Genomic DNA, 113,325 nt, shown 5'->3' with positions numbered 1-113,325 from the left:
AGATTAAGCGTCCCTTAAGGCACGGGCCGCCGCATCGGCGCGGGCGGCCGGACGTCGCTGGCCTGCCCTCGGGGCGTTGCCGTTGGAATGCCATCCGCCCCGGCCGCCGCTACAATGCTTATCCAAAAACCTGATAAGGGCGGTTTCCGCCCCTTCCCCTCCCCAGCCGATTCCGCCATGACTTCTCCCTCTACCTCCGCCGCGGACCGCACCCTGGCCTCGGTGTTGCTCTTCGCCGCCCTGATCGTGTGCGTGTCCATGGGCATCCGCCACACCTTCGGCCTGTTCCTCGCCCCCATGACCAGCGCCCACGGCTGGAGCCGGGAGCTGTTCTCCTTCGCCATCGCCGTGCAGAACCTGATGTGGGGGTTCAGCCAGCCCTTCGCCGGCCTGCTCGCCGACCGCTTCGGCGCCAAGCGGGTGCTGTGGGTGGCCAGCCTGTTCTACGTGCTCGGCCTGGTGGGCATGGCCTATTCGGCCAGCGGCACCGGCCTGGCGGCCACCGCCGGGGTGCTGATCGGCATGGCCCAGAGCGGCACCACCTACAGCGTGGTGTTCTCGGCCATGGGCAAGCTGGTCGCCCCCAACCGGCGCAGCTGGGCCATGGGCATCGTCGCCGCCGCCGGCTCCTTCGGCCAGTTCCTGATGATCCCGGTGGCCTCCGGGCTGATCGGCGGCCTGGGCTGGTTCGGCACCCTGCTGATCTTCGCCGGCGCCGCCTTCCTGATCGTGCCCCTGGGCGCTTCCCTGACCAAGGGGGTCGCCGCCGGGGCGGCAGCCCACGGCCAGACCGCCGGCGAGGCGCTGCGCGAGGCGATGCGCGAGAAGAGCTTTATCTTTCTCATGCTCGGCTACTTCGTCTGCGGCTTCCAGGTGGTGTTCATCGGCGTGCACCTGCCCACCTACCTGCTCGACAAGGGCTTGCCGGCTTCGGTGGGCATGACCGCCCTGGCCCTGATCGGCCTGTTCAACGTGTTTGGCACCTATACCGTGGGTCACCTGGGCAACCGCTTCCCCAAGCGCTACCTGCTCGCCGCCATCTACTTTTGCCGCAGCATCGCCATCAGCCTGTTCCTGCTGGCGCCCCTCACGCCCCTGAGCGTCTATGCCTTCGCCGCGGTGATCGGCTTTCTCTGGCTGTCCACCGTGCCGCCCACCAACGCCATCGTCGCCCAGGTGTTCGGCGTGCGCTTCCTCGGCATGCTCTCCGGCTTCGTCTTCTTCGCCCACCAGATCGGCAGCTTCCTCGGCGTCTGGCTGGGGGGCAAGCTGTTCGATGCCACCGGCGCTTACGACACCGTGTGGGGCATCTGCATCGCCCTCGGGGTGATGGCCGCCCTGATCAACCTGCCCATCGACGAGCGCAGCCTGGAATCGCGCCGCGCCGTGCCGGCAGCGGCCTGACCCTTCCGGAAGCATCGGACCACGGGACCGCCATGCGCCTGCTCCTCGTCGAAGACGACCTGCTGCTCGGCGACGGGCTGTGCGTCGGCCTTGGCCACTACGGCTTCCAAGTGGATTGGGTGCGCGGCGTGGCCGCGGCCCGGGCGGCTCTGGCCACCGACGCCTACGCCGTGCTGGTCCTCGACCTGGGCCTGCCCGACGGTGACGGGGTGGCGGCGCTGGAGGCAGCCCGGGCCGAAGGCGGGCGCAACGGGGCGGTGCCGGTGCTGCTGCTCACCGCCCGGGACGCCAAGGAGGACAAGCTGCGGGCCTTTTCCGCCGGGGCCGACGACTACGTGGTCAAGCCGGTGGACCTGGACGAACTGGCCGCCCGGCTGCGCGCCCTGATCCGGCGCAGCCACGGCCGTGCCGTGCCGCGCATCGTCGCCGGTCGCGTCGCCTTCGACCCGGAGGCCCGCCAGGCCTACCTGGACGATGCCCCGGTGGAATTGTCCGGCCGGGAACTGGCGATCCTCGAACTGCTGCTCGCCAGCCTGGGCCGGGTGGTGTCCCGGCCCCAGCTCGAAGCTGCCCTGTACCGTTGGGGCGAGGGGGTGGAGAGCAACGCCATCGAGGTGCACATCCACCACCTGCGCAAGAAGCTCGGCGCCGACTTCATCCAGACCCGCCGCGGCCTGGGCTACCTGGTGGACAAGCCGTGATCCGCCGCTGGTTGTCCTCGCTCCACGGCCGGCTGATCCTGATCGTGCTGGTCTGCGTCACCGGGGTGGACGGCCTCACCGGCCTGCTCGGCTACCGCCAGGCCACCCGGGAGGCGGCCGAGCTGATGGATGCCCAACTGGTGGAGATCGCCCACGTGCTGGGCACCACCACCGGCGCTCCCGCCACCGCCGTGGTCAGCGCCGACGGCGCGGCCCGGGCTGCCCATCGCTACCACAAGCGCCTGGTGTTCCAGGTCTGGCGCCCCGGGACGGGAGGGCGTGGCGACCAGTTGCTGGCCCGTTCCGACACGGCCCCCGAGGCGCCTCTGGAGGCCTTGGCGGCGGTGGCCGACGACGGCTACGTGACCCTGGCCTGGCGCGACGGCAGCTGGCGCTTCTACGTGTCCGGCAACGAGCCGGGCGGGCTGCGGGTGGTGGTGGGCCAGCAGGGCGGAGTGCGCGACAAGATGGCCCGGGAAGTGGCCATGAACGCCCTCTATCCCCACCTGGCCAGTTGGGCGGTGTTGGTGGGCCTGCTGCTGGTGGGCGTGCGCCAGGCCCTGACGCCCCTGCGCCAGTTGGCCGAGCAGGTGCGCCAGCGTTCGCCGGACCACCTGGTGCCGGTCCGCATCGAGGCGGCGCCGGCGGAGATCGTCCCCGTGGCGGGGGCGGTCAACGGCCTGCTGCAACGGGTCGAAGCGGCCCTGGAGCGGGAACGGCGCTTCACCGCCGACGCCGCTCACGAACTGCGCACGCCCCTGGCGGCGCTCAAGATCCAGGCCCAGGTGGCGCGCCTCGCCGATTCCGGCAGCGACGAGGCGGCCCGCCAGGCCGCCTTGCTCAACGTCATCCGCGGCACCGACCGGCTGGCCCACTTGGTGGAGCAACTGCTCACCCTGGCCCGGGTGGATGCCCACGCCCCCGGCCAGGCGGGGAACGCCTTCGCCACGGAGAGCGCCGACCTGGCCGCCTTGGCCCGGGAAGTGGTGGCCGGGGCGGCCGGACAGGGCGCCCAGGCCCAGCGCCGCGGCGTGACCCTGGCGGCGGTGCTGCCGCCGGGGACGGCCACGGTGGCGGGCCAGGCCGACCTGCTGGCGGTGCTCCTGCGCAACCTGGTGGACAACGCCCTGCGCTATACCCCGGCCGGCGGCCGGGTGGAGGTGCGGATCGGTCGGGAGCCGTTCGGCTGGCGCCTGACGGTGGCCGACGACGGCCCGGGCATCCCCGTGGCCGAGCGCGCCCGGGTGCTGGAGCGCTTCGTGCGGCTGGCGGAGGATGCCGGCGGCGGCGAGGGAAGCGGCCTGGGGCTGTCCATCGTCGCGCGCATCGCCCAGTTGCACGGCGCGGCCCTGGAACTGGGCGATGGCCTGGGCGGCAAGGGCCTGGCGGCGAGCGTGGTCCTGCCCCTGGCCACCGGGGCGGCCTGATTCGGGCAGGCGCGGCCTTCCCGCTGCCCTCAGGCCCCGGCCACCGGGACAGCTGGCAGGCCCACGGGCGGCCCTGCCAGCAATTCGGCCAGAGGGCGCGGCGGTGCCAGCGCGTAGCCCTGGCTGTAGCCCACCTCCAGGTCGGTCACCCAGTGCAGCACTCCCGCGTTGTGCACGAATTCGGCCACGGTGCCGACCCCCAGCCGGTGGGCCACGCGCACGATCGACGCGACGATCTCCCGGTCCACCGGGCTGCTTTCCAGATCCTTGACGAAGGCCCCGTCGATCTTCACGTAATCCACCGGAAAGCGTTTCAGGTAGTCGTAGGTGGCCAGGCCGGTGCCGAAGTCGTCCAGGGCGATGCGGCAGCCGAGCGCCTTGAGGCCGAGGAGCAGGTCGCTGGCCGCCTGGTCGTTGAGAATGGCCTGGCTTTCGGTGATCTCGAAGGCGAAGGGTGCCGTGGGCAGGCCGTGGGCGCGCAGGCGGTCGCGGATGAAGGGCAGCATGTCCGGATCGGACAGGCTGGCACCGGTCAGGTTGAGGGCGCATTTGCCGACCCGGGCGAGCTGTTCCGGGTGGGCGGCGAAATGGGCGAAAGCGGCCTCGATCACCGCCCGGTCCAGTTCCAGGGCCAGGGGCCGCTGGGCCAGGGCGGCGATGACCTCCGGCATGGGGATGACGTTGCCGCCCTCGTCGAGCACCCGCACCAGCACCTCGAAGTCGTGGTGCGGCGGGGCGTCCGATGGCAGTGGGCGGTTGGCGACCAGGGGCTGGGCGAGCAGGCGGATGCGCCCTTCGCCCAATGCGGCGCGCACCGCCTCGATGCGCCGGGCATGGGCGCGGCGGGTGTCGGCCTGGTGGCGCGACACCGGTTCCGGCAGCACCCGCCGGTCAGGCTTTAGGGCTGCCTCGCTCAGGGCTTCGCGCAGGGCGATGAGAATCTCGTCGAGGGTTTCCTGGGCATGGGCGGGCACATACAGGCCGGCGCGCAGGGGTTGCAGGCGCAGCGCCGTGCCGTTGCCAGCCAGGTGCAGGGGGCCGCGGCGGAAGCCGGCTTCGACGCGCAGGAAGGCTTCCTCCACCGCCGCCGGGCTGCCGAAGGGCAACAGGGCGGCGAATACCCCGGGCTGGAGCCGGGCCACAGCGCTCAGGTCGTCCTCGGCCCGCAGCCGTGCCGCCAGTTCGCGCTCGAAGTCGGCGATGGTGGCCAGCCCCACCAGGTGGCCGGCGGATTCCAGGTTCTCGACGCCGAGGATGAACAGGCCCCGGCCGTCGCGGCGTCGCGCCCGTTCCCGGCGGCTGTGCTCCATGGCGGTGAGGAAGCCCCGCTCGTTGAGGCAGTCGGTGACGTTGTCCAGCTCGGCCTGGCGCGCCAGTTTGCGGTAGGCAGCGCGGCGGTCGGCGGCGATGGCCTGGAGAATCTGGCCGAAAGCGGCGGCCACCAGCAGCACCAGGGCGGTCTGGAAGATGGCGAAGCGCAGGGCCTGGGCGTCCATGGTGGCGAACGCCTTGGCCGACAGGATCAGGATGGCCGTGGCGATCAGGGTCAGGCCGGTGGTGGCGGCCTCGCGGCGCATGGCGCAGGCGGCGATGGCCGGAAAGTACAGGTAGGCTAGGGCCGTGGCGTAGTCGTTGGCGCCGTTCCAGGCGAGCAGGGTCAGGGCCAGGGCGATGGAGGCGGCGGCCGCCAGGGTGGGGCGGTCCAGCGTCGCCAGCCATCGCCGGGGGCGGATGTTCTCCTGCCACAGGGTGAGCAGGGCGGGGGCGAACAGGATGCCGCCGATGGCATCGACCAGCCAGTAGGCGAGAAACACGTCGAGGGCCGAGGAGGCGGGGAACAACCCGCCCAGCTTGAAGCCCAGGGTGCCGATCAGGGCCGACAGGGGCGCCGCGATGCCGACCTCGACGCGGTAGAAGGCGAGCAGGTCGCGCACGCCGCTGCGCCGTTCCGGCATGGCGGTCGGGCGGGCCCGCAGCAGGCGGCGCAGCACCCTGGCCCCCACCGCCGGCCCGGTGCACGAGGCGATGATGGCCAGGGCCGCCACCAGAGGCTCCTGGTGGTAGGAGAGCAGGCTCCAGGCCCCCAGCCCCAGGGCCAGGGGCCACAGCCCGGGCAGGCCGTAGCGCCAGACCAGGGCGAAGCCGATGCCGGCCGGAGGCCAGAACAGGGAGAAGCTGAGGTCGGAAAAGGTGTTGCCGGAAAACGACAACAGGCGGGAGAGGGCGGCACCGAGGAAGACGGCCACCGCCGTCCACAGGCCCGCCTGGGCCGCGAGGCGGGGGCGGGGCAGGGGAGCGGGAGCGAAGAGACGGGGCATGTCCGTGGGCAGGCTCGCAAAAGGGTGGCGGGGGTGGAGCGGAATTGCGGCGACGGGACGGTCGGCCTGGAGGGCGTATCGTCCCGCTGCGGTGCTATTGCTCTGACCCGCCCGCCCAGCGGCTGTTTCCGGGGGCGGTGGCCGTAATCCTACTGGGGCTGCTGGCGCAGGTAGAGGGCCACCGACAGGCGGGCGCCGAGCCAGCCGAGCAGGGCGCCGGCGGCGCACAGGGCGCCCACTTCGGTCAAGCTCGGGCCGCGCAGGCGGAAGCTGCTGCCGTAGAGGCGGGTCAGTTCCCCCACCGGCCCGGACAGGAAGAAGAAGGCCAGGGCCACCAGGGCCGCGGCGAGCAGCCCGCCAAGGATGCCTTGCAGGGCGCCGTAGTAGGCGTAGGGCCGGGAGACGAAGCCCGGGGTGGCGCCGATCAGCCGGGCCACCTCGATCTCCTGGGCCCGGGCCAGCATCTGCAGGCGGATGGTGTTGAAGGTGGCGGCTACCAGGCCGACGCCGAACACTCCGGCGAGCAGCATCACCGCCAGGCGCCCCAGGCGCAGGAAGGCGTCGAGGCGACGCATCCAGGCCGAATCGAACTGGACGTGGGCGACCCGGGGCCACTCGCCGGCGCTCTTGACGAAGGCTTCCACGGCGGCGGCGTCGCGCCCCGCCATGTCGGCGACGAAGGCGTCGGGCAGGGGGTTCTTCGGCAGGTTGGCCACCAGATCGGCCAGCCCTTCCCGGGCTTTCAGCCGTTCCAGGGCGGCGTCCTTGGCGACGAAACGGTAGGGGGCGCCAGCGTCGCGTAGCTTCTGCTCAATGGCCTTAGCCTCGTCGCGGCCGGCGCCGGGGTCGAGGAACAGGCTGACCTCGGGGGCCTCGGCCAGGCCGCTGGCGGCCAGGCGCACGTTGTCCAGGGCGACCCAGCCGGCGGCGGGCAGGGCCAGGGCAATGCCGATGACCAGGAGCGACAGCAGGGCGTTGAAGGGGGCGTCGCGCAGGCGCTCCAGGGCGGTGGCGAGGGCCTGCTGATGGTGGGCGAGGCTCATCGGGCGGCCTCCTCGATCAGGGTGTCGGAGGCGCCGGGGACGGCGAGCGCGTTCAGGGGTGCCAGTTCGACGGGGGACTGGGCGGGCAGGCCTTCGTGCAGCTTGCCCTTGGCCAGCCACAGCACCCGGGGTTGGAGCTTGTCCACCCATTGCAGGTCGTGGGTGGCCAGGATGACGGTGACGCCGACCTGGTTGAAGCTGTTGAAGATGGACAGGATCTGGCCGGCGGAGGCCGCGTCCAGGTTGGCGGTGGGCTCGTCGGCGAGCAGGATGGCGGGACGGTTGACCACCGCCCGGGCGATGGCCAGGCGCTGCTGTTCGCCGCCGGACAGGGCGATCGGCAGGGCCTTCTCCCGGTCGAGCAGGCCCACCTTGTCCAGCGCCGCCAGGGCGCGCTTACGCGCCTCCCGGGGCGGGGTGCCGGCGATCTCCAGGGGCAGCAGCACGTTGGCCAGCACCGGGCGGTCGAACAGCAGCTTCTGGTCCTGGAAGACCAGGCCGAAGTTGCGCCGCAGGAAGGGCAGGGCGGAGGCGCGCAGGGCCGAGAGGTTCTGGCCGTTGACGATGATGCCGCCGCTGGTGGGCCGCTCGATGGCGGCCATCAACTTGACCAGGGTGGTCTTGCCGGCGCCGGAGTGGCCGGTGACGAAGACGAACTCACCGGCCTGGATGTCCAGGCTGACGTCGCGCAGGGCTTCGAAGCCGGTGGGGTAGCGCTTGGTGACGTTGGCGAAGGTGATCATGGTGGGGGTGTCGTGGGCGTCAGGCCAGGGTGTCCTGGCCGAACAGGGCGTCGGTGAAGTCCCGGGCAGTGAAGGGGCGCAGGTCGTCGATGGCCTCGCCGATGCCGATGAAGCGCACCGGCTTCGGGCACTGGCGCGAGATGGCCGCCAGCACGCCGCCCTTGGCGGTGCCGTCGAGCTTGGTCACCACCAGGCCGGTGACGCCGATGGCCTTGTCGAAGGCTTTCACCTGGGCGATGGCGTTCTGGCCGATGTTGGCGTCGAGCACCAGCATCACCTCGTGGGGGCCGCTCGGGTCGGCCTTCTGGATGACGCGGCGCACCTTGGCGATCTCTTCCATCAGGTGCAGCTGGGTGGGCAGGCGGCCGGCGGTGTCGGCCAGTACCACGTCGATGCCCCGGGCCTTGGCGGCGGCGATGGCGTCGAACACCACGGCGGCCGGGTCCCCCGATTCCTGGGCGATGACGGTGACGTTGTTGCGCTCGCCCCAGGTCATCAGCTGTTCCCGGGCGGCGGCGCGGAAAGTGTCGCCGGCGGCCAGCAGCACGCTCTTGCCCTGGCTCTGGAAGTACTTGGCCAGCTTGCCGATGGACGTGGTCTTGCCGGCGCCGTTGACCCCCGCGATCATGATCACGAAGGGGGTATGGGTGCCCACGTCGAGGGGCGCCTCCAGGGGCGCGAGCAGCCCGTTGACGCTGTCGGCCAGGGCCTGCTGGATCGCCTCCGGGGTGTTCAGGGTGCCGGTCTTGGCCTTCTTCTTCAGCTCGTCGAGCAGGTGCTGGGTGGCCTCCACCCCCACGTCGGCGGTGAGCAGCAGGGTTTCCAGTTCCTCGAGCAGTTCGTCGTCCACCTTGCCCCGGGAAAACAGGGACTTGAGCCCTCCGGACAACTGGCTGCGGGTGCGGGTCAGGCCGGCGAACAGGCGCTCGCGCCAGGAGCGCTTCTCCTGGGGAGCGGCCTCGGCCGCTGCGGCCGCAGCGGGCTGCGGGGCGTCTGCCGGGGATTTCTTGAACAAACCAAACATGCGGGAATCCAGTCGTAGCGGGGCGGGGCGCCGGGATCGGCGCGATGGGGCGGGCGGCCGGTACTGGCCGTGGGGCAAGAGGCGGGGGTAACATCCCCCGTTCGCTGGCGCCCGTTCCCGAGCCCGGGAAAGCGGGATTTTATCCCAGCCCGGGGCGCTCCCGCCCGTTCCGGCGCTTTTGCTGTTCGCTGACGTCATTTCGCCATCGCCGAGGATTACCATGAAACGAATGTTGCGCGGCATGCTCGCATTTACCCTGCTCCTGGAAGGCAGTCTGGCCCTGGCGGCCGGCGCTCCGGTGTTCGAAACCCGGCTCGACAACGGCCTCAAGGTGCTGGTCATGGAAGACCGGCGCGCGCCCACGGCGGTGCAGATGGTGTGGTACCGGGTGGGCAGCGTGGACGAGGTCAACGGCACCACCGGCGTGGCCCACGCCCTGGAGCACATGATGTTCAAGGGCACCCCCAAGGTCGGCGCCGGCGAGTTCTCGAAGCGGGTGGCCGCCGCCGGGGGGCGCGACAACGCCTTCACCAACCGGGACTACACCGCCTACTTCCAGCAGATTCCCAAGGAGCGGCTGCGCGACATGATGGCCCTGGAGGCCGACCGGATGCGCCACCTGACCCTGGCCCCGGCCGAGTTCGCCAAGGAGATCAAGGTGGTGATGGAAGAGCGGCGGCTGCGCACCGACGACCAGCCCACCGCCCTGTTGAGCGAAGGGCTCAACTCGGTGGCCTTCCAGGCTAGCCCCTACCGGGTGCCGGTGATCGGCTGGATGGACGACCTGGAGCACATGACCGCCACCGACCTGCGCGCCTTCTACGACCGCTGGTACGTACCCAACAACGCCACCCTGGTGGTGGTGGGCGACGTGGACCACCAGCAGGTGGTCCGCTGGGCCAAGGAAACCTACGGCCTCCTCAAGGCCCGGCCGCTGCCAGTGCGCAAGCCCCAGGACGAGCCCGTCCAGGCCGGCATCCGCCGCCTGACGGTGAAGGCCCCGGCCGAGCTGCCCTCGGTGCTGCTGGCCTGGAAGGCGCCCAAGATCACCGGCATGGACGCCAAGGCCATGGCCAACGACGCCGACAGCTACGCCCTGGACGTGCTGGCGGCGCTGCTCGACGGCTACGACGGCGCCCGCCTCAACACCCGTCTGGTCAAGGAATCCCGCATCGCCCAGGACGTGGGCGTGGGCTACGACAACGTGGGCCGCGGCCCGGCCCTGTTCATGGTCCAGGCCACCCCGGCCCCGGGCAAGACCCCGGCCGAAGTGGAAGCGGCCCTGCGCGCCGAGATCGCCCGCATCGCCAACGAGGGCGTCAAGGACGAGGAACTGGTGCGGGCCCGGGCCCAGATGCTGGCGGCCCAGGTCTACAAGCGCGATTCGATGTTCGCCCAGGCCATGGAGATGGGGGAGCTGGAAACCGTCGGTCTGGGCTGGCGCGCCACCGACCTGATGATCGAGCGCCTCAAGGCGGTCACCGCCGCCGACGTGGCGCGGGTGGCCAAGGCCTACTTCGGCGACGACACCCTGACCGTCGGCGTGCTCGATCCCCAGCCCCTCAAGGACCGGCCCGCTGCACCGCCCCCGTCCGGCATGCTCCACTGACCGCGCGCCTTCGCGCTGCGTTGCCGATATTGCTGACGATTCGACAGACTGCCCGCGCCGCCACGGCGGCGCCGCTTCCGGAGAAGACCATGAGCGTTTCCCTCGCCGTCCCGCGGCACTTCGCCTCCCCGGCCATCGGCCGGGCCTTTAGCCGGGTGCTTGGCCGGGCCCTTGTTCCCGCCTTCTTCGGGCTGGTGGCCGCAGGTCTGGCCCTGCCCGCCGCGGCGGGCCCCCGCATCGACACCTGGACCGCCCCCTCCGGTGCCAAGGTGCTGTTCGTCGAATCCCACGTCCTGCCGGTGGTGGACGTGCAGGTCGATTTCGCCGCCGGCTCGGCCTACGCCCCGGCGGGCAAGGCCGGGGTGGCCGGCTTGACCCGGGGCCTCCTCTCCCAGGGGGCGGGGAACCTGAGCGAGCAGGCCATCGCCGACCGGCTGGCCGATCTGGGCGCCCAGTTGGGCGGGGGCGTGGACCCGGACCGGGCCAGCCTTTCCCTGCGCACCCTTTCCGATGCCCCGACCCGGGACGGCGCCCTGGCGGTGCTGCGCACCGTGCTGGCTGCGCCGGCCTTTCCCGCCGACGTGGTGGCCCGGGAGCGGGACCGGGCGGTGGCCGCCCTCAAGGAATCCCTGACCCGGCCGGAGACCCTGGCCAGCCGGGCCTTCTGGCAAAACCTGTACGGTGACCACCCCTACGGGCGCCAGGCCACGCCGGAGTCCATCGCCGCCCTCACCCGGGACGATCTGGCGGCCTACTGGAAGGCCCACTACACCGCCCGGCGCGCCACCGTCACCCTGGTCGGCGACCTGACCCGGGCCCAGGCCGAGGTCGTGGCCCAGGACCTTACCGCCAGGCTGCCGGCGGAGGCGGCCAACGGCGGCGCTTCTCTCGCCCTGCCGGCGGTGACGCCGCCCAAGGCCACTACCGTGGCCGTGGCCCACCCGGCGGCCCAGTCCCATCTGTTCATCGGTTCCCCCACCTTCAAGCGCGGCGATCCGGACTTCTTCCCCCTGGTGGTGGGCAACTACGTCCTGGGCGGCGGTGGCTTCGTCTCGCGGCTGATGAAGGAAGTGCGCGAGAAGCGCGGCTACGCCTACAGCGTCTATTCCTACTTCCTGCCCCTCAAGGAGGAAGGCCCCTTCCAGATCGGGCTGCAGACCAAGCGCGATCAGGCCGGCGCCGCCCTCAAGGTGGTGCGCGACACCCTGGCAGAATTCATCGCCAAGGGCCCCACCGAGTCTGAGTTGCAGGCGGCCAAGGACAACCTGGTGGGCGGCTTCCCCCTGCGCCTGGACAGCAACCGTAAGCTCCTCGACCAGGTGGCCACCATCGGCTTCTACGGCCTGCCCCTGGATTGGCTCGACCGCTACACCGAGCGGGTCAAGGCGGTGACCGTGACCCAGATCAAGGATGCCTTCGCCCGCCACGTGCAGGATGCGCGCCTGGTGACGGTGGAAGTGGCGACCGACCTGCCCGACGCGCAAGCCGGGGCCGCCCGCTGATGGGCAACCTGCGCATCATCGGCGGGGCGCACCGGCGTCGGGTGCTCAAGTTCCCCGACGTGCCCGGGCTGCGCCCCACCCCGGACCGGGTGCGGGAAACCCTGTTCAACTGGCTCGGCCAGGACCTGACCGGCCAGACCTGCCTGGACCTGTTCGCCGGCAGCGGCGCCCTGGGGTTGGAAGCGGCCTCCCGGGGGGCCGCGCGGGTGGTGATGGTGGAGCGTTCGCCCCAGGTGGCGGCGGCCCTCAAGGCCAACGCCAAACTGCTCGGATTGGGCTGTGTGGAGGTGGTGGTGGCGGATGCGCTACAATTCGCCGCCTCCGCCGGGGTGCCTGCGGGCGGGTTCGATGTGGTTTTTCTCGATCCCCCCTACCGGCAGGGCTTTCTCGAACGGCTGGAGGCACACCTGCCGCGGCTGTTGCGGCCGGAGGGCGCGCTGTACGCCGAGGCGGAAGCGCCGCTCGCCGGGCTGGCGGGCTGGACACCGGTCCGGGAGGGCCGGGCCGGGCAGGTTTTCTACCACTTGTTGAGGCAGGCTGAACACGACGGTGCCCGCGCTGCCTAAGCAGTGTGGGCTGGCGCAGGTTCTCCCCGGCCCGATCCTGGAGCATCGATGGAATTGAGCAAGCGCGTCGCCATCTACCCCGGTACTTTCGATCCGTTCACCAAGGGGCACGAAGACCTGGTGCGACGGGCCGCACGGCTGTTCGACCACGTCATCGTGGCGGTGGCCGACAGCCGTTCGAAGCGGCCTTTCTTCCCCCTGGCCGAGCGGGTCGAGATCGCCACCCAGGTGGTGTCCGCCTACCCGAACGTCGAGGTCAAGGGCTTCTCGTGCCTGCTCATGGAGTTCCTCCATCAGCAAGGCGCCAAGGTCATCCTGCGCGGCCTGCGGGCGGTTTCGGACTTCGAGTACGAATTCCAGATGGCCGGCATGAACCGCAACCTCTATCCGGACGTGGAGACCGTGTTTCTCACGCCGGGCGAGCAGTACATGTTCATTTCCGCGACCATGGTCCGGGAAATCGCCCTGCTGGGCGGCGATGTTTCGAAGTTCGTGCAGCCGGCGGTCGCCGAGCGGCTGGCTGCCAAAGTGTCCGAAATTCGGCAAGCAACGAGTGCGTAAGGAAAGCAGCCATGGCTTTGTGGATTACCGACGAATGCATCAACTGTGACGTTTGCGAGCCGGAGTGCCCGAACGAAGCGATTTCCCAGGGCGCGGAGATCTATGAGATCAACCCGTCCAAGTGCACCGAGTGCGTCGGTCACTACGACACCCCCCAGTGCATGGAAGTGTGCCCGGTGGATTGCATCGGCAAGAGCCCGGAGCATCCCGAAAGCAACGACCAGCTGTGGGTCAAGTACGAGCACCTGACCGGCAACAAGCGCCCCGCCTGAGCCTGGGCGCGGCGTGATGTTGCGTAGCTAACGTAGCGCCGCGGTCGGTCGTTCAGGACGCGTAAACAAACAGAGGGCTCCCGCCGGCGACGGCGGGAGCCCTCTGTTCGTTTGTTGCCCGGTCGCCTCCCCGCAGCGGGGTCAGGCGGCGGCCCGGACGGCCTCGGCGGTGCCTTCCAGGCGCTCGTCCAGGGTCATCTTCAATTGCGCCAGGGCGGCCTGCTGGGTGCCCAGTTCGCCGTCCACATGGTTGAGTTCGGCGATGCGGTCTTCCAGGGTCTCGGTGGCCTGGTGGATGCGTTTGATGCTTTCCAGGCGCCGTTTCAGGGTGATCTGGTGCTCGCGCACCTGGGTCTCCATGGGCGCCATCACCGCCTTCAGCCACAACTCGGCGTCCCGGTTGGCGTGCTCGAAGGCGCGCCGCACCTGCACCGCCACCTCGTCGAAGAACTTCTGGATGACGTTGCGCTTCTCGTGGGTGAGCAGCTGCCGGGCTGTGTTCAGATTGTCGTTGCACCAGCGTTCCAGGCGCAGCACCTCCTTCTCGTAGCGCAGCAGGGAGAAGGCGGTGGGGGCGCCGAGCTTGAGCCCGTGTTCGACGCTGAACTGGCGGTACACCGCGTCCATCATGGCGGTGATCTCGCCGATCTCCTCGGCGGACTTGGCGAGGTTGCCGCGCACCACGACGAAGAAGCGGGTCATGGCCTCGGACAGGTGGCGCGAGAAGCTGGCCTCGTCCATGGCCTCTCGGGTGGTGCGGGTCAGGGCCTTCAGCGCTTCCAGTCCCAGGTGGCCGAACAGGTTGTTGGTCAGGGTGGAGAACACGCTGCGCACCGCGTAATAGCGTTGCAGGCCGGACTCGAACTCGTCCTTTTCGGTCTGAATCTTGCCCATCATGTACTCGACCACGCCCCGGTTCTTGCCGCGCAGCTCGGTCAGTTCGGCGAGCTGTTCGGCCAGGCCGGCCTGGCGGGCGTCCAGCAGGCGCCGGATGCGCAGGTGCAGCTCGTTCAGCTCACCGGCGGCGCCGTCCCTGACGATCTCGCGCTTGGCCGGGATCAGCTCCCCGGCCAGGGCCTGCTCCAGGTCGGCGAGGCGGCTGCGGGCGAGCAGCCCGGCGTCGCCGTTGATCTTGCCCACCAGCCCCTTCTGGGCCGAGACGGGAAACACCTGGGCGTCGGGCACCCCCAGGATGGCGGCGCAGTCGTGCTGTTGGCGGGCGATCTCGCCGTCCACCTCGTTGTCGCTCTTGAGCTCGTCCCACAGGCCGTCGATCTTGTTCAGCACCACCAGCCGGCCCCGGGCCGGGGCGCGCTGGCCCGGCCCGCCGTTCTGGCCGTCGTCCGGGCCGACGATGTGTTCCTGCCAGACTTCCAGGTCGGACTGGGTGACCCCGGTGTCGGCGGACAGGATGAACAGCACCGCGTGGGCGTTGGGCAGCAGGGACAGGGTCAGCTCGGGCTCGGCGCCGATGGCGTTGAGCCCCGGGGTGTCCAGGATCACCAGGCCCTGTTGCAGCAGGGGGTGAGGGAAGTTGATCAGGGCGTGGCGCCAGCGCGGGATTTCCACCAGTCCGTCGTCCCCCGCCCGGTGGGTATCCTCGCCCACGGGAAAGCCCAGAGCGGCGGCTTTTTCCGGCGGTACCCGGACTACTTCCGAGACCTGCTTCAAGGCCGCCTGCATGGCCTCCGCCGAGGTGGTGTCGAGGGGTACCCGGCGCCATTCGTCCGGGTAGCGCTTGAGCTCGGAGATGCTGGTGTTGCCTTCCCGGGTGGCGATGGGCAGCAGTTCGATGGCCGGGGGCTTGGCCGGATCGAACAGCAGTTCGGTGGGGCACATGGTGGTGCGCCCGGCCGACGAGGGCAGCATGCGGTTGCCGTAGTCGGCGAAAAAGATGGCGTTGATCAGCTCCGACTTGCCCCGGGAGAACTCGGCGACGAAGGCCACGTTGAGCCGGTCTTCCGTGAGCCGGTCGAGCAGGCGTTCGAGTTTCAGCTCGATCTGGCCGTCGTTCAGCTCGTTGTCGGCGAGCCAGCTCCGGAAGCGTTCGATGCCTTCCCGCAGGCCGGCGCGCCATTGGCCGTAGGCGGCGAAATCCTGGGCGATCGTCATGTGGAGTGTCCTGAAAGGGGCGGCGCCGCGCGGCGCCAAGCGCATGGTTGGAAATGTATCACAGGGGCATGGCCGCCCGGTCTGGCCGGACGAACGGCGCGAACGCCACACCGGCCGGAGCGCGCCGTGGGCCCTCAGCGTCCCTGGCAGTGGGGGCAGTAGAAGGTGGAGCGGCCGCCTTGGCGAATTTGCCGGATCGGCGTGGCGCACACCCGGCAGGGCTCGCCGGTCCGGCCGTAGACGGCGCAGCTCAACTGGTAGCCGCCCATGCCACCGTCACTGTGCACATAGTCGCGTACCGAGCTGCCGCCCAGGGCGATGGATTCGGCCAGCACTTCCCGTACCGCCGCCGCCAGCCGGGCGCAGCGGGCGGCGGACAGGCTGCCCGCCGGCGCCGTGGGGGCGATGCGGGCGCGGAACAGGGCCTCGGCGGCGTAGATGTTGCCGACGCCGACGACCAGGTGCGAATCCATCAGGGCCTGCTTGATCGCCACCGACTTGCCGCCCAGGGCCCGGTGCAGCCAGGGGCCGGTGAAGGTCTCGCCCAGGGGCTCGACGCCCAGCACCGCCAGGCGCGGGTCCTGCTCCGGGTGGGGGCCGCCGTGCCAGACCATCAGGCCGAAGCGGCGCGGGTCCCGGTAGCGCAGCACGGCCCCGGGGAAGCGGATGTCCACGTGGTCGTGGGCGGCGGGCGGGGCGCCGTCCGCCACCAGGCGCAGGCTGCCGGACATGCCCAGGTGCACGATCAGCCAGCCCGGCTCGTCCTGGGGATCGCCCGGGCGGGCGGTCCATTCGAACAGCAGGTACTTGCCGCGGCGGTGGATGGCCGTGAGCAGGCGTCCTTCGAGCAAGGCGTTGAGGTCGGGCAGGGGCAGGCGCAGGCGGGGCGCCCGGGTGACGGCGCCCAGGCAGGGGCGGCCGGGCAGGTGGGGAAGCAGGCCGCGGCGGCTGACTTCGACTTCGGGGAGTTCGGGCATGGCAGGATCAAGGTTCGGGGGGCGGGCGGCGTTGTCGGGTGGGGGAAAAGGCCCTACCATCGGGGACCCCGGCACCGGGCCGCGTAGCGGCGCGTGCCGCCGGGGTCGATGATCGCAAACCGCTACAAAGCCGTCACAAACTATTGCCCGCCGCCGGGTTCTAATCAAGCACCTCCATTTTCCTTCGTCGGCGTCCCGGGGACCATTGCCCCGCCGGTCGCCGGATTGGATTCTTCTATGCCCCTCGCTCCCTCGAGCCCGCTCAACTCCCGGTCCGCAGCCCCGTTGCCCCGTCCCGCCTTCTCCCTCGCCGTCCTGGCGGCTGCCGCCTGGCTGGGGGTGGCGCCGCCGTTGCTGGCGGCCGATGCCAGCCCGGCGACCCCGGCCGCGGATGCGCCCAGCGCGGCGAAAGCCAAGGCCAAGGCCCGTCCCCGGGCCGAGCGGAGCGAGCCCGCGCCGCGGCCTGCCCATCCGCCCCTGCCCGGCGATGGCGAGATTTCCGAAGGCCAGGGGGTGTACCAGTACCTGATCGGCGAATTCGCCATGCGCCGCGGCATGGCCGACCTGGCCACCTCGGCCATGGCCGATCTGGCGGCGCGCACCGACGATCCGAAGATTCTGGCCCGCACCGTGGAGGTGGCCGGCTTCGCCCGCCGCTTCGACGTGGCCCTGGTTGCCGCCCAGCGCTGGGTGACGCTCCAGCCCGAATCGATGGAGGCCCGCCAGGCCCTGGTCAGCCTGCTGGTGGTGACCGGCAGCTACGACGACCTGCCCGCCCAGCTCGGTTACCTGCTGGCTCAGGAAAAGGTCCAGTTGCCGGCCAACCTGCTCGGCCTCAACCGCCTGTTCCCGCGCAACGCCGACAAGCAGGCGGTGCTTCAGGTGGTGTCCGAGGTGGCGGCCCCCTACGGCAACTTGGCCGAGGCCCACTTCGCCGTGGCCCAGGCGGCTATCAACGCCGGCGACCTGCCCAGGGGGCGGCTGGAACTCGGCCGGGCCCTGGCGATCCGCCCGGATTGGGAGAGCGCCGCCCTGGTGCGCGCCCAGCTGCTCGCCCGGGACGACGTCAAGGCGGCCCTGGACTACCAGGCCGAGTTTCTCGACAAGTACCCCAAGTCCAAGGATGTGCGCCTGCATTACGCCCGCCAGCTGGTGCTGGAGCGGCGCTTCGGCGACGCCCAGGCCCAGTTCCGCCAGTTGCTCAAGGACGAACCGGACCGGGCCGACGTGGTGTACGCCGCCGCCATCCTGTCGTTGCAGCAGCGCGACTACCGTTTCGCCGAGGCCCAGTTGCAGCACTTGCTCGACCTGGAGCCCGCCGACCCGGGCCTGATCCGCTTCCAGCTCGGCCAGATCGCCGAGGAGCAGAAGCACGACGACGCGGCCATCGCCTGGTACCGCCAGGTGGACGACGGCGACCAGTTCGTGCCCGCCAAGAGCCGGGCCGCCTCCCTGCTCGCCAAGCGCGGCGACCTGGACGGTGCCCGGGCCCTGCTCAAGGCCGCCCAGGTCCAGCGCCCCCAGGACCAGGCCGCCCTGCTCGGCTCCGAGGCCCAACTGCTGCGCGACGCCAACCGGGGCGACGAAGGGCTGGCCCTGCTCGACCAGGCCCTCGCCAAGGAGCCCAGCAATCCGGACCTGCTCTACGATTCGGCGCTCCTCGCCGAGCGCATGGGCAAGGTGGAGTTGGCCGAGAGCCGGCTGAAGAAGCTGATCGCGCTGCAACCGGACCACGCCCACGCCTACAACGCCCTGGGTTATTCCTACGCCGAGCGCAACGTGCATCTGGGCGAGGCGCGCAAGCTGATCGAAAAGGCCGTCTCCCTGGCGCCGGAAGACCCGTTCATCATCGATAGCCTGGGCTGGGTGCTGTTCCGCCAGGGCGATCTCCAGGGCGCCTTGCAACAGTTGCAGAAAGCCTACGCCCTGCGCGCCGATCCCGAGATCGCCGCCCACCTGGGCGAGGTGCTGTGGGACCTGGGCCGCCAGGACGAGGCCAAGGGCGTGTGGAAGGAAGCGGCCAGCCGCTTCCCCGACAACGACGTGCTGTCCGCTGTGCAGCGGCGCTTCCAGCCGTGACGGCGGCGCTGCACCTGGCGGCGCCGAGCGCGCTGCGCCGCCGCTTGCTGCGCGGCCTGGCCGGAATTCCCCTGGCGTTGGCCCTGGCCGCCTGCGCCAGCAAGGGGGCGAAGGTCGATAAGCCGGCCGCACCCTTGCCCCTGCCGGATCGGGACGATCTGAACGCCTTCCTCGTCTCCGGCCGCTTCGCCGTGCGCCACGGCGAGCAGAGCGCCGCCGGCGGCTTCTCGTGGCGGCGCACGCCGGAATGGCGCGGCGATGCGGCGCGTAACGGCCCGGGAGCCGTGGCCAGCAACCGGGACGAGGTGTTCTTCTATTCCCCCCTCGGCCAGACCGTGGCCGAACTGGTGATCACGGTGGACGGTGCCACCCTCACCGCCGACGGCCGCACCGAGTCGGCCGCCAACGCCGACGCCCTGGTCCAGCGCGCCCTGGGTCTGGAGTTGCCCCTGGCCGGCGGCGGCGACTGGCTGCTCGCCCGGGGCGGCGCGGTGCAGCGCCGCGACGGTTCGGGCCGGCCGGCCCGCATCGAGGATCGGGGCTGGCGTCTCGACTACGGCTACCCGGACGAACGCCCCGGCGCCCTGCCGGAACGGGTGGTGGCGCTGCGCCTGCTGGACGAGGTGGAGGTGCGCCTCAAGCTCGACGAGTGGGAGGCCCTGGGGCTGGACGCCCTGACGGGGCGCCGGCCGTGACGGCCGCCGACTGGGGGTGGGACAGCGCCTACCCGGCCCCGGCCAAGCTCAACCTGTTTCTGCACGTGGTGGGGCGCCGTCCCGACGGCTACCACCTGTTGCAGACCGTGTTCCGCTTCATCGACAGGGCCGACACCCTGCGCTTCTCCCCCCGGGACGATGGCAAGGTGGTGCTCGCCACCCCCATTCCCGGCGTGCCGCCGGAATCCGATCTGACCGTGCGCGCCGCCCGCCTGCTGCTGGCGGAAACCGGCGCCCGCCACGGCGCCACCATCCACCTCGACAAGCGTCTGCCCATGGGCGGCGGCATTGGCGGCGGCAGTTCTGACGCGGCCACCGTGCTGCTGGCCCTCAACCACCTGTGGGGCCTGGGGCTGCCGCGCTCGCGCCTGCAAGCCTTGGGCCTGGCCCTCGGGGCCGACGTGCCGGTGTTCGTCTATGGCCGGGCGGCCTTTGCCGGCGGCATCGGCGAGGAGCTGTCACCGGTGGCGGTGTCGGCGGAAACCTATCTGGTGGTGGAATCCCCGGTGGCGGTGCCCACCCCGGCGATCTTCGGCGCTCCGGAATTGGTGCGCGACACCCCCGCCATCGACCCCGCCGCCTGGCGTCCGGGGATGGGGCGCAACGACCTGGAGCCGGTGGCCTGCGCCCGTTTCCCTGCCGTGGCGGAGCGACTGGCCTGGCTCAAGGCGGCAGCCGCTGCCGCCGGCGGCGGGCCGGCGCGGATGACCGGGTCGGGGGCCTGCGTGTTCGCTCCGTTCGCCGGGCGGCAGGCCGCAGAACAAGCATTGGCGCGCCTTCCCGAGGGGTGGGTGGCGTGGCTGGCGGCCGGGCTGGAGGATCATCCGCTGCGCGGCCTGCTGGCCGATTGAAGGCACGTGACCGAGATTTTTTTCGCGAGTTGCTGCGAAAAGTTGGCACAAGTGGAAAAATTTCTGTACTATGCGCGCCTCGCCACTGACGCATTGAGCAGTACGCAGCAATGCGGTTCGGCACCGAATTCCGAGCCTTCGCTGAAAGGCTTCGAAAAAGGTCACTGGGGAGTCGCCAAGTTGGTTAAGGCACCGGATTTTGATTCCGGCATGCGAGGGTTCGAGTCCTTCCTCCCCAGCCAAAATTTTGCAAAAAACGGGCAGGCTAATCCCTGCCCGTCTTGCTTTCCGGGGTTCGCCTCATGGCCTACAACAGCCTGATGGTCTTTACCGGCAACGCCAATCCGAAACTGGCGTCCGCCGTTGCGCAAAAGCTCAATATCCAACTCGGCCGTGCCAAGGTGGGCCGCTTTTCCGACGGCGAGGTGAGCGTCGAGATCGAGGAGCACGTCCGCGGTCGCGACGTCTTCGTGCTGCAATCGACCTGCGCCCCGTCCAACGACAACCTGATGGAACTGCTGGTCATGGTGGACGCGCTCAAGCGCGCCTCGGCCGGCCGCATCACCGCCGCGATCCCTTACTTCGGCTACGCCCGCCAGGATCGCCGCTCCCGTTCCTCCCGGGTGCCCATCGCCGCCAAGCTGGTGGCCAACATGCTCACCGCCGCGGGCGTGGACCGGGTTCTGACCATGGATCTGCACGCCGAGCAGATCCAGGGCTTCTTCGACATCCCGGTGGACAACATCTACGCCCAGCCCATCCTGCTGGACGACATCCAGACCCGCCGCAAGGACTGGGGCGAGGATCTGATGGTGGTGTCCCCCGACCACGGCGGCGTGGTGCGCGCCCGGGCCCTGGCCAAGTGCCTGGAGAGCGACCTGGCGATCATCGACAAGCGCCGCCCCAAGGCCAACGTCTCCGAGGTGATGAACATCATCGGCGACGTGCAGGGCCGCTCCTGCATCATCATGGACGACATCGTCGACACCGCCGGCACCCTGTGCAAGGCCGCCCAGGCCCTCAAGGACCACGGCGCCAAGGCGGTGCGCGCCTACTGTACCCACGCCGTGCTGTCCGGCGCGGCGATCGAGCGCCTCAACGAGTCGATGCTCGACGAACTGGTGGTCACCGACACCATCCCCCTGCGCGACGAGGCGGCTGCCTGTACGCGCATCCGCCAGCTGTCGGCGGCGAACCTGATGGCCGAAACCATCCGCCGCATCAGCTGCGAGGATTCGGTGTCCGAACTGTTCGACTGATCCGTTCCCGTTTCTCAGCCCCCGGCTCCGGCCGGGGGTTGTCTTGTCAGCCGCCTGGTCGCGGGCGGCTTAATTTCTGGAGTCATCATGAAAATCGAAATCAACGCCAAAAAGCGTGACGTGCAGGGTTCGAGTGCGAGCCGCCGCCTGCGCCGCGCCTCCCAGGTCCCGGGCATCGTCTACGGTGGCGAAGCCGCCCCCGTGTCCATCGTCTTCGACCACAACGAGCTGTACCAGGGCATGCGCAAGGAAGCCTTCCACTCGTCCGTGCTGACCCTGGCCATCGACGGCGCCAAGGAACTGGTGCTGCTGCGCGACTACCAGATGCACGCCTACAAGCAGCAGATCCTGCACGTGGACTTCCAGCGCGTGGACGCCAAGCAGAAGCTGCACACCAAGGTGCCCCTGCACTTCGTCAACGCCGACGTGGCCCCGGGCGTGAAGCTCTCCGGCGGCATCGTCTCCCACGTGCTGAACGAAGTGGAAGTGGCCTGCCTGCCCGCCGACCTGCCCGAGTTCATCGAAGTGGACCTGAAGGACCTGAACGCCGGTCACTCCCTGCACGCTGCCGACCTGAAGCTGCCCAAGGGCGTCAAGCTGGCCCACGCCGACACCAACCCGGTCGTCGCCACCATCCTCGCCGTCCGCGGCGCGGCTGCTGACGAAGCCGAAGCCCCGGCCGCCTAAACAGCGTCTGGTCGCTGAAGCCGCAGGGAGAGGCGTTGCCTTCCCCTGCGGCTTTTCCATTTCTACCCGCAGCCACCGCCATGACCCCTCCGCGCCTGATCGTCGGCCTGGGCAATCCCGGGCCGGAGTACGAAGACACCCGCCACAACGCCGGCTTCTGGTTCGTCGACCGGCTGGCCGCCGACCTCAAGGTTCACCTGGCGCCCCAGCCCAAGTTCTTCGGCGAGGCGGGCAAGGCCGGCGACGTGTGGCTGCTCAAGCCGGCCACCTTCATGAACCGCTCCGGCCAGGCCGTGGCCGCCCTGGCGCGCTTCTACAAGATCGCCCCGGAAGAGGTGCTGGTGGTGCACGACGAGCTGGACCTGCTGCCCGGCGCGATCCGGGTCAAGCAGGGCGGCGGCAACGGCGGGCACAACGGCCTCAAGGACATCCAGGCCCAGCTCGGTACGCCCAACTTCTGGCGCCTGCGCCTGGGCATCGGCCACCCCCGTTCCCTGGCTCTCAAGCAGGAGGTGGTGGACTTCGTCCTGCACCGGCCCCGGGTCGAGGAACAGCGCGACATCGACGAGGCCATCGACCGCTGCCGCATCGCCTGGCCCAAGCTGGCCGCCGGCGACTACGGCGCCGCCCAGCAATCCCTGCACGGAAAGCCCACCCCATGACCGCTCCCGCCCTGCCGCCCTTGATGGGCCGCCTGCTGGCACTGTTGCCCGGCCGCGGCCTCCGCCTCGAACCCCAGGACGACACCCTGCTCGCCGGGGCCCTGGAGCGTGACGGCGCCCGCTTCGGCCTGATGCTCGCCGCCCGGGAGGACGAGCGCCTGCTGATCGCCCTGGTGCATTACCCCGTGGAAGTGGCCGACGACCTGCTGCCCGACTGGGCCCTGCTGCTCGCCGCCCTCAACCGGGGCCTGCCGCGCGGCCGCTTCGAACTGGACCTGGACGCGGGCCAGGTGCACTACTTCCACTCCGCCGACTTCGTCGACAGCGAACTGACCCCAGCCCAGCTGGATCGCTTCCTGCTGCCGGTGCTGGAGCAGGGCTTCCGCGCCTGCGCCCTGTTCGACGCGTTCGCCGACGGTCGTCTCGACCTGGAAGCCGCCTTCGCCGATCTGGCGGCGGTGCGGGTCGAACTCGACCAGGTGCCTGGGCTCTCCCGCGCCTGAAGCCTGGCCGCCCGGCGGCCGCGACCCCCGGTGATACAATCCGGGCGCCCCGGGTTGGGCGCCCCCTCATGTAGCAACGCAAGGAAAACGAGATGAGCCTCAAGTGCGGTATCGTCGGCCTGCCCAACGTGGGCAAGTCCACCCTCTTCAATGCCCTGACCAAGGCCGGCATCGCCGCCGAGAACTACCCCTTCTGCACCATCGAGCCCAACGTGGGCATCGTCGAGGTGCCGGACCAGCGGCTCGTCGAACTGTCCAAGATCGTCAAGCCCCAGCGCGTCCAGCCGGCCATCGTCGAATTCGTGGACATCGCCGGCCTGGTGGCGGGCGCCTCCAAGGGCGAAGGTCTGGGCAACCAGTTCCTGGCCAACATCCGCGAAACCGACGCCATCGTGAACGTGGTGCGCTGCTTCGACGACCCCAACGTGGTGCACGTCTCCGGCAAGGTGGACCCCATCGCCGACATCGAGACCATCGTCACCGAACTGGCCCTGGCCGACCTGGCCGCCGTGGAGCGCACCATCGCCCGGGACGGCAAGAAGGCCAAGGCTGGCGACAAGGACGCCCAGAAGCTGGTGGCCGTGCTGGAAAAGCTGCTGCCCCACCTCAACGAGGGCAAGCCCGCCCGCACCGCCGGCCTGTCCGACGACGACAAGGCGATCATCAAGCCCCTCTGCCTGCTCACCGTCAAGCCAGCCATGTACGTGGGCAACGTGCTGGAAGACGGTTTCGACAACAACGCCCACCTGGACCGCCTCAAGGAATTCGCTGCCAAGGAACATGCTCCGGTGGTGGCCGTGTGCGCCAAGATCGAGGCCGAACTGGCCGATCTGGAGGACGAGGACAAGGCCGCCTTCCTGGCCGACCTGGGCCTGGAAGAGCCGGGCCTCAACCGCCTGATCCGTGCCGGCTACGACCTGCTCGGCCTGCAGACCTACTTCACCGCCGGGGTGAAGGAAGTGCGCGCCTGGACCATCCACAAGGGCGACACCGCCCCCCAGGCCGCCGGCGTGATCCACACCGACTTCGAGAAGGGCTTCATCCGCGCCCAGACCATTGCCTTCGCCGACTTCATCGCCTGCGGCGGCGAGCAGGGCGCCAAGGAAGCCGGCAAGATGCGCGCCGAAGGCAAGGAGTACGTGGTGCAGGACGGTGACGTGATGAACTTTTTGTTCAACGTCTGACCGGCGTCCGCTACGGCGGATCGCCCGCAAGCAAAAGCCCCGCAAGTGCGGGGCTTTTGCTTTGGTGGCCGAGGCGGCAGGGCCTGACGTTCAGCGGTGCAGGGTGCCGATGGGCACGTCGGGCGGGTGCAGGCTCCATTCGACGATGCCGATGAAGCCGTCCTGGACCGCCACCAGCATCTGCAAGGCGTTGACGTGCACCAGGGTGCCGGGGCGGTAGTCGTGGCTTTCCTTCCAACCTACCGCCTTGTGCACGAAGACGGTGACGTCGTTGACCACCGCCAGGCATTCGATCAGGCCGAAGGCGCGGATGCGGCGCAGGATTTCGTCCACCGGCCGGGTCAGGTCCAGGGTCCGGTCCGCGGTGGTCCATAGCTTGAAGTAGGTGCCCTCGCCCTGGGGGCGGGCGTTCTCCCAGTAGTCGCCGAAATGGGCGGCCACGTCCGCGGCCAGGGTCTTGGCCGCCAGCTGGACCTTCAGGTCCAGGGACTCGTGGCATTCGTCGGCGGCGAGGGGAAAAGTGCGGCTGGCCAGGATCGGGCCGCTGTCGAACTGGGGGTCGAGGCGGTGGCAGGTCACGCCCCAGGAATCGTGGTTGCCGAGGATGGCCGAGACGATGGGGTAGGCGCCCCGAGCGTAGGGCAGGGGCGAGGGGTGGAAATTGACGGCGTAGCGCAGGTAGGGGCGCCAGTCGCCGATGCGCCAGTTGTAGCTGGCCACCACCAGGGCGTCGCAGCCCCGCTGGGCCAGGTCCTCCAGGTCGGCTTCGCCGAGGGGGGATATCTGGGCCTCGATGCCCCGCTCCCGGGCGTACTTGAGTACGGCCTGGTGGTGGTGCAGGCGGTTGTCCACCGGGGTGGTGAACAACTTGACCGGCTCCCAGCCCTGGGCCACGAAGGCTTCCCAGACGCCCAGGTAGCGGTCGCTGGCGGTGATGGCGAATTTCATCGGCGGATGGCGTTGATGGCGGCGGCTGGTCAACAAACCGGTGCCCCGCCGCCGTGGGGCTGCAGCAGGGAGTCGCCGGCGACTTTACCGCCCCGTACCCCACGCAAACGTCAAGGGCGTGTAAGGAAACGTAAGAGTTCGACGTTGCCAACAGCTGCTTACAACTTTCACCGCAGGCTTACATCTGCGCGTCAGTCGTGGGGCGGGGCGCCGCGTTAATGTCTTCAGGACCGGGCAGTTTCAGTCGGCGGCCCGCCGGAACCGGTCTCCGTCCGCAGGACCAAATTTCGAGGAGAAGATCATGTCGCGCACCAACAAGATGCTGTCCGCCCTGCTGGTTTCCATCCTGGCCCTGGGGGCCGCCGGTTCGTCCTTCGCCGAGACCCAGTGGCAGAAGACCCACCCCCGCCGTACCGAGGTGAACGACCGCCTGGCCAATCAGAACCGCCGCATCCATCAGGAAGTGCGGGAAGGCGAGATGAGCAAGCAGAAGGCCGCCCAATTGCACAAGGAAGACCGGCAGATCCGCCAGGAAGAACGGGACATGGCCAGCCAGAACGGCGGCCACATCACCAAGCAGGAACAGCGCACCCTGAACCAGCAGGAAAACGGGGTCAGCCGCCAGATCGGCCAGTGACGAGGGAGCGCGCCGACCTGTGGGCCGGCAAGCGCACCTGACCTGCACCACGCCGGACGACCCGCCCTTGTGGCGGGTCTTGTTCGTTTACGGATGGTCGTAAACGGCCCGAGGCAGGCTCGTGGCCTGCCCCGGAGCAGAAAAAGCCGGGTGAAGCGGCTTACTTCTTCTGGATCAGTTCGATCTTATAGCCGTCCGGGTCCTCGACGAAGGCGATCACGGTGGTGCCGTGCTTCATCGGGCCGGCCTCGCGCACGACCTTGCCGCCCCGGGCCTTGATCTCGGCGCAGGCGGCGTAGGCGTCGTCCACTTCCAGGGCGATGTGGCCGTAGCCGTTGCCCAGATCGTAGGCGGTGGTGTCCCAGTTGTGGGTCAACTCGATCACCGCCCCTTCGCTCTCCGGGCCGTAGCCGACGAAGGCCAGGGTAAAGCGGCCGTCCGGGTAGTCGTGCTTGCGCAGCAGTTGCATGCCCAGGACTTCGGTGTAGAAGGCCAGGGATTTATCGAGGTTGCCGACGCGGATCATGGTGTGCAGCAGGCGCATGGGGAAATCTCCGGTGGAGGCCGCAGGGCGGCCGGGATGCTAGGGCAGGGCGGGAACGTCCTACCAGGTGGGCAGCGTTGCGGACAGGCGGCGCAGTTCCTCCCGGGCGTGCTGCCAGTCCGGGTAGAGGGAGCCGACCACGGCCCAGAATTGCGGGCTGTGGTTCATCTCCCGGGTGTGGGCCAGTTCGTGGGCGACCACGTAGTCGATGATGTCCAGGGGCATGAACACCAGGCGCCAGTTGAGGCGGATGGCGTAGGCGTCCGGGGTGCCCAGGGGGGACGCCGGATTGCGGCTGCAACTGCCCCAGCGGGTCCGCGCCGAGGACAGGGACAAGGGCGGCGGGGCGATGCCGAGCCCGGGGGCGAAGTGGGCCAGCCGTTCGGCGAAAAGCTCCCGGGCGCGGGATTGGAGCGCCCGGGCCAGCAGGGTTTCCGCGTCCCGGCCGGGGACGGTGAACAGGGTCAGCTGGGGATGGGCGCTGTCGGCGTGCCACACCGCTCGGGCCCGGCGGGTGCCGGCAGCCAGGCGCAGGGTCAGGGTGGTGCCGAGGAAGGGCAGGGTGGCCCCGTCCGCCACCCGCAGGGGCTCGGGGCGGCGCCGGTTGCGCCATTCGTCTAGCTTGGTCAGCACCCAGTCGCCGTGGTGGCGAAGGGTGGCCTCGATGTCGGCGATCGACGAGCGGGGCGGCGCGCCCACGGTGAGGCCCCGGTGGTCGATGGTCAGGCCGATGGTGCGGCGCCGGCTGCGGCGCAGCTGGTAGGGCACGATGCGGTCGGCCAGGGCGATGGTACGGCTGTCCGCCCCGGGGCGCGACGTGGGTTCGCCCGGGAGGGTGAGGGCCAGCTGGGGCGAACGGGACGGCGGGGCGGGACGGCGGGGCAAGGACGGGGGCGGCGTGCGGGCGGAACGGAGCGGTCAGGCGGCCTGCTGGGTGGCGGAGCCGGCCTGGCGGTAGCGGTGCGGGGCAATGCGCGCCATTTCGGCTTCGATCCAGGCTTCGGCGCGCTGGCTCACCTCTTCGGCGCTCAGGCCGACGGTGTCGATGGCCGGGCCGAAGCTGATGGTGACGATGCCCGCCTGCTTGACGAAGACGTTGCGCGGCCACAGCTCGCCGGCGTTGTGGGCCACCGGCACCACCTTGGCGCCGGCCTGCACCGCCAGATGGGCGCCGCCAGCCTTGTAGCGGCGCTTCTGGCCGGGAGGCACCCGGGTGCCCTCGGGGAAGATGATGACGCTGATACCGTGGCGCAGCCGGTCGGCGCCCTGGTCGGCCACCTGGGACAGGGCGTCCAGGCCGGCGGCCCGGTCGATGGCGATCATGCCGATGGCTCTGAAGGCCCGGCCGAGGATGGGCAGTTTGAGCAGTTCCTTCTTGAGCACGAAGACCATGCGCGGGAACCACTGTTGCAGGGCCACCGTTTCCCAGGCCGACTGGTGCTTGGAGAGCACCACCACCGCCTCGGCGGGAATGTTCTCGGCGCCCACCACTTGGGTGCGGATGCCAAGCACGATGCGCACCAGGCCCTTCATGAAGCAGAAGCGCCAGGCGTCGATCAGCACGTAGGCCGCCTTGGGCGACAGGGGGGCGGCGATGGCCACCAGGAAGCCGAACAGGCCGGTGAGCGGCAGGGCCAGCAGGGTGAAGAGGAGGGAGCGGATGAGGGCCATGGAGGTTCCGTCAGCGGGCAGGGCGGGAGGGGGCGGCGAGCAGGTGGTCCACCGCGGTGGCCAGGTCGGGAAAGACCCGGGTGCCTTCGGGCAGACCGCCGTCGGCCTGGGTCTTCTCGCCCTTGCCGGTGAGCACCAGGTAGGGCACGCAGCCCTGGGAGGCGCCGGCCACCAGGTCGCGCAGGGAGTCGCCCACGGTGGGTACGCCCACCAGGTCCACGTTGTACACCCCGGCGATGCGCTGGAACATGCCGGGCTTGGGCTTGCGGCAGGCGCAGTCCACGTCGGCGGCGTGGGGGCAGTAGAAGATGGCGTCGATGCGGCCGCCGGCGGCGGTCACGGTCTTGTGCATCTTGTCGTGGATGGCGTTCAGGGTGTCCATGTCGAACAGGCCCCGGCCCACCCCGGACTGATTGGTGGCCACCACCACCCGGTAGCCCGCCTGGTTCAGCTTGGCGATGGCTTCCGGGCTGCCCGGGATGGGCTTCCACTCGGCCGGGCTCTTGATGAACTGGGCCGAGTCGTGGTTGATGACGCCGTCGCGGTCGAGAATGATCAGCTTCATGCCGAGAGTTTGGAGATGTCCGCCACCTGGTTCATGGCCAGGTGCAGGGTGGCCAGGAGGCCCAGGCGGTTGGCGCGCAGGGCCGGGTCTTCGGCGTTGACCATCACGTCGTTGAAGAAGGTGTCCACCGGCGCCTTGAGGGCCGCCAGGGATTGCAGCGAGGCGGCGTAGTCACCCTTGGCGAAGGCGGCGTCGGCGGCCGGCTTGACCTCGGCCAGGGCGGCGGCCAGGGCCACCTCGGCGGCTTCCTGGAGCAGGCCCTTGTCGATCGCGGCGGCAACCGTGCCTTCGGCCTTCTTGAGGATGTTACCGACGCGCTTGTTGGCAGCGGCCAGGGCCTCGGCCTCGGCCAGGGTGGCGAAGGCGCGCACGGCGGCCAGGCGCTTGGGAATGTCGCCCAGGCGCTGGGGCCGCTGGGACACCACCGCGTCCACTTCCTGGGCGGTGTAGCCCTGCTCGCGCAGGCTGCCGGCCAGGCGCTCGTAGATGAAGTCGGCCAGGGCGCCGTTGTTGGCCTTGAAGCCCTCGACGGCGGCGAAGGTGGCGGCGGCGTTGGCCAGCAGCGCGTCCAGGGGCAGGTCCAGGTCGCCCTCGGCCAGCATGCGTATCACGCCCAGGGCGTGGCGGCGCAGGGCGAAGGGGTCCTTGTCGCCGGTGGGGATCTGGCCGATGCCGAACAGGCCCACCAGGGTCTCCAGCTTGTCGGCCAGGGCCACGGCGGTGCCCACCGGGTTGCGCGGCAGGGTGTCGCCGGCGAAGCGGGGCTTGTAGTGGTCCTCGATGGCGTCGGCGATGTCGGCGGAGAGGCCGTCGTGCAGCGCGTAGTAGCGGCCCATGATGCCTTGCAGCTCGGGGAACTCGCCGACCATGTCGGTGAGCAAGTCGGCCTTGGCCAGCAGGGCGGCCTGTTCGGCCTGGAGCGCTTGGGCTTCGCCACCGAGTTGGGCACCGATGGCCTTGGCGATGGCGCAGACCCGCTGCACCCGCTCGCCCTGGGTGCCCAGCTTGTTGTGGTACACCACCTTGGCCAGGCCGAGGACGCGGGATTCCAGGGTCTTCTTGCGGTCCTGGTCGAAGAAGAACTTGGCGTCGGCCAGGCGGGGGCGCACCACCCGCTCGTTGCCGCCGATGACGGCGGACGGGTCGGCCGGGGCGATGTTGCTCACCACCAGGAACTGGTTGGTCAGCTTGCCCGCATTACCCACACTCGCGTCGAGCAGGGGGAAGTACTTCTGGTTGGCCTTCATGGTGAGGATCAGGCATTCCTGGGGCACGGCCAGGAATTCGGCCTCGAACGTGCCGATCAGCACGTTGGGGCGCTCCACCAGGGCGGTTACTTCGTCGAGCAGGGCCTCGTCGTCGATGGGCTTGAGGTTGCTGCCTGCTTTGGCGGCAGCCGCGGCGAGCTGGCGCTCGATCTCGGCGCGGCGCTCGGCGAAGCTGGCGATGACGGCGCCGTCCCGCTTCAGGGTCTCGGCGTAGCTGTCGGCATCAGCGATCACCACCGGGCTCTTGGCCGCCTCGAAGCGGTGGCCCTGGGTGGTGTTGCCCGAGGTCAGGCCGAGGATGGCCAGGGGCACCACGTCGGCGCCGTGCAGGGCCACCAGGCCGTGGGCCGGGCGCACGAAGTTGACGCTGCTCCAGCCGTCCTGCAACTGGTAGGTCATCACCTTGGGAATGGGCAGGGCGGCGAGGGCGGCTTCCAGGGCCTTCTGCAAGCCTTCGGCCAGGGTCGCGCCCTTGGCCAGGCTGTCGTAGAACAGCACGTCGGCCTTGCCGTCGTTTTCGCGGCGCAGGCTGGGCACCACCGAGGCGTCGGCGCCCAGGGCGGAAAGCTTCTTGAGCAGGGCGGGGGTGGCGTTGCCGCTGGCGTCCAGGCCCACGGCCACGGGCATCAGCTTTTGTGCCACGGGCTTGTCGGCGGCCACCGCCAGCACGCCGGTGACGTGGGCGGCCAGGCGGCGGGGCGAAGCGTAGGGGGTGATGGCGGCCGCGTCGGACGCCAGGCCCTGGGTCTTGAGGGATTGGGCCAGGGTCTGGGCGAACACCTCGCCCAGCTTCTTCAGCGCCTTGGGCGGCAGTTCCTCGACGAACAGTTCAACGAGCAGATTCTTGGCGGTCATGGTCAGGCGGCTTTCTTTTCGATCTGGGCGAGGACTTCGGCGGCCCACTCCTTGGGCGCCATGGGGAAGCCCAGACGGGCGCGGCTGTCCAGGTAGCTCTGGGCGACGCTACGGGCCAGATTGCGGATGCGGCCGATGTAGGCGGCCCGCTCGGTGACGGAAATGGCGCCCCGGGCGTCGAGCAGGTTGAAGGTGTGGGCGGCTTTGAGCACCTGCTCGTAGGCCGGCAGGGCCAGGGCCACTTCCTCGCTCATCAGGTGCTTGGCATTGCCCTCGTGGGCATCGAACGCCTTGAGCAGAAAATCGACGTTGCTGTGCTCGAAGTTGTAGGTGGACTGCTCCACCTCGTTCTGGTGGTACACGTCGCCGTAGGAGAGGCCCTCGGTCCACTTCAGGTCGTAGACGTTTTCCACGCCCTGCAGGTACATGGCCAGACGCTCCAGGCCGTAGGTGATCTCGCCGGTGATCGGCTTGCAGTCGATGCCACCGACCTGTTGGAAGTAGGTGAACTGGGTCACTTCCATGCCGTTCATCCACACCTCCCAGCCCAGGCCCCAGGCGCCCAGGGTGGGGTTTTCCCAGTCGTCCTCGACGAAGCGCACGTCGTTCTTCTTCAGGTCGAAGCCCAGGGCCTCCAGGGAGCCCAGGTACAGCTCCAGGATGTTGTCCGGGGCCGGCTTTAACACCACCTGGTACTGATAGTAGTGCTGCATGCGGTTGGGGTTCTCGCCGTAGCGGCCGTCCTTGGGACGACGGGACGGCTGGACGTAGGCGGCTTTCCAGGGCTCGGGGCCGATGGCCCGCAGGAAGGTGGCGGTGTGGCTGGTGCCGGCGCCCACTTCCATGTCGTAGGGTTGCAGGAGGGCGCAGCCCTGTTTGTTCCAGTAGTCCTGCAGGCGCAGGATCACTTCCTGAAAGGTCAGCATGACGGCAATCCGTAAGGGGCGTGAGCGTGTGAGAACGCGTGGGAAAACCTTGAATTCTACCGTTTTTCGCCCGCCGAGTCCGAGGGCGGGCGCGTAGCCGGCATGGGGCGCGGGGCTTCGCGGCGGCGCGATGGCTGTGCCAGAATTTCCCCATTGCAACCGGAGTACGCGCCATGCGCCTCGATGACGACAGTGAAAGCCAGAATGTGGAAGACCGCCGCGGCAGCGGCATGGGCGGGTTGCCCATCGGTCCTGGGGGCATCGGGGTGGGCACCGTGGTGCTGGCCCTGGTGGCCTGGTACTTCGGCATCGACCCGTCGGTGGTGATCAACGGCGCGCGCATGATCGAGCAGCAGGCCCCGGCCTCCGCGCCGGCGGGCAAGCCCCTTTCCAGCGACGTCAAGGAGGACGCCACCGCCCACTTCGTCGCCAAGGTGCTCAACGACACCGAAAAGACCTGGCACCAGGTCTTCCGCGAGGCCGGCCGCGATTACGAGGAGCCCAAGCTGGTGCTGTTCCGCGGCGCCACCCAGACCGCCTGCGGCGCCGGCCAGGCGGCCATGGGGCCGTTCTACTGCCCCCTGGATCGCAAGGTGTACATCGACCTGTCGTTCTACGACGAGCTGCGCCAGCGCTTCCATGCCCCCGGTGATTTCGCCGAGGCCTACGTGATCGCCCACGAGGTGGGCCACCACGTGCAGAACCTGCTAGGCATCTCGGACCGGGTGCACCAAGCCCAGCAACGGGCGTCCAAGACCCAGGCCAACGCCCTGTCGGTGCGCCTCGAACTCCAGGCCGATTGCCTGGCCGGGGTGTGGGCCAACCGGGCCAACGCGGCGCGCAAGATTCTCGAAAGAGGCGACGTGGACCAGGCCCTGCGCGCCGCCACCGCCATCGGCGACGACACCTTGCAGAAGCAGAGCCGGGGCGTGGTGGTGCCCGAATCCTTCACTCACGGCACCTCGGAGCAGCGGGTGCGCTGGTTCCGCCAGGGGCTGGACAGCGGCAGCGTCGTCCAGTGCGACACCTTCAAGGCCGCCCAGCTGTAGGCGGGCGGCAACGCCCTGCGGCGCGCCCGGGTCAGCCCGCCGTCGCCGGGATGACCCGCCGTGCCGCCGCCAGCAGGCCCAGGGAGAGCAGGGCGAAGGTCAGGCAGAACAGCAGCACCGCCGGGGCCAGCCCCAGGTGGTCGGCGAGAAAGCCCACCCCCAGCACCGGCAGGATGGTACCCAGGTAGCCCACCGAGAAGAACGAGGACAGGACGCCCGCCCGGGTCTGGGGCGTGCTGGCGGCGCTGGCGGTGGCCAGGGCCGCCATGAAGGCCATGCCGTGCCCCGCGCCGGTGACCAGGATGGTGGCGATGAAGAGAGCACTGGATTGTGATTCCAGCGCTGCGGCGAGCAGCCCCACTCCTATTGCCAGTCCGGCCAAGCCCTGTACCAGATTGCGCCGCACCGGGCGGCGGCGCAGCACGAACTGGATACCCGCCGAGCACAGCAGGAAGAGGGCCAGGGCGCTGCCGCTGATGGCCGGGCCGTGCAGGTGCAGCAGGGCCTTGAGGAAGGACGGGGCCAGGGAGCCGAACAGGCTGAAGATGGCGAACAGGCTGAAGGTGGTCAGGGCCGCCACCCAGAACCCGGGCCGCGCCGCCGGGGCCGGCATGACGAAGCGCGGGCGCAGCGACAGGGGCGGCGGCGACGCCCGGCGGGTGGCGCGGAAGCCGCACAGGGCGGCCAGCACCACCGCCACCAGCAGCATCACCACCACGTAGGGGGTGAGCAGGGGGCTGGGGGCGAACTGGGCCATCAGCCCGCCGGCCAGGGGGCCCAGGCCGAAGCCGACGATGCTGGTGATCGAGCCCACCAGGGAGGCGTGCCCCTTGGCAGCCGCCGGCGCCACCTCCATCAGCCCGGCGGTGGCCGAGGCGGTGATCAGCCCCGAGGCGATGCCGATCACCGCCCGGCCGGCGAACAGCTCCGCCAGCCCGGCGGGCGCATAGGCGGCCGCCGCCGATAGGCCCATGCCGGCCAGGATCAGCACCAGGGCGGCGCGCAGCACCGTGAGCGGGCCGAAGCGGTCGGACAGGCGGCCGAGAAAGAGGAAGGCGCACAGCACCGCCACCATGTAGGCGACGAAGATCAGGGTGATGGTGCTGGCGGTCAGGTGCCACAGCTCCTGGTAGAGCGGATAGAGCGGGCTGGCCAGGGCGGTGCCCATGGTGCCGGCGCACAGGGCCAGGGCGATCCAGCAAAAGAGGGGCCAGCCGGCTGAAGGGGCGGCGGTGGGTGGGGCAGGGGGCATGGCGTAGGCAACGGCGCCAGCCCGGGCGGGGCCGGGCTGGATTGGGCTGATTGAGCGAGGGGAATGAAAAACAACGTTGGCGTGCAATGGACGCCAGGATGGGGCCGGAGGTTCCGGAAGACGGGCGACCTGAGGTGGCGGCAGGGTGATTTTACGCCTGCCGCACACCGGGGCGACGGCTTGGCGGGGCGACGTCGCCCACCTGCACTGGCGTGGCCGGTCGGTCCGCCGATCGGCTTCATGCTCCCCGAAACGCCACAGGCCGCGTTGCGGTGCGGCCTGTGGCGGGGATGGCGATGTGGTGGGCGGCCTACTTCTTCGCCAGCTGTTTTTCCAGCTCGTCCACCCGGCGCTTCAGGGCGTTGATCTGGGCGTTGAGCTGGCCGGTCAGGGCGCCCACGTTGAGGAAGGTCTCGTTCTCCACCGGGGCTGACAGCTTGGCCGCCCAGCCCAGCCAGGAGGAGTCGTACACCTTCACCTCCTTGAAACCCAGGGTTTCCAGCACCGCGGCGGTTTCCGAGGCACGCACGCCGGACTGGCAATAGACGATGGTCTCCTTGTTGCGGTCCAGGTCCTTGTACAGGGCTTCCAGGGCGGAACGATCCTTGAGGGCCAGACCGGCGGTGTTGGCTGCTTCCTTCTTGGCCAGCTTCTGCGGCGCCTCCGGGTCCTGCCAGTTCTGTTCGACGGGGATGCTGATGGCGCCGGGAATGTGGCCGCCGCGGATGGCGCGGATGTCGTCGCCGGAGAATTCCTTCCTGGTGCGCACGTCCAGCACCTGCACGCCGGGGGCGTTGAAGCGCTTGACCACCTCGTCGGTGGTGGCGGCGATGGCCGGGTTGGGAGCCAAGGTCAGAGCTATCTTGGGGCGTTGGTGGGACTCGGTGGACACCGGCTTGCCGGCCTCCTGCCAGCCCTCGAAACCGTCGTGGAAGACGCTCACGTTGCGGCCGCCGAAGTAGCGCACCGCGTAGCCGCCGAAGTAGGCGTAGGCGTTGCCCCGGCCGCCGTAGACCACCACCTCCTGGCGCGGGTCCAGGCCGGCGTCGCCGAACGCCTTGGCGATGGCGGCGGTGGGCAGGAAATCCTCCCGCTGCTCGTCGCGCAGCACCTTGCCGGCATCGCCGAAGTTGATCGCCCCGGGCAGGTGGCCGCGCTTGTAGTCGTCGGCGGAGCGCACGTCCCAGACGATGGCGCCCCGGGCGATGGCGGCCTCGACCTGGGCGATGTCCACGATGCGGCCGCCGGGCTGGGCGGCCGCGTTCGCCTTGGCCGGCGCCGGACCGTCCGCGGCGTGGGAGGGGGCGGCGTGCAGGACCAGGCCGGCGGCGCAGAAGAGGCCCACGGCCAGGGTGCGCAGGATGCGGGCGGGGGAAGCGTCCAGGGTGCGGGTCAGGTGCAGGGCGGAGGCGAGGGCGAGCATGGCGTCGGGCGTGGGGGAGGGCGATGGTGCCCACTCTAGCCCCGCCGTTATGTGCCCGAAAGTCGATTTTCTTCTTCGCTTATGGCGAAAAAGAATGAGGGCGCCGCCGTTGCCGGCGCGCCCTCGGGCCTGAGCCTGGGCCGATGCCGTGTCCGGGCCGGCAGGCCCGGACACGGAGTGGCGGGATCAGGACAGCAGGTCGGCGTACATGCCGGTGGCCCAGCCGAAGTCTTCCTTGACCAGCCGGTGGCTGCGCACGTTGTCGTCCACCTGGGTCTGCTGGATGATCCCCTGCTCGTTCACCTTGTAGTCGAAGGTGACCAGCAGGTCCTCCTGGGGGCCGCCGTCCAGGCCGCCGTTGACCATCATGTAGCAGAGGTTGTCCGGCAGGGCGTACTTGGGCGTCTTGCCGGCGACGCGCTGGGCGATGTAGCCGGCGACGATGCGGCCGAGGCGGTGGGCCACGTGGCCGCTCTTCGGGTAGAAGCCGAAGTGGGGCGAGACGAAGCCGACCGAATCGCCCACCACGTAGGTGTCCGGATCGTCCTTCAGGTTGAGCATGAACTGGTCCACGTCGGCCCAGCCGGTGGGCTTGCCCTCGGCGTTCTTGCCGATGCCGCCGGCCTTCCACACCATGTCGCCGGCCTGGTGCGGGGTCATCAGGATGGCGTGGTCCCACTTGAAGTCGCCGGCTTCGGTGACGATGCGCTTGTTGTACGGGTCCACCGACTGCACCCGGGCGTTGGGCACGTAGGTGACCATGCCCGGGTACAGCTCCTCCCAGGCTTCCTTGAAGCCGGGGCCGAGGGGGCGGGGCGAATCCTTGGGGTCGAGGATGGTGATGTGGCCCTTGACCTTCTTCACCGTGAACATCCAGGCCAGCAGCGTCGCCCGTTCATAGGGCGAGGGCGGACAGCGGTGGGGCGGCGGCGGCAGGGTCATCACCAGGTCGCCGCCCTGGAACTGCTGGATGCCCTTCTTCAGCCGGAACATCTCGTTGTTGGGGATGTAGGCCGAGGGGAAGTGGGTGCGGGTGTAGTTGGCCGCCGCCACGTCGTTGCCGAACCAGGCCTCGAAGTTGTAGCGGATGCCGGCGGCCAGCACCAGGTAGTCGTACTCCAGGTAGCCCTGGGCGGTGTAGACCCGCTTGCGGTCGCGCTCGAAGCCGGTGACTTCGGCCTGGATGAAGCGGTAGCCGTAAGTGTCGGCCACTTGCAGGTAGTCGTGCTGGAGGAACTGGGTGTCCACGATGTCCACCAGCCATTTGTTGCTCATCGGGCCGGAGAAGAAGCTCGGGTTCTTCTCGATCAGGATCACTTCCAGGTCCGGATTGGCCTTGCGCAGATGCTTGGCGGTGGACAGGCCGCCCCAGCCGCCGCCGCAGATCACCACCCGCTTGGCCTTGCCCTTGGGCAGGATCGCCTGCACCGAGGTGGTGATGAGGATCGGCAGCTGCGGCGGAAAGGCCGGCTGGGGCGTGGCGGTCGTGCTTTGGGCGAGGCTCGGGCCGGCGGCCAGGGTGGCGGATGCGGCGGTGGTGGCGCCGGCGGCGGCCAGGAAGCGGCGCCGCGACAGGTGCGGTTTGGTGTCGGACATCGGGTTTCTCCCATTGGAGTCGTTGCCCGCCCGGGTGGGGATGGCGCCCGGGCGTTGGGATGCCGCCGGGGTGGCCGGCGGCGGTGCAAGGGCCGCGCACAGGCGGCGAGGGGAGTTTACCCGATGGAGCAAGCCTTGCCCCATGGCTGTTGCATGGGGGATGGGGCGCCGCGCGCCCGGGCGTCGGGCGGGCAGAAATGGGAAGCGTAGAAACGGGGCCGGGGGCGGGCGTCCGCCTGCCGGAATGGCCGGCCGGCGTTAGTCGCCCTGGTCCGTCGCCTGGGCGGCGGCGGGCTGGCGGCCGGGGCGGGGCGCCAGAAGCGCTGCCAGGAGCAGGGCGGCCACGGCCAGCAGCAGGGCCGGCAGGTTGCCGAAGCGCACGAAGGGCGTGGTGCCGGTGGTGCCGGTGACGGTAGCCACCAGGCCGTCCCGGGTGAACGGGGCGAGCACGCCGGCGATGCGGCCGTCTGGGGTGACGTGGGCGGTCATGCCGGTGTTGGTGGCGCGCAGCATGGGCCGGCCGGTTTCCACGGCGCGCATGCGCGAGATCTGCAAGTGTTGGGGCTGGGCCAGGGAATGGCCGAACCAGGCGGTGTTGGACAGGTTCACCAGCACCGTGGCGTCCTGCGCCCCCCGGGCGATCTGGTCGGGGAACAGGTCCTCGTAGCAGATGTTCACCGCCACTTTCTGCCCGGCCAGGGACAGGGGCGGCTGGGGGTCGGGGCCGGCGTAGAAGTCGCCCATGGGGATCTTCATCAGCTTGAGGAACCAGTCGAAGCCCGGCGGGATGTACTCGCCGAAGGGCACCAGGTGGGCCTTGTGGTAGCCCTGGGCGGCCTGGCCGTCCGGCCCCAGGGCCAGGGCGCTGTTGGCGTAGCCGCCGGGCTGGCGGGTCGGCGCCCCGGTCAGCAGGTCGCCCGGGGCGGCCCGGCCCAGGGCCGCCAGGTAGTCGGCGGGCAACTGGTCGAAGAGCAGGGGCAGGGCGGTTTCCGGCAGCACGGTCAGGTCCGCCGGATGCTCCCGGGTCAGGGCCAGGTAGGTGACCAGGGAATCGCGCAGGCGCTCCGGCTCCCACTTCAGGGACTGGGGGATGTTGCCCTGGAGCAGGGCCACCTTGATCGTCGCGCCGCTGGGCTGGGTCCAGGAAATGCCCGCCAGTAGCCAACCTCCGAGCAGTACCGCCGCCAAGGCGCATGAATGCTTGATCGCAGCGGGGTGTGCCCGGAGAACGAGGCTGGACGCGGCGTTCCACAACAGTGCCCCGCACAGGGCGGCCATGCCCGAGACGCCATAGACGCCGAGCAGGGGGGCGAAGCCGGCCAGGGGCGAAGGCGGCGTCTGGCTGTAGCCCAGGGCCAGCCAGGGGAAACCGGTGAGCACCCAGCCGCGCAGCCATTCGCTCAGGGTGACGAGGGCGGCGAAGGCCACGGCCGCCGCCGCGGGCGACAGGGGGCGGCGGGCGGAAAGCCTGGTCAGGATGGCGCCGGCCAGGGCCGGGTAGAGGGCCAGGTAGGCGGCCAGGGCCAGGGCGGCCAGGGCGGCGATGGGGGCGGGCATGCCGCCCACGTCGTGCATCGACACATAGACCCAGGAGACGCCGCCTACGTAGAGGCCCAGGCCGAACCCCCAGCCGATCAGGGTGGCGCGGCGCGGCGGAAGGGGGGCGGTGTTGCGGGGGGCTCCGGCGGGATCAAGGCTGGACCGCCCGCCCCGCAGCAGGGCGAACAGGCCGCCCCAGGCGACGAAGGCCAGGGGCCAGGCCTCGAAGGGGGCGAAGGCGAGCACCCCCAGGGCGCCCAGGGCCAGGGCGGCGGCGAAGGCGGCAACCCGGCCGGGGGCGGAGACGGGGCGCGGAATGGCGCCCTCAGCGGCCGGTGGCGTCATCGGCGGCCGGGGAGCCGTTGCTTGCGGCGTCCGCCGCCGGCTTGGGCAGGGCGTCCACCAGCAGGGTGTACAGACGGCGGCTGTCGGCGCGCAGCACCTGGAAGGTGACCGGGCCGATGCGCACGATCTCGTTGCGTTTGGGCACCCGGCCCAGGTGGTGCAGCACCAGGCCGCCGATGGTGTCGGACTGTTCGTCGGCCAGGGCGGTGCCGAAGGCTTCGTTGAAGTCCTCCAGCTCGGTCTGGGCCTTGACCCGGTAGCGGCCGGCGGCGTCGAGGCGGATGTGGTCCTCGGTCTCGTCGAAGTCGTACTCGTCCTCGATGTCGCCGACGATCTGCTCCAAAACGTCCTCGATGGTCACCAGGCCGGACACGCCGCCGTACTCGTCCACCACGATGGCCATGTGGTTGCGGCTGACGCGGAACTCGCGCAGCAGCACGTTGAGGCGCTTCGATTCGGGGATGAACACGGCCGGACGCAGCCAGTCGCGCAGGTTGAAGTTTTCCTCGCTGATGGAGCGCAGCAGATCTTTGGCGAGGAGGATGCCGAGGACGTCGTCCTTGTTCTCGCCGATCACCGGAAAGCGGGAGTGGGCGGTGTCGATGACGAAGCGGATCAGGTCCGGCAGCTGGGCGTCCATGTCCACCACGTCCATCTGGGCACGGGGGACCATGATGTCCCGGACGGCGGTCTCGGAGGCGGCGAGCGCCCCTTCGATGATGGTCAGGGCGTCGGCGTCGAGCAGGCTTTTTTCGTAGGAGGCGTGGAGCAGGTCGAGCAATTGCTCCCGGTCTTCCGGCTCGCGCAGGAGCAGGGAAGAGAGGCGTTCGAGGAAGGAAGGCTTGGGACTACTTGGGGAACTGTCCATTTCAGCGTGGGCAGGATGCAGGAGTCAGAAAGGCCGGCGGGCGCCCGGGGTCGGACGCCGGCCGGCGGTCCTCAGTCTTGAACCCTGGGGGCGGGGGAATCTTTTTCGGCGGCGTAGGGGTCCGGGTAGCCCAGGCCGGCGAGAATCTCGGTTTCCAGAGTCTCCATGGCCTCGGCGTCGTCGTCGTCCTCGTGGTCGAACCCTTGCAGGTGCAGCATACCATGCACCACCAGGTGGGCATGGTGGTGCTCCAGGGGCTTGCCCTGCTCGAGCGCTTCCCGGGCCACCACCGCGGCGCAGACGATCAGGTCGCCCATCACCACCGGCTCGGTGTCGTAGGGAAAGGACAGCACGTTGGTGGCGTAGTCCTTGCCCCGGTAGTCCCGGTTCAGCTCCTGCCCCTCGTCGGGGTCGACGAAGCGCACCGTGACCTGGCCGCCTCGGTCCGCGTCCACTGCGTCCAGGGTCGCCCGGGCCCAGCGGCGCACCGCCTCACGGGAGGGTAAGCCATCCTTGTTGCAGGCGTATTGCACCGACAGGTTGAGGCGCCGGGAGGGGCGGGGCAGCGGCCCGGTCATGCCTCATCCCCCTCGCCAGTGGTACCGGCACCCGTGGCGCCGGCGTGGCGGGCCGCCTGGGCGGCCTTCTGGGCGGTCTCCACGGCCTTGGTGTGGGCCTCGTAGGCGGTGACGATGCGCGCCACCAGGGGGTGGCGCACCACGTCCTCGCGGCCGAAATGCACGAACGACAGGCCGCGCACGTCCTTGAGCACGTCGGCGGCTTCCTTGAGGCCGCTCTTCTGGCCCTTGGGCAGGTCCACCTGGGACGGGTCGCCGGTGACCACCGCCTTGGCGCCGATGCCGATGCGGGTGAGGAACATCTTCATCTGCTCGGGCGTGGTGTTCTGCGCCTCGTCGAGGATGATGAAGGCGTTGTTCAGGGTGCGGCCGCGCATGTAGGCCAGGGGCGCGATCTCGATGTTGCCCTTTTCGAACAGCTTGCCCACCCGGTCGAAGCCCATCAGGTCGTAGAGGGCGTCGTAGAGGGGGCGCAGGTAGGGGTCCACCTTCTGGGCCAGGTCGCCGGGCAGAAAGCCCAGGCGCTCGCCGGCTTCCACCGCCGGGCGGGTGAGGACGATGCGCTCGACCAGCTCCCGCTCGAAGGCATCCACCGCGCTGGCCACGGCCAGGTAGGTCTTGCCGGTGCCGGCCGGGCCGATGCCGAAGGTGATGTCGTGCTCCTGGATCGCCTTCAGGTAGTCGCCCTGGCGGGGTGTGCGGCCGTGCAGCTCGGCCTTGCGCGTGACCAGCTGCACCGTGGCGGTGTCCTGGGGGCTGACCCGGCGCACCGGCTGGTTCACCAGCTCGATCAGGCCGAGTTGCAGGGTATCCACCCCGATCGGCTCGCCGGACTTGCCGTAGAAGTAGCGGATGGCGTCCTCGGCGCGGCGCATGGCGTCTAGCTCGCCGCGCAGGGTGAAGTGTTCGCCGCGCCGGGCGATGGCCACGTCGAAGGCGGCCTCGATCTGGCGCAGGTTCTCGTCCAGGGCGCCGCACAGGTTGGCCAGGCGCAGGTTGTCGTAGTCGTCCAGGGCGAAGCTGAGGGGGCGCTGCTTGGGGGCGTTGGTGGACACCGGGGCTTACTCCTTGACCACGATTTCGCCGCGCAGGCTGTGGGGCAGGGCGGAGGTGATGGTCACGTCGACGAACTGGTGCACCAGGCGCGGGTTGCCGACGAAGTTCACCACCCGGTTGTTGTCGGTACGGCCGGCCAGCTCGTTGGGGTCCTTCTTCGACGGGCCTTCCACCAGCACCCGCTGCACCGTGCCGACCATGGCTTGGGAAATGGCCTGGGCCTGATCCTCGATGCGCTTTTGCAGGCGCATCAGGCGCTTCAGCTTGACGTCCTGGGGCGTGGTGTCGGCCAGCTCCACCGCCGGGGTGCCGGGGCGGGGCGAATAGACGAAGGAGAAGGAGGTGTCGAAGCCCACGTCCTCGATCAGCTTCATGGTCTTCTCGAAGTCCTCCTCGGTTTCGCCGGGGAAGCCGACGATGAAGTCGGAGGACAGGGAAATATCCGGGCGTGCGGCGCGCAGCTTGCGGATCAGGCTCTTGTATTCGAGGCCGGTGTAGCCGCGCTTCATCGCCGCCAGCACCTGGTCCGAGCCGGCCTGCACCGGCAGGTGCAGGTGGGACACCAGCTTGGGCACCTTGGCGTAGGTGTCGATCAGGCGCTGGGTCATCTCCCGGGGGTGGGAGGTGGTGTAGCGGATGCGCTCGATGCCGGGAATCTCGGCGATGTACTCGATCAGCATGGCCAGGTCGGCGATCTCGCTGCTGCCGTCCATGATGCCCCGGTAGGCGTTCACGTTCTGGCCGAGCAGGGTCACTTCCTTGACGCCCTGGTCGGCCAGGCCGGCCACCTCGGTGAGCACGTCGCCGAAGGGGCGCGACACTTCCTCGCCGCGGGTGTAGGGGACGATGCAGAAAGTGCAGTACTTGGAGCAGCCTTCCATGATCGAGACGAAGGCACTGGCACCCTCGGTGCGCGCCGGCGGCAGGGCGTCGAACTTCTCGATCTCGGGGAAGGACACGTCCACCGCCGCCTGGCCCTTGGCGCGGCGCTCGGCGATCAGTTGGGGCAGGCGGTGCAGGGTCTGGGGGCCGAACACCACATCGACGAAGGGCGCCCGGGCGACGATGGCGTCGCCTTCCTGGCTGGCCACGCAGCCGCCGACGCCGATCACCAGGTCCGGGTTCTGCTGCTTCAGGTGGCGCACCCGGCCCAGGTCGTGGAAGACCTTTTCCTGGGCCTTCTCCCGCACCGAGCAGGTATTGAAGAGGATGATATCCGCCTCTTCCGGGTTGTCGGTCTTGACCACCCCCTCGGCGGCGTCGAGCACGTCGGCCATCTTGTCCGAGTCGTACTCGTTCATCTGGCAGCCAAAGGTCTTGATGTACAGCTTTTTCACGGCAAACAACCTACACAAAAAGAGCGCCCGGGGGCGCGGAAAAACGGTGGGCGGCGAAGCGCGGGCGGCCGCTGCCTACTTGTTCACTTGGCCAGGGCCTGGGCTTCGCCCTCGGTCAGCAGCCACAGCTTCCAGATCTGGCCTTGGGCGTCCCACTGCACCCGCACCGGCAGGTCCTTGTACTCCCCGACCACCGCCATCGGCAGCACGATCAGGTTCTGCTGGTTGCGAATCTGGACGCCGGGGGCCAGGGGAAAATCGGTTTTGTCGATGCGCACCCAGCCCTGGCCGATGACGCTCAGCTTGCCCACCTGGGTATTGGCCGGAAAGATGCGCAACTGGGCCAGGACCGGCAGACTCGTCCCCCACATCGCCAGCACGGCGAAAACGGCCAGCAGGCGGCGCAGGGCGGGGGCGGCGGTCATGGCGGCTCCAGGAACGGTGATCGGGCGGTCGGGCGGAACGGATATGGACGCGGCGGCCGGGCGAAAAGTTGCAGCGCCAACCCCGTCCGGGGCGCCGCGAGGGGCGAGGAGCCGCGATAAATGATGCGGATTTCGCCCGAATCCCGGCTAAAAACAGCAATTTGCGCAAGTATAGCCGATTCCTGTACAGTGCATCTGTTGACGGCGAGTGGCGTTTTGCCTATTATTTGCGCCCTTCGTGGTGATGTAGCTCAGTCCGGTTAGAGCGGCGGATTCATAACCCGCAGGTCGGCAGTTCGATCCTGCCCATCACCACCAGAATCCCGCAAAAAGCCCGCTGGCGTTGTCCAGCGGGCTTTTTTGTTGGTTTTGTCCGGGCGAGCGATCTGGAGAGTGGAAGATGTCCCAGGAAAAATCCCCTGATTTCGACGTGCTCATCGTCGGCGGCGGCCTGGCCGGGCTGAGCCTGGCGGTGGGGCTGCGGGACGCCCGGCTCAAGGTGGCTCTGGTCGAAGCCCAGGCGCCGCGCCGGCCCACCGAGGGCTGGGACGCCCGCATCTACGCGGTCAGTCCGGCCAACGTGCGCTTCCTGCGCCAGCTCGGCGTGTGGGACCGCCTCGACCTGTCCCGGGTGGCGCCGGTGGCGCGCATGGCGGTGGCCGGCGACGCCGGCGGCCAGCTCGACTTTTCCGCCTACGAGGCGGGGGTCTCCGAACTGGCCTGGATCGCCGAATCGTCCCTGATCGCCGAGGAGCTGTGGCAGACCGCCCTGCGCCAGTCCAACCTGACCCTCTTCGCCCCGGCCCGGCCCGCCGCCGTGTCCTGGGACGGAACGGCCGCCCGGCTCACCCTGGACGACGGCCGCGCCCTGTCCGCCCGCCTGCTGGTGGCCGCCGATGGGCGCGATTCCTGGGTGCGCGGCCAGGCCGGGTTGCCGGCCCATGCCACGCCCTACAACGAGGTCGGCGTGGTGGCCAACTTCGACATCTCCCGCCCCCACCTGAATGTGGCCCACCAGTGGTTCCGCGACGACGGGGTGCTGGCCTACCTGCCCCTGCCCGGCGACCGCATGTCCATCGTCTGGTCCACCCCGGACGCCCACGCCAAGGAACTGCTGGCCCTGGAGCCGGCGACCTTCTGCGACAAGGTGGCGGCGGCCGGCGGCCGGGTGCTGGGGGAACTGTCCCTGATCACCCCGCCGGCGGGCTTCCCCCTGCGCCTGATCCGGGTGCCGCGCACCGTGGCGCCGCGCCTGGCCCTGCTGGGGGACGCCGCCCACGGCATCCACCCGCTCTCGGGCCATGGCATCAACCTGGGGTTCCAGGACGCCCGGGCCCTGGCCGAATTGTTGTCCGGCGCCTCGCCGTGGCAGGATGTGGGCGACGAGCATTTCCTCGCCCGCTACCAGCGCGCCCGCAAGGAAGAGGTGGTGATGTTGCAGACCGTCACCGACGGCCTGCGCCGCCTGTTCCGCGAGCCCCTCCCATTCCTCCGGGCGGTGCGCAACACCGGCCTGTCCCTGACCAACCGCCTCGGGCCGGTAAAGAGCCGCCTGATCCGCTACGCCCTGGAAACCTGAGCGTTTTTTCTGGAAGTCTGGAGTCCCCCATGTCCCTGCCCATTTCCCGCCGCCCTCTCGCCCTGCTGGGCGTCCTGGCCCTGTCCGCCGGCATCGCCGCGATCGGCACCGCCCTGGCGGCCGACGACGGCCACGCCCGCCTCAAGGCCGACCTGGAGAGCAAGCTCAACATCAAGGTCGACAGCATCACCAAGAGCGGCTACCTGGGCCTCTACGAGGTCTATGCCGACGGCACCATCTTCTACACCGACGAGAAGGGCAGCGCCTACGTCTTCGGCAACCTGGTGGACGCCAAGACCCGCCAGAGCGTGACCGAAGCGCGCATGGCCAAGCTCAACGCCATCAAGTTCGCCGACCTGCCCCTGGATTCGGCGCTGAAGCAGGTCAAGGGCAACGGCAGCCGCACCCTGGTGACCTTCGAGGACCCCAACTGCGGCTACTGCAAGCGCCTGGCCAAGGACCTGCAAAAGCTCGACAACGTCACCATCTACACCTTCCTCTACCCGATCCTCTCCCAGGATTCGGTGGACAAGGCCAAGCAGATCTGGTGCTCCGCCGACAAGGTCAAGGCCTGGAACGACCTGATGCTCGACGGCCGCGCGCCCTCGGGCAAGGGCGACTGCACCACCCCGACCCAGAAGGTGGTGGAGTTGGGCCAGAAGTACAACATCCGCGGCACCCCGACCCTGGTGTTCACCGACGGCGAGCGCATCCCCGGCGCCGTGCCCCTGGACCGCATCGAGAAGAAGCTGGCCAGCCTGGGCAAGTAAGCCGGCTGGAAATCCAAGCGGGGCGGGCCTTTCCGGTCTGCCCGAACGCCCCCTGGAGAGCGCCGTCCGGCGCATTTCTCCAGGGGGCGTTTTGTCGTTTGCGCGGCCGATGAGGGGGCGCCCCGTGCGTGCCTTGAACGCCCAACCCGTTGATGCTTTTGGCATTTTTGAGGGGCGTCTCGATATCGCTGCGGCATTTTGTCACTTTCGGCTACTCGTAACAAAACGTAACAATCCGCCCTCGTTTGCGCCCCGGCCACGTTGCCGCCGGGCGTTTCCGGGGCCCGGCCGTGCCGGTGCCATCGGGCTTGCCGAGCCGCCCAGGGATGCCTTCTCGCCCGGCGGCAGGGCAAGCCGACGACAACAACAACTCCGCTCAAGGAAGTCGTGGCATGGGATTCAAACGTTCACCGCTCGGCCTGGCCGTATCGCTCCTCTTTTCATGCGCAAGCGCTGTCCCCGTCATGGCCGACGAGGGTGAGCGGGTTCTGGCGCCCGTCACCACCACCCTTGACCGCTATGCCGACGTCCATGCCCGCACCGAGCTGGGCAAGCTGACCGAGTCGACGCCGATCTCCGGCGCGGTGGTCGATAGGGACGAAATCGAGAACCTGGAGTATGTGAACAGCCTGGCCGAGCTGGGGCGACGGGTGCCGGGCATCAGCATGGTGCGCAACCTGCGCATTCCCGACGGTTCCAAGAACTACACCGAGAACCGGGTGGACGGCATGCGCGTGTCGTCCACCTCGAACTTCACCCTCCTCGACGAGGTGAACATCTCCAACGTCGAGCGCATCGAGGTGATCACCGGCCCCGGGTCCGCGCTGTACGGCAGCGGGGCCCTGGGCGGCACCCTGAGCGTGTTCACCCGTCAGCCGCCGAAGAGCCTCGAAGGCCGGCTGTCCCAGGAGTTCGGCAGCTGGGATTTCCAGCGCACCCAGGGCTACGTGGGGGCGTCGACGGAAGACGGCCGGCTCGGCTTTAGCCTCAACGGCGCCATGATGGACAACGGCGGCTGGCGCAAGGACACCGCGCCGAGCGCCGCCAATGCGGCGGCCGAACACAAGAACGGCGCCTCGCTGCGGGCCATGGCCCGTCCCACCGACACCACCCGGATCACCCTGGGCTACGACCAGCTGCACTACGACTTCCGCCTGGCCGGCGCCGTGCCGCTGACCGCGGCGGATGCGGCCCGGCTGCGCAACGCTGCCTTCAACGGGGCGTCCCTGCGCGGCGTCTCCTTCGCCAGCGATTGGCAACAGGTGGTGCCCGGCACCTACGGCCAGAGCATCAACGACTTCGATACCTATTCGGCCCGGCTGGTGCAGATGGTCGGCGCCCGGGGCGAATTCAGCCTGGCCTTCTCGCAACGCAACAACGACGGCCTGGGCTACGGTTCGGGGGGGTCGGGGGGCGCCCTCAACGTCATTTGCGACAACAAGGTGGTGACGTGCGCCACGGTCAACGGTTCCGGCACCTCGACCAACACGCTGAAGAAAACCCGCGAGGTGACCCGCTCCACCACCCCGATGTACCGGCAGGAGTTCGACCTGGCCAAGTCCACCCTGTACGTGGGGGCGGAGCTGATCGACATCTCCTCCGATTCCGTCACCTACAACAACGCCTACAACGCCAAGCAGGCCCAGGCGGGCAGCTGGGGCCAGGGCACCCTGTCCAACGCCGGCTCCCTGGCCCGGGAAAAGGACGTCACACCGTTCATCCACTATGAGTTCTCCCCGCTGGAGAAGCTGCGCTTCCATATCGGCGAGCGGTTCGACAAGATCACCTACTCCACGGACGACCGGACGCCGGCCAACAAGGACGTGCAGAAGACCTTCAACGCCCAGATCCTCAAGAGCGGCGTCACCTACGACCTCAATGCCAACCACCTGGTCTGGGGCAATTGGTCCGAAACCTTCAACGCGCCCAACCTCAGCACTCTGCTCGACACCGCGGCCAAGGGCACGGCGGGCAACACCATCGGCGCCAACCTGCGGCCCGAGGAAGGCGTGACCCGGGAAATCGGTCTGCGCGGATTCTTCCCCGGCCGCGGCCTGCGCTACGACATGGCCCTGTACCACACGACGAACAAGGGCTTCATCGTCAGCCGCAACTGCACGGCGGCCGAACAGGCGGCCCTGAACAACGGCGCGGCCTGCAACATCAACGAGAACGCCGGCCAGTTCACCGCCCGGGGCTTCGAGTCCATGTACTCCTGGGCGGCCACGTCCTGGTTGGACCTGGGCGCCACCTACACCTACGCCGAGGCCTACTACAACAAGTACAAGACGGCAGCTGCCGATTACAGCGGCAACTCCTACCAGGCCATGCCGCGCAACCGCCTGAACCTGCGCGTCGCCGTGAAGCCCGCCGCCGGCTGGAACGTCGAACTCGAAGGCGACTACATCTCCCGCTACTACTACGACACGGCCAATACCGGCACCTATGCCCGGCCCACCCTGTTCAACCTGCGCGCCAGCTACCGTGACAAGCACTGGGGCTTCTGGGTCCATGTCCTCAACCTCACCGACCGCAAGTACGCGGCCCGGGTGACCACCACCACGATCGCCGGCGTGCAGAACGTCGTGTCGGCCGCCACGGTGGGCAACTCCGGCACCTATACCCCGCTGACGGTGCGGGCGGGGCTGTCCTACAGCTTCTGAGCCGTCGCCGGGCGCACTGGCCCGGTGGCGATGGAAACGGGGAACGAAGGTAAGGAACGGATACATGAGGAAGGCGCTGGTGGTGCTCTGCTGCATGCTCTGCATGCAGCCTGCCTGGGCGGAAAAGGTGGCCTTGCTGTCCACCCAGTTCGTGCTCGAAGGCAAGTTCAGGCTGATGGAAGCCGCGGCCCGCAAGCAAGGGGTCGAATTGGCCTGGACCCAGGTCGACCGGGACGGCGAAGAGGGCGTGCGGCGCGCCCTCAAGGGAGCCGGCCTGGTGATCGTCGATGCCCCGCGGGCCGACGACCAGGCCCTGATCGAGCGGGTCGCGGGCAAGGCCCTGGCCGGCGCCGCCGTTCCCCTGGTGGCCATCCAGGTCATGTCCGCCCCCAACCGGCTGCGCCAGCAGCGCATCGACCCGGCGGTGGCCCAGCGCCTGTACGACTATTACGTGGGCGGCATGCGCGCCAACCACGAGCGGCTCTTTCTCTATGTCCGGACCTGGCTGGCCCGGGGCGATCTGGCGCGGGTGCCGCCGCCCCTGGAAATGCCCAACGGCGGCATCTATCACCCGGGCCACGAGCAGGGCGTCTTCGCTTCCCTGCCCGCCTACCTGGACTGGTGGAAGCAGCGCAACGGCAAGGCGCCCCTGGCGCGGCCGGTCATCGGCATGGAAATCTCCTCCGGCCATCTTTCGGACGGGCAGACGCGCCTGCTCGATGCCGTCGTCGCGTCCCTCGAAGAGGCGGGGGCCTTGCCGGTGGTGTTCTACCGCAGCAGCCGGGTCGCCCAGGAGCAGGCGGCGCGCGGAGGCGCAGCCGCGGGGGGCCGGGGGAGCGAGCGCAGTGGGCGCCGGGCGCCCGCCGCCGCTGCCGGCGAGGGCGATCCGGGCTTTCCCAACCCCAAGCCGGTACAGCGCGTCGCCATCGACGAGCCGATCATCACCCTCGACGACAAGCCCGTGCTCAACGTGCTGTTGGTCCACACCTTCCTGGGCAGCAACCCCGAGGGGCGCAAGGCCTGGCACCAGGCCCTGGGCATTCCCGCCATCAACGTGGTGACCTACCGGGGCGGCACCCGGGCCGACTACTACAAGGACAACGCCGGCATCAGCAGCTTCAACCTGCCGTTTACCCTGACCACTGCCGAATACATCGGCCTGCAAGACCCGGTGGTGGTCGCCGCCAACGAAGGGGGCGAGCTGGTGCCGATGCCCGAGCAGCTGGACATGCTGGTGGGCAAGGCGGTGCGCCTGGCTGCGCTCCAGACCCGCCCCAACGGCGACAAGAACGTGGCCCTGCTGTTCTGGAACCACCCCCCCGGGGAGAAGAACCAGGGCGCCTCGAACATGAACGTGCCGCGCTCCATTGCCTACCTGGTGGAGCGCCTGCGGACGGAGGGCTATTCCTTCTCGCCGGTGGAAGAGCGGCAGATGATCGACACCGTGGCCACCATGCTGCGCCCGGCCTACCGCAAGGGCGGCCTGCCCGAACTGATGCGCACCCCGCACTGGGCCTTCCTGCCCCTGGCCGCCTACAAGCGCTGGTACGCGGCGCTGCCGGCGGCGGTGCGGGCCGACATCGAAAAACGATGGGGCGCACCCGAGAGAAGCGCCTGGATCGCCCGCAAGGACGGGGTGCCCGGCTTCGTCATTCCGCGCATGGCCCTCGGCAACCTGGTGGTGATGCCCCAGCCGTCCCGGGGCGAGATGGCCCATTCGGAAGAAGAGAAAAAACTGTTCCACGACACCAAGCAGCCCCTCAACCATGGCTATCTGGCGGCGTACCTGTGGATTCGCGAGCGGTTCAAGGCCGACGCCATCGTGCACTTCGGCACCCACGGCACCCAGGAATGGACCCCGGGCAAGGAGCGGGGGCTGTGGGCCTACGATTCCCCCAACCTCCTGGTCGGCAACGTGCCGGTAGTCTACCCCTACATCGTCGACAATATCGGCGAGGCGATCCACGTCAAGCGCCGCGGCCGGGGCGTCATCGTCAGCTACCAGACACCGGCGTTCTCCCCGGCCGGCCTGTCGGACGACCTGGTGCGCATCAACGATCTGATCCGCGAGTACCAGTCCCTCGACCAGGGGCTGGTGCGGGACAACGACCGCAAGCTGATCATCGAGCAGGCGGTGAAGATGAACATCCACAAGGACATGAAGTGGAAGGTCGCCGATCTCGAACGGGATTTCGACCGCTTCCTGCGCCAGTTGGAGGATTACCTGGAAGACCTGGGGGCCGCCCAGCAGCCCCTGGGGCTGCACACCTTGGGCAAGGATGCGGAGCGCGCCCACTTGGTCAGCAATGTCATGCAGATGCTCGGCGAGCCCTTCTATCTCCAGCTCGGCATCAAGAATTCCCGGGCCATGCTGCGCGACGACTACCGCAAGCTCCAGCAGAGCAAGCCCTACCGCTTCGTGGATGAGGTGATCTTTTCCGACCGGCTGGCCGACGAGATCGCCGACCGGGGCCTGCGCGCCTCGGTGGAGCGGGGTCGCAAGTTCCTCGCCGACCTGCGCGCCGAGGGGGAGATCGAAGGCGTGGTCCGGGGCCTGTCCGGGCGCTGGATCGATCCTTCCTACGGCGGCGACCCGATCCGCAACCCGGATGCCCTGCCCACCGGCCGAAACATGTACGGCTTCGACCCGGCCCGTGTGCCGACCCGGGCGGCCTACGAGGCGGGCAAGGAAGCCATCGAGCAACTCATCGCTAATTACAAGCTCACCCACGGCAAGTTCCCGGAAAAGCTCGCCTTCACCATGTGGAGCACCGAGACCATGCGCCACCTGGGCATGCTCGAAGCCCAGATCTTCCACGCCATGGGGGTGCGACCCACCTGGGACGAGGGCGGCCGGGTGACGGGGCTGGAGGTCATTCCCCTGCGCGAGCTGGGCCGGCCGCGCATCGATCCGGTGATCTCCCTGACGGGCCTCTACCGGGACCAGTTTCCCAACGTGATGGAGCGCTTCAACGAGGCGGTGGCGATGCTGGCCGTCCGCGACGAACCCGACGGCGCCAACTTCGTGCGCGCCAACACCGAGCGCATCGAGGCCAAACTGCGGGCCCAGGGCGTCGCGCCCGAGCCGGCCCGGGAGTTCGCCCTGACCCGGGTGTTCGGCAACGAGAGCGGTGACTACAGCACCCGCCTGACAAAGGCCTCCCTGGCCTCCGACCAGTGGGACGAGGGGGACGGAAAGCTCGAACAACTCTACCTGTCGCGCATGTCCTGGGCCTACGGGCCGAACACGGCCCACTGGAGCCGCAAGCTCACGGATGGCGCGGGGCGCGAGATCAACGCCTATGCCGAGCATCTGCGCGGCACCAGCGCCGCGGTCTTTTCCCGCTCCTCGAACCTGAAGGGGCTGCTCGACACCGACCACCCCTTCGAGTACCTGGGCGGGATTTCGCTGGCGGTGAAGTTCCTCGACGGGGCCAACCCCCAGCTCTACATCTCCAACATGCGCGACCCCCGCCGGGCCAAGCTCGAAACGGCGGAAGCCTTCCTGGCCAAGGAGCTGCGCGCGGTCTACCAGCACCCCAACTGGATGAAGGAGATGCAGAAGGAGGGTTACGCCGGCACCTTGCAGATGCTCAATACCGTCAACAACTTCTGGGGTTGGCAGGCGATGGACCGCAACATCGTGCGCGACGACCAGTGGCAGGAATTCCACGAGAGCTACGTGAAGGACCGCTACAAGCTGGGCATGCGCGAGTGGTTCGAGAAATCGAACCCCACAGCCCTGGCCCAGATCGCCGAGCGCATGCTCGAAGCGATCCGCAAGGGCTACTGGCAGGCCGATGCGCAGACCACGCGGGAATTGGTCGAGACCTACCGGGAGGTCGCCCGCCGCCACGACGTCCACACCGACAACGCCACCTTCAAGGCCTACGTGGCGGAGCTTTCCGCCGGCTTCGGCCTGGGGCGGCCGGCTCAGGCCGCCTCGCCCCGACCCGCCACGGCATCGGCGTCGCCCCCGCCGGCCGTCCCGGCCGAACCGCCCCCTGCCCCGGACGCGGTGCGCGGCCAGGAGCTGAAGGAAATGACGATGCACAAGAACGCCGAACGGGTCCTCTGGGCCTACGCCTGGATGCTCGGTGCGATCGTGCTCGCCGGCATCGCCTACCAGGCCTGGCGCGTGCGCCGCGAATCCCGCGTCCCCCCGCCGCATCCCTGAACCGAAACCATCCCACCGGAGCCCCGCCGTCGTGAATGCCCTTGAAACCCTGCTGTACGAAGTCTCGAAGTTTTTCCTCGCCCCCGTGCTGGTGGTGCTTTGCCTGATGTTCGCCTACGCCCTGTTCATCTTCGGCACCCTGCTGTTCGACATCGCCCTGCGGACGCTGCGCGGGCGCGGCCGCCAGCCTTTGCACCGCTTTGCCGCGGCGCGCCCCGGAGCCAGCCAGGAGTCCCTGGAACTGCACCTGCTCAAGCTCATCGAGCCCCTGCGCATCACCAGCCGGATCGCTCCTCTGCTCGGACTGGTCGCCACCATGATCCCCATGGGGCCGGCCCTGGTCGCGGTGTCCGCGGGTAACGCCCAGGGCATGGCCCAGAACCTGGTGGTGGCCTTTTCCGCGGTGATCGTCGCCCTGCTGGCGGCGGCCATGACCTACCTGGCCCTGACGGTACGGCGGCGCTGGCTGCTCCAGGAACTGGACGAGTTGCTCACCCGGCGCAGCGCCACCGCCGCGGTGGCCGGTCTGCCCGTGGCGATGCCTGCCCACCTGGCCGAGGTGGCCCATGGCTGAGCGCCGTCCACTCAACGTGCTTGACGACGACGATGCCGACGACCCGATCCTGAGCGTGGTCAACATCATCGACGTCTTCCTGGTGATCATCGCCGTGCTGCTGGTGGCCGTGATCGAAAACCCGCTCAACCCGTTCACCCTGCAGAACGCCGTGGTCATCAAGGACCCGGGCGAGCCGACCATGGAAATGGTGGTCAAGAAGGGGGACGAGCTGACCCGCTACAAATCCTCCGGCCAGATCGGCGAAGGGGAGGGAGCCAAGGCCGGGACCGCCTACCGGCTCAAGGACGGCCGCATGATCTACGTGCCGGAGTGAGAGCGTAGCCTTTCCCCGGTGCGCCTGGCGGCGCCCCGGGGCCGTGCGCCTCAGCGGGCGGCGGCGGAGACCTTGAACTGGGCCATCAGCCGGTTCAGGGCCTGGGCCGCGCCGCCGGTCTGCTCGGCGCTGCGATGGGATTCCTGGATTGCCGTGCGCACCGTGTCGGCGCTCTCGGCCATGGCTTCGATGCGGTTGCCGTTGGTGCGGGTGGCGGCGGCCAGTTCGTCGATGGTGGCGAACAGGCGCTCCAGGATGTCCTGCACCTCCTTCTTGTCGCTGGCCGCCTCCATGGCCAGCTTGAGGCCTTCCTCCAGTTCGTCCATGCCCGAATCCATGGTGCTCACTGCCTCCTCGGCCCGGTGCTGCACCGTGGCGATCATGCCGCCGATCTCCTGGGTGGACTGGGCGGTGCGGTCGGCCAGCTTGCGCACCTCGTCGGCCACCACGGCGAAGCCCCGACCCGCCTCCCCGGCCCGTGCCGCCTCGATGGCGGCGTTCAGGGCGAGCAGGTTGGTCTGGCTGGCGATCTCGTTGATCACCGTGACGATGCGGCCGATTTCCGAGGCGCTGTCCTTCAACTGGCGGATGGTTAGGGTGGCGGTCCCCACCGACTCCCGGATCTGGCCGCTGCGCGCTTCCACCAACTGGAACTGTTCCCGGGCCTCGGCGGTGGCCTGGTGCACCGCCTCGCGCATGGTCTCGACCTCGGCGCTGGCGGAATCCAGCTCCTCGGCCTGGTGGCGCATGCTGGCCAGGGTGTCCACCAGGGTCTCGTGTAACTGGCCCGAGGCGTCCAGGGTCTTGCGGCTGGTGCCCTGCAAGGCGGTGTTGGCTCGGCCGATCTCCTGGTTGGTGGCGATCACCCGGCCGATCAACTGCTCCAGGTTGTCGATCAGGCTGTTGATCCACTGGGCGATCACCGTCGCCTCGTCGCCCCGGCCGTCGGGGCGGGGCAGGCGCTCGGCCAGGTTGCCGCCGCCCTCGGCGATGGTGCGCAGCACCCGGCTGGTGTCGCGCAGCCGGTGCGACAGGGCGGTGGCCCCCAGCCGCTTAAAGAGGAAGGCGCCGCCCAGCACCAGTACCAGTTGGATGAGGGCGATGGCGGCGAAGGACAGGTCGGTGAGGCCGTGGATGGCGGCGCCCGCGCCCCACACCCCCAGGGTCATGGCCAGGTAGAGGCGCGACAGCTGATAGCCGACGCTGCGGTAGCGGTAAACCTCTTCCAGGTCGGCCTCGCACATCATCCCCCAGGTGTCCTTCGAGCCGGGCATGGCGAAGGTGACGCCCTTGCCGATCACCGGGATGTGCCGGTAGTCCGAATAGCCCGGGTAGGTGACGAACAGGTTCTGCCCCTGGCGGATGGTTTCCCGCACCCCGGGGTGGAGCTGGCCGGTGGCCGGGTCGTTGAAGACCACCTCGAACTCGGTGTGCTCCTGGATGCGTACCGTGCCGAAGTCGGTGCGCACCCCCTGCTTGAGGTTGTCGCCCAGGGAGAAGGTGCTGTCCTCGAAGCGCGAGCGGGACAGGGCGGTGCCCGGCTTGATCGACGGATCGAAGCGGGACTGGACCATGAACAGGTAGTTGTCGCCGGACTCGTGGAAGATGTGCCCGGCCTCGCGCTGGATCAGGTCGCCCACCACGTCGTTGGGCACCCGCGCCATCAGGGCGGCCTTGTTCCCGCCCACCGCCAGGGGGCGGTAGAACATCAGGGTGACGGCGTCGTGGAAGGCCGAGGTGGACGGCCCCAGGGCGCGGGTCGCCGGATCAACGTAGGGGCCGTGCAAAAAGCGCTCCGTGAGGCCCACCGCCACCGCCTTGGCCGGCAGGTCCCGGGCGCCCACGCGCTCGGCGCGGGTCGAGGCCAGCACCGCGCCGTCGGCGCCGATCACGGCGATCTCGCTGGCGTCGCGCAGCAGCTTCTGCTTGTCGCTCAACAGGCTGGCGGGCACGTTGGGGTAGGCCCGCTCCACTTCCCGGGCCAGGGCGTCGAGCTGGTCCCAGGTCTGCTCGGCCCAGGATTGCAGGATGCGCACCCGGGTGGCGGCGAAGCCCTCGAAAGCCTGCTCCAAGGCCGGGTAGCGGTCCTTGTTGAGCCAGGTGCCCCAGCCCATGGCCAGCTTGCCGGTCTTGCCCAGCCAGGGCAACCAGGCCCGTTCGGCGGGGGAGAGTTGCATCGCGTCGCTTTTCAGCATGGCGTCCTCGTATCGGAGAGAGTTCGGGTTTTCTTGCCAGGAGGATTAGCAAGGGCTGTTCCATTTTTGGGCGTTGGCGTTAATTCCTTGATCCAAAGGATGAAATGGCAGTTTTGCGGCTTTATGATTATGGCATCCGCACCATGACGGTGCCAGTCGTCTGCGCCGGGACGGGGCGTCCGGGATCGCATGCACCACGGCGGTGCGCGGCGGCGCTCAGGAGGCCGGCGGGGCTTCGCCCGGGGCGCGGTCGCGCTCGTGTTCCCCCACCACCTCGGGGGCGGCGGCTCGCATCGCCTCCACGAAGAAGCGCAGCCGGGCCGGGTAGAAGCGGGCGTAGGGGTAGACCAGGTTCACCGGCAGGGGCGCCGCCTGCCAGCGCGGGACGAGTTGGACCAGGCGCCCGGCGGCCAGGTCGTCGGCCATCACCCAGGCCGAGCCGATGGCTACGCCCAGCCCTTGCACCGCCGTGCTGCGCAGGGCGTACAGGCTGTCGGTGCTCAGGCGCGGGGCGATGGGGATGCGGGCGGATTCGCCGGTATCCAGGTGGGTGAGGCGCACCTCGTGGCGGTAGTAGGTGCGCAGGGCCAGCCAGGGCAGGGCGGCCAGGTCGGCGGCCCGTTCCGGCGGCGCTCCGTTGCCGAGCAGCGACGGGGCGGCCACCACGATGCGCGGCACTTCGGCGAGCTTGATCGCCACCAGGCTGGAATCGGCCACTTCGCCCACCTGGATGGCGCAGTCGATGCCCGCGGCGATGAAATCCTGGATGGCGTTGTCGTCGTGCAACAGCCACTCCACGGTCATGCGCGGGTGGCGCCTCAGGTAGTCGGCCAGGGGCTTCACCAGGCGCTCCTGGCCGAAGGCGTGGGGCGCCACCACCCGCAGGATGCCTTCGGCCTCCTCGCTGGCGCCGCGCAGTTCCGATTCGAAGGCGGCCCAGCCGGCCAGCAGCTCCCGGGCGTGCTCGTAGCAGCGCTCGCCGTCGGCAGTGAGGCGCATGGAATGGGTGGAGCGTTGCAGCAGACGCGCCCCCAGGGCCCGTTCCAGGGTTTGCAGGCGGCGGCTGGCGGTGGGCTGGGTGATGGCCAATTGGGCCGCCGCCGCCGACAGGCTGCCGGCCTCGACGATGCGCACGAAGGTCTGCAACAGCTCGATCCGGTCCCCCGCCCCGGTGGCGAAGGTGGGGGCGGCGCTGCCGGCGGGGGGGACGATGATGGGCTGTTTCATGTGCTAAACGTATAACAAATCTTCGGGTCATGCCACTACCGCAAGACAAGGTCGGCGACCACACTTGCGCTCCATCGAAACACCGAATGGACCTTGAAGGAGCGCACCATGTCATCCATCCATACTTCGCATAACCAGGCCGCCCTGGCCGGGACGCACGAGCCGGCCCCCCAAGCCACCACCGCCACCACCGCACCGGCGGAAACCTCGCTCGGGCCGGGCCTGGTGCTGCTGCTGGCCGCCGGCGCGGGGCTGTCGGTGGCCTCCCTCTACTACAGCCAGCCCATGCTCGTCGTCATGGCGGCGGACCTCAAGGCCGGAGACCAGGCCATCGGCCTGGTGCCGACCCTGACCCAGCTCGGCTACGCCCTGGGCATCCTGCTGCTCGCCCCCCTGGGGGACCGCCACGACCGGCGCCGCATCATCCTGGCCAAGGCCTCCTTGCTGGTGGCGGCGCTGGCCGGGGCGGCCCTGGCCCCTTCACTGGCCGTGCTGCTCGCCGCCAGCCTGGCCATCGGCCTGACCGCCACCCTGGCCCAGGACATCGTTCCCGCCGCCGCCACCCTGGCGCCCAACGCCCGGCGCGGCAAGGTGGTGGGCACGGTGATGACCGGCCTGTTGATGGGCATCCTGCTCTCCCGGGTGGTCAGCGGCGTGGTCGCCGCCCAGGCCGGCTGGCGGGCCATGTTCGGCCTCGCCGCCCTCGGCGTGGCGGCCATCGGCGTCGCGGCCTGGCGCGGCCTGCCCCGCTTCGCCCCCACCACGGCCCTGCCCTACAAGGCCCTGCTCGGCTCCCTGTTCGACCTGCTGCGCCGCCACGGGGCGCTGCGCCACGCCGCCCTGGCCCAGGGACTGCTGGCCATGGGCTTCAGCGGCTTCTGGTCCACCCTGGCGGTGATGCTGCACGGCGAGCCTTTCCACATGGGCAGCGCGGCGGCCGGCGCCTTCGGCCTGGCCGGGGCGGCGGGCGCCCTGGCGGCGCCCTTGGCCGGCCACCTGGCGGACCGGCGCGGGCCGGAACTGGTCACCCGCCTCGGCACCGGCCTCACCGCCCTGTCCTTCGCCCTGATGTGCCTGGCGCCCCTGCTCTCGCCTGCGGCCCAGCTGTGGCTGCTCGGCATCGGCACCGTGGGCTTCGACCTGGGCGTGCAGAGCACCCTGATCGCCCACCAGACCATCGTCTATGGCATCGAGCCAGGGGCACGCAGCCGCCTCAACGCGGTGCTGTTCGTCGGCATGTTCATCGGCATGGCCGGCGGCGCCTCCCTGGCCAGCGCCCTGCTCGCCCACTGGGGCTGGATCGCCGTCACGGGCATGGCCACCGTGACCGCCCTGGCCGCCTTCGCCGTGCGCCTGTGGCCGGTGCCGGCGGGCGAGGCCTGAGGGGGGGCGGCCGCAGCGCCGTCAGGGCAAGAACCCCGCGTAACGCGGAGTTCTTGCCCTGGGAAGGCCACGGACATCGACGCGCCGTGTTGCGTGCGCTTCCGTCAGGCCGGTGCGTGACCCGCAGCGCACCGATGCGCTGAACCAATGCGTCGCAGTCGTAGCCCTTGGCGACCATCACGGCATCGGTCTTGAAGCACTCGATCAATGCGGCGCCCTGGGCAACATCGGCCGCTTGTCCGGGAGTCGGGATCACGCGGATCGGATTGCCCAGTGCATCCCGCAGGTGTGGCCCTTGGTGGTCCGCCCGCCGTTCGATTAGATCGCCCAATGGGTGCAACGGCCGAAGACCGGAAGCTCCAGAAATACAAAGCCCGGCATTCGCCGGGCTTTGCTCACCTACTCCTATCATGTTCTCGCTCAATAAATTCTTGAAATCACATAATATCATGTGGTTGCAGTCAGTGTTTCAGATTGTGAGTTCAATTCCCTAAGTTTTTAGACCTTGGGCGAGGATGTAATTGATTAATTTTTCAGGCTTTCAAGAGACTATTGTTTGGTTCGTAGCTACAGGGTGTCGGACGGAGCTTTGATTTCAAGATACTCAAAGTGTGGGAATGGTCTTCGTGAGCCATGCGCGATCATGGCGTTCCAACCACATCAATCCATTCCCCCGTACAGATTTCAATGCCGTGATAGATACCCCTCGCATCGTATTGAACAATTCTAGGGCATGGGCTCTATGGCGATCACGCAGGCACTCAAATCGCCGTACTCTCCAGACATCCCGTAAAGCTTTATTTGATGCTGCAAATGCTCGGATAAGGCTCTTCTTCAAACCTGTTCTCTCCGCGATTTGCCCGTAATCGTCGCCGGCAATCAGCATACTTCTGAGCTGTTCCTTTGTCTGGTCGCTCAGCATTCGAGGCCGGTGGTTGTATGGCACACCGATCGACTCCAGCCACCGACATGCTTGGCATAGGGGTATCCCTGTTGCTTTGGCCGCACGGCTCACCGACCATTTTTCGAACTCAACTAGACGCCGCAAAGCCTCACGGCAATTGCCAACTACGGTATCAGCTCCGTTGGAAATTTTTTCCTGCGCAGCAGTTCGATATGTGTCAATGAAATGTTCTACCGAGTCAAATAGGAACGCGATCAGAACAGCATGTTTTACTGGGTGGTGCAGCCCGGGGAAACGTCTGGTCAACAAACCAATGACCCCCGCGTCATTTTGGTCAGCATCGGCCAGAAAGTTGAAAGCCGGTATGGTTGCGAGCTCGCGGTAACCCGCTGTTAGATGCCGCATCATCACCAACGTGCGGAGCGATCCATCAAAGGCGGCCCATCCGCGATCTTGCGCGGCTTGCCGATATGCGATTCTTAGGCGTTCATCATCAAAGGCGACTGAGATCTGGGCTATGCTCGCACTTATCGAAGCGATACGTGCCAGCTTTTCGATCGAAGCAGCCCTGAGTCTTGGCAGGTGTTCCCACTCGCCACTGGAATGATCCTCCGGCAGAGTCCAATCTCGAAGTTGGCGTGGCTGCGAGTGGCCCACCAGGTGTCGGAGCGGGGTGTCGTGGCGCCGGCAAATCCAGACGGATGGCCACTGATGCTCCATAAGCCACCGAGAAAATCCCAATTCATCCAAGTCGTGTTGTATACACTTGGGACATGCTTTTAGCGGATGAGACGCACCGACACGACTGGCCATCAATCCAAGCAGGTGCTTTGGCTCCGTCATTCGCAGATCGCAAAGAGCTTCTAACGCTCGCTGGTAGCGTGGCGAGGAAATGAATGGCGCATAATATCCCAGCAGCGTTCGTTCCAATGCCAACGCTTCCGGAGTGCCTAGGCAGCTGCGAGTCCTCTTGCAAAGCTCCGACAGATTCTTTGGGAAATCATGCTTTAGTGAGGGACGATGAGTTCCGAATAGCTGGGCGTATGAATGTCCTGTCATCGCGTTCCCGCTTAGCCGGTGGTACCGCGCACACCAAGAATACAAAGTCTCACCTTCCATCAACGAGGGAAGGTTGATTGGTAGATCATCGAATAGGCCAGTGTTGGCGTTCAGGAATTCCGCCATAGTCGGTGTCGTCATGCCATTCCGGCGAATACTGGCGATGTATAAGAGATCCTTACCCCTGTTTTTTGATAGCCACGTCCTACCTTTTGATACGTTTTCCCAGGACAAGGGCCTAGCCAATCACGAGTTATTCCATTGGCCGCCAGTTGTGTCGTAAAAGGGGCGATGGGAACAATGGCTGATGCAATGAGATAGTTATAAACATCAGTCACCCGGTGATGTTCGAGCCCGGTGGCCTCAGTGATAACGGTCCGGGCAACGGCTTCCCCATGATGTCGAGCCATCGCCCACATGACTCGACGTGCATAGAAGTGCCACTGGGATTCCTGCAATGTCTTGCATGCTGCGCGGGTTTGTGGAAAGGAGATGGCATCTGGCCAAGTGACTGGCCGCATCTCCGTGTTTTTGACCAGTGATGCAAACGAAACTCGAGTTGGTCGCCCGGCCTCGTTAAAGAGGCGAGTGGCTGTCTTTTTAATTTCTTCTGCCCAGTCAGCATCCCTCGAATGCACCTTAGCTGACGACCTTCCTCTTTTTTGAGCAGACTTAGAGCTATGCCTGTCGATGGCCTTCTTTAGTATCTCTATGCCATTTTTTGATCCAGCAACGGTAATTCGTTTCATAGCTCCGTAGTGTTGGCGCCACAAATCCTTGATAGACAAGTCTTCGGCTATTGCAGTCATCGCTAATCGTTCGACAAGGGTATTCAGTCCGTCCGTATTGCGATTCACTGGGATTGCAGAGTGCAAGCCGGTAGAGGGGGGCTGAATGAATGTGGTGCCAGCAACTTGGGGCTGGATCGACGTCAGCTTTGCCAGAAATGTTTCTGCGTCCTGAAATAGGTAGTTTGAGAGCAATAGGAGCCGACTCAGAGGGATTTCAATGGCCACTCCTGTTACTCCGAGAAAGCTAAGCAATCGCTTGGTCTTCCCATTTGCGTACGCGCGGTCCAGTTGCGCCAGGAGCGTCGGCGTGTAGTGCGATTCCATGGCAGTTTGAAGACTACGCCGGTCGACTTGTTCCTTGCCGCGGCGGAACCCCATCTCGAGCGCTCTTTCGCGCAGAAGCCTGGGCAGGGTATTGACGACCAGTCCTTGCGGTATGTGGGCCAACACGAAGCTCGCAAACCTCGCGATGTCCTTTTCCGTACTGGATGCGACGTAATCAGACTCCCCTGGCTCGGCAAGCTCGAAACGGTATCCGCAATAGCAGCCCTGCCAGGGGGAGAGCGTCATATCTTTCGGCGATTCGATCGGGCAGCCGCATTCTGGGCAGTGATCTAGCAATATTTGACCGTGCTTCCAACAGGCGCTCACGGCCGGAATTTGGTGTGATCGATGGAGGTAGGCTGTATCGAATTGACTTACATCTTCTTTCACACATTGAAGGCAAATTCGGGTTGATCCCGATTCACCTGCGCTCCGTCGACCGTAATCTATTGAATTCCTATTTGTCGTGCCCGAAGCGAAGAGTCTGCTAATGGGGAGTAAAGTGCCTTCGCAGAGTAGTTTCTCTAGATTGACATGCGGGTCACCGGGAAGCCTTTGTGCCAGTGCTTCGATTCGCGGAATGGACAGGTTGGACATCGCAAACGGCGATGTACTGAACAGCTCTGAGTAAGTTTCCCGACTAGTGGCATTCCCTCGCTCGATGTGGAATCTTGTGATGCGTGACGCCAAGGATTCATCGGGCAGTGATGCGGGGAAAAACGGCAGAATTGGTCTTTTGCTACGGAGTATCGTGGCCGCAGAAGCGGATTGGTTACCGACGTAGGCTGGACGCATGTGGGCTCCCTTCTATGAGGGTGATTCAGGCAACATTTCGGAATGTGTCAAAACCATTGATCAGGAATTTCTTTAGTCCGTCATTGCGAAGGTCGTCGTCGCCGCACTCGGCTTTCGCCATGGCTTGTTTTTTGTTGGTCTTGGCTCGTTTTGCAACAACCTGTTTTGCGATACCCTGCTCTCGGGCATGGGGGTTCCTCGTTCGCCGAACTGGATTCAGGGACTCTGATTCAGGTTCGGTAGGCTGAAACGACTTGCCACCGTAGTACTCGACAGTTGTCTCTGGGGATACACTCTTCGGCCTGGCCGGCACCAATCCCCATTTGCGGGCATAGTGCTCACAGCGAACGTCCTCAAAATCCAGCAGACGCATCGGATCTCGATTGGCGAACCCTTCGATGAGATCGCGATCCTTTTGAGAGAAATCAGCGCCTTCATAAGCCTGCTCGAGATGTTCCAGGGTGAGGGCTCGATCATTCAAGTCAAGAGCAAGCCGTTGCGCGGAATGGCATATCCTGCATGCGTAATCACGGAAGCCGCCGCTATATTTGAAGAGGATTTCGCCCCCTTCATCGCTGAAAGTCATCGGCTCGGGAAGCACGTAGTAACGCCACACGCCCGGCGCAATGCATTTGTGCCAATCAAATTCATTCAGCCCGATGGGTTCGAAGTCAAACGATCCGGCCGAACTCGTGCGCCGAACATCCTGAGAATAGCGATCCAATGCCCCGAGACCGTAGGGATTGCCCATCAGGACTATCGGTATCCCGAAGTTCAGTAGACGGAGAAAGAACAGTGCAGCTAGGCCGCCATGCGCCATTCTGGAGAAATTGCGCTGTTGAAGTTCGTCAATCACCAGGACTCCGACTGCATGGATTCTGAGAATGATGCCGACGTGGACGGCGAGTTTCTCGTTACTCAGGCGGATTAGAGATGGTTGCGTCGAATAGCTGGTCCCGATTGCTTCATCGATTGCGCAGAGAATATTGAGCAAGAGCCCACCAAGTGTGCCGTCATGTGACATGGGGACATACAACCATACGAGTTGTACTAAGTGCGACCAGCCTGCATCCTTATTTTCCGGGTGCACGAAGCACTGCGGCAGCAGTCGAAGCGAATTCTTAATTTCGTAGCTTTTCCCCGTTCCCGTCTCTCCGGATACACGGATGCATTGGGCGTAGGCGTCAAACGATGGAAGCTCGGATAGCTGTTTTCCGCGACATCCGGCCACTGCTATCGTCTCCTTCCGCACGCTCAATTCCCGTGGGTCTCTCGATAAATAACCCCGACGAATCATGCGGAATAGCCTGGTTGTTAATTCCAAGGTGGCCGTTGTCGGCTCGAACAGTCGTTCTTGCATAAGATCGAGCAAGACGTGACGCTCGCTGTTGCTTAGGGTCGCCACATCGATTCCATCGAGCGGTGAATACCGGATGCGCGGCAAGATATCGTCAACCTGGAGCGCAGCTGTCAAGGGGGACAAGAACGGATGGTTCTCATCGGTGAACTGTCCGAGTCCTATCGCCATGGTTCAGTGCCCCGTATCCTGAAACTTTGTCAGTCGCTCACTCAGCGCATTTTTTAGTTTTGATGCTGAACTGATCGAAACGACGTTGCTCGCAGCCTGCCCGACGGCATTGGGCTGACTCTCCCGCCATTCCGTGGCTGGTGCAGCAGCCAGGGTTGCCGCTCGTCTTGTAGCCTCGTCGAGTTGTGCCCATTTTTCCTGTCGCTGGTTTTCGCGCACACGCTCCCGCGAAGCTTTGGCTCCTGGTCGAGGGGCTTCTGCTTCGGTTGTCTGCCGTCTTGCCCGGGCGTCCTCGATCTCGGCTAACCTGATCATTCTTTGGTCAGACATCGCCTGGTCGTCCTCGGACTTTGTTTCGACTCGATTCAATCGATTTGCTTCGTTGCTTGCGATTAAGTCCGCGACGTAATACTCACGCGCCACGATCACGTCGCGAGAGATATTGGGAATCGTATGAATTCCCTGAGCATCAACAAGAAGAATCTCAGAAAGATCGTTTGGGTCGACTCTCACTTCTACGTGCCGGGGCTCATTGGGTGCGAAGTTGTGATACAGACACGACTGCTCGATGTAATCACTACTGAAGAGCGCATCGTTGAGCAGTTCAACACGATTGCCGGAACCTGGTCGATGAAGAACCAGTCCGTTCCGCTGGACGCTCGCTGTGTAAGTAGGCAGGAGATTAGAGCGCAGATACAGTGCATTGACCGGCCGCTTACTGACGTATCCTTCCCTCTCCGCCCATCGATAGATTTCAATCCGGGTTGGATTGAAAGCTTGCCCTGCCAGCGCACGCTTCATTTCGGTTGGAACCAGATGCGGTACCCGCTGTTTGGTATTGGCCCAATGCATCCATTGCCACAACAAACGTTCGTAACCGAACAAAGACAGAAGTGCCTTGCGGATTGGTAGCGTCTCGCCGCGTTTCGGCCTCCGACCGTAGGTTGTTCCGGGCAGCTTGTGATCGATTCCAGCGTGTCGGGCGTGATGGCCGCCTTCTGAAGGTGAGTTTCTGTCGGCGCGTCCACTTTCGATGAACTCGATCGAGACGCGAACTTTCTTCGCACATGCTTCTATGCCTCCTATTGCGCGAAGTTCGCCGTTGTCGGATAGCAGGCGAGTGAAAAGAAAGCTCGGGAAATCGTCTGGGGGAATGTCGGTTAAACCAAGCCGATTGAGGATCTTCTCCTTGCTGAGTGCCGCACGCAGGATAGTCAGGTTGGCGTCTGCCGTGCAGGGGCCTCCAATGACGTTATGTGCGCCGCACCAAAGGCCGAACAAGGCTTCTCGAACGAAGAGACCACGAGGTACGCCGATCGGACGGGTGCTATCGAAGCAAGCCACCAGGTTCACGTCGATCGGTGAGGCATCGATCGATCCGACCTGTCCGACTGCATGGATACCGTCGCGTGCCGAACCCACTAGCGGGCGGAAGTTTTTTGCCCACTCACCTTCCCCCATCATCCGGACTAAAGTCGTCTCACGGTCCGAGCTATCCGGTCCATGGTAGAAAAACTCGCGTTCGGTGGGGCGTTGGTGTGCCGGTAGTAGGAGCGGAAGCTGACGGCCATTCTCATGCTTGTAACCATCGCTGTAGAAGGTCGAACTGAAAGCAATGAATTGTTCTTTTTTTGATACCCCTGGCCGGGCGAATATGAAGTAGCCATCACGAATGTTTTGGCGGTCCTGCTCATCGCAGATTCTTCCCGCCAACTTGCTCTCTCCGACTCTTTTTGCCTGGTTGGGGGCGCCCAGGCGGACGCCGTTCTTTCCGTAGCGTGACTTACCCTTGCCCCCACTGTTGGGAGTATTGGGAAGCAAGGCGTCCTTATTCTGGCCAAAAGCGTAGTAGCGATGTAACGCGTCGTAAATTTGGTTAGCACCGACCTGGGCTTCTCGTGCTCGAGCAGGAACGTGCGCATCCAATTCGGCAAGACTCGGCACTGTCCCCGCCTCTGCCATTGCGACCAGCGGCTCAATCAGGTGCCATTTCACCTCCCGCTTTTGGATCTCTGGGGTGAGGAGCTCTTCGCCTGCTGTTACCCATCGTTTTCTCGGGCAAGAGGCCAGCAGCTCCGCATCGGATTTTCCCCACCACGGCGGGATTGTGGGTCCCTCGGACTCGTGCACCTTCCGTTCATCTAGCAGGCCGTACAAAGTATCCAGACGTATGTATTGGAATCCCTTTGCGTAGTAGTTTGGCTGCTTCTTTCCAATCTCCCGCGGCGGAGGTGGCTCCGGAATTTTGATGATTACGAGAGGAAGATCCGGGCTGTCCTTGGCCCCCAATTTGTCTACAACACGATACAGGCCGCGGGAAATATGGGGGGAGTCCTGTAGTACCCTAAAAATGAAGCCTACGCTGACGGACTTCATTTTGAGCTCCCTTCGAATAGTGAGCGCCGCAGATGTTCGCGTAGCGTCCGACCACTCCTACGTGCAGGGTAGGAGGTCAACAGCGGGGTAGAAAGATCGATGTCGATCGCCTGAGTCCAGGCGCAGTGACGAAAAACCGTCCAACCTTCTTCCAGAGATAGCTGTTGGCTCTCTGAGGCAAGAGCAACAGCATCAGAAACTGACAGATTCGGAGCTGATGCGAATTCCCGAGAAAATCCGTGAACGCATGCAGCGAGGTGTGGGGCATCGGTTAGAGTGGCGCGCTCCATGCACCATTCCAGTTGTCCCGCCATCAAAATCGGGACAAAGCGCGAACTGATGATGAGGTAGCGGATTCCATTGCGTTCGGCATAGCGCCTCTCAAGCTCCAAGCGTTCGAGTGTTCGCCACTTGACCGCTTGATTCGGATCCTCAATCGGCTTGCAAGAGATTGCAATCAGATCAAATCCGCTGTTGTCTCGGATGGTGACGAGAAAGTCGATTGTGGCGACGTAGGGGATATCGGAGCCAGGGAAGTGACCGTGTTCGATTCCTGCTTCCGTCGCAATGTCGAGGAGGCCGCTACAGTACCCGAGCTGGAGCCCTTCTGTTCCTGGAGCGCCATATAAAGGGTGAGGATGAGCAATTGGCCAAAGGGGGTACTGCTCCCGGAGATCATGAATTCCCAACCACAGGAGTAAGAGCGCGATCTGATACTCGCCACGGGAAAAGAAATATCCGGGGCGATGTAGCGGGTGCAGGTGTGCTGCAACTTGATTGGATTCACGAGACGAATTCTTGCGACGGAGGGTCAGCCATGGCTGATAGTCAGCACCGTGCCCCATGCCGTATCCATGCTGGATACGCTTAATGAGCTTGTCCCACGTCATTACACATCGGCGCTTTTTCAACGTGCTGCTTGGCGAGTCGGTGCTGAGCCAGTGCTGCAGCCCTTCCTTGTCAGATAGACTTTGGGGGGCAGCGCTTCGATGCTTATCAACCAATTTGCTGATATCCCACTCGACCTGCTCAGCAAGTTCCATTTGCACGCCTCCGAGTGTCCAGTTCGTCTGTTCATGTTGCGACGAACGTCCAGTTTCGGACGTGGCTACGTCCTTAAAACGGCTTAACACCTAGCGTAAACAAGCCTGAGAACGAAACAGCGTTGATGCTCTCAGTTAGTGCAGAGTCGCTCCGAGAGCGACCATGATGTAGCTTTGCTACTATCAAAAAAAAACGGGACAGGCTCGCAATGCCTGTCCCGTTTTAATTTTTCCCTTTTCGGCTTTTGTCGCTCGCTCGCCGACGAAGGCGCCCTATGGGAACGGGCTCAACGGTGATCGCCTGTGTGAAATTCAGGGCGGCTCGAATCAATTCGATCTGCGCCGGATGCAGCCGATCAATCTGCTGCCTCAATTCATTCACCATCCAGAAGACGCTTTCCGGGGCGTCAGCGGGAATCACGATGCGACGTTGAGACGCGTCGTGCGCCTCACGGAGCCGATTCTTCCAGGACTCATCCAGATCGAGTGCGCGTACTACGCGTTCAAGAAAAACTTCGGGCGGGGGCCCCTTGATCCCGATTTCCAAAGCCGAGATGTAGGTTTGTTCATAGCCGAGCAGTTCTGCAACTTCGGACTGGCGCAATCTTTTCATCGTGCGCAGTTCTCGTAGTGTCATTGCAAATGGACTCATCAACCTACCTTGGTCGTAGCAACATATGACTGTAGGTAGAGTAGAAAATTTATTGACAATGTCAAACGTGCAGGCTGGTGCATATGAACCACAAGACGAGCTAGGTCGTGGCTGGACACGGTCATAGCTTCGTGTGAGATGAGAACGTTAGATCAAACCTGGTGAGGCCATTCACTGACACCACTGTGGCATTCCCGCCGTGGGCGTGCATGATCGACTGCGTTATTGCTAACCCGAGACCTGTTCCATCCCCTGTGCGTTGCCTTGCCGCATCTCCCCGATAGAAGCGATCGAACAAGCGGGTGAGTTGCTCAGAAGGAATGGTGGGTCCGGTGTTCTCAACAGATAGTGTCACTCCATCCATCCTCTGTCCGATGCGAACTACCACCTTCCCTCGCTCGGGGGTATGGCGGATTGCATTGGATAGCAGGTTGCTAATTGCCCTTCTGAGCATCAACGGATCACCGACGATGCCTCCACCTCCTTCGAGGGAAAGTTCGATGTCCTTTTCTTCAGCAAGGATGCTGTAGAACTCCAACAGAGCTTGGACCTCGACCGCTAAATCTACTTCCTTGCGGTTGGGTGCAATCAAGTCGTTATCGGATTTCGCGAGGAAAAGCATGTCCGCGATCATGCGTGAAAGGCGCTCTAACTCTTCCGAATTGGATGCAAGAACATCCTGATATTTGCTGAGCGTTCTGGCCTTACTCAACGTCACCTGGGTCTGCGTAAGCAGGTTGCTGACAGGGGTGCGGAGCTCGTGGGCAAGATCGGATGAAAAGTCTGAGAGCCGGCGGAAAGAGCTTTCCAATCGGGCCAGCATGGCATTCAGGGTTTCTGCCACCTCTGCCAGTTCGAGTGGAAAGTCATTTGCCGCAAGCCGCTGATTCAGGCGGTCGGCGGTAATGGCAGCCGCACTACGCCGGATATCCTGAAGGGGGGCCAATCCTCTCCATGCGGCCAACCAACCCAAAAAGCCGGTAAGCAATGCAGCCAACCCCATGACGGTCCAAAGCGTAGTTCGGAATGACTCCATGAAGTGCTCATGCATGCGCAGCGAGGTGGCTACTACAGCGATGATGGGGGGGGCATCCGCAATGCTGGTCTGGATATCCGCCGAAATGCCCCGGTATGACATGTTCGCCTCATCCACCCACAGGTAGGGTTGTTGGCGTGCACGTTGCTCAGGGGTCAAGAGTGCATCAGGTAGCATGGTGCTACCGGTTAGATAGAGCGGCTTCTTCTCCCCTAGGTAGAGAGCCACCTCAAGACCGGAGTGCCCATTCAGCGCGTCATTGAGCTTGTGTGGAAGCTCGTTGAGCTCTTCCTGGGTTTGGATGCCACTTAGCGCATGTTTGAGAAACTCTAATTTCCCAGTAAGAACCTCCGTATCCATCTCCTCGAAGTGTTTCTCCACCAGGGTGCCAATGAGCAATCCTAGAAGCAGGAGAACGATCGTTGAGACGGTGGCAAAGAGCAGCGTCAGGCGAAAGGTGAGAGATTTTGGCGCGAGGAAGATCACTCGACGCTCTCCAGAACGTAGCCCATGCCGCGCACTGTCCGGATCAGTTTCAGAGGGAAATCGTCATCCACCTTGGCCCGGAGGCGCCGTACAGCAACCTCGATCACGTTGGTGTCGCTGTCGAAATTCATGTCCCACACCTGGGAGGCGATCAGAGATCGACTTAGTACTTCCCCCTGACGGCGCAGCAGCAATTCAAGGAGTGCAAATTCCTTGGCCGTCAGATCGATCTTCTGCCCACCGCGGACCACGCGTCGGCGTATCAAATCCAATTCCAGATCGGCGGCTTTGAGTATTTCCGCCTCCCTGTTCTTACTCCCACGCCGGAGCAGGGTTCGAACCCGGGCCAGCAGTTCAGAGAAGGCAAAAGGCTTCACCAAGTAGTCATCAGCACCTAGCTCCAGACCCTTGACCCGGTCGGCGACCTCATCGCGGGCAGTCAGGAACAATACCGGCATTTCCTTGTTTGCACGGCGGGCCCCTTGCAAGACCTGCCATCCGTCAATCCCAGGCAGCATGACGTCAAGAATGATTAAGTCATACGTCCCCGTCAGCGCCAGGTGCAAACCATCAAGACCGTCGCGTGCCAAGTCCACGATAAACCCGGCCTCCACCAGACCTTGGCGGAGATAGTCACCGGTCTTCAACTCGTCTTCGACCACTAGCACTTTCATAGCCGCACTGCCTTCACTGAACCCAAAGCCTCATTGTCCGTTTTCATATCCGCGCTAGGGACTAGATTACGTAAATGTAATCCTGTGGTCAGTTCTCCGTTAATCCCCCTACGGACAATACGCAGGCTTAGGTGGCATGAGGGGTTGCGATGCGGCAGGTGATCGTGGGGATAGTGCTGGGGCTGGGATTGGTATTGGCAGCAGTTATCGGCGTCGTATGGAGTGGGAGGCTCAACGTGTCAGCTGACGAACCGCACTCATATCCTGTGCTTCGTTTTATTACCTGGGCCCGTGAGCGCTCCATCGCAAAGCATGCTGCCGACATCGGCCTGCCTGAGGATTTGTCGGACCATGAGCGCATACGGCGTGGTGCCGGTAACTATGATGCGATGTGTGTGGAGTGTCACCTTCGACCGGGGATGGCATCCAGTGAAATCCGCCGGGGTTTATCCCCCCGGCCTCCGGAGTTGGGCTCGCTTGCTCAGGTCGCAACTGGTGATTCCGGAGTTCGGCGCCAGTTTTGGATCATCAAACACGGCATCGTGGGATCGGCGATGCCCGCCTGGTCTAAGGGAGGTATTGGTGATGAGTCGATCTGGGATCTCGTGGCGTTCCTCAACGCCTTGCCCACACTCAGCCCCTTCCAGTATCGGCAGCTGGTCTCTGCCAGTGATGGGCACACCCACTCAGGTGCAGATGTGCATCAGCATGCCCCCCTCGCCCCAGAGGATCATGGCCGCCATGAACACCCCCACCCCGACGCTCATCACGCGCATTAGGGCCAATCCAAGGAACGCGAAGATTACAGAAATGTAATCCGTGCGTCAGCCTGTTGTTTGGATGCCACCTCCAGAATTCGTGGACCCTTTTCTCCTCCTGGAGTTGTCCATGAAGCGCCTCTTCGCTACCTCCCTTTTCGCATTGGCGTCGGTCGCCGCATTTAACCCCGCGCTTGCAGCTGAGCATGGCGATCACGGGATGATGCATTCCCAAGGTACGGGACAAACCCTGGCTGACGCCACGGTGAAGAAGGTCGACCAGGCCGCAGGAAAGATTACTTTGTCTCATGGCCCGCTACCCAACGGTATGCCGGCGATGACCATGTCGTTCCGTCTGAAAGATCCATCCTGGGCCAATAAGGTGAAAGAAGGGCAAAAAGTCCGCTTCGCCTCAGCTCAGATCGATGGCGCCATGACAGTTACTCGGCTGGAACCTGCTAACTGATGTTCTCGCTTTGCCCGGCGATTCAAGGAAGAAAAATGAAAACCACTGTTCGTCCCCTGGCTCTGGCTGTACTGGTGAGTTTCTGGTGGACTGCCGCCCAGGCAGAAACCCAGCCGCCGGGGGCTAGTGTTGATAGCCTGTTGGCCATCGCGAAGGAACAGAACCCTGAATACGCCGGGTTCCGCTATGAGGCGGAGGCTGCGACAGAGCGGGTGGTGCCGGCAGGGGCCCTGCCGGATCCCAAGCTGAGGACCGAGCTTCGGGATATCACCCGGATGGGGGAGCAAAATGCCACGCTTGCGCCGACCCGGGTTGGCAGTACCCGGTACCTCCTGATGCAGGATGTCCCCTGGTTCGGTAAGCGCGATCTGAAGCGGGAAATTGCCGAGCTTGAGGCACAAGGAGCCCAAGGGCGTGCGCTCGGTAGCTGGACGGAAATATCGACTAAGGTCAAAACGCTATACGCCCAGTTGTACTACCTCAGCCGCAACGAGCGACTGACTCGGGAAATCTTGGATTTGATGGTTCGTCTGGAGAAAGTAGCCCAGGTTCGTTATGCCGGAGGACTTGCGGCCCAGCAGGATGTCGTCCGGGCTCAGGTCGAACAGACGGGCATGCGCAACGAACTGGTAGCGCTGGCTAGTGAACGCCGCCAGCTTCAAGCTCGCCTCAACGCCCTACTTGGCCGTCCAGCCATCGCTCCGCTGGCCGAGCCGGAGGTCCTGCGCAAGCTTCCCGCACCAGCCAAGCTCGAATACGCCGCCCTGGAAGATCGGGTACGGGGGAGAAATCCTTTGCTCTACGCCGCGAATTCACAGGTTCAGGCGGCCGAAAAAACCCGAGAGTTAACCTACAAGAACCGCTACCCGGACTTCACCTTGGGGGTGTCTCCCATCCAATATCAGAACGCGGTCAAGGAATGGGAGGTCATGGTCGAACTCAACATCCCCCTGCAGCAATCCTCCCGACGTGCCCAGGAGCGAGAGGCAGAAGCCATGCTGACCGCGGCCAAGCTGAAACGGGACGCCACTGCCAACCAGGTGCTGGCCGACTTGGTTGAAAACCTATCGGGTATCGACGCAGCCCGCCAAACGGAAACCCTGGTCAACGACAGCCTGTTGCCGCAAGCCCAGCTGACCTATCAAGCCGCACTTGCCGGCTACGAGACAGGGAAAGTCGATTTCGCCACGCTCCTCGACGCACAGCGTCAGATTCGCGTGGCGAAACAGAATCAGATCAAGGCCCAGGCTGACGGCCAAGTCCGCCTGGCAGAAATCGAGCGTCTTTTGGGAGAGGGGTTATGAAGCAAGGGGGCAAGCTGGCCGCCGGCGTGCTTACTGTTGCCGTATTGGCTGCTGCGACAGGCTATTGGGTTGGTGCACGCAACATGACTGGCCACGAAATCACCGCCGTCGGCCAAGCCGGGGGGGCTGCCGGAGAATCCAAATCACGCAAGGTCCTCTATTACCGCAATCCCATGGGGCTGCCAGATACCTCGCCTGTGCCGAAAAAAGACCCCATGGGGATGGACTACATCCCGGTCTATGAAGGTGAGCAGGATGAGGAACCCTCCGGTGCCAACCAGATACGGATCAGTACGGAGAAGATCCAGAAGCTAGGCGTGCGCACTGAACCGGCGACATTGCGCACCCTGGAACGCTTGATCCGGGCGGCCGGACGCATCGAGCCGGATGAGCGGCGTCTTTATGCCATAACCCCAAAATTCGAAGGTTATGTCGAGCGCCTCCATGTCAGCACGACGGGGCAGCCCGTCGCCAAAGGCCAGCCCCTGTTCGAGGTCTACAGCCCTGAGCTCGTCTCTGCACAACGGGAATACGCCATTGCCGCACAAGGTGTCCAGGCACTGAAGGAGGCAAGTGCGGAGACGCAGGCTGGGATGAAACAGCTGGCGGAATCGAGCTTGCTGCGCCTTCACAACTGGGATGTCTCGGAAGAGCAGATCAAGGCCCTGACCAAATCCGGCGAGGTTCGACGGACGCTTACTTTTCGTGCGCCAGTCAGCGGAATCGTGACGGAAAAGAAAGCTGTGCAAGGCATGCGTTTCATGCCGGGCGAGGCTCTCTATCAGGTCGCCGATCTGTCGTCGGTCTGGGTCGTAGCCGACGTGTTCGAGCAGGATATCGGACAAATCACGCAAGGTGCAAAAGCGAAGGTCCGGATTAATTCCTATCCGGACAAAACCTTCGAAGGCTCCATTACCTACGTTTATCCCACTCTCAAGGCGGAAACCCGCACAGTACCGGTACGGATCGAGTTGCCCAACCCGGGCATCTTGCTCAAGCCCGGCATGTTCGCGCAGGTTGAATTGCCGGCTGCTGGCAACTCAGCCAAAACAGCGGTGGTGACAGTCCCACTCTCTGCCGTGATCGACAGTGGTGTGCGCCAGATCGTCCTGGTTGAAGCCAAGGAAGGGCGTTTTGAACCACGCGAGGTCAAGCTTGGCAATCGTGGTAACGATTTTGTCGAGGTTCGCGAAGGCGTGAAGGAAGGGGAACGCGTTGTCGTTGCCGCCAACTTCCTGATCGATGCAGAAAGCAACCTGAAGGCGGCGGTCGGCAACTTCAGTCACGCGGGCCATGGCGATGCAGGCAAATCCCAAGGTGCTTCATCAACGGGCCATCACGCTACGGGCACCGTCGAAGAGATCGATATGAAGGCTGGAACGGCCAGTGTTAGCCACGGTCCGGTCGAGTCGCTCAAGTGGCCAGCCATGACCATGGAGTTCAAAGTGGCCAATGACGCTCTGCTCCAAACGCTACGTCCTGGCGCAAACATCACCTTCGAGTTTGTCGAGCGAGGGCCAGGCGAATGGGTCATCACCTCAGCCAAGCCGGCAGGCAGCAATACGGTTGGAGCTGCTCCCGCCTCTGCCCATCGCGGCCACTGACGGGAATCCGCCATGCTCGCCAAAATCATCGACTGGTCCGGGCGGAACCGTTTCCTGGTTCTACTCGCGGCGCTCTTCATCGTCATCGCAGGCATTGTTGCCGTCCTGCGCACGCCCCTGGATGCCTTGCCTGATCTATCGGACGTCCAGGTCATCGTCTACACGGAGTATCCAGGCCAGGCGCCACAGGTGGTAGAGGACCAGGTCACCTATCCCCTGACGACAGCCATGCTGTCGGTACCGAAGTCCAAGGTGGTGCGGGGCTTCTCCTTCTTTGGCGCCTCCTTTGTCTACATCATTTTCGAGGACGGCACCGATATCTACTGGGCCCGATCCCGGGTGCTCGAGTACCTGAATTTCGCCTCAGGCCGCATGCCCAAGGGAGTCACACCACAGATTGGTCCCGATGCTACGGGGGTAGGCTGGGTCTACCAGTACGCCCTGCTGGCTAAGGACAAGAATCTGGCTGAATTGCGTACCCTGCAAGACTGGTACGTCCGCTACCAACTCACCAAAGCGCACGGTGTGGCCGAGGTGGCCTCCATTGGCGGCTTTGTACAGACCTACCAGGTCACCGTGGATCCGGTGAAATTACGCGCCTATGGCATTCCCCTGGCCAAGGTGACCCAGGTCATTCGCGACTCGAATCGTGACGTCGGCGGACGTGTCGTTGAAATGGCCGAGACCGAGTACATGGTCCGTGGCAAAGGCTACCTGCGCGGTGCCAGTGACATTGAGAACCTTGTCGTCAAAAGCGATAAGGGCACCCCCGTCTTGATTCGGGATATCGCTCGGGTTGAACTGGCCCCGGACGAGCGGCGCGGCCTGACCGAACTCAACGGTGAAGGCGAAGTAGTGTCTGGGATCGCCATGGCGCGCTACGGCCAGAATGCTCTGGAGGTGATCCACAACCTCAAGGAGAAAATCGGTGAAATCTCCTCTGGGTTGCCCGACGGCGTCAGCATCCAGACGGTCTACGACCGCTCCGACCTTATCCATCGCGCCATCGAGACCCTGAAGCACACTCTGCTTGAGGAAAGCCTGATCGTCGCACTGGTATGCATAGTTTTCCTGTTGCACGTCCGCAGTGCCCTGGTGGCCATCCTGATGCTCCCGGTGGGCGTGCTGATTGCCTTCATCGCCATGCGCCTGCTGGGCATGAATTCCAACCTGATGAGCCTGGGGGGGATCGCCATCGCTATCGGTGCCATGGTCGATGCGGCCATCGTCATGATCGAGAACGCGCACAAGCACCTGGAGCGCCTCAAGGAAGGGGAGTCACGCACCGAGGCGATGATTTCGGCATGCAAGGAAGTGGGCCCCGCCTTGTTCTTCTCGCTGCTGATCATCACTGTCTCATTCCTGCCGGTGTTCACCCTGGAATCCCAGGAGGGTCGGCTGTTCTCGCCGCTGGCCTATACCAAGACCTTCGCCATGGCCGGCGCGGCCTTCCTCTCGGTCACCCTGGTGCCTGTCCTGATGATGCTGTTCATCCGTGGGCGGATCATGCCGGAGGCCAAGAATCCGGTGAACCGCTTCCTGATCTGGCTGTACCGGCCGATCATCGCCGGGGTGATGCAGTGGAAGAAAACCACCATCGCTGTGGCTGTAGGAATCCTGGCATTGTCGATCTATCCGGCGTCCCGCCTGGGCTCTGAGTTCATGCCGACCTTAAATGAGGGCTCGCTCCTTTATATGCCGGCCTCCCTGCCGGGGATGTCGATCACAAAAGCCGCCGAGTTGCTGCAGACTCAGAACAAGCTTATCAAGAGCTTCCCTGAAGTCGAATCGGTCTACGGCAAGGCTGGACGGGCAAGTACCGCCACTGATCCGGCGCCGACGGAGATGTTCGAGACCGTGATCAACCTGAAGCCGGAATCGGAATGGCGTAAGGGCATGACCACCGACAAGCTCATCGCGGAAATGGACAAAGCGCTCCAATTCCCCGGCGTCTCCAACGCCTGGACCATGCCGATCAAAGCGCGGATCGATATGCTGTCCACCGGTATCCGCACACCCATTGGCATCAAGGTGTTCGGTAAAGATCTTGCCGAGATGGAGCGTCTGGCTAAGGAAATCGAGGCAGTAGTAAAGACGGTCCCGGGGACTAGCTCCGCGTTTGCCGAGCGGATCACCGGTGGGTACTACCTGAACATCGAACCGGACCGGGAGCAACTGGCCCGTTACGGCCTCGGTGTCGGTGAATTGCAGGACGTGATCGGCACTGCGCTTGGTGGGGAAATGGTCACCACGACGGTTGAAGGCCGGGAGCGTTTCGGGGTGAATGTTCGCTACCCGCGGGAATTACGCTCCGATCCTCAGCAGATCGCCCGGGAAGTGCTGGTGCCAACACCGGATGGCGCCATGGTGCCGTTGGGGCAACTGGCGCGAGTCGAAGTTGCCCAGGGCGCCCCCGGTATTCGGACTGAGAATGCCCTGCTTTCCGCTTACATCTACGTAGATATTCGGGACCGGGATATCGGTCGCTATGTGGCGGAAGCCAGGCGTGTCGTCAATGAACAGGTCAAGTTTCCCGCTGGCTACTACGCGACCTGGAGCGGCCAATTTGAATCCATGGAGCGCGCCATCGAGAAGATGAAGATCGTGGTGCCGGTCACTCTCTTGATCATATTCCTGCTCCTCTACCTCAACTTCAAACGCCTCACCGAAACCCTAATCGTCATGCTGTCTGTGCCCTTCGCCTTAGTTGGCGGAGTCTGGCTGATGTGGCTGCTTGGCTACAACCTGTCAGTGGCTGTTGCCGTGGGCTTCATCGCCCTGGCGGGGGTTGCCGCTGAAACCGGTGTGGTGATGCTGATTTACCTGGACCACGCCTGGGAAGGGATCAAGGAGCGGAGCCGTCTGGCTGGCCGCACGCCAAGTGTTGCCGATCTCTACGAGGCTGTTATGGAAGGTGCCGTGGAGCGGGTCCGCCCTAAGATGATGACGGTCGTCGCCATCATGGCAGGCTTGCTCCCGATCATGTGGAGCACCGGCACGGGGTCCGAGGTCATGAGCCGCATTGCAGCCCCCATGGTTGGGGGGATGATTTCTTCCACTGTACTGACCCTGGCCGTCATTCCGGCGCTGTATGCCCTCATTAAGCAGTGGCGCTTGAATCGAGGTATTGAGCAATGACACAGCAGCAACATTCCTCCCACCGGCTACGCTGCTTCGGGCTCGGCCTTATCCTGATGTCGATGCTGGGACAAGGTGCCTGGGCTCAGTCGTACGCCGTGCCCAAACCTAGTCCGGGGTTGATGCCGAACCCCGGAGTGGGGAAAGGACTTTATGGAAAATTCTGCGCCAGTTGCCATGGCGTCGATTTGCAGGGGTCCGCTAAGGGCCCACCGTTCCTGCACAAAATCTACGAGCCCGCGCACCACAGCGACGCAGCGTTCCAACTGGCGGCGAAGAATGGCGTCCGTGCCCATCACTGGGCATTTGGTGACATGGCGCCGATTCCTCTAGTTTCTCCTGATGAGGTGGCCCATATCACCGCCTATGTTCGCGTGGAGCAACGCAAGGTAGGTATCCAGTAAGGAGCAGTCATGAGCGCAGACCATGTACACCACGAGGGGCATCATCATTCACCCCTTCCGTCGAAAGCGGTGATTGATCCGGTTTGCGGCATGACGGTGAAGCCGGAATCGCCTCATGAGTCCTGGTTGGACGGCACGTTGCACCGCTTTTGCAGCAGCAAGTGCAAGGACAAGTTCGATGCGGACCCCGGGCATTATCTCCACCCGATGCCAGATGTGGCGGTAGAGAATCTTCCGGCAGGAACCGAGTACGTCTGCCCGATGCACCCGGAGGTCCGCCAGCCTGGACCGGGCACTTGCCCGAAGTGCGGTATGACCTTAGAGCCAGTCCTTCCCAACCTTGAGGCAGGAGAAGACAACGCCGAATACCATGACTTCCGTCGGCGCTTTTGGGCCACCTTGCCTCTAACCATCATCGTGGTGGTGCTCGCCATGGCCGGGCACCGCCTCGAAATGCTCCCGGTCACCCTAAGGACCTGGGCAGAACTGATCCTCAGTCTCCCCATCGTCCTGTGGGCAGGTAGCCCATTCTTCGTCCGTGGTTGGCAGTCCGTTATTCAGCGCAGCCCGAACATGTGGACCTTGATTGGCCTGGGTACCGGCGCCGCCTTCCTCTACAGCGTGGTGGCCACCTTTGCTCCGGGCATTTTCCCAGAATCATTCCGTGCTCATGGCCGGATTGGCGTTTATTTCGAAGCAGCCGCGGTGATCATCTCCCTCACCCTGCTGGGCCAAATGCTGGAATTGCGGGCTCGCTCGCAGACCTCTGCGGCCATCAAGTCCTTGCTCGGCCTCGCGCCGAAGACGGCGCGGCGGATCAATTCTGATGGCGGAGAAGAAGACATCCCACTCACGCATGTTCATGTTGGGGATCTCCTGCGTATCCGTCCAGGGGAGAAGGTGCCGGTGGATGGGGTAGTTACCGAAGGCTCCAGCGCCATCGACGAATCGATGCTGACAGGGGAGCCTCTGCCCGTCACCAAACGCCCAGGGGACAAGGTTATCGGCGCCACCATCAACACCTCGGGCAGCCTAGTGATGCGCTCGGAAAAAATCGGCGCCCAAACCATGCTGGCCCAGATCGTCCAGATGGTCGCCCAGGCCCAGCGTTCCAAGGCTCCCATGCAGCGCCTGGCCGACGTGGTGGCGGGCTACTTTGTTGTTGTGGTGGTACTGATCGCCCTAGCGAGCTTCTTGGCCTGGGGGTTGTTGGGCGGTCCGCAGGGCTGGGTGTTCGGCCTGATCAACGGGGTGGCCGTGCTGATCATTGCCTGCCCCTGCGCCTTGGGATTGGCCACTCCTATGTCGATCATGGTATCCACGGGAAAAGCCGCCACCCAGGGGGTACTGTTTCGTGACGCCGCCGCCATCGAGCGTCTGCGTGACATCGACACCCTGATCGTGGACAAGACCGGCACCCTGACCGAAGGGCGCCCTGCCTTCCAGACCGCCATCCCAGTCCCGGGCATCGACCGGGATGATGTGCTCCGCCTTGCTGCCAGCCTGGATCAAGGTAGTGAGCATCCCCTGGCTGATGCCATCGTGCGAGCGGCACGAGAGCAGGGGCTCGTCCTCGACAAGGTCGAGGGATTCGAATCCGCGTCGGGAATCGGCGTCCGGGGGGTGGTCGCCGGCAAGCGCTTGGCACTGGGGAATGGTGCCTTGATGGCACAGGACGGCGTGGTGGTCGAATCGTTGCGGGACGAGGCGGAAGCCCTTCGGCGCTCGGGTGCGAGCGTCATGCACCTGGCCGCCGACGGTGCGCTGATGGGGCTGCTTGCCGTTGCCGACCCGGTCAAGTCCAGCACGCCGGAGGCGCTGGCCGTCTTGCGCCAGAGCGGCCTGCGGGTCGTCATGGCAACGGGAGACGGCCTTACCACTGCCCGCGCCGTTGGCGATCAATTGGGCATTGACGAGGTTCACGGCGAAGTGAAGCCTGCAGACAAGCTGGCGCTGGTTGAGCGCCTCCAGGCAGAGGGCCGAGTGGTGGCGATGGCCGGTGATGGCATCAACGACGCTCCGGCCTTGGCCAAGGCTGATGTTGGGATTGCAATGGGAACCGGGACAGATGTGGCGATGAACAGCGCCCAGGTCACCCTGGTGAAGGGGGATTTGCGCGGCATCGCTCGTGCACGCCAACTGTCGGCGGCGACAGTGCGCAACATGCGACAAAACCTGGCATTCGCCTTTCTCTATAACGCGCTGGGGGTGCCTATCGCGGCTGGCATTCTGTTCCCCTCATTTGGTTTGGTGCTTTCTCCCATCATCGCCGCGGCTGCGATGAGCCTTTCTTCGGTGAGCGTCGTGGGAAACGCGTTACGTCTGCGAGGTGTCTGATTATTTCGGTACCCGAACGGTACCGAATCCGGCTGACAGAAATGTAATCGTTGCGTCATGTTTGTGGCGGTCAGACGGAACCATGCTTCGTGGGTCTGCCCCTCTTTTTATAGAAGGTCAGAGCTCAACTTACCTTAGGAGATCTGTCATGAAACTGTCTGCCACTCTTGCTACTGCTACCTTTCTTGCTACCTCCGCCATCGCCTTGGGAGCACACGCCGCCGAAGGCGACAAACCCATGGGAACCGACGCGCCCATGATGTCCCCAGACAAGGGAATGGACATGAAGCACCACTCCCATGTCGAAGATAAGACGGGTGTGCCGCAGAAGCCGGTCGCCAAACCTGGGGAGCAAAAACGCAAGATGCCGGCGAAAGACAAGCACTACCACCCGCGCGACGGCAAGTAATGCCTCGAGAGGGGGCTCGGTATAGCGAAGCCCCCTCGCCTAATGCAGGCGGCCTCCCGCGTTTATATACCAGGAGTATTCATGTCCGGTGAACCCGAGTCTCAGCCCAATGGCGATCAGGAGCGCGGCCATCGGGGGGTCGTATGGGTCTGGTGGGCCTTTGCGGCTATTGCTGCCTTTTACCTATTTACGGAACACCGCGCCCATCTTTTCGGCATCTTGCCCTATCTGCTCTTTCTGGCCTGTCCGCTGATGCACTTCTTCATGCATCGCCACCATGGACACCACCCACAAGACTCTCAGAGATCGAAGAGAGGCAATCATGAGCACTGATACGGGAGACTATGGCTTGTGGGCCCTAGTGGCATTGAATTCGGCGTTTTTCATCCTTTTTGCCGCCAGCTTCTTTAAGCCACGCACGAGCCAGGATTGGCGCACGTTTAGCTTGTTTTCGGCCTTTATCGTGGCGCTCTTTACCGAGATGTACGGTTTCCCGCTGACCATCTATCTGCTGTCAGGTTGGCTGTCCAAGCACTTTCCAGGCATCGATCCATTTTCACATGATGCCGGTCACCTTCTCGAACTGATGTTTGGGTGGAAGTCCAACCCTCACTGGGGACCTTTCCATCTCCTGTCGACAATTTTTATCTTCGGTGGATTCTGGCTACTCGCTAAGGCCTGGCCAGTGCTTTACAGCGCACAGCGTCACCATCGCATGGCCAATCAGGGCCCCTATGCCCGGGTTCGGCACCCTCAATATTTGGCTTTTATTATCATTATGGTGGGTTTTCTCTTGCAATGGCCTACCCTTCTGACACTCATCCTGTTCCCGATTCTGGTCATCACATATACGCGGTTGGCGAAAAAGGAAGAGCATGAAGCGTTGAAAGAATTCGGAGAGGAATATAGGAGTTACATGCAATCCACTCCAGCTTGGTTTCCAAGAAAAGGGGCGTCTCCTCCTGTCGGAATGCAATAAATAAAGATAAAACAATGGGCCTCGTTGGGGCCCATTGTTTTATACAGGATTAGTTTTTTAAACCCCTTAGCCGCCTTGGTAGGCAGGGTTTTCAGCCACATAGACCGTAACGCTCTCTGCGCCAGAGATGATTTTTGAAAGCGGGAAGACTTGAAGTCCAAGCGTGTCGAAGAACCAGGTCACAGATTTCTCGCCGACCCTGATTTCAACCGTCTCCAAGCGGGTTGCATTCAGGTATTTCGTGTCATCCGTGACAGTCACAACTCGGTTTGCAGGTGCGGAAACGGAGTAGCCCTCGGGTTGTTGCTGGTTCGCCGGGGCTTGGGCGCTCTGCTCGCCGACATGAGATAGCCAATGGAATGTACCAGCCTCAGAGCTATCTTCATGAGCAAGAGCATTGGTAGTGCCCCCAATGGCGAAGATGGCAGCAACCAAATATTTTGTAGTCTGAGTTTTCATGGGGATCTCCATATGAAGTAAGCGTGTGTATGTGAAATGGAATCAACTTGTCACGCACAAATCATAGAAACCGGAGCCCCACAAAAATATTGCTTAAAAATTACAGTTTGGAAAAAAAACAATTGAATCCTAACAGTGGTGTAAGGATCGGCTTAAACATTCCGTCTTGGCGCAGAGTTGAAAATGACTTGAATTTCTCGCTTAGGTTTACGGCATAGCCATGAATCCACGCGATACAAATTACTGAGCAACGATCTGCGCTACTTTACAAAGCTGGCGACTACCGGTGGAGACAACGAAGACCGCTCAATGAGTGCCCTTCGTCTTGTCAATGGTGCATCAGCGGATACAGGGCCAGTCCGATGGTGGCGGCCGCCACGACGATGACCGGCTCCTGGAGCTTCTTGAACTTCCACAGCAGGGCCGTGGTGCCGATGGCCAGTAGGGCCGTGGGGATGTCGGTGATCGAGCGCTGGGCGATAACGATCACCGATCCCGTAATGGCGCCGACTGCTGCCGCCGTGATGCCATCGACGAAGGCGACGATGGCGGGCAGCTTCCCGTACTTCTTGAAATAGGGCGCCGGGATGACGGTGAACAGGTAGCACGGCAGGAAGGTTCCCAAGGCTGCCACGCAGGCCCCGGGTAGTCCCGCTACTAGGTAGCCGATGAAGCCGACGGTGATGACCACCGGGCCGGGAGTGATCATGGCCACCGCCACGGCATCGACGAACTGCTTGTCGTTGAGCCAGTGGTACTCGGTCACCACCCCGCCATAAAGGAAGGGCACGATGGCCAGCCCCGAGCCGAAGACAAAGGCGCCGGCCTTGGCGAAGAAAAGACCGATTTGGGTTAGCAGGCCGGGGTCGAAGGACGAGGCGAGCCCTGCGGCAGGCGGCAACTGCCCGGAGAGCGCCGCTGCAACGCCTCCCTTCTTGAGCCACTCAGGTGGAGCGCGCCAAAACCAGACGAGGAGACCGGCGGCGATGAACAGCCAGGCGATCTCCGACTCGGTGATGACCGTGACGGCCCCCAGGGTGAGATAGATCGCCCACAGCAATTTGTCCTTGCCGATGCTCTTGTTGGTCAGTTTGTAGGCACTGATGGCGATGATGCCGATCACGGAGGCACCGACACCGTAGAACACGGCTTGCATCCATTGCAGGCCACCGAAGGCGACATAGGCCCAGCCCAAGGCGACCACCATCAGGAACGAAGGCACGACAAAGGCGATACCGACGAGCGTCGCGCCGAGAATGCGGTAATGCACGTAGCCGAGATAGATCGCAAGTTGTGCCGCGAGCGGGCCCGGTGCCATCTGAGCCAGCGCCAGGCCTTCCTTGTAGTCTGAGTCACTGATCCAGCCACGACGCTCGACAAGATCGCGGTGCATGTAGCCGACCAAGGCTACGGGCCCCCCGAAGCCAAGTGCGCCCAAGCGTAGGAAGTACAGGACGCACTGCCACAGGGTGTAGTTCGGGCTGTTGGTCTGAGTGTTCATGGCAACCTCACGGAATGGCTCCGGCACAACGCCTTACTTCCCGAGGGAAAAATAGGCATGGAGGGAATCGAGCACGGGGCTGATCTCCTCCAGGAGACGGTCGTCGTCGGTATGGCGTTGGCGCGCACCTTCAAGGATGGCCTCGAATCCCTGGCCTTCGGGCGTCATGCCATCCCCGACATCAAGTCCATGCACCAAGGCCCCAAGGCGGAGCAGTCCGCGGTCGGTATCAAGGCCAAAGCTCACCAGTAGGGTCTCGAAGCTGACGAGGTTGCCAACATGGGTGAAGGCTGCCCCGTCGAAGTCAAAACCGAGGGCATCCGGCGGGCAGTCCTTGGTGTCCTTTAGCCAGACAAAGCGGGCGTCACGATCAATGAAGCGGCGGATCAGCCAGGCTGAGGCAATACGGTCCACCCACAATCGGGAACGCGTGGCCCATAGACGCCCCTGGTAGTTGGATAACGAGAGCCGCGGTACGAGCCCCTCGGCGGCCTCGGGCTCGTCGGGGGCGAATTGGCGGGTTAGCCGCCGTTCGGCATCAGCCAGGGCCCGGCGCGCAATGTCGAGCTGGTCATCTGGAAAGAAATCGATGGTGGCGATGGCTTCAAGATCTTTGCGGATCTGGCGCACCTGTCGCCGGGCCTCCGTTTCAGGTGCTTCAGCGAGCCTATCGGAGAATGCGCCAAAGGCGGTGCGCCATTCCCGGTAGGCCTCGCTACGATCAAACAGGGCGCGCCAGGCCAGCTCCATTTCGGGTGACTGGCTTGGGAGATCGACAAGCCACGCACTTCCTTCGGCGGCGATCAACTCGTCTCGCAGAGAGGCCAGTACGGGGCGCAAAGATTCCTGGGCGGGCAAGAGGTAGACCCCATCCCGCAAATTGACGGCACCGATGCCCTTGAGTTGGCGCCAGAAGCGCAGACGCAGGCTGCCGGCTTGGCCAGGAAGTGTTGCAATGAAAAGTAGCCAATCCATTTCTGTAACACGCAATTCATCATGTGAACTACATGCTACAAAAACGAAATAGTTATTTCAAGGAAGATTAGTGCTCATGCCGATGATGCAGGTCCGGTAGATGGGCGTGTACGTGAGTCAACGGCGTGTGCCGGTGCTTGTGGGTGTGGGGTTCCGGTCCCTCGCTGCCATCATGATGATGCTGATGATGAGCATCGTGCGTGTGGGCATGCATGTGGGTCAGGGGGCTGTGCGTATGGGCATGGCTGTGTTTTTCAGTCAGCACGAGCCATGTGGCGACGAGCATGAGCACTACGGCTCCCAGGAGCGTCAAGGTCAGGGGCTCGCCGAGCAGTAGAACGGACAGAACGGCGCCAATGAACGGTGCAGTACCGAAATGAGCGGCTGTGCGCGCACTACCCAGATGACGGAGCGCTAGGATGTAGCACAGCAGGCTAGCGCCATAGCTGAGACTTCCCAGCAGCAGTGCTCCACATGCGTACCCCATCGGGAACCAGGGGGCGCCCGTCAATTGGCCGAGTGCGAGATTGACGCTGCCGGCCACCAAACCTTTGACCATGGCGATCAGCACTGGATCACCACCGGAGATTGGGCGGGTCAGGTTGTTGTCGAGGCCCCATAACCCGCAGGCGGCAATGATCGCGAGGGCATGCAACGACAGTCCGAAGCTGGCCCCAGGCTCATAGGCCAGGAGCGCACCGGCGGCAATCATCAGGGCCGATGCGATCCAGACGCGGGCATCGATGGCTTCATGAAATGCGAATGCGGCAATCAGCGTAGTGAGCATTCCCTCTGTCGAAAGCAACAAGGAGGCATCAGAGGCAAAAACGCCGGAAAGCCCCCAGAGCAGGAGGACTGGAGCGGCAATGCCCCCGCTGATCACTGCACCGGCCAGCCAAGGTAAGTCAGTGCAAGTTAGAGGTGATTCCTGTGCACCTATTCTACTGTTGCGACGAATTAGCCAGACCAGGAAAAGCCCTAGGCCGCTGCCCAAATACAACAGACCCGCGAGCGAGAGTGGCTTGATGTTGGCGAGCAATAACTTTGAAATCGGTGCGCTGGCGCCGAACAGTGCGGCGGCCAACAGGGCGAGAAAGGCGAAGCGTTGAAGGCTGCGGTCGATCATGTCTGTGGGGCGGGTGGAAGTGGGTGATCCCGTTATGAGCGAGTTGCCAAGGTTTACTGTGGCAGCTTTCACGCCACTGGGTGACAGGTTTGATGCGAATACTCACTGAGGTCCATGTCTGGACATCCCTCATTGACTCGTTGCTCAGCGATGGTGAAACGCTCATGACTGTGGCGGCCGGCAATAATGGCGAGCGTGACAAGGATCTCGGCTTTGACCGGATTCAGGTGCCGGCAGACAGCGTCAATGCGCTGACCGTCGGCGCATCCGACAGAACCACGAGTGAATGGGCCCGCGCAAACTACAGTGCCAGAGGGCCCGGCCGTAGCCCGGGACGGCGCAAACCCGACGTTTTGGCGTTCGGGGGGAGTGGCAGCGAATACTTCCACGTCGCCGTGTCGGACGTTGCGCCGCGGATTGCGCCCAATCTGGGAACTAGCTTCGCATCTCCTCTGGCCCTCAGATCTGCTGCAGGTGTCAGCGCCTTCTTGGGAGACGACGTCCACCCGCTGACGATCAAGGCATTGCTGATCCACAGCTGCGAAGCGCGGGATGGCTTGCATCCGCATGATATCGGTTGGGGCCTGGTCCCGAGTGACCTGACCGAAATCATCACCTGCGGCGAGGGAGTCGCCCGGATCATTTATCAGGGAAAGCTCAACCCGGGAAAATACCTTAGAGCCCCGGTACCGTGCCTCCCGACCAAATGACCGGCAGGGTGGAACTAACAGCAACCTTTTGCTACGCAAGCCCGGTCGATCCCCAGGACTTTAGCGCTTATACCAAGGCTGGACTGGACATTAAGTTTCGGCCCCATGTCGACAAGAAGGCCAACAAGAACGCCAAGAACCCCAAAATGGATTCATTCTTCCCAGCCAGCGAATGGCGGACGGAGCAAGAGCAACGGAATGATTTGGCAAAGTGGGAAACCGTTCTCCATGGGAAGCAGAACTACAACGGCTCTAGCCTCAAGGGATCGACCTTTGATATCCATTACAACGCCAGAGCTGGCGCCGGAAATGCCTACCGAGGCGACGCCACACTGATCCCCTATGCGTTGGTGCTGACGTTGAAGGCCCCCAAGCACCTCAACATCTACGAGGACATTCTGGCTGCGCATGGTCCTCTCCAGGCTTTGGAATCCAGACTGGCAATTCCTGTCCGGGTGTAAGGCTGTCACGAACCCATGGGACTTTTGCTGCAAAAGTGGCTCGGGAGAACTGTTGGCTATCGGGCGCTGGCGCCGACACCAGCTCTCCCTGATTTACTTGCAACATTTCTCATCACAACCTTTGGTTATGCCTTCCCAATCCACCCAAGCTAAGCAGGTCGTTCCGAGTCGTCGTTGTCCGGCCGCATCTCGGCCGAAACTGCCGTCAGACCCTCTCAATGAAAATGGCAGGTTATGACTTCAGACCGGCCATTGGTATCTTCGAAGGTACAACTATCTAGATAGGCTGGCTTCCGACCTAAAGCAGCATTTCGCCGAAAAGGGAAGCTGACTCTCGCGCATAGAGACGCTGCCAGGTATGAGAAGAGTTCAGCAACCTGTAGCTCAGATCGGGATCTCGATTGCGACCGGTGCCGCAATCTGCTGTGCGACTCTCGCATAGAGGTCCTGCTGGATCTCAGGCGCCTCGATCGACACAACGAGGCTGTACCTGGCCGCCCGGTCGAACCGCCCGTGGCTCGGGCGATTTCGCCACCATCCCAGCGCAGGAAAGACTGCCAACTGTCCACGGTTGGCGAGCGCAGCGGCGGTTCCTCTCCAGCTATCGCTTACGAGTGAGCCGCGAGCACGCGTGCGCTCACCGATGGTCCAGCCGACGTCGGCGCCACCGGCCGCGGGAAGCACTTGCTCTGCGGCTACCGCTTGGGCATTGATGCGGCGCCGAAAGGAAGCCTCGGTTTCCAAGGGGCGCCGCACCGCGAATCGCAACGCGTGCGACTGGTACGCATACTTGTCGATGCCGCCGCGCTCGCCAGGGTTCGGCTCAATGAAGTACGAGAGCGTGACCCGAAGCGTCACTTGCGCGTCGCCCAGCTCCTGAAGCAGCTCGGTCGGCCAGGGCAGGTCGTGCAGATGCATATCGCGGGTACGGACCGTCGAGCCCACCTTCTGGTACGGCTGCAACTGGTCCTGGACGATCAACGTGAGCGAGTTGCTCGCGCTATACAATGCCCGCTCCAAACTGGGAACGCCGTAGCCGCAATGCCGGAGCAGCTGTCGCATATTGGCCTGGTTGCGAAGCCCGTTCGGGGTGTAAGCGTTGAGCATCGGCTGCGTCCATCGCGCCGAGTGGACCATCAGCGCTCGAATGGTCTCTGGCCAAAAGTTGGGATACGCGGCCTGAATCCGAGCGGCCATGCCCGCAGCCAGGGCAGTGGATGCACTGGTCGCCCAACTCAACGTGAAAAGGCGGTCGTGGGGTTGGTAATTGGTTGTCAGAAGCGACAGGCTATCCATCTGGCTTGTGAAGCCAGTCCCATCGACCGCCGCATTGCCGCCTTCCATCACGATGTCGGGTTTGAACGGCCAGCCTGGCTGCCAGGTCGACGATGTTGTCGTGTATGGGCTCAGCCCACCGGCTGCCGCGATCGGGACATACTCGTGGCCGAAGGCCTCAGAGATCGTCGTGAGCTCAGAGTACGCACCCACCGTGAGCGCATTCCAAGCCTGCCCGGGATCGTGCACTAGGTTCGTCGAGAGGCTGGCCGGGTAGTCACCCCAGGCATTGGGATCCTGCGTGTTCCCCGCGCAGATCACAAATAGGCGCGGGGTCTCCCCCTGACCCTCGCAGTCGAAGGCGAGACGGTCGACCTCAGCAGACCACGACGAAGGGCGCCCTCGATCACGGCCGTCAGTGGACGACACTGCCATCGCGAACACGCGGCGGCGGTCCTGAGCTGTAATTTCAACACGTGCTACGGCTTCCGCCGTTATCGCGCCGTAGGACTGACCGTCGTTGTCGCCTGGTCCCTGTAGGATCTTCACTGATTCAAGGCGATGCGGCACGGACAGCGCACCATTGTCCGAAAGCGCCGGTGTCAGGTCACCGAACAATGCCAAACCCGCAAGTTCGGTGCCATGACCATTGGTATCATCGTGTCCCCAACCAGGCTCCACGGTGTGGCGATCACCGTCGGCGACCATCGGAGCCAGCAGGGGGTGCCCATGATTGACGCCGGTATCCAGCAAAGTGACGTACGAGTTACCCGCATGCTGCAACATGAGACGGTCTTGCAGGTTCCCGGTCCACTCAGCTTCTTCTTCCTGCGGTAGTGCAGCGAAGAACTCAGCGGTCGTCTTTGCTCGACGCAGCTCGGCTACCATGTTGAGTACCAACGAGGATTGAAGCAACTGCGCCTTGCTACCGTACATCTGCACGACCGAACGCTCCGGAAAGTGCAGCGCTCGCTCCCGTATAAGTAGCCCCGCCAGTTCACCTACCTTGCGGAAGTCTTCGATGACTTGCGGCCGGTTGTCACCGGCGGGAAGCCACGCTTCCCACCAGATTGCCTCGGCGTCGTTGGCCGGCAGTGCCCCGGCGCTGTCTGTCCACAGGGAGTCGAACGTGGCGACACGCACCGAGCGGATCGCATCAATCAACGACTGGTTGTCGAGAGAACGACCGCCAGCACCGGTTCGGTGTTCGGCGTAGGCTTCGATCAGCCTTTCAAAGTGCGTCAGCTTTCCCTGGGGCACGAAAACGGTAGCCAGCACCTGGTTACCTTGCTTCCGTACGTTCATGAGTTCAATGCCCTGACGATCGCGGGCCAAGCTCTCGGCTGCCAACTCAACCCCCTGTTGGCTCTCGAACTCGATCAGGATGCCGATTGCTGTCTGTACTTTTGCGGCCTTCTGCTCGGCCACCAGCTGCAGCTGAGCCGCCTCTACCTGTGCAAACTGGGTGTGCAACTCCTGCGCATGTTGCACACGGGGCTGATGCGGTACTGCGGCTTTGACGACGACAGCCTTCTTAGCGGTGTACCCCTCAGTGGAGCGCGTGTCCTGCGGAAAGAGATGCGGGCGCCGCTGATGGTTCTCTGTGGCCATGCAAAATGATGGCTTACTCTTTGCAGCCAGCCGTGCGGCGGCGCACTGCCTGGCGCTGCTGCAACAGGGCGCGCAGCGCTTCGGTCGGGATAATCTCCTGATCGTGCATCACGGCCTCTTTGATCGCATCGTCGATCGCCCGCGCGATCTCCGCATGGCTTAAGCCGGCTGCATCTGTTGCCAGGTCTGCGAGGTCCTTCTTCGACTTGACGTAGACAGCTAGGCGTAGCCGCAGCAGCGCCTGCACCTCCACCTTAGACGGCGCGTGGTACTCGACCACGTCGTCGAAGCGCCTGAAGAGTGCTTCGTCCAGAATGTCCGGGTGGTTGGTCGCTGCGACAATCACGCTGTTGGAATCGTCCTGCTCAATCATGAGCAGGAAGCTGTTCAAGATCCGGCGGATTTCGCCCACATCGTTCGCCATTCCACGCTGGCTGCCAATCGCATCAAACTCGTCGAAGAAGTAGACGCCTCGAGTGGACACCACAGCGTCGAAGACTTGACGAAGCTTTGCTGCTGTCTCCCCCATGTACTTCGTGATGAGCGAGTCCAGACGAACCACGAACAGCGGGATGCCTAGTTCGCCGGCGAGTGCCGAGGCGGTCATCGTCTTGCCGGTACCCGACGGGCCGACGAGCAGCAGCTTGCGCCGCGGGTACAGGCCGTGGCTGCGCAACTTCGACAGATGTCTTTGCTCTTTGAGCACGCGTTGGAGGCTCTGCTGCAACGACTCGGACAGCACCATGTCGCTCAACCGGCGCGAGGGGTAGGAGACGTTAAGCAGCCCTGCAAGCTCGCCTTTCGGCCTTGCAATCGGGATTGCGCCATCCCCGCTGCTGGCGTTGCGGCGGGCCTTTGCGGCATCGATCAGTTCGCGCAACTCTTCGGCCAACTTTCCGTGACCTTGCTTCGCCTCATGGGCGGCCATCTGCATGGCCACCGAGTAAAAGTGGCGATCGTCGCCCTCCGCGTGAGAACGCAGCAATGCTTTGAGTTGATTGCCGTTCGCCATAATCGCGCCATTGTCTCGCATTCTGCAGGCCTGCTCAATCGCAGTCGCCAAAGTTGTTGCTGTTTCAGCCCAACCATCGACCGTTCCCGCTGCATTGCTGTCGTTGGGTCTCGAGAACGCCACTTCAGCTTTGGGTCGGGAGTTCGCGTGCGTCGCTCGGGAAAGCTGACGTTCAGGGCATCCAGGCTGCCAACGACAGCAATTTTCCCGACACCGGCCTTACATCCTCGCCATCCCCAACGACCGCAATGGCCGAAGACCGGAAGCTCCAGAAACACAAAGCCCGGCATTCGCCGGGCTTTGATCATTTACTGTCCGACAGACTTTGTTTATTGCAATCAGTCTGCTGTTGCGGTGAGATAGCTATCTCGTTGTTTTCCTTATGTTTCAAGATTTTTCATTTCATTTCAAGAAACTATTGTCCGGAAACATATCACCAGAAATCACCACAGGCTTTCCCGTTCCGGGGTGGCGGTGATGTTGTGGATCGACAGGTCGGCACCGTTGTACTCGTCTTCCGGGTCGAGGCGTAGGCCGAGGGTGGCGCGCAGGGTGCCGTACACGAGGGCGGAGCCGGCCAGGGCGACGGCGATGGCGAGGAGGGTCATCAGCAGTTGGGGCAGGAAGGCCACGCCGCCGACGCCGCCCAGGGCGGGGGAGCCGAAGATGCCGCAGGCCAGGCCGCCCCAGGCGCCGCACAGGCCGTGCAGGGGCCACACGCCAAGCACGTCGTCGATCTTCCAGCGGTTCTGGGTGAGGGTGAACATGTAGACGAACAGGGCGCCGGCGGCCAGGCCGGTGACCAGCGCACCCATCGGGTGCATCACGTCGGAGCCGGCGCACACCGCCACCAGGCCAGCCAGGGGGCCGTTATGGACGAAGCCCGGATCGTTCTTGCCCAGCACCAGGGCGGCCAGGGTGCCGCCGACCATGGCCATCAGGGAGTTGATCGCCACCAGGCCGGAAATCTTGTCCAGGGTCTGGGCGCTCATGACGTTGAAGCCGAACCAGCCCACCGCCAGAATCCAGGCGCCCAGGGCGAGGAAGGGGATGGAGGAGGGCGGGTGGGCCGAGATAGCGCCGTCCTTGCTGTAGCGGCCGCGCCGGGCGCCGAGCAGCAGCACGGCGGGCAGGGCCAGCCAGCCGCCCATGGCGTGCACCACCACGGAGCCGGCGAAGTCGTGGAACTCGGCGCCGAAGCTGGCTTTCAGCCAGTCCTGGATGCCGAAGGCCTGGTTCCAGGCGATGCCTTCGAAGAAGGGGTAGACGAAGCCCACCAGGCAGAAGGTGGCGGCCAGCTGGGGGTTGAACTTGGCCCGCTCGGCGATGCCGCCGGAGATGATGGCGGGAATGGCGGCGGCGAAGGTGAGCAGGAAGAAGAACTTGGTCAGCCCGAAACCGTGGTCCAGGGTGAGGGTCTCGGCGCCCTGGAAGAAATGCACCCCGTATGCGATGCCGTAGCCGACGAAGAAGTAGGCGATGGTCGATACGGCGAAGTCGGCCAGGATTTTGACCAGGGCGTTGACCTGGTTCTTCTTGCGCACGGTGCCCAGTTCGAGAAAGGCGAAGCCTGCGTGCATGGCGAGCACCATGATGGCGCCCAGCAAAATGAAAAGGGTGTCCGATGCGGACTGATGGTTCTCCATGGTGCCTCCCATAAAACGGATGCACCGCCTCTGCAATTGTTGTTCCAGGCCGGGGCCACAGCAAAACCCTTTTACGATCAGCGGCTTGGGTTTTTGACGCCGGGCTGACGTCCCTTAAATGGTGCGCCGGGCAGGGTTTCGGCCCAAATCGGTGCGTCTTGCACCGATTTGGGCGGCGGCGCGGGAGGCCGTGCGCCGCCGCCTACGCCTGCCTGCGTCCACCTGCACCTGTGTCAGCGAGGGCCGGCTCCTGGGGGCAGCAGCACCCACATCCGGCCCTTCTGCTTCATCCGCCCGGCCAGGCTGCCGGCGTCCGGGCCAAAGCCCCAGAAGAAGTCGGCCCGCACCACGCCCTTGATGGCGCCGCCCGTGTCCTGGGCGAGCATCAGGCGGTTGAGGGGGCGCTCCTCGTTGGGCCAGCTGGTGGCGAGGAAGACCGGGGCGCCCAGGGGCGTGGTGCGCGGGTCCACCGCCAGGCTGCGGGCGTCGCTCAGGGGCACGCCCAGGGCGCCGATGGGGCCGCCGTCGGCGTTCTTCAGCTCGCGGAAGAACACGTAGCTGGGGTTCTCGTTGAGCAGGGCCTGGACCTTGGTCGGATTGGCCCGGGCCCAGGCCTGGATGCCCTGCATGCTGGCCTGCTCCGGCTTCAGCTCGCCCCGCTCGATCAGTACCCGGCCGATGGACTGGTAGGGGTGGCCGTTCTGGTCGGCGTAGCCGACGCGCAGCAGGGAGCCGTCCGGCAGCTTGACCCGGCCCGATCCCTGGATTTGCAGGAAGAACAACTCGATCGGGTCGTCCACCCAGGCGATGGCCTTCTCGCCCATCTTGGCTTCCCGGGGCGCCAGCTCGGCGCGGGACCAGTAGGGCACCACCTTGTTGCCTTGCAGCCGGCCGCGCAGGCGCAGGTTCTTCAACTCGGGGAAAACATCGGAAAGCTCGATGGTGAGCAGGTCGGCAGGCACCGGCAGCACTGGGTGCTGGTTCGGGCTGATCCGTTGCCGGCTGCCGTTGAGCATGGGTTCGTAGTAGCCGGTGATCAGGCCGTTGTCGGCGCCGTCGGGGTTGACCAGCCGCCACGGGGTGAAGCGGGATTCGAAGAAGCGCCGCGCGGTGGCGCTGTCCGGCGTGCCCAGGGTGGCCGCCTCTTCGCAGGCGCCGCGCCACAGGGGCCAGTCGCGGCGCGACTTCATGCCCTTGCACGAATTGAGGAAGCCGGGCCAGGCCGCCGCCAAGTCGTCGTCCTGCCAGCCCGGCAGATCGTCGAAGCGGGCCGGTTGCAGGGGCGGGGCGGCGGGGGGCGCCGGAACGGCGGCCTTTTCGCCGGGGCACACCGGGCAGGGGGCCGGCGCCTGGGTGGCGCAGCCGGCAAGGAGCAGGGCGGCCAGGGCGCCGGCGGCCGCCAGGACGGCACCGCCGCGGCGGGCGCCCGGGCGTTGGAGGGGGGCGGGGATTCGGCTAAGGTGTCGCATTCGTGAAGTATACCCCCGTCGAAAATGCCGTCCCGGCGGGTCCGACCAACCCGATTCCATTCGATAGCACACCTGACACCATGGCCCGAGTGACCGCTGCCGCCAAGAAATCAGCCCTTCCCGCCGCCCCCGCCGCGGCTCCCGTCGATCCCCTGCTGGCCTTCCTGGCCCGGGCCGAAAGCGTCCTGGCCCGGCTGGAACCCTTGCTGCCGCCGGTGCCCGCCGAGCCCGACTGGTCCGCCCCGGCCTTCCGCTGGGTCAAGACCGGCGGCTTGGGCCACACCGGCCGGCTGGAAGCGGTGAAGCGCCTGGCGCCGATGCGCCTGGCCGACCTGCGCGACATCGACGAACAGAAGGCCCGGGTGGTCGCCAACACCCGCCAGTTCCTCGCCGGCAAGCCCGCCAACAACGTGCTGATGACCGGTACCCGGGGCTGCGGCAAGTCGTCCCTGGTGCGCGCCCTGCTCAACGAATACGCCGGACGCGGCCTGCGCGGCATCGAGGTGGACAAGGCCGATCTGGTGGACCTGCCCGCCATCGTCGCCCAGGTGGCGCATCGTCCCGAGAAGTTCCTGGTGTTCTGCGACGACCTGTCCTTTGAGACTGGCGAGGTGGCCTACAAGGCGTTGAAGTCGGTGCTCGACGGCTCCCTGGCCGACGTGCCGGCCAACGTGCTGATCTACGCCACCTCCAACCGCCGCCACCTGATGCCCGAGTATTTCTCGGAGAACGCCGAGACCAAGGTGGTGGACGGAGAGATTCATCCCGGCGAGGCGGTGGAGGAAAAGGTTTCCCTGTCCGAGCGCTTCGGCCTGTGGGTGTCCTTCTACCCCTTCGACCAGGACGCCTACCTGAACATCGTCAACCACTGGCTGGGCTACTTCGGCCTGACCCCGGCGGAAATCGCCGCCGCCGAGCGGGACGCTCTCAACTGGGCCCTGGGCCGCGGTTCCCGCTCCGGCCGGGTGGGCTGGCAGTTCGCCAAGGACTACGCCGCCCACCGCAAGGTCGCCGCCGCCAAGCCGGCAGCCAAGCCCGCCCCAAAAACCGCTGCGAAAGCGCCCGCCAAGCCCGCCCCGGCGGGCAAGAAGGCCGCGCCCCGGGCCGCCGGGGGGCGCAAGTGAGCGACAACGCCGCAACCGTCGCCAGCACCGACGCCGCTGCGCCGCGCCCGGTCACCCACGTGGCGGCGGCGGTGCTGCTGCGCCAGGGGCCGGCCGGCACCGAGTTCCTGCTCGCCCGGCGTCCCGAGGGCAAGGTCTACGCCGGCTGGTGGGAGTTTCCCGGCGGCAAGGTGGAACGGGGCGAAACCGACGCCCAGTGCCTGGTGCGGGAGTTGCAGGAGGAGATGGCCATCACCGTCACCGCTGCCACCCCCTGGATCACCCGCCGCTTCGAATACCCCCACGCCTCGGTGCGCCTCAAGTTTTTCAAGGTGACCGCCTGGGAGGGGGGCGCCGCCGACGGCGACATCCACGCCGTGGAGCACGACGCGGTGGCCTGGACGCCCCTGGGCGCCCCGACTGCGGTAGCGCCGGTGCTGCCCGCCAACGGGCCGATCCTGGAGGCCCTGGGGCTGCCCGAGGTCTACGCTGTCACCAATGCCGGCGCGCGTGGCATGGCAGCGGAGCTGGCCCGCCTCGATGCGGCCCTGGCCGGCGGCCTGCGCCTGGTCCAGGTGCGCGAGAAGGATGGCGCTCTGGACGCGGCGGCGCGGCGCGATTTCACCGCCGCCGTGGTGGCCCGGGTCCATGCCGCCGGCGGCCGGGTGCTGGTCAACGACGATGTGCAACTGGCCCGGTCGGTGGGCGCCGACGGGGTGCATCTGTCCTCGTCCGCCCTGCGCGCCGCCACCGCCCGGCCGGACATGCCCCTGGTGGCAGCGTCCTGCCACGACGCGGCGGAGCTGGACGCTGCCATCGCCCTGGGTTGCCAGTTCGCCGTGCTGGGGCCGGTAGCCCCCACAACCAGCCACCCGGGGACGGCGCCCCTGGGCTGGGCGCGTTTTGCCGAGCTGGTGGCGGAGAGCCCGATCCCGGTCTATGGGCTGGGCGGCTTGAGCGCCGCCGACCTGCCGGCGGCCCGGGCCGCCAACGCTCACGGCGTGGCCGCCCTGCGCGGCTGGTGAGGCGCCGATCGGAAGGAAGAAGGGCCGCGATGTCGCGGCCCTTTTCTTTTGCCTGCCCGCGCTGCCGCCCGCAGGGGCGCAGGCACCGCGCTTTGCGGTTGCGAGCTCCAACGGATGCGAGGTGCCGCCTACCGGCTTCCGGCCGTCGCTTCGGCCTGCCACTGCCGGCGCGGCAGGCGGTACAGGCAGTGGCGCAGCAGCGGATGGCCGGCGGGCAGGGCGGGGTGGTCGAAGTCCCCCGCGTCGTCCCGGGCCATGCCCAGCCGCGCCATCAGCGCCTGGGAGCGGACGTTGGCCAGGGTGGTGAAGGCCACGATCTCGTCCAGGCCAAGTTCCCCAAAGCCGAACCCCAGGGCGGCCCGGGCGCCTTCGCAGGCCAGGCCCTGGCCCCACCACGCCCGGGCCAGCCGCCAGCTGATCTCGACGCAGGGGGAAAAGGGCAGGGTGGCCGCCGGCACGTGCAGCCCGATCAGGCCGATGCAGGTGCCCGCGGCCTTGGCCTCCACGGCCCACGGGCCCCAGCCCCGCTCGGCGATCAGGTCGGTGCAGCGGTCCACCATGGCGTCGCTCTCGGTCCGGGTCAGGGGGGCGGGAAAGCAGGCCATCACCTCGGGGTCGGCGCACAGGGCGGCAAAGGGCGCCCGGTCGGCATTCCGCCACTGGCGCAGGATCAGGCGGTCGGTTTCGAGGACGGCGGGGAGCATGGTCATTTGGGCTGAACGGGGTTGCGGGCGCGGCCGGTCTCAGTCGCCGGTGGGCGAGATGCGGAAGGCGCGCACCAGGGGCTGGCGGCGCAGGGTGTCGGCGAGGTGCGAGGTGTTGGCCGGGTCGGTGGTGCGGATGACCATGCGGTATTCGAAGGATTGGCCGTCGTCGGACACCCGGTAGCTCATGTTGGCGATGGTGAAGCCGTGGGCTTCGAGCATGGCGCGTACGTCGCCCTCGGTCATGGCCGCGTCCCGGTCGAAGCGCAGGGCGTGGTGGGCGTAGGCATGGGAGGGCATGCGCGCCTCGATCCAGCGGAAGGCGGAGAGGACGCCCAGGGTGAGTAGGGTGGCCAGGATCGCCGGGAAGTAGAAGCCGACGCCGATCAGGATGCCCACGGCGGCGGTGATCCAGATCGAGGCGGCGGTGGTCAGGCCGCGCACGCTCAGGCCCTCCTTGAAGATCACCCCGGCGCCGAGGAAGCCGATGCCGGTCATGATGCCCTGGGCCATGCGGGTCGGGTCGGTGCGCACCGTGTCCAGGGGCACGCCGGGCAGCCACTTCCACTGGTAGAGGGTGACCAGCATCAGCAGGCTGGAGGCGAGGCACACCAGGGTGTGGGTGCGGAAACCGGCGGGGCGGGCGTGGTAGCTGCGCTCCAGGCCGATGATGCCGCCGGCCCCCAGGGCGCCGACCAGATGCAGGGCGATTTCGGGGATGTCTGCGTCCATGGGGCGAATCCTCCTCACGGGTGGGCCGGCGCGGCGCCGGCCGGGGTGGTGGTTGGGGCGCCGGCCCTGCCCCAAAAAGCTACGGGCCGCTGCCAGAGCGGCCCGTGCTGCGCTGCTGCGCCCGGCCCCGGGGATGGGGCGGGCGGTGCCGAATATCAGGCGGGCGGTTCTTCCAGGCCCGCGTCGTTTTCGGCGACCGGAACCCGGTAACTTTCGGTGGCCCAGGCGCCCAGGTCGATCAGCTTGCAGCGCTCGGAGCAGAAGGGGCGCCAGGGGTTGTCCGGCGACCATTCCTGCTCCTTGCCGCAGCTGGGGCAGGGAACCTTGGGACGGGCGGTGGCGGTGGTCGTGCTCATGCCCGCCATCTTACGCCAGCTTGAAGCGGGCCACCGAGGCGCGCAGGCCGTCGGCCAGGGCTTCCAGGGACTGGGCGGTCTGGGCGGTTTCCTTGACCGAGCGGTTGTTGTCCTCGGCCATCTGGGCGATGCGCTCCACGTTGCCGGCCACGTCGTTGGCGGCGCTGCTCTGCTCCTTGAGAGCCGAGGAGATTTCCTGGACGTGGGCCAGCACCGCCTCGGAGCCTTCGCGGATGCGGGCGATGGCCGAGCCGGCCTCGGCGGCCAGGTCGCGGCCCTCGGTCACCTGGTCCAGGCTGGCCTGCATGTTGGCCACCGCCTGGCGGGTGCCCTGCTGGATCTGGCCGATCATGTCGGCGATTTCCCGGGTCGAGGTGGCGGTGCGCTCGGCCAGCTTGCGCACCTCGTCGGCCACCACGGCGAAGCCGCGCCCGGCCTCGCCGGCCCGGGCCGCCTCGATGGCGGCGTTGAGGGCTAGCAGGTTGGTCTGCTCGGCGATTTCCTGGATGACGCCGACGATGGACGAAATCTCGCCGGAGCGGCGCTCCAGCTCGACGATGTCCTGGGCGGCGGCGGTGACCGTGTCGGCGATCTGCTGGATGCGGCCGACGGTGCGTTCGATCACCTCGCTGCCGGTCTGGGCAATGCTGCCCGACTCCTGGGCGATGGTGGCGGATTCGCCGGCGCTGCTGGCCACGTGGTTCACGCTCACGGTGAGCTGCTCCATGCCCGCGGCCATGGCCGACGAGGCCTCGCTCTGGTTTACCGAGGACTGCTCCAGCTCGCCGGCGGCGGCGTTGATCTGGTGGGCCGAGCTGGCCACCGTGGCGGCGTTGGCGGCGATGTCGGTGAGCATGGTGCGCAGCCGCTGCTGCATGTCGGCGATGGCTTGCAGCAGGGCGCCGATCTCGTCGCCGCCCTCGCGCCGTACCGCCACGGTCAGGTCGCCCCGGGCGGTGGCCTCGGCCACCTGCACGGCGCGGCGCAGCCGGTTGGCGATGCTGGTGGAAACGGTGATGGCGACGAAGGCGGCGATCAGGGCGGTGAGCAGGCCGCTGCCGACCAGGGTCCAGTTGGTCATCTTGCGCAGCTCGGCCAGCTCGCTGGTCTGGTCGGCCAGGCGGCCCCGCTCCTCGTCGGCGATTTCCTGGAGCAGGGTGCGCATCGCCTCCAGTCGCTCCCGGCCGCGGCCCGAGGCCACCAGGGTTTCCAGGTCGGTGAGCTTGCCGTAGCCGGAGCTGATGTCGTCGCGCATCTCGACCATCGGCGCCACCGCCAGGTTGGACCATTTGATCGCCGACACTTCCAGGCTGGCCAGCCGGTCCTGCTGGGCGGTGTTGCCCTCGGTGAGCTTCTTGGTTTCGTCGATCAGGGTCTTGAAGCGTTCCCGGCCGTGGTTGAGCGGGGTCAGGAACTCGGGCTGGCCGGCCAGGGCGTAACCCTGGGCGCCGGCTTCCATGCTGATCAGGGCTTCCTTGATGCCTTCCACGTTCACGATCACGTTGTAGGTGTGCTCGCTCAGTTGGTTGGCGTCTTCGAGGTGCGCTAGGTTGCGCCCGGTGATGGCGATGACGACGATGAAAATGGCGACAATGACGCCGAATCCGAGGAAAAGCTTGGTCTTGACGGCCAATTTACCCATGGGACTGTCCTCCTAAGGGGGGTGGGCGGGCAGATGCTTGGTGATTTTCGTGCGCCCGGGGTACGGGCGCCCTGCCTGCGAATGGCCGATGGTAAAAGCCTTTCCACCTTTTTTCCAGAGGTAGCGGCTAGTGGAAATCCCTGATATTCCGAAAGAATTTAACCGTATGAAGAAAAGGGATAAGCCGGTGGTGGTGGAGAAATACCCCGCAAGGGGCGCCGTCGTGCCGCTGGCCTATGCGTGCCGGATGGGGGCGCGGCACCACCGGCGGGAGGCTGACGGCAGGCGGCCCGGGGCCGTATAAACGAAAAGCCCCGCGTGGGGCGGGGCTTGGGGCGACCGGCGGGATGAGACGCTCAGAGGTTGCAGAAGGGAAGAACTAAGCTGGCTTGAAAGGTAGTATTCATGAGGCTCTCCATATTTTCTCGTCGTTTCAGCTACCCACGTAGCTACCCAAACATGCCCCGCTGGGCATTGCCGAATGCCAATTATGCCTCACCCCTCCCCCCATCCCATTTCGCGGGTGTGCACAGAAGCTGGGGCGGCCGGTCTCGATACCAAAACAGCTAGAGATTTTCACCCCCCTACCGGAGCAGCCATCAAAGTTATGGCCCCCTTAGCAGGCCGACAACTAGAAAAATGCCGCGCTGCATTCGCCCGCAGTGGAACACCCCGGAAAGGACCCATTCCCAATTCAGACGAACGGCAGCGCAGGCGCCCGCACCGCAAGCCGTCACAAGCCCGGCCAGCGCTCCAGCCCGGCTCGCCTGTCGCTTACCCCTTCGACTGGCGAGAATCCCCGGCAACGCATGAGCCTTTGCACGGGGCGATACCCTCTCACTGCCACCACCAGGGCGCCGGGATACGGCTTCGCAACAGCACATACCCCACCATCCCAATAATTCAGGCACTGACCGCAGGTAATCCGATCATCCCAAGGATCAATCGCCCTTGCCGGTTTGCAAGCATCACTGCCCTCTGTTCCTTCATTCCTGACGCGAAGTTGAACCGGGCCACCCGCCGCCCCCGGCGATTCGATTTCACCCCCATCCCATTGCCTTCCTTCATTTTCTGGTGGGAACACTGGGAACATTGGGAACAAATCTGATAAGCCATTGTTTCCATTTTGATTATCGGTACCCGCCAAGTGGGAACAAGCATCGCTTTGGCTGGGAACGGGTGGGAACAAATCGCCGGCATCCGGGGCTTTATCCCCAGCGCCATCTGTTCCCACCTCATTCACCGGGACCGCCGGCATGAGCGCATCCCAGTCCATTGCTCAGCCCTCGCTTTCCAGGAAGGCCGGCAGGACATGCACCACGCGGGCCGGGCCTTCCGGGGTCCGAACCTTGCTGATCCATTCCCGCTCGCCCTTCTTGATGTAGCCACGGGCCAACATGAGGCGCCCCACCGTTGCAGGGTCCAAGCCCTTGCAAACCCGAGTCCGCCAAACCTCGTTGAAGATGAAGAATTCCAGCTCCCCATTCTCGGCGCTGCCTTCATAGCGCCGATAACCGGCCCGGTCACTGCGCACTGAGGCATGCTTGTCCGTATCGACACCCGGCCGCGCCCAGTCGGTAAAAGCAGACTCGGCATACCGTTGCAGGAATTCACGCACCTGGGCGAGCGCCGCCCTTTCCTCGTGATTGCCTTCCCCACCTCGATTGGCGATCCAGGCGGCAAAGCAGGCGCCGGCTGCTTTCATCGCCTCACCGGGTGCCCAGCCGGTAATCCCCCAGCTTGTAGCCAGTTCACCGGCCGCACCTACCAAGGCAAAGCGTGCAGCCACCCGGCGGGCCTGTCCGGCCGCCGTATCGGTCAGAAAACGCCCCTCGAAAGCCTTGGCGGCATTGTGTAGTGTTGTGCCCAGCTCGTCCCGATGCTCCACCAGGCAGGCGAGAAACGCCGGCCAGGCCGTGCCGTGATGCTTGGCAATCGCCCGATCAAGCCCCTTGGCAAACTCGCTGCCATTGGCGGCGCCGTGCAACTGCTCGAACACCCCCAAGCCGGCGCCCGCATCGGCCGGAATCTCCGCCAGGCGCAATTCCTGGCCGGCCTTGGCCTGCTTGCCGGCCTCGCCCATATGCTGGGACAAACCGATTTCACCCGCCGACAGGAACAACAGGCGCCAGCGGGCTTGCTCCCGCATGCCGCCCGTGCGGGCAGCCCGCGCTTTGCCGCTGCCATTGGCCAGCATATAGGCCACCTCGCCAGCCGCTTTAGGATCGAGTTGGGCCAGTTCGTCCAGATACAGCGGGGCATCACAATGCTGCAAGGCCAGCCCTTCCAGGCCGTTATCCGTAGCTCGCCAGCGCTGCATGTAGTCCGCACCACCGCACACGGAGGCACCGACACGGAGGCATGTCGTTTTGCCGTCACTACTGCCGCTGCGCAAATGGAAGCCCCCCGACTCCGCCCCCGCCACGTGCAGCAATGGCGAAGCAAAGGCCACGCAGACGGCGAACACCAGGCGAGTATTGCCAGCACACCGGGCAGACACCTCCTGCCGCCATTCGTCTAGGCTGCCCCGCTGCCGGAAGGCATGAGAAGCCGGGGCATCGGTCTGGAATATCCACGCCTCTCCACCTTGCCCGAAAGCCACGGAAGGCAGCACGAAAGCAGCACCGCCGCCCTGGCACTCATGCCAGCCCGTGCGATCCGTCACGCGGGCGCGATCCTCGGGGGCGGCCTCGATCAGGTATTGCCGCAATAGCGGGCGCCCACTCGGGGCCACCTTGAGACCGGCGCCGCGCAAGGTCCGCTCCAGCTCTGTACCATCGCCGGAGAGCATGGCATCAGGAAGGATGCGGCGCTTTTCGCAGCCATCAGGATCACGGAAGCGGACCAGCTTGCCCCAGCCTTCCCCGTGGGGATCACGCACCAAGGCCACCACCTCTAGGGGCGGGCAGACCCAGCGTGGCGACTTATCCGGCTCCAAGAAATACACGCCGGCATCCTCCAGGATGAAACGCCGCGCCGGTACAGCATCGGCAGCGGGCGCCGCTGGCTTGGCAGGCTGCGCCGCCATGGCCGGCCGCACATCAACCAGGAAGCCGGGCCGATCCAGCAGCAACGCCACATGATCGGCAGCCCAGCCACGCGCCACCAAATCGGCGGCATCGTCACCCGCCCCCAGCACTGGACCCGGCGAGAGCACAGACACCCCAGCATCGTCCCGGCCGGCCTCCTGGGCGAGCTGCGCCAGATCAAGCAAGCGCACCCGCGCCACGCCCAGCCCGGCCAACCGCCGGGCCAGCTTGCCCATGCAGTCCGCCCCTGGCTCGTCGGCATCGGGCCACAGCACCACATCACGGCCGGCCAGCGGTGCCCAGTCTGCCCGCTCCACTGCTTGCGCCCCACCTTGCCAGCACACCACCACCCAGCCAGGCAACAGCCCGGCGGCAGCATCGGCGGCTTTCTCGCCCTCCACCACCATCACGGGGGCAGACGACAAGGCGGCCAGCCGATCCAGCCCCAACAGCGGGCGGGGCGCAGGCGGCGCCTTGAACTGCCAAGCTAGGCGACCATCCACACCGCGCCACAGGGTCAAGGGGGCGAATTGCTTACGCTCACCGGACGGCTCATAGCGGTCATGGTAGAAACAGACCACGCCGGCCGCATCCACATAGGCCCAGCGTTTCACCGGCTTGCCGTGGCGAGAATGCGCAGCCGGCGGGGGCGGGGCATCGGCCGGAATCGGCATGAGGCAGAGCGCACCGCCCCCGGATGCATCGCCATGCCCACGCGAAGGCGCTACCGGCGATTGGACGGGGGCGGAGCATGCTGATTTGCCGGCGCGGCCGGCATCGCTTCCGCCACCCTTGGACGTTTCCGGCACCGACACGCCAAACTGAGCCGCCAGCTTGCGGCCGGCTTCGCCTTGTTTGATCTGCCATACGAAGGCAGCCAAGGCCACCAAATCGCCGCCTTTGTCTCCGCTAGCCCCATCCATCCAGGCGCCGCTATCCAAGTTGATCGAGAACGATCCCGGCTTGTGGTCCGTCCGGTTAGGGTTGAGCGGTAGATATTCCCGCCCTTGGCGCTTGCCGCCATGCAGCCCAAGGAGCTGCATGGTTTCATCAAAGCGCTCCAAAGCGACAGCGGCAACACGCTTGATCCAGGAAGCTTTATCCGCCATGCCGCCCCCTTTCTATGCGCCGCCTTCCAAGGGCTCTCAAGTTGGAGACCTTCTGACGCAAGTCGGCTGCGTCAAGGCGTGCCCTCTCGGCATGATCGTTAAAGTTGTTGGCTATGCGCTCAAATTTGGCGATTTCGTCCTCCAGCTCGACGATGCGTTGCAGCCGCCATGAGCGCTCCCGCCCCTCCCGAATCGTGGTGACACACTTCGGAAACCGCCCCCGGCGAGGCACTTGAAGGACAGGCTGGGCAACCGCAGAGGGAAGTGGAATAACGCAGGCAGCAATGTTCATTTCGCCACCTCGCCAGTCTTGAAAGCCGCTGCATTGGCCACAGGTTGCGACAGGGGAATAAAACTCTCACAACGATAGATGGAAACCGAATGACACCCCCGGCGCTCAAGCCTCGCTTTGTGCTTCTTGGCTTGAAAGCGCGTCATCGGCCAAGGAGCCACGATGTCAGAGACCCGCCCGACACGCTCATAGACGGCATAGCCCGTGCGGTAGATTTCCGGCGTGGAATTGAACCTGGAAGGATTCGCGCTCATGCCGACACCTCCTTCCCTTGCGGAACCGTTATCAGCAGGGCCCGCAGGGCACCGCACTGTTCCTTGAGACGCTCGACCTTATCGGCACAACTCCACAAGTAGTTGTCCTGAATGTCATCGCTATAGCAGCGGAATGCTTCACCACCCTCGCCGTAACAAAGGCATAGCATGGCCTCAAGTTGAAGCAGTCCAGTACCCAAGCGTTCCGCTTGATCGAGGACGGGGGTCAGGTGGGCGCCAGAATTGGCTTGATGATTGGCCGAATCGGCCAGAGAGAGCTTAGGCATGATGCCTCCTTACGTTTTCGAGACTGAGGGCCACCCGAAAAAGGGTGGGGGTGCTCTCAACGCACGTAAGCGCGTCCGGGTCCTTACGGATACCCGACACCCCCATAGCCGGATAGCGGCCCGCGCACGTGCGCAAGCCACCCGAATTGGGGGCACAAAAAACCCGGCTTCGCAGCAAAGGCGCCGGGGTGCTGCTTACGTTTTTGAGAGAACCGCCAGTATCCCGACAGGGGGGCAGACGGTCAAGGGGGCGGTTCATTCCATCAGCCCCGCGAAGATATCCGGAACCACCGCATCCCCCTGAATGGCCCGCATCGCCATCACATGAAGGGCTGCGCCGTCCAGTGCATCTATACGCTGAATCAGAACCGGCAAGCGCTCAGGGGCGCGTGTCGCCATTTCCAGCACACAGCCAAGGGTCGTAAGGCACGCAAAGCCCAACTCATCACCATAAGCCCGACGAACCGCCCCCAGCGCCTCCTTGATATCCACCAGCCAGCCGCCACATGGATCAAGTTCGACGCGCTCCCCATCCTCAAGCGCCCACGGACGATAGAGCTTCAGCACGGCAACACCCAACACGATGCCCAACTGATGCGGAGCATTGGGGTTTTCGTCCGGAAAGCGATCCGGGAAGGCGAGCGGGTTGGGCAGCTGATCGAGGCAGGCGGAATCGCCCTCGCCAATACGGAACACAAGGGCCTTTTCCCACAGGTGCAGCAAGGAAGGAACCGCATTCATTTGGCACCCCCTTCCTTGGTTGCCTCAGCAATGCGGGCGGCAATCCAGCCATCTACGGAGTCTGCAGGCAAGGCAGAGGCACGGGCCCCGATCTTTACCAACGGGCCAAGGCGTCCTGCCTGAATCTCCCGATACACCTGGGAAGGGCTTACCCCCATGCGGCCGGCGGCCTGGGGAATTCGTTCAAGTCGTTGCGGTTTCATCGTTCGCTCCATGTAGTGCGCCGTTGTGGCGCGATGGACGAACGATAGAAAGAGGCTTGCCGATGGTATCAGCCGTATTAGCGGCCCACGGCTAATTAGCGAATCACAGTTATTTGTGCTTGACGATCAAGGCACGATATCCGCCGTCACGAATCGTCTTCGCGGCCTTAAGGTAGTTGCGAACTGTCTTGCTCGCAGAATATTCCGGGTAGATGTTTTCCAGATGCGGCAATAGCTCCTTGGCGATATCCGCCGCCTCCACATTGTCTGCTTCCGCATCCAGCACTCGGAGATATGCTGGATACAAATCAGACCTTTGCCGACCGGCTGAAATCTGGTCGATTTTTCCATCTTGCTGCAAGCGTTTCTGCATCGCAAGAAGGAACGTTTTCGCTTGCTCCAATTGCCCATCCAACGGCAGTTCCAAATCGAACACCATCACTTGGTCGCTAGCCTCCAAGTGATACGAGCCACGTTCCAGAACATGCTTTGGCAACCACTGAGCTGCCGGGCGATCCGCAAATGACAGTAGCGGGGAATATTCACTGGCGGGATCGTAGAACGACGAAAGCCCCCATTTATCGGCCATGACACCGCCAAGGCTACTCGAAACGCCTTTGCCTACCCGTCTAATCCACTCTTCTTCCGTCTCACCATCCAAGCGAGGCGGGTCATACACTTGCAAAGACTCGTGCTCCAGCAGAGAGCGAAAGTCATCTTTGGTCAATTCCGTCCTTCCAGCAAAGCCAGGAACAACCTCCCGGCATCGACGCACATAGTCCGCCCAATCCTGCTGATATTGAGGGTTTCGGCGCAGGAACTCCCACGCCCACTGCTCGACGCTGGCTGCGTCCGCACGTGGATAGCCGTCAGTGCATCTCCAGTCAGAAAACGCCATCACGCGGCAGCCATCCAAACGGCACGAACAAGGGCATACCCCACACCCAGCCCGACAAGACCATAGATCAGCGCCAGCGGCTGCTTGACGATCTCCCACAGGATGGCCAGCACGCCAAAAACCACCACGCCGACCAAGGCAATCGCGCCGATCCCCTTGAGGCTGCGGGGGCGGCGCATCTGCACGCCGGCATACGCCTGGCCTTTACCGTGGGCAATGGCCCCATCTAGCCCTTGCCGGATGTTATCGAATGCCTTGCCCATCGCAGTTACTCCGTTAGGCTGCCAGCGCCTGGGCGTCACTGGGCTTGCGCCCGGTCCGGCGCTGCGGCTTGAGGGTCACATGAGGGGAAAGGCCCGCTGTCGCCGCCATATCGATCAGCGCATCCGTGGAAAACAGGTTGATTCGCCCCCGCACCAGGTCAGAGACGCGGGGCTGAGTGACACCCAGCAAGCCGGCGGCAGCGGATTGGGTCAGCGCTTCCCGCTTGATCCAGGCTTGCAAGCCGCGCATCAACTCAGCACGCGCCTTCATGCTGGCAGCCTCCTGGGGGGTATCCTCCAGGGCTTCCCATACGCTCGCAAATCGCTTTTCGCTCATCGTTGCTGCTCCAATAGTTCCTTGAATCGCTTGCGGGCGAGAGTGATATCCCGCTCGCTCGTCTGCTCGGTCTTCTTCTGGAAGCAATGCAGGATATAGACGGCATCCGCCAGCTTGGCCACGTAGATCACGCGAAAGGTACCGGCCTCGTCCCATATGCGGATTTCCCGGACCCCGGCGCCAATGGTTTTCATCGGCTTCCAGTCGTCCGGCTCCTGGCCGTGCTGCACCTTGTCTATCTGGTAGCCCGCTTCTCGCCGTGCCCCAATCGGAAAGGCCCGCAACTCGTCCAGCGCATCCCCACAGAATTCAACCGGTTTCATGTCTTTGAGTATATCGGAATTTGTATAGTTCCCAAACGCCATGGGCCGGGGCGGGCCGGCAGGATCGGCTTTCGCGCCACAGGCGAGGGGGCGGGTTTTTCCGGCTTTGACTTCTGGCCGAGACGGGCCTCGATCCGCCGCCGGGCGGCTCAGAAGTACCGGCCAAGTGGGAACATGTTCCCAGTAAAAATGGATTTGGTGGGAACACTTATATTCTAGTATCCACGGTCTTTATAAAGGATTGTTCCCACTGTTCCCAGTGTTCCCACTGACTTTTTCAGCTTCCCTTTTAACTATGCAGTTCCTCGCTTGAGGGGAACGACATTGAACGCGGCGCCGCTCTCCAGCCCATTCAGCTTGGCAGCCCACAATTCCAAGGCCCGGCGCCGCTCGGTCAGGTAATCGTGCTTGTCGTAAATAGCCACCAGGCCACCCAAGGAATGATTCAGGCAGCGCTCAGCAATGAGCACATCCACGCCCAGCGAGCCCAAATGGCTGCGACACGTGGAGCGCAGATCGTGCGGGGTGAAATAGCGGAAGCGGGGGCGCTCCTTGTTCATGACGGCATGGAAGCCCTTGAGGGCGGCATTCAGCGTCGTCAGCTCCATGGGCTTATCCACCTTCTCACCCCTTGGGCTACGGATCGGAAGCACATAGGCCGACTCGAAGGCCAGGGCGTGAAGCTCGGCAAACCACCCGGCCACCAACGGCGCCAAGGGAATGACGAACTGCTTGCCGTTCTTTGAGTGCTCGGGTGGGATGGTCCATTCCGCCCGGTCGAAATCGACATGGCGCCACTCCGCTTTCACCAGCTCGCCGATACGCGCCCCGGTTGCCAGCAGGATGCGAACCATCAGGGCATTTTGCCTGCCCATATCCGGCAGCCCCTTGAACACTTCCGCCAGCTCGGCATCTGTCAGCATGACGCGCTGCCGGGTCTCCTTGGTCCCACCGATGATGGCGCGGGCCTTGATATGGGCGCAGGGGTCCGCCGTCACCACATGGCGGGCGATCCCGTGGGCGAATACTTCCCGGATGGCGATCAGCACCAGGCGGGCAACATGCAGGGACTTGAGGCTCGTCGCTTCGACGATCTCCACGATATCGACCGGCGACACCTGGGCGGCCGGGCGCCCGCCGATCTTGGGTAGCACGTAGTCCCGCAACTGCTGCCGGCGCCCATCGATGGTCAGCGGCTTGAGGCGATCCGCCGCCCGCTCTAGGTAGTCATCCGCCAGTCGCTTGAATGTCCAAGCCTGGGCGGCATCCTGGGCAGCCTGTCGCTTCTCCTGTGCCACATCAACGCCCTGCTGCACTTCGGCCCGCTTGTCCGTCGCAATGGCCCGCGCCTTGGTCAGGCTGATATCGGGGTATCGCCCGATGGTCAGCTCCTTGCGCTTACCGCCGATGCGATAGCGCAGCACCCATGCCGCCGTACCCTTGTCCGACAGGGTGAAAGTCAGCCCATCCCCATCCGACATCGCCACCGGCTGACCGGCCCTTACCCAGTTTCGCAGTTGAACATCCGTCAGCTTGCCCATGACACACCCTCCCAGCTACCCAACCACCCGCACAGCTACCCATGTAGCTACCCGGATAGTATGCTGTGTTGTGGGTAGCTACGCAACGTCCTGAAAAGACAAAGCCCGCATTTGCGGGCCTCTGCATGGGTTTTTGAATCAACCCGGAACGTTGTGAAAGGTTGCTACAGATTACAGAAGGTCATCTCGAAATCCACGTCCTGATCGGTGTGGCGCGGGCGCAGGCTGCCGTCCGGGCAGGCGAAGCGGACATTGAGGGCGTACTTGTTGGCGCTGATCTCGGGGATCACCGCCATCTCGTGGGCGAGACGCAGGCGCACCATCTGGGCCGAACTGCCGCCGAGCATGAGCTGGAAGGCGCCGGACTTGGCGACGAAGTGGTCGGGCCGGCCCGAGGCGCGCAGCAGGCGCAGCACGATGGTAAGGGCGTCGCGCAGGGGCAGGAAGGGGCGGGTCCAGCCTTCCAGGGCGGCGCGGCGGGTTTCCGCCGGGTGGTGCAGCCAGAAGTGGTAGGAGGGCACGTCGAACTCGCATACTCCGCCGGGGATGGCGGCGCGGCTCTTGATGCCCATCAGCCATTCGTTGTCGCGCAGGTGCTGGCCGATGCGGCCGGTCATGGCGAGCAGGGCGGCAGAAGCCTGCTCGATTTCGTAGAGGGCGCCGGACAGGGCCTCTTCGGAGATTTCCGGGTTGTTGCGGAAGGCCAGCAGGGTCTGGCGTTGCCGTTCCAGTTCCTGGATCAGGTCGAGCTTGAGGTCGGCCCGGGACGCGGTTTCCAGGATGTCGAACAGGGTGACCAGGGCGACGTGGTGCTCCTGGTGGCCCTGGTGGGCGATGAAGTGGCTCGTCTTCTCGAACAGGTCTTCCAGGCGCAGCAGGGTGCGGATCCGCTCGTTGAAGGGGTATTCGTAGGTGATCACGACCGGAAGGGAGCCTGGAATGAGATGGCGCTGGACTATGCCGAAGGGTTCGGAACGGAGGGCGCGGCCCGGCGGAAAATCAGCGCCGATGCGGCATCCAGGGAAAAAGTCCCTGAATTCTGGCCCAGTTGCGGGGAAATCTCAACACGTTCCATGAAGTCGGTCCCGGTTGTCGCCGGCCAGAGCCGCGGCCAGGCGGCGGTAGTCCCAGTCCAGGGCGTCGATCCGGGGTTCGAGGGCCTCCAGGGCGCCGTCGTTGACGATCACGTCGTCGGCGGCGGCCAGCCGCTCGGCCCGGCTGGCCTGGGCGGCCAGGATGGCGCGGACCTCGGCCTCGGCCAGGCCGTTGCGCGCCATGACCCGGGCGATCTGGACCGCTTCCGGGCAATCCACCACCAGGATGCGCTGGCAGCGTTCCCGGTAGGTGCCCGATTCCACCAGTAGGGGCACCACCAGCAGCACGTAGGGATGGTCCGCAGCGGCCTTGGCCTGACGGTCGCTCTCGGCCCGGATGAGGGGGTGAAGGATGGCTTCGAGGCGCTGCCGGGTGGCCGGATCGGCGAAAGCCAGGCGGCGCATCGCCGGCCGGTCCAGGGCGCCGTCGGCGCGCACCACCTCAGGGCCGAAGGCGGCGCCGATGGCGGCCATGGCCGCGCCGCCGGGGCCGGTCAGGGCGTGGGCGATGGCGTCGGTGTCCACCACCGCCGCGCCCCTGGCGGCGAAGCGCTCGGCCACGGCGCTCTTGCCGCTGCCGATGCCGCCGGTCAGGCCGACGACGAAGGGGGAGGGCGCGCTGGCCATGGTCTCAGCCTCAGCCGCAGCTGGCCGTCTGGGCATTGGGCAGGGCCTTGGCAGCGCTGGACTTGGCCGCCCCCACCGCATCCTGGTCGCCCCGGGCCTGGAGGGTGACGACTTCGCCCTTGCCCGAGCGCGGGCCGACCTTGGCGCTGCGCACTCCCTGGCCCTTGAGGGCGTCCAGGCGATCCCGGGCGCCGCCCTCCGAGGAGAACACCCCCAGGGAGATGGCGAAGTGGTTGGCGCCGCTTTCCTGTACGACGAAAAAGTCGGTGACGCCCATCTGCTTCAGCTCGCCGGCCTTGCGGTCCACGTCGGCCTTGGTCGGCAGGGGCGGGATGAACACCCACCATTGGCTGACCTCGGCCGGCTGGCTGCGCCGGGCGAGCTTGAGGTGCCGGTCCTTGAAGAGGGCGGTCAGCTTGTCCGCTTCGGCGCCGCTCAGGCCGGACCAGGCCAGGCAGATGTCGGGCTTGGCCGCCGCCCGGGGATCGGCTTTGGCGTCGGGCTTGGGGGCGGTCTTGGGGTCCGCTTTGGCGGGCGGATCGGCCTTGGCCGGTTTGGCCGGGGCGGGCTCCGCCGCCGCGGCCGGCGCCTTGGTGCCGTTGCCGCCATCGGCCTTGGCCTCGCCCGCCGGGGGGGCGCCCCCTTCGTCCGCCTTGTCGGCCGGAGCGTCCTTGGCCGGGGCCGCCGCCGGGGGCGGGGTATCGCCCCGGGCGACGATGCGCAGCTTGTCCGCGGCCACCGGGCGCGGGGCCTGGGTGTCGGAAGAGCCGCCGGCGAAGAAGCCCTGGGCGAAGGCCAGGAACAGCAAGTTGGCGAGGATCAGCAGGAAGACGACGATGGGCACGGTGGGCACCTTGGCAACGGGGGATCAGCCGACCTTGGGCAGGTGTTCCAGGGAGGCGCGGATGGCATCGGCCGGGTAGGCATAGTCCTCCAGCTTGCCGCTGAAGTAGCGGTCGTAGGAGGTCATGTCGAAGTGGCCGTGGCCGGTGAGGTTGAACAGGATCACCTTTTCCTCGCCGCTGGCCTTGGCAGCCAGGGCCTCGTCGATGGCGGCGCGGATGGCGTGGCAGGATTCCGGGGCGGGGATGATGCCCTCGCTGCGGGCGAACTGCACGCCGGCGTCGAAGGTGGCCAACTGGGGCACCGCCAGGGCCTCCACCAGGCCGGCCTCGGTGAGCTGGGACACCAGGGGCGAGGCGCCGTGGTAGCGCAGGCCGCCGGCGTGGATGCCCGGGGGCATGAAGTCGTGGCCCAGGGTGTACATCTTCATCAGCGGGGTGAAGCCGGAGGCGTCGCCGAAGTCGTAGGCGTAGGCGCCCTGGGTCAGGGTCGGGCAGGAGGTGGGTTCCACCGCCACGCAGCGCAGGTTGGCCGCGCGCTTCTCGCCGGCGGCCTTGTCGGCCAGGAAGGGGAAGGCGATGCCGCCGAAGGAGGAGCCGCCGCCGCAGGGGCCGACGATCACATCCGGGTAGAGGCCGAGCTTGTCGAACTGCTTCTTGGCTTCCAGGCCGATGATGGTCTGGTGCAGCAGTACGTGGTTGAGCACCGAGCCCAGGGTGTAGTTGGTGTCGGCGCGGCCGGCGGCCTCTTCCACCGCCTCGGAGATGGCCAGGCCCAGGGAGCCCTGGTTGTCCGGGTCCTTGGCCAGCGCGTCGCGGCCGGTCTGGGTCAGCTCGGAAGGGCTGGCGAACACCTCGGCGCCCCAGGTCTGCATCATCAGGCGCCGGTAGGGCTTCTGCCCGTAGCTGACCTTGACCATGTACACCCGCACTTCCAGGCCGAACATCTGGCCGGCGAAGGCGATGGACGAGCCCCACTGGCCGGCGCCGGTCTCGGTGGTCAGGCGCTTGATGCCGGCTTGCTTGTTGTAGAAGGCCTGGGGCACGGCGGAGTTAGGCTTGTGGGAGCCGGCCGGGGAGACGCCCTCGTACTTGTAGAAGATCTTGGCCGGGGTGCCCAGGGCCGCTTCCAGGCGGTGGGCGCGCACCAGGGGGGCGGGCCGCCACAGGCGGTAGATGTCGCGGACTTCCTCGGGAATCTCGATCCAGCGCTCGGCGCTCATCTCCTGCTCGATGATGGCATCGGGGAAGATGGCCTGCATCTGCTCGGGCTTGACCACCTCGCCGTCCGGGCCCAGGGGCGGGGCCGGGGGCGTGGGCAGGTCGGCGGCGACGTTGTACCAGTGGGTCGGCATTTCCGCCGGGTCGAGGTAGATGCGGCTCGGATCGAGGCTGCTCATCGAAGGGTCTCCCTGTGTTGTTGGTGTCGTGATGCGGATGCGTTGCGGCCGATACGGTAGCGCAAGGGCTTACGCGGGTCGAGCCGGGGGGGCGGCGTGGCCGGGCGGGCTGGCGGCGGTGTGGGTGGCTTCGGCCACGTGGGCCAGGCCGTCCAGCACCAGGCCGTGGGCGAGCACCGCCGGCAGGTGGTCGAGCAGGGGCGCCAGCCGGTCGGCGTCGCCGCCGGCCAGCAGCACCGGGCTGCCCGGGGGCAGCTGGCGGGCCATGCGCTCGATGGCCCCGGCCTGGGCCGCCAGGCAGCCGGTGGCGATGGCGTCCTCGGTGAGGCGCGGCAGGGGCGTGTAGTGGCCGCCCTCGCCGGGCAGCTGGGCGGTGCCCTGGCCCAGGGCGCGGCGCATCAGGGCGTAGCCGGGCAGGATCATGCCGCCGGCGAAGACGCCTTCGCCCGGGCCGGCCTCCAGCACGTCCACCGTGGTGGCGGTGCCGGCGCAGACCACTAGGCAGGCGCGCCGCTCCCGGTGCCAGGCGCCGATCAGGGCGGCCCAGCGGTCGGCCCCCAGGCGCTCCGGCTGCTGGTAGCGGTTGCGCACGCCGTGGGCGTGGGCACTCGGCGACAGCCAGCGCAGGGGGATGTTGGCCCGGTCGAGCAGGGCCTGGATGGGGGCGATCTGAGCGTCGCCGGCTACCTTGCAGCCCAGGGCCGAGGCGATGGCCGGGTGCTTGCGCAGCACCTCGGCCAGGGCGTCGCCGGCCTCGCGCCAGGGCCAGGCGCCGTAGGCCAGCCAGTGGCCGTTTTCGCGCAGGCCCCACTTGAGGCGGCTGTTGCCGGCGTCGAGGATCAGCAGGGGGCCGTGGCGGGAAGGGGCCACCGGGCGCAGGGACAGGTCGCCCACCAGGTGGCGTTCCGGCCCGGCGCCGGTTTCCAGGATCAGGGCGCCGCTGTCGTCAACGCCGAGGCAGAGGCCTTCCTGGCGGCTGTGGTCGCCGGTCAGGCAGACGCGCTGGCGCTGGTAGGCATGACGCGCTTCCCAGTGCGGGCGCAGGGCGGCGAAGCCTTCCCGGGCGAAGGTGTCGAGCACGTCGGCCAGTTCGCCGAGCAGGGCGGCGAGCACGGTGTGGCGGTCGGGCGGGGGCAGGGCGGCGGCACAGGCCATGGCCAGGGAGGCGGCCGGCTGGCCCGGGTCGGGCGGGGCGTCCAGGTTGAGGCCGATGCCGATGATGGCGGAGGCGCCACCCCGTTCCAG

96 protein-coding genes, 2 tRNA genes and 4 pseudogenes (1 of these 102 cut by a window edge) are annotated in these 113,325 nt (G+C 65.6%); 42 read left to right on the top strand and 60 right to left on the bottom strand.

The window, feature by feature from the left end; translation table 11 throughout:
- Positions 1-177: 177 nt before the first annotated feature.
- Genes V7Z98_RS08335 through V7Z98_RS08325 form a run of 3 tightly spaced genes read left to right on the top strand, consistent with a single transcriptional unit; the run spans position 178 to position 3,532 of the window.
- The gene (locus V7Z98_RS08335; protein WP_293264033.1) at positions 178-1,404 is read left to right on the top strand and encodes an MFS transporter; all 1,227 of its coding nucleotides are present in this window, start codon (positions 178-180) and stop codon (positions 1,402-1,404) included.
- Between the two features lie 32 nt (positions 1,405-1,436).
- On the top strand, positions 1,437-2,105 hold the full coding sequence (locus V7Z98_RS08330; protein ID WP_293264032.1) for a winged helix-turn-helix domain-containing protein: 669 nt from the start codon (positions 1,437-1,439) through the stop codon (positions 2,103-2,105).
- Positions 2,102-3,532 (top strand): ATP-binding protein, encoded by a 1,431-nt coding sequence (locus tag V7Z98_RS08325; protein WP_334157640.1) that lies wholly within the window; start codon positions 2,102-2,104, stop codon positions 3,530-3,532. Before V7Z98_RS08330 ends, V7Z98_RS08325 begins: the two co-directional genes overlap by 4 nt.
- 29 nt (positions 3,533-3,561) lie before the next feature.
- On the opposite strand, the gene V7Z98_RS08320 is transcribed toward V7Z98_RS08325, so the two are convergent.
- From V7Z98_RS08320 to ftsY, 4 genes are all read right to left on the bottom strand, one after another.
- Positions 3,562-5,850: a sensor domain-containing phosphodiesterase gene (locus tag V7Z98_RS08320; RefSeq protein ID WP_334157639.1), complete on the bottom strand. Its 2,289-nt coding sequence runs from the start codon at positions 5,848-5,850 to the stop codon at positions 3,562-3,564.
- Positions 5,851-5,999: 149 nt separating this feature from the next.
- Positions 6,000-6,893: a permease-like cell division protein FtsX gene (gene ftsX / locus V7Z98_RS08315; RefSeq protein ID WP_334157638.1), complete on the bottom strand. Its 894-nt coding sequence runs from the start codon at positions 6,891-6,893 to the stop codon at positions 6,000-6,002.
- Positions 6,890-7,636 (bottom strand): cell division ATP-binding protein FtsE, encoded by a 747-nt coding sequence (ftsE, locus tag V7Z98_RS08310; RefSeq protein ID WP_334157637.1) that lies wholly within the window; start codon positions 7,634-7,636, stop codon positions 6,890-6,892. Before ftsE ends, ftsX begins: the two co-directional genes overlap by 4 nt.
- 19 nt (positions 7,637-7,655) lie before the next feature.
- Positions 7,656-8,660 (bottom strand): signal recognition particle-docking protein FtsY, encoded by a 1,005-nt coding sequence (gene ftsY / locus V7Z98_RS08305; protein WP_334157636.1) that lies wholly within the window; start codon positions 8,658-8,660, stop codon positions 7,656-7,658.
- A gap of 241 nt (positions 8,661-8,901) precedes the next feature.
- Here ftsY and V7Z98_RS08300 point away from each other — a divergent pair, with 241 nt between their 5' ends.
- The 5 genes from V7Z98_RS08300 to V7Z98_RS08280 all read left to right on the top strand — a co-directional run bounded on the left by V7Z98_RS08300 (position 8,902) and on the right by V7Z98_RS08280 (position 13,170).
- Positions 8,902-10,269, top strand: coding sequence for a M16 family metallopeptidase (locus V7Z98_RS08300; protein ID WP_293264022.1), 1,368 nt, complete (start codon positions 8,902-8,904; stop codon positions 10,267-10,269).
- A gap of 89 nt (positions 10,270-10,358) precedes the next feature.
- Complete coding sequence (locus V7Z98_RS08295) at positions 10,359-11,771, top strand: M16 family metallopeptidase (RefSeq protein WP_334157635.1); 1,413 nt, start codon at positions 10,359-10,361, stop codon at positions 11,769-11,771.
- A complete protein-coding gene (gene rsmD, locus V7Z98_RS08290) occupies positions 11,771-12,337 on the top strand; it encodes a 16S rRNA (guanine(966)-N(2))-methyltransferase RsmD (RefSeq protein ID WP_334157634.1) in 567 nt (188 codons plus the stop codon). The genes V7Z98_RS08295 and rsmD overlap by 1 nt, the downstream gene beginning before the upstream one ends.
- Positions 12,338-12,385: 48 nt before the next feature.
- Positions 12,386-12,898, top strand: coding sequence for a pantetheine-phosphate adenylyltransferase (coaD, locus tag V7Z98_RS08285; protein ID WP_442951825.1), 513 nt, complete (start codon positions 12,386-12,388; stop codon positions 12,896-12,898).
- Between the two features lie 11 nt (positions 12,899-12,909).
- Complete coding sequence (locus V7Z98_RS08280; protein WP_293264016.1) at positions 12,910-13,170, top strand: YfhL family 4Fe-4S dicluster ferredoxin; 261 nt, start codon at positions 12,910-12,912, stop codon at positions 13,168-13,170.
- 141 nt (positions 13,171-13,311) lie between these two features.
- Here the strand turns inward: V7Z98_RS08280 and V7Z98_RS08275 are convergent, their stop codons facing one another.
- Both V7Z98_RS08275 and mutM read right to left on the bottom strand, forming a co-directional pair.
- A complete protein-coding gene (locus V7Z98_RS08275; protein WP_293264014.1) occupies positions 13,312-15,282 on the bottom strand; it encodes a dynamin family protein in 1,971 nt (656 codons plus the stop codon).
- A gap of 134 nt (positions 15,283-15,416) precedes the next feature.
- Positions 15,417-16,259, bottom strand: coding sequence for a bifunctional DNA-formamidopyrimidine glycosylase/DNA-(apurinic or apyrimidinic site) lyase (gene mutM / locus V7Z98_RS08270; protein WP_334157633.1), 843 nt, complete (start codon positions 16,257-16,259; stop codon positions 15,417-15,419).
- Between the two features lie 237 nt (positions 16,260-16,496).
- Here mutM and V7Z98_RS08265 point away from each other — a divergent pair, with 237 nt between their 5' ends.
- The 9 genes from V7Z98_RS08265 to ychF all read left to right on the top strand — a co-directional run bounded on the left by V7Z98_RS08265 (position 16,497) and on the right by ychF (position 24,200).
- A complete protein-coding gene (locus V7Z98_RS08265) occupies positions 16,497-18,338 on the top strand; it encodes a tetratricopeptide repeat protein (RefSeq protein WP_334157632.1) in 1,842 nt (613 codons plus the stop codon).
- A complete protein-coding gene (locus V7Z98_RS08260) occupies positions 18,335-19,033 on the top strand; it encodes an outer membrane lipoprotein LolB (RefSeq protein ID WP_334157631.1) in 699 nt (232 codons plus the stop codon). The genes V7Z98_RS08265 and V7Z98_RS08260 overlap by 4 nt, the downstream gene beginning before the upstream one ends.
- A complete protein-coding gene (gene ispE, locus V7Z98_RS08255; protein ID WP_334157630.1) occupies positions 19,030-19,905 on the top strand; it encodes a 4-(cytidine 5'-diphospho)-2-C-methyl-D-erythritol kinase in 876 nt (291 codons plus the stop codon). Before V7Z98_RS08260 ends, ispE begins: the two co-directional genes overlap by 4 nt.
- 165 nt (positions 19,906-20,070) lie before the next feature.
- Positions 20,071-20,147 (top strand) — tRNA-Gln (locus tag V7Z98_RS08250).
- A gap of 60 nt (positions 20,148-20,207) precedes the next feature.
- Entirely contained in the window at positions 20,208-21,164 is a 957-nt protein-coding gene (locus V7Z98_RS08245; RefSeq protein WP_293264004.1) for a ribose-phosphate pyrophosphokinase, read from the top strand.
- An 87-nt stretch (positions 21,165-21,251) separates the two neighbouring features.
- A complete protein-coding gene (locus tag V7Z98_RS08240; protein ID WP_293264002.1) occupies positions 21,252-21,851 on the top strand; it encodes a 50S ribosomal protein L25/general stress protein Ctc in 600 nt (199 codons plus the stop codon).
- A gap of 80 nt (positions 21,852-21,931) precedes the next feature.
- Entirely contained in the window at positions 21,932-22,513 is a 582-nt protein-coding gene (gene pth, locus V7Z98_RS08235) for an aminoacyl-tRNA hydrolase (protein ID WP_334157629.1), read from the top strand.
- The gene (locus tag V7Z98_RS08230) at positions 22,510-23,016 is read left to right on the top strand and encodes a YbjN domain-containing protein (RefSeq protein WP_334157628.1); all 507 of its coding nucleotides are present in this window, start codon (positions 22,510-22,512) and stop codon (positions 23,014-23,016) included. The genes pth and V7Z98_RS08230 overlap by 4 nt, the downstream gene beginning before the upstream one ends.
- 92 nt (positions 23,017-23,108) lie before the next feature.
- Positions 23,109-24,200, top strand: coding sequence for a redox-regulated ATPase YchF (ychF, locus tag V7Z98_RS08225; RefSeq protein ID WP_334157627.1), 1,092 nt, complete (start codon positions 23,109-23,111; stop codon positions 24,198-24,200).
- Between the two features lie 90 nt (positions 24,201-24,290).
- On the opposite strand, the gene V7Z98_RS08220 is transcribed toward ychF, so the two are convergent.
- Complete coding sequence (locus V7Z98_RS08220) at positions 24,291-25,148, bottom strand: formyltransferase family protein (protein ID WP_293263994.1); 858 nt, start codon at positions 25,146-25,148, stop codon at positions 24,291-24,293.
- A gap of 301 nt (positions 25,149-25,449) precedes the next feature.
- Between V7Z98_RS08220 and V7Z98_RS08215 the strand changes: the two genes are divergently transcribed.
- Complete coding sequence (locus V7Z98_RS08215; RefSeq protein WP_334157626.1) at positions 25,450-25,785, top strand: hypothetical protein; 336 nt, start codon at positions 25,450-25,452, stop codon at positions 25,783-25,785.
- Between the two features lie 160 nt (positions 25,786-25,945).
- On the opposite strand, the gene gloA is transcribed toward V7Z98_RS08215, so the two are convergent.
- Genes gloA through glyQ form a run of 6 tightly spaced genes read right to left on the bottom strand, consistent with a single transcriptional unit; the run spans position 25,946 to position 31,614 of the window.
- On the bottom strand, positions 25,946-26,329 hold the full coding sequence (gloA, locus tag V7Z98_RS08210) for a lactoylglutathione lyase (RefSeq protein WP_334157625.1): 384 nt from the start codon (positions 26,327-26,329) through the stop codon (positions 25,946-25,948).
- A gap of 60 nt (positions 26,330-26,389) precedes the next feature.
- A complete protein-coding gene (locus tag V7Z98_RS08205; protein WP_334157624.1) occupies positions 26,390-27,214 on the bottom strand; it encodes a M48 family metallopeptidase in 825 nt (274 codons plus the stop codon).
- A 33-nt stretch (positions 27,215-27,247) separates the two neighbouring features.
- Positions 27,248-28,000 carry a lysophospholipid acyltransferase family protein gene (locus V7Z98_RS08200; RefSeq protein ID WP_334157623.1) on the bottom strand — a complete coding sequence of 251 codons (753 nt, stop codon included), beginning with the start codon at positions 27,998-28,000 and terminating at the stop codon, positions 27,248-27,250.
- Positions 28,001-28,010: 10 nt separating this feature from the next.
- Positions 28,011-28,565, bottom strand: a complete 555-nt coding sequence (gene gmhB, locus V7Z98_RS08195; RefSeq protein ID WP_293263987.1) for a D-glycero-beta-D-manno-heptose 1,7-bisphosphate 7-phosphatase — start codon at positions 28,563-28,565, stop codon at positions 28,011-28,013.
- The gene (gene glyS / locus V7Z98_RS08190) at positions 28,562-30,688 is read right to left on the bottom strand and encodes a glycine--tRNA ligase subunit beta (protein ID WP_334157622.1); all 2,127 of its coding nucleotides are present in this window, start codon (positions 30,686-30,688) and stop codon (positions 28,562-28,564) included. The genes gmhB and glyS overlap by 4 nt, the downstream gene beginning before the upstream one ends.
- Positions 30,689-30,690: 2 nt before the next feature.
- Positions 30,691-31,614: a glycine--tRNA ligase subunit alpha gene (gene glyQ / locus V7Z98_RS08185; protein ID WP_293263985.1), complete on the bottom strand. Its 924-nt coding sequence runs from the start codon at positions 31,612-31,614 to the stop codon at positions 30,691-30,693.
- A gap of 173 nt (positions 31,615-31,787) precedes the next feature.
- Here glyQ and ypfJ point away from each other — a divergent pair, with 173 nt between their 5' ends.
- On the top strand, positions 31,788-32,663 hold the full coding sequence (ypfJ, locus tag V7Z98_RS08180) for a KPN_02809 family neutral zinc metallopeptidase (RefSeq protein ID WP_334157621.1): 876 nt from the start codon (positions 31,788-31,790) through the stop codon (positions 32,661-32,663).
- A gap of 31 nt (positions 32,664-32,694) precedes the next feature.
- On the opposite strand, the gene V7Z98_RS08175 is transcribed toward ypfJ, so the two are convergent.
- From V7Z98_RS08175 to V7Z98_RS08135, 9 genes are all read right to left on the bottom strand, one after another.
- Entirely contained in the window at positions 32,695-33,915 is a 1,221-nt protein-coding gene (locus V7Z98_RS08175) for an MFS transporter (protein WP_334157620.1), read from the bottom strand.
- Positions 33,916-34,225: 310 nt separating this feature from the next.
- On the bottom strand, positions 34,226-35,338 hold the full coding sequence (locus V7Z98_RS08170) for a sulfurtransferase (protein ID WP_334157619.1): 1,113 nt from the start codon (positions 35,336-35,338) through the stop codon (positions 34,226-34,228).
- 186 nt (positions 35,339-35,524) lie between these two features.
- On the bottom strand, positions 35,525-36,934 hold the full coding sequence (locus V7Z98_RS08165; protein WP_334157618.1) for an NAD(P)/FAD-dependent oxidoreductase: 1,410 nt from the start codon (positions 36,932-36,934) through the stop codon (positions 35,525-35,527).
- Positions 36,935-37,192: 258 nt separating this feature from the next.
- Entirely contained in the window at positions 37,193-38,818 is a 1,626-nt protein-coding gene (lnt, locus tag V7Z98_RS08160; protein ID WP_334157617.1) for an apolipoprotein N-acyltransferase, read from the bottom strand.
- Positions 38,799-39,686, bottom strand: coding sequence for an HlyC/CorC family transporter (locus V7Z98_RS08155; protein WP_334157616.1), 888 nt, complete (start codon positions 39,684-39,686; stop codon positions 38,799-38,801). The genes lnt and V7Z98_RS08155 overlap by 20 nt, the downstream gene beginning before the upstream one ends.
- A gap of 71 nt (positions 39,687-39,757) precedes the next feature.
- The gene (gene ybeY, locus V7Z98_RS08150) at positions 39,758-40,264 is read right to left on the bottom strand and encodes an rRNA maturation RNase YbeY (RefSeq protein ID WP_334157615.1); all 507 of its coding nucleotides are present in this window, start codon (positions 40,262-40,264) and stop codon (positions 39,758-39,760) included.
- Entirely contained in the window at positions 40,261-41,319 is a 1,059-nt protein-coding gene (locus tag V7Z98_RS08145; protein WP_334157614.1) for a PhoH family protein, read from the bottom strand. The genes ybeY and V7Z98_RS08145 overlap by 4 nt, the downstream gene beginning before the upstream one ends.
- Before the next feature lie 6 nt (positions 41,320-41,325).
- Positions 41,326-42,657, bottom strand: a complete 1,332-nt coding sequence (miaB, locus tag V7Z98_RS08140; RefSeq protein ID WP_293263976.1) for a tRNA (N6-isopentenyl adenosine(37)-C2)-methylthiotransferase MiaB — start codon at positions 42,655-42,657, stop codon at positions 41,326-41,328.
- A gap of 83 nt (positions 42,658-42,740) precedes the next feature.
- Positions 42,741-43,082, bottom strand: coding sequence for a hypothetical protein (locus V7Z98_RS08135; RefSeq protein ID WP_293263975.1), 342 nt, complete (start codon positions 43,080-43,082; stop codon positions 42,741-42,743).
- 240 nt (positions 43,083-43,322) lie between these two features.
- Between V7Z98_RS08135 and V7Z98_RS08130 the strand changes: the two genes are divergently transcribed.
- The 7 genes from V7Z98_RS08130 to V7Z98_RS08100 all read left to right on the top strand — a co-directional run bounded on the left by V7Z98_RS08130 (position 43,323) and on the right by V7Z98_RS08100 (position 53,161).
- A tRNA-Met gene (locus tag V7Z98_RS08130) sits at positions 43,323-43,400 on the top strand.
- An 82-nt stretch (positions 43,401-43,482) separates the two neighbouring features.
- Positions 43,483-44,661 carry a UbiH/UbiF family hydroxylase gene (locus V7Z98_RS08125; protein WP_334157613.1) on the top strand — a complete coding sequence of 393 codons (1,179 nt, stop codon included), beginning with the start codon at positions 43,483-43,485 and terminating at the stop codon, positions 44,659-44,661.
- Positions 44,662-44,690: 29 nt separating this feature from the next.
- The gene (locus tag V7Z98_RS08120; RefSeq protein WP_293263973.1) at positions 44,691-45,431 is read left to right on the top strand and encodes a DsbC family protein; all 741 of its coding nucleotides are present in this window, start codon (positions 44,691-44,693) and stop codon (positions 45,429-45,431) included.
- Positions 45,432-45,895: 464 nt separating this feature from the next.
- Positions 45,896-48,094, top strand: coding sequence for a TonB-dependent receptor (locus V7Z98_RS08115; protein WP_334157612.1), 2,199 nt, complete (start codon positions 45,896-45,898; stop codon positions 48,092-48,094).
- A gap of 64 nt (positions 48,095-48,158) precedes the next feature.
- Positions 48,159-52,271: a cobaltochelatase subunit CobN gene (gene cobN, locus V7Z98_RS08110; RefSeq protein WP_334157611.1), complete on the top strand. Its 4,113-nt coding sequence runs from the start codon at positions 48,159-48,161 to the stop codon at positions 52,269-52,271.
- 31 nt (positions 52,272-52,302) lie between these two features.
- A complete protein-coding gene (locus V7Z98_RS08105; protein ID WP_334157610.1) occupies positions 52,303-52,845 on the top strand; it encodes a MotA/TolQ/ExbB proton channel family protein in 543 nt (180 codons plus the stop codon).
- A complete protein-coding gene (locus V7Z98_RS08100; protein WP_334157609.1) occupies positions 52,838-53,161 on the top strand; it encodes a DUF2149 domain-containing protein in 324 nt (107 codons plus the stop codon). Before V7Z98_RS08105 ends, V7Z98_RS08100 begins: the two co-directional genes overlap by 8 nt.
- Positions 53,162-53,211: 50 nt before the next feature.
- On the opposite strand, the gene V7Z98_RS08095 is transcribed toward V7Z98_RS08100, so the two are convergent.
- Both V7Z98_RS08095 and V7Z98_RS08090 read right to left on the bottom strand, forming a co-directional pair.
- Complete coding sequence (locus tag V7Z98_RS08095; protein WP_334157608.1) at positions 53,212-55,356, bottom strand: methyl-accepting chemotaxis protein; 2,145 nt, start codon at positions 55,354-55,356, stop codon at positions 53,212-53,214.
- Between the two features lie 216 nt (positions 55,357-55,572).
- Positions 55,573-56,583, bottom strand: coding sequence for a LysR family transcriptional regulator (locus V7Z98_RS08090; protein WP_334157607.1), 1,011 nt, complete (start codon positions 56,581-56,583; stop codon positions 55,573-55,575).
- A 108-nt stretch (positions 56,584-56,691) separates the two neighbouring features.
- On the opposite strand from V7Z98_RS08090, the gene V7Z98_RS08085 reads away from it, so the two are divergent.
- Positions 56,692-57,966, top strand: a complete 1,275-nt coding sequence (locus V7Z98_RS08085) for an MFS transporter (RefSeq protein ID WP_334157606.1) — start codon at positions 56,692-56,694, stop codon at positions 57,964-57,966.
- A 604-nt stretch (positions 57,967-58,570) separates the two neighbouring features.
- Here V7Z98_RS08085 and V7Z98_RS08080 read toward each other — a convergent pair.
- From V7Z98_RS08080 to V7Z98_RS08045, 10 genes and pseudogenes are all read right to left on the bottom strand, one after another.
- Positions 58,571-59,527, bottom strand: a complete 957-nt coding sequence (locus V7Z98_RS08080) for a TnsD family Tn7-like transposition protein (RefSeq protein ID WP_293263962.1) — start codon at positions 59,525-59,527, stop codon at positions 58,571-58,573.
- 21 nt (positions 59,528-59,548) lie between these two features.
- Positions 59,549-59,989: pseudogene (locus V7Z98_RS17865) on the bottom strand (TniQ family protein); the annotation flags it as partial.
- A 77-nt stretch (positions 59,990-60,066) separates the two neighbouring features.
- Positions 60,067-61,290, bottom strand: coding sequence for a hypothetical protein (locus tag V7Z98_RS08075; protein ID WP_293263961.1), 1,224 nt, complete (start codon positions 61,288-61,290; stop codon positions 60,067-60,069).
- A gap of 66 nt (positions 61,291-61,356) precedes the next feature.
- Positions 61,357-61,839, bottom strand: a pseudogene (locus tag V7Z98_RS17860) (TniQ family protein); the annotation flags it as partial.
- A gap of 25 nt (positions 61,840-61,864) precedes the next feature.
- On the bottom strand, positions 61,865-63,367 hold the full coding sequence (locus V7Z98_RS08070; protein ID WP_293263960.1) for an ATP-binding protein: 1,503 nt from the start codon (positions 63,365-63,367) through the stop codon (positions 61,865-61,867).
- 3 nt (positions 63,368-63,370) lie between these two features.
- Positions 63,371-65,743: a hypothetical protein gene (locus tag V7Z98_RS08065; RefSeq protein WP_293263959.1), complete on the bottom strand. Its 2,373-nt coding sequence runs from the start codon at positions 65,741-65,743 to the stop codon at positions 63,371-63,373.
- Positions 65,740-66,786 (bottom strand): TnsA endonuclease N-terminal domain-containing protein, encoded by a 1,047-nt coding sequence (locus V7Z98_RS08060; RefSeq protein WP_293263958.1) that lies wholly within the window; start codon positions 66,784-66,786, stop codon positions 65,740-65,742. The genes V7Z98_RS08065 and V7Z98_RS08060 overlap by 4 nt, the downstream gene beginning before the upstream one ends.
- A gap of 223 nt (positions 66,787-67,009) precedes the next feature.
- Positions 67,010-67,438: a helix-turn-helix domain-containing protein gene (locus tag V7Z98_RS08055; protein ID WP_334157605.1), complete on the bottom strand. Its 429-nt coding sequence runs from the start codon at positions 67,436-67,438 to the stop codon at positions 67,010-67,012.
- A gap of 121 nt (positions 67,439-67,559) precedes the next feature.
- A complete protein-coding gene (locus tag V7Z98_RS08050; protein ID WP_293263957.1) occupies positions 67,560-68,960 on the bottom strand; it encodes a heavy metal sensor histidine kinase in 1,401 nt (466 codons plus the stop codon).
- Positions 68,957-69,634, bottom strand: a complete 678-nt coding sequence (locus V7Z98_RS08045; protein WP_293263956.1) for a heavy metal response regulator transcription factor — start codon at positions 69,632-69,634, stop codon at positions 68,957-68,959. Before V7Z98_RS08045 ends, V7Z98_RS08050 begins: the two co-directional genes overlap by 4 nt.
- Before the next feature lie 149 nt (positions 69,635-69,783).
- Here V7Z98_RS08045 and V7Z98_RS17855 point away from each other — a divergent pair.
- The 10 genes and pseudogenes from V7Z98_RS17855 to V7Z98_RS08000 form a co-directional block, all read left to right on the top strand.
- A pseudogene (locus V7Z98_RS17855) lies at positions 69,784-70,239 on the top strand (c-type cytochrome); the annotation flags it as partial.
- Positions 70,240-70,522: 283 nt separating this feature from the next.
- Entirely contained in the window at positions 70,523-70,858 is a 336-nt protein-coding gene (locus tag V7Z98_RS08040; RefSeq protein ID WP_054620182.1) for a copper-binding protein, read from the top strand.
- A gap of 35 nt (positions 70,859-70,893) precedes the next feature.
- Positions 70,894-72,162: a TolC family protein gene (locus tag V7Z98_RS08035; protein ID WP_334157604.1), complete on the top strand. Its 1,269-nt coding sequence runs from the start codon at positions 70,894-70,896 to the stop codon at positions 72,160-72,162.
- Entirely contained in the window at positions 72,159-73,766 is a 1,608-nt protein-coding gene (locus V7Z98_RS08030; RefSeq protein WP_293263954.1) for an efflux RND transporter periplasmic adaptor subunit, read from the top strand. Before V7Z98_RS08035 ends, V7Z98_RS08030 begins: the two co-directional genes overlap by 4 nt.
- 12 nt (positions 73,767-73,778) lie before the next feature.
- Positions 73,779-76,904, top strand: coding sequence for an efflux RND transporter permease subunit (locus tag V7Z98_RS08025; protein ID WP_293263953.1), 3,126 nt, complete (start codon positions 73,779-73,781; stop codon positions 76,902-76,904).
- Complete coding sequence (locus tag V7Z98_RS08020) at positions 76,901-77,308, top strand: c-type cytochrome (protein ID WP_293263952.1); 408 nt, start codon at positions 76,901-76,903, stop codon at positions 77,306-77,308. Before V7Z98_RS08025 ends, V7Z98_RS08020 begins: the two co-directional genes overlap by 4 nt.
- Positions 77,309-77,317: 9 nt before the next feature.
- Positions 77,318-79,645, top strand: coding sequence for a heavy metal translocating P-type ATPase (locus tag V7Z98_RS08015; protein WP_293263951.1), 2,328 nt, complete (start codon positions 77,318-77,320; stop codon positions 79,643-79,645).
- A 148-nt stretch (positions 79,646-79,793) separates the two neighbouring features.
- Positions 79,794-80,054 (top strand): hypothetical protein, encoded by a 261-nt coding sequence (locus V7Z98_RS08010; RefSeq protein WP_293263950.1) that lies wholly within the window; start codon positions 79,794-79,796, stop codon positions 80,052-80,054.
- 81 nt (positions 80,055-80,135) lie between these two features.
- On the top strand, positions 80,136-80,387 hold the full coding sequence (locus V7Z98_RS08005) for a DUF2933 domain-containing protein (protein ID WP_293263949.1): 252 nt from the start codon (positions 80,136-80,138) through the stop codon (positions 80,385-80,387).
- A complete protein-coding gene (locus V7Z98_RS08000) occupies positions 80,377-81,033 on the top strand; it encodes a methyltransferase family protein (RefSeq protein WP_293263948.1) in 657 nt (218 codons plus the stop codon). Before V7Z98_RS08005 ends, V7Z98_RS08000 begins: the two co-directional genes overlap by 11 nt.
- Positions 81,034-81,099: 66 nt before the next feature.
- On the opposite strand, the gene V7Z98_RS07995 is transcribed toward V7Z98_RS08000, so the two are convergent.
- From V7Z98_RS07995 to V7Z98_RS07980, 4 genes are all read right to left on the bottom strand, one after another.
- Entirely contained in the window at positions 81,100-81,492 is a 393-nt protein-coding gene (locus tag V7Z98_RS07995; RefSeq protein ID WP_293263947.1) for a CzcE family metal-binding protein, read from the bottom strand.
- 328 nt (positions 81,493-81,820) lie between these two features.
- Complete coding sequence (locus V7Z98_RS07990; protein WP_293263946.1) at positions 81,821-82,993, bottom strand: chromate transporter; 1,173 nt, start codon at positions 82,991-82,993, stop codon at positions 81,821-81,823.
- Positions 82,994-83,026: 33 nt separating this feature from the next.
- On the bottom strand, positions 83,027-83,968 hold the full coding sequence (locus V7Z98_RS07985; RefSeq protein ID WP_293263945.1) for a chromate resistance protein ChrB domain-containing protein: 942 nt from the start codon (positions 83,966-83,968) through the stop codon (positions 83,027-83,029).
- A 67-nt stretch (positions 83,969-84,035) separates the two neighbouring features.
- On the bottom strand, positions 84,036-85,094 hold the full coding sequence (locus tag V7Z98_RS07980; RefSeq protein ID WP_293263944.1) for a DMT family transporter: 1,059 nt from the start codon (positions 85,092-85,094) through the stop codon (positions 84,036-84,038).
- A 164-nt stretch (positions 85,095-85,258) separates the two neighbouring features.
- Here V7Z98_RS07980 and V7Z98_RS07975 point away from each other — a divergent pair, with 164 nt between their 5' ends.
- Together V7Z98_RS07975 and V7Z98_RS07970 are read left to right on the top strand one after the other, a co-directional pair.
- Positions 85,259-85,804, top strand: a complete 546-nt coding sequence (locus V7Z98_RS07975) for a S8 family serine peptidase (RefSeq protein WP_293263943.1) — start codon at positions 85,259-85,261, stop codon at positions 85,802-85,804.
- Complete coding sequence (locus V7Z98_RS07970) at positions 85,801-86,265, top strand: hypothetical protein (protein ID WP_293263942.1); 465 nt, start codon at positions 85,801-85,803, stop codon at positions 86,263-86,265. Before V7Z98_RS07975 ends, V7Z98_RS07970 begins: the two co-directional genes overlap by 4 nt.
- 384 nt (positions 86,266-86,649) lie before the next feature.
- Here the strand turns inward: V7Z98_RS07970 and V7Z98_RS07965 are convergent, their stop codons facing one another.
- From V7Z98_RS07965 to mltA, 4 genes are all read right to left on the bottom strand, one after another.
- Positions 86,650-89,151, bottom strand: coding sequence for a S8 family peptidase (locus V7Z98_RS07965; protein ID WP_293263941.1), 2,502 nt, complete (start codon positions 89,149-89,151; stop codon positions 86,650-86,652).
- Positions 89,152-89,164: 13 nt separating this feature from the next.
- A complete protein-coding gene (locus tag V7Z98_RS07960; protein ID WP_293263940.1) occupies positions 89,165-90,184 on the bottom strand; it encodes an AAA family ATPase in 1,020 nt (339 codons plus the stop codon).
- A gap of 422 nt (positions 90,185-90,606) precedes the next feature.
- On the bottom strand, positions 90,607-91,809 hold the full coding sequence (locus V7Z98_RS07955; RefSeq protein WP_334157603.1) for an ammonium transporter: 1,203 nt from the start codon (positions 91,807-91,809) through the stop codon (positions 90,607-90,609).
- Positions 91,810-92,042: 233 nt separating this feature from the next.
- Entirely contained in the window at positions 92,043-93,065 is a 1,023-nt protein-coding gene (gene mltA / locus V7Z98_RS07950; protein WP_442951826.1) for a murein transglycosylase A, read from the bottom strand.
- A 293-nt stretch (positions 93,066-93,358) separates the two neighbouring features.
- Between mltA and V7Z98_RS07945 the strand changes: the two are divergent.
- Positions 93,359-94,273: pseudogene (locus V7Z98_RS07945) on the top strand (ATP-binding protein); the annotation flags it as partial.
- A gap of 125 nt (positions 94,274-94,398) precedes the next feature.
- Complete coding sequence (locus V7Z98_RS07940; protein ID WP_334157600.1) at positions 94,399-95,406, top strand: Nudix family hydrolase; 1,008 nt, start codon at positions 94,399-94,401, stop codon at positions 95,404-95,406.
- 128 nt (positions 95,407-95,534) lie between these two features.
- On the opposite strand, the gene V7Z98_RS07935 is transcribed toward V7Z98_RS07940, so the two are convergent.
- The 5 genes from V7Z98_RS07935 to V7Z98_RS07915 form a co-directional block, all read right to left on the bottom strand.
- Positions 95,535-96,116: a GNAT family N-acetyltransferase gene (locus tag V7Z98_RS07935; protein ID WP_334157599.1), complete on the bottom strand. Its 582-nt coding sequence runs from the start codon at positions 96,114-96,116 to the stop codon at positions 95,535-95,537.
- Positions 96,117-96,149: 33 nt separating this feature from the next.
- Positions 96,150-96,842, bottom strand: coding sequence for an MgtC/SapB family protein (locus V7Z98_RS07930; RefSeq protein ID WP_334157598.1), 693 nt, complete (start codon positions 96,840-96,842; stop codon positions 96,150-96,152).
- 155 nt (positions 96,843-96,997) lie between these two features.
- The gene (locus tag V7Z98_RS07925; RefSeq protein WP_293263934.1) at positions 96,998-97,198 is read right to left on the bottom strand and encodes a DNA gyrase inhibitor YacG; all 201 of its coding nucleotides are present in this window, start codon (positions 97,196-97,198) and stop codon (positions 96,998-97,000) included.
- A 10-nt stretch (positions 97,199-97,208) separates the two neighbouring features.
- Entirely contained in the window at positions 97,209-98,840 is a 1,632-nt protein-coding gene (locus V7Z98_RS07920; protein WP_334157597.1) for a methyl-accepting chemotaxis protein, read from the bottom strand.
- Between the two features lie 1,279 nt (positions 98,841-100,119).
- A complete protein-coding gene (locus V7Z98_RS07915) occupies positions 100,120-102,978 on the bottom strand; it encodes a DUF927 domain-containing protein (protein ID WP_334157596.1) in 2,859 nt (952 codons plus the stop codon).
- Between V7Z98_RS07915 and V7Z98_RS07910 the strand changes: the two genes are divergently transcribed.
- On the top strand, positions 102,977-103,150 hold the full coding sequence (locus tag V7Z98_RS07910; RefSeq protein ID WP_334157595.1) for a hypothetical protein: 174 nt from the start codon (positions 102,977-102,979) through the stop codon (positions 103,148-103,150). The two genes, V7Z98_RS07915 and V7Z98_RS07910, sit on opposite strands and share 2 nt — an antisense overlap.
- Before the next feature lie 116 nt (positions 103,151-103,266).
- Here the strand turns inward: V7Z98_RS07910 and V7Z98_RS07905 are convergent, their stop codons facing one another.
- From V7Z98_RS07905 to V7Z98_RS07845, 13 genes are all read right to left on the bottom strand, one after another.
- Positions 103,267-103,524, bottom strand: coding sequence for a hypothetical protein (locus V7Z98_RS07905; protein WP_334157594.1), 258 nt, complete (start codon positions 103,522-103,524; stop codon positions 103,267-103,269).
- A complete protein-coding gene (locus V7Z98_RS07900; RefSeq protein WP_334157593.1) occupies positions 103,521-103,811 on the bottom strand; it encodes a hypothetical protein in 291 nt (96 codons plus the stop codon). Before V7Z98_RS07900 ends, V7Z98_RS07905 begins: the two co-directional genes overlap by 4 nt.
- A gap of 255 nt (positions 103,812-104,066) precedes the next feature.
- Positions 104,067-104,552 (bottom strand): hypothetical protein, encoded by a 486-nt coding sequence (locus V7Z98_RS07895; protein WP_334157592.1) that lies wholly within the window; start codon positions 104,550-104,552, stop codon positions 104,067-104,069.
- 312 nt (positions 104,553-104,864) lie between these two features.
- Positions 104,865-105,653, bottom strand: coding sequence for a transcriptional regulator domain-containing protein (locus V7Z98_RS07890; RefSeq protein WP_334157682.1), 789 nt, complete (start codon positions 105,651-105,653; stop codon positions 104,865-104,867).
- Positions 105,653-105,916: a hypothetical protein gene (locus V7Z98_RS07885; protein ID WP_334157591.1), complete on the bottom strand. Its 264-nt coding sequence runs from the start codon at positions 105,914-105,916 to the stop codon at positions 105,653-105,655. The genes V7Z98_RS07890 and V7Z98_RS07885 overlap by 1 nt, the downstream gene beginning before the upstream one ends.
- A 13-nt stretch (positions 105,917-105,929) precedes the next feature.
- Positions 105,930-106,253: a helix-turn-helix domain-containing protein gene (locus V7Z98_RS07880; RefSeq protein ID WP_334157590.1), complete on the bottom strand. Its 324-nt coding sequence runs from the start codon at positions 106,251-106,253 to the stop codon at positions 105,930-105,932.
- A complete protein-coding gene (locus V7Z98_RS07875; RefSeq protein WP_334157589.1) occupies positions 106,250-106,576 on the bottom strand; it encodes a type II toxin-antitoxin system RelE/ParE family toxin in 327 nt (108 codons plus the stop codon). The genes V7Z98_RS07880 and V7Z98_RS07875 overlap by 4 nt, the downstream gene beginning before the upstream one ends.
- 293 nt (positions 106,577-106,869) lie before the next feature.
- Positions 106,870-108,117: a tyrosine-type recombinase/integrase gene (locus V7Z98_RS07870; protein WP_334157588.1), complete on the bottom strand. Its 1,248-nt coding sequence runs from the start codon at positions 108,115-108,117 to the stop codon at positions 106,870-106,872.
- Positions 108,118-108,281: 164 nt separating this feature from the next.
- On the bottom strand, positions 108,282-109,037 hold the full coding sequence (gene zapD / locus V7Z98_RS07865) for a cell division protein ZapD (RefSeq protein ID WP_293263932.1): 756 nt from the start codon (positions 109,035-109,037) through the stop codon (positions 108,282-108,284).
- A 141-nt stretch (positions 109,038-109,178) separates the two neighbouring features.
- Positions 109,179-109,838 (bottom strand): dephospho-CoA kinase, encoded by a 660-nt coding sequence (coaE, locus tag V7Z98_RS07860; protein ID WP_334157587.1) that lies wholly within the window; start codon positions 109,836-109,838, stop codon positions 109,179-109,181.
- Positions 109,839-109,848: 10 nt separating this feature from the next.
- Positions 109,849-110,682: an SPOR domain-containing protein gene (locus V7Z98_RS07855; RefSeq protein WP_334157586.1), complete on the bottom strand. Its 834-nt coding sequence runs from the start codon at positions 110,680-110,682 to the stop codon at positions 109,849-109,851.
- Positions 110,683-110,706: 24 nt separating this feature from the next.
- Entirely contained in the window at positions 110,707-112,080 is a 1,374-nt protein-coding gene (locus tag V7Z98_RS07850; RefSeq protein WP_293263929.1) for a TrpB-like pyridoxal phosphate-dependent enzyme, read from the bottom strand.
- 69 nt (positions 112,081-112,149) lie between these two features.
- Positions 112,150-113,325, bottom strand: the 3' portion of a protein-coding gene (locus V7Z98_RS07845) for a biotin--[acetyl-CoA-carboxylase] ligase (protein ID WP_334157585.1). 507 nt of this gene lie beyond the right edge of the window; 1,176 of the gene's 1,683 nt are visible here — the last part of the coding sequence; the start codon falls outside the window, past its right edge; the stop codon is at positions 112,150-112,152.

Source organism: Oryzomicrobium sp. (assembly GCF_036820405.1).
GTDB lineage: Bacteria > Pseudomonadota > Gammaproteobacteria > Burkholderiales > Rhodocyclaceae > Oryzomicrobium.
Note: the sequence above shows the minus strand (reverse complement) of the source record. Positions and strands in the feature narration are given on the sequence as shown.

Bases quoted from the DNA above. Each gene is read 5' to 3' on its own strand.
- coaD (WP_442951825.1), top strand. From the start codon at position 12,386: ATGGAATTGAGCAAGCGCGTCGCCATCTACCCCGGTACTTTCGATCCG.
- V7Z98_RS07990 (WP_293263946.1), bottom strand. From the start codon at position 82,993: ATGAACACTCAGACCAACAGCCCGAACTACACCCTGTGGCAGTGCGTC.
- V7Z98_RS08090 (WP_334157607.1), bottom strand. From the start codon at position 56,583: ATGAAACAGCCCATCATCGTCCCCCCCGCCGGCAGCGCCGCCCCCACC.
- ftsY (WP_334157636.1), bottom strand. From the start codon at position 8,660: ATGTTTGGTTTGTTCAAGAAATCCCCGGCAGACGCCCCGCAGCCCGCT.
- V7Z98_RS08020 (WP_293263952.1), top strand. From the start codon at position 76,901: ATGACACAGCAGCAACATTCCTCCCACCGGCTACGCTGCTTCGGGCTC.
- V7Z98_RS08165 (WP_334157618.1), bottom strand. From the start codon at position 36,934: ATGTCCGACACCAAACCGCACCTGTCGCGGCGCCGCTTCCTGGCCGCC.
- ybeY (WP_334157615.1), bottom strand. From the start codon at position 40,264: ATGACCGGGCCGCTGCCCCGCCCCTCCCGGCGCCTCAACCTGTCGGTG.
- coaE (WP_334157587.1), bottom strand. From the start codon at position 109,838: ATGGCCAGCGCGCCCTCCCCCTTCGTCGTCGGCCTGACCGGCGGCATC.
- V7Z98_RS08155 (WP_334157616.1), bottom strand. From the start codon at position 39,686: ATGGACAGTTCCCCAAGTAGTCCCAAGCCTTCCTTCCTCGAACGCCTC.
- V7Z98_RS07910 (WP_334157595.1), top strand. From the start codon at position 102,977: ATGCCGCCCCCTTTCTATGCGCCGCCTTCCAAGGGCTCTCAAGTTGGA.
- V7Z98_RS08095 (WP_334157608.1), bottom strand. From the start codon at position 55,356: ATGCTGAAAAGCGACGCGATGCAACTCTCCCCCGCCGAACGGGCCTGG.
- V7Z98_RS07925 (WP_293263934.1), bottom strand. From the start codon at position 97,198: ATGAGCACGACCACCGCCACCGCCCGTCCCAAGGTTCCCTGCCCCAGC.
- V7Z98_RS07890 (WP_334157682.1), bottom strand. From the start codon at position 105,653: ATGGCGTTTTCTGACTGGAGATGCACTGACGGCTATCCACGTGCGGAC.
- mutM (WP_334157633.1), bottom strand. From the start codon at position 16,259: ATGCCCGAACTCCCCGAAGTCGAAGTCAGCCGCCGCGGCCTGCTTCCC.
- V7Z98_RS07930 (WP_334157598.1), bottom strand. From the start codon at position 96,842: ATGGACGCAGACATCCCCGAAATCGCCCTGCATCTGGTCGGCGCCCTG.
- V7Z98_RS08060 (WP_293263958.1), bottom strand. From the start codon at position 66,786: ATGGAACTTGCTGAGCAGGTCGAGTGGGATATCAGCAAATTGGTTGAT.
- V7Z98_RS07975 (WP_293263943.1), top strand. From the start codon at position 85,259: ATGACTGTGGCGGCCGGCAATAATGGCGAGCGTGACAAGGATCTCGGC.
- V7Z98_RS07870 (WP_334157588.1), bottom strand. From the start codon at position 108,117: ATGGGCAAGCTGACGGATGTTCAACTGCGAAACTGGGTAAGGGCCGGT.
- ftsE (WP_334157637.1), bottom strand. From the start codon at position 7,636: ATGATCACCTTCGCCAACGTCACCAAGCGCTACCCCACCGGCTTCGAA.
- ypfJ (WP_334157621.1), top strand. From the start codon at position 31,788: ATGCGCCTCGATGACGACAGTGAAAGCCAGAATGTGGAAGACCGCCGC.
- V7Z98_RS08240 (WP_293264002.1), top strand. From the start codon at position 21,252: ATGAAAATCGAAATCAACGCCAAAAAGCGTGACGTGCAGGGTTCGAGT.
- V7Z98_RS08200 (WP_334157623.1), bottom strand. From the start codon at position 28,000: ATGGCCCTCATCCGCTCCCTCCTCTTCACCCTGCTGGCCCTGCCGCTC.
- V7Z98_RS08295 (WP_334157635.1), top strand. From the start codon at position 10,359: ATGAGCGTTTCCCTCGCCGTCCCGCGGCACTTCGCCTCCCCGGCCATC.
- V7Z98_RS07995 (WP_293263947.1), bottom strand. From the start codon at position 81,492: ATGAAAACTCAGACTACAAAATATTTGGTTGCTGCCATCTTCGCCATT.
- V7Z98_RS08220 (WP_293263994.1), bottom strand. From the start codon at position 25,148: ATGAAATTCGCCATCACCGCCAGCGACCGCTACCTGGGCGTCTGGGAA.
- glyQ (WP_293263985.1), bottom strand. From the start codon at position 31,614: ATGCTGACCTTTCAGGAAGTGATCCTGCGCCTGCAGGACTACTGGAAC.
- V7Z98_RS08335 (WP_293264033.1), top strand. From the start codon at position 178: ATGACTTCTCCCTCTACCTCCGCCGCGGACCGCACCCTGGCCTCGGTG.
- lnt (WP_334157617.1), bottom strand. From the start codon at position 38,818: ATGACGCCACCGGCCGCTGAGGGCGCCATTCCGCGCCCCGTCTCCGCC.
- V7Z98_RS08040 (WP_054620182.1), top strand. From the start codon at position 70,523: ATGAAGCGCCTCTTCGCTACCTCCCTTTTCGCATTGGCGTCGGTCGCC.
- V7Z98_RS08230 (WP_334157628.1), top strand. From the start codon at position 22,510: ATGACCGCTCCCGCCCTGCCGCCCTTGATGGGCCGCCTGCTGGCACTG.
- glyS (WP_334157622.1), bottom strand. From the start codon at position 30,688: ATGACCGCCAAGAATCTGCTCGTTGAACTGTTCGTCGAGGAACTGCCG.
- V7Z98_RS07955 (WP_334157603.1), bottom strand. From the start codon at position 91,809: ATGGAGAACCATCAGTCCGCATCGGACACCCTTTTCATTTTGCTGGGC.
- V7Z98_RS08120 (WP_293263973.1), top strand. From the start codon at position 44,691: ATGTCCCTGCCCATTTCCCGCCGCCCTCTCGCCCTGCTGGGCGTCCTG.
- V7Z98_RS08035 (WP_334157604.1), top strand. From the start codon at position 70,894: ATGAAAACCACTGTTCGTCCCCTGGCTCTGGCTGTACTGGTGAGTTTC.
- V7Z98_RS08265 (WP_334157632.1), top strand. From the start codon at position 16,497: ATGCCCCTCGCTCCCTCGAGCCCGCTCAACTCCCGGTCCGCAGCCCCG.
- V7Z98_RS08045 (WP_293263956.1), bottom strand. From the start codon at position 69,634: ATGAAAGTGCTAGTGGTCGAAGACGAGTTGAAGACCGGTGACTATCTC.
- V7Z98_RS08320 (WP_334157639.1), bottom strand. From the start codon at position 5,850: ATGCCCCGTCTCTTCGCTCCCGCTCCCCTGCCCCGCCCCCGCCTCGCG.
- V7Z98_RS08015 (WP_293263951.1), top strand. From the start codon at position 77,318: ATGAGCGCAGACCATGTACACCACGAGGGGCATCATCATTCACCCCTT.
- V7Z98_RS08010 (WP_293263950.1), top strand. From the start codon at position 79,794: ATGAAACTGTCTGCCACTCTTGCTACTGCTACCTTTCTTGCTACCTCC.
- V7Z98_RS08085 (WP_334157606.1), top strand. From the start codon at position 56,692: ATGTCATCCATCCATACTTCGCATAACCAGGCCGCCCTGGCCGGGACG.
- ftsX (WP_334157638.1), bottom strand. From the start codon at position 6,893: ATGAGCCTCGCCCACCATCAGCAGGCCCTCGCCACCGCCCTGGAGCGC.
- V7Z98_RS08135 (WP_293263975.1), bottom strand. From the start codon at position 43,082: ATGACCGCCGCCCCCGCCCTGCGCCGCCTGCTGGCCGTTTTCGCCGTG.
- V7Z98_RS07850 (WP_293263929.1), bottom strand. From the start codon at position 112,080: ATGAGCAGCCTCGATCCGAGCCGCATCTACCTCGACCCGGCGGAAATG.
- V7Z98_RS07905 (WP_334157594.1), bottom strand. From the start codon at position 103,524: ATGAGCGCGAATCCTTCCAGGTTCAATTCCACGCCGGAAATCTACCGC.
- V7Z98_RS07915 (WP_334157596.1), bottom strand. From the start codon at position 102,978: ATGGCGGATAAAGCTTCCTGGATCAAGCGTGTTGCCGCTGTCGCTTTG.
- V7Z98_RS07895 (WP_334157592.1), bottom strand. From the start codon at position 104,552: ATGAATGCGGTTCCTTCCTTGCTGCACCTGTGGGAAAAGGCCCTTGTG.
- V7Z98_RS07965 (WP_293263941.1), bottom strand. From the start codon at position 89,151: ATGGCCACAGAGAACCATCAGCGGCGCCCGCATCTCTTTCCGCAGGAC.
- V7Z98_RS07980 (WP_293263944.1), bottom strand. From the start codon at position 85,094: ATGATCGACCGCAGCCTTCAACGCTTCGCCTTTCTCGCCCTGTTGGCC.
- V7Z98_RS07900 (WP_334157593.1), bottom strand. From the start codon at position 103,811: ATGCCTAAGCTCTCTCTGGCCGATTCGGCCAATCATCAAGCCAATTCT.
- V7Z98_RS08025 (WP_293263953.1), top strand. From the start codon at position 73,779: ATGCTCGCCAAAATCATCGACTGGTCCGGGCGGAACCGTTTCCTGGTT.
- V7Z98_RS08070 (WP_293263960.1), bottom strand. From the start codon at position 63,367: ATGGCGATAGGACTCGGACAGTTCACCGATGAGAACCATCCGTTCTTG.
- cobN (WP_334157611.1), top strand. From the start codon at position 48,159: ATGAGGAAGGCGCTGGTGGTGCTCTGCTGCATGCTCTGCATGCAGCCT.
- V7Z98_RS08125 (WP_334157613.1), top strand. From the start codon at position 43,483: ATGTCCCAGGAAAAATCCCCTGATTTCGACGTGCTCATCGTCGGCGGC.
- V7Z98_RS08005 (WP_293263949.1), top strand. From the start codon at position 80,136: ATGTCCGGTGAACCCGAGTCTCAGCCCAATGGCGATCAGGAGCGCGGC.
- V7Z98_RS08115 (WP_334157612.1), top strand. From the start codon at position 45,896: ATGGCCGACGAGGGTGAGCGGGTTCTGGCGCCCGTCACCACCACCCTT.
- V7Z98_RS08100 (WP_334157609.1), top strand. From the start codon at position 52,838: ATGGCTGAGCGCCGTCCACTCAACGTGCTTGACGACGACGATGCCGAC.
- pth (WP_334157629.1), top strand. From the start codon at position 21,932: ATGACCCCTCCGCGCCTGATCGTCGGCCTGGGCAATCCCGGGCCGGAG.
- ychF (WP_334157627.1), top strand. From the start codon at position 23,109: ATGAGCCTCAAGTGCGGTATCGTCGGCCTGCCCAACGTGGGCAAGTCC.
- V7Z98_RS07885 (WP_334157591.1), bottom strand. From the start codon at position 105,916: ATGGGCAAGGCATTCGATAACATCCGGCAAGGGCTAGATGGGGCCATT.
- gloA (WP_334157625.1), bottom strand. From the start codon at position 26,329: ATGCGCCTGCTGCACACCATGATCCGCGTCGGCAACCTCGATAAATCC.
- V7Z98_RS08065 (WP_293263959.1), bottom strand. From the start codon at position 65,743: ATGAAGTCCGTCAGCGTAGGCTTCATTTTTAGGGTACTACAGGACTCC.
- V7Z98_RS08330 (WP_293264032.1), top strand. From the start codon at position 1,437: ATGCGCCTGCTCCTCGTCGAAGACGACCTGCTGCTCGGCGACGGGCTG.
- V7Z98_RS08300 (WP_293264022.1), top strand. From the start codon at position 8,902: ATGCTCGCATTTACCCTGCTCCTGGAAGGCAGTCTGGCCCTGGCGGCC.
- V7Z98_RS07985 (WP_293263945.1), bottom strand. From the start codon at position 83,968: ATGGATTGGCTACTTTTCATTGCAACACTTCCTGGCCAAGCCGGCAGC.
- V7Z98_RS08055 (WP_334157605.1), bottom strand. From the start codon at position 67,438: ATGAGTCCATTTGCAATGACACTACGAGAACTGCGCACGATGAAAAGA.
- V7Z98_RS08075 (WP_293263961.1), bottom strand. From the start codon at position 61,290: ATGACGCTCTCCCCCTGGCAGGGCTGCTATTGCGGATACCGTTTCGAG.
- V7Z98_RS08275 (WP_293264014.1), bottom strand. From the start codon at position 15,282: ATGACGATCGCCCAGGATTTCGCCGCCTACGGCCAATGGCGCGCCGGC.
- V7Z98_RS07970 (WP_293263942.1), top strand. From the start codon at position 85,801: ATGACCGGCAGGGTGGAACTAACAGCAACCTTTTGCTACGCAAGCCCG.
- V7Z98_RS07875 (WP_334157589.1), bottom strand. From the start codon at position 106,576: ATGAAACCGGTTGAATTCTGTGGGGATGCGCTGGACGAGTTGCGGGCC.
- V7Z98_RS07935 (WP_334157599.1), bottom strand. From the start codon at position 96,116: ATGACCATGCTCCCCGCCGTCCTCGAAACCGACCGCCTGATCCTGCGC.
- V7Z98_RS08245 (WP_293264004.1), top strand. From the start codon at position 20,208: ATGGCCTACAACAGCCTGATGGTCTTTACCGGCAACGCCAATCCGAAA.
- V7Z98_RS07960 (WP_293263940.1), bottom strand. From the start codon at position 90,184: ATGCGAGACAATGGCGCGATTATGGCGAACGGCAATCAACTCAAAGCA.
- V7Z98_RS08030 (WP_293263954.1), top strand. From the start codon at position 72,159: ATGAAGCAAGGGGGCAAGCTGGCCGCCGGCGTGCTTACTGTTGCCGTA.
- V7Z98_RS08000 (WP_293263948.1), top strand. From the start codon at position 80,377: ATGAGCACTGATACGGGAGACTATGGCTTGTGGGCCCTAGTGGCATTG.
- gmhB (WP_293263987.1), bottom strand. From the start codon at position 28,565: ATGAAGCTGATCATTCTCGACCGCGACGGCGTCATCAACCACGACTCG.
- V7Z98_RS08280 (WP_293264016.1), top strand. From the start codon at position 12,910: ATGGCTTTGTGGATTACCGACGAATGCATCAACTGTGACGTTTGCGAG.
- V7Z98_RS08175 (WP_334157620.1), bottom strand. From the start codon at position 33,915: ATGCCCCCTGCCCCACCCACCGCCGCCCCTTCAGCCGGCTGGCCCCTC.
- V7Z98_RS07880 (WP_334157590.1), bottom strand. From the start codon at position 106,253: ATGAGCGAAAAGCGATTTGCGAGCGTATGGGAAGCCCTGGAGGATACC.
- V7Z98_RS08215 (WP_334157626.1), top strand. From the start codon at position 25,450: ATGTCGCGCACCAACAAGATGCTGTCCGCCCTGCTGGTTTCCATCCTG.
- rsmD (WP_334157634.1), top strand. From the start codon at position 11,771: ATGGGCAACCTGCGCATCATCGGCGGGGCGCACCGGCGTCGGGTGCTC.
- V7Z98_RS08170 (WP_334157619.1), bottom strand. From the start codon at position 35,338: ATGCTCGCCCTCGCCTCCGCCCTGCACCTGACCCGCACCCTGGACGCT.
- V7Z98_RS07920 (WP_334157597.1), bottom strand. From the start codon at position 98,840: ATGGGTAAATTGGCCGTCAAGACCAAGCTTTTCCTCGGATTCGGCGTC.